Source organism: Peribacillus glennii (genome assembly GCF_003429105.1).
Taxonomy (GTDB): domain Bacteria; phylum Bacillota; class Bacilli; order Bacillales; family DSM-1321; genus Peribacillus; species Peribacillus glennii.
Window position 1 is genome coordinate 230,686 of sequence record NZ_QVTD01000005.1, and the last position, 115,343, is coordinate 346,028.

Genomic DNA, 115,343 nt, shown 5'->3' on the forward strand with positions numbered 1-115,343 from the left:
AATTCCTTTCACCCTTGGATCGATGGTTGTCGCTTCATCAAGGGCGCGGGCCAATGCCTTAAACACCGCTTCAATCATATGGTGGGTATTATGTCCGTAGTGTACGATGACGTGAAGGTTCATTCGTGCTTCAAGGGCAAGCTTCCATAGAAACTCATGCACCAATTCCGTATCGAAAGTCCCTACTTTTTGCGATGGAAAGGAAGCCCGGAATTCCAAATGCGGCCGGTTGCTTAAGTCGACAACCACCTGGGCAAGCGCCTCATCCATCGGTACAAAAGCATTTCCATAGCGTTTGATCCCCTTTTTATCGCCAAGAGCTTTTACAAGGGCCTGGCCTAGGCAGATCCCGATATCTTCGGTTGTATGATGGTCATCAACATCCGTATCTCCCTTTGCATCAACAGCCATATTAAAATGTCCGTGCTTCGTAAACAAATCAAGCATGTGAGTCATGAATGGCACACCCGTCTCAATGGACGACTGTCCCTTCCCATCAATAGCAAATTCCAATTTAATATTTGTCTCATTTGTTTCCCGTTCTACCTTTGCAATGCGCTCCATTTTTCGCGAAACCTCCTAGCGATAGGGGCCAGGCCCCAGGTCAAATCCATTTATAATTCATAACAATTAATGCACAAGTTTAGATATATCAGCAAATCCGAGGAAATATAACATATTATCCGTGTATCTCAATAAATATCTGGATATTCCAACAAATCCCCATACATATCAACAATTATGTAGATGATATCAACAATTCATAGGCAGACAACAAACCCCTGCTAAATCGAAACACCTTTTCTACCCCAGAAAACACTAACCCGATTCCTGTTATTTTCTCGCCTCAATGGCGCGGGCATGTGCCTCTAAGCCTTCCAATCTGGCGAATGAGGCAATCTTTTCTGAATTAGCCCTGAAGGCTTTTTCACTGTACATGATAATACTTGATTTCTTTTGGAAATCATCAACGTTCAGCGGGCTTGCAAATCTGGCTGTCCCATTTGTAGGAAGCACATGGTTCGGTCCTGCAAAATAATCACCAACAGGCTCTGGGCTGAAACGGCCAAGAAAAATGGCGCCAGCGTGCCGGATTTTGGCCATGGCCTCCATCGGATTCTCCGTGAGGATTTCAAGATGTTCCGGTGCAAGCTCGTTTACGGCCAGAAGCGCCTCACTCATATTTGCACAAACGATGATTCGGCCGAAATTCCGGATAGACTGTTCAGCTATTTCCTTTCGCGGCAGCAGTTCCAACTGTTTATGCACTTCTTGGGAAACTCCCTCAGCCAGTTCCATAGACGTTGTCACCAATACGCTGCATGCAAACGCGTCATGCTCCGCCTGGGAAAGCAGATCTGCAGCAACTTCTGCGGCATTGGCTGTTTTATCCGCGAGGACGGCTATTTCGCTCGGGCCCGCAATCATATCGATGGAAACGTCACCGAACACCTCCCGTTTCGCCAAAGCGACATAAATATTCCCAGGACCCACAATTTTATCCACTTTATCAATGGAATCCGTACCGTAAGCAAGTGCGGCTATTGCCTGTGCACCGCCCACCGTGTAAATTTCCGTCACACCGGCAATTTTTGCGGCGGCCAGCACAACAGGGGCCAGCTTGCCGTCCTTTCCGGGCGGCGATACCATTACGATCCGCTTCACACCTGCTACGAGCGCGGGCATGACATTCATCAGCACCGATGAAGGATAGGCTGCTGTTCCACCGGGTACATACACACCCACAGCATCGAGCGGCGTAATTTTTTGCCCGAGCATCGTTCCCATATCATCTGTTGTGATCCAGGAATTTCGCTGCTGTTTCTGGTGAAAGGATTGAATGTTTTCCGCAGCTTCCCGAATGACCGCGATATGTTCTTCACTCAGCGCAGCCAAGCCTGCATTAAGTTCTTCCTGTGTTACTCTCAAATCCGTCAATTTCACTCCATCGAAACGCTCAGTATATGAAAACAGGGCCGCATCCCCATCTTTTCTCACTTCCGATATGATACCCTGAACGGTTTTTCTTTGTTCGTCAGTACCGGAATCAACGGACCGTTTTAAGGAAATTCCTTCATTATACCTTTCGATTTGCATGCTCTCATCCCTATCTAAAGCGAATTATTTATTCTCAGCCAATGATTCGATAACCGGCGTAAGCCGCTCGACGATCTCTGTGATGCGCTTTTCTTTCAGGCGGTAGCTTACTGGGTTCGCAATAAGCCTCGAAGTCACTTCTGCAATCCGTCCGTATTCCACCAGGCCATTTTCCTTCAGTGTCTGTCCTGTAGACACAATATCGACAATCCGCTCAGCAAGGCCGATCAATGGTGCCAATTCAATCGATCCGTTCAATTTAATGATCTCAACCTGTTCGCCTTGTTCGCGGAAATAACTTGAGGCCACGTTCGGATACTTGCTTGCGACCTTCGGGGCCACATCACTCAGCTGTGTATCCGGAAGTCCCGCAACCGCCAGATAGCATGCACTGATTTTCAAATCGAGCAGTTCGTATACATCCCGGTCCTCTTCAAGCATGACATCCTTCCCTGCAATTCCGATATCCGCCACGCCATGCTCGACATATGTCACAACATCCATTGGCTTTGCCAGCATGAAGCGCAGGTTTTCTTGTTCCACTTCCAGCATTAATTTCCGTGAATCATCAAACTCGGGAGGAAGCCGGAAATCAGCTTTCCTTAACAGTTCAAGCGCCTCTTCGAATATCCTTCCCTTCGGCATCGCTATCGTTAAAAAGCTATTCATCTCTCGACGCTCCCCCTTTCCCTATAAAAAAGTGCACACCGGAAAAAGTAGCGGTAAACGCATCTACATCCTGGACTGCATTTATATCCTGAATCACAATTCTTTTTCCATCCGCACGTTTATCCTTTGCAAACACAAGCGCTTCTCTTTTTTGTTCCCGGCTGAACAGGACGCATTCAATCGGCTCTGCTTTGGCCGGTTCCCCTAACGCTTCAGTCAGTCCGTCCATCCTGATTGCAAAACCGGTTGCCGGTGTGTTCCAGCCAAATTTTGCGTACAGGCTGTCATATCTGCCGCCATTTCCAATCGGCGAGCCTACTTGTCCTGCATACACTTCAAACAACGCACCGGTATAATAGCTCATATGGCTGACAAGGGTTAAATCGAAGCTGATATATTGTTCAACGCCAAATTCCTTTAGCTGTACATAAAGCTCTTTTAACTCGATAAGCTTTTCTTTCCCCCTGCCGTTTTCAAGCAGTTCCATCGCCTTTTCAATTGCCTCTTCCCCGCCTCGAAGCGTAGTAAATTGGATCAACCGCTGCTTATCAATTGAAGAAAGCGGAAGGGATTTCACATGTTCCCGGTAGCCGACATAATTTTTTTCATATAAAAACTTCCGCAATACTGCAGCTCTTTCCTCATTGCCGAGGATGCTCAAGAATAATTCCTGAAGAAAGCCTACCTGCCCGATGGAAACCTTGAACTCCCTAAGCCCCGCTGTCTGCAGCACCGATACTAAAAGAGCGATAATTTCCGCATCTGCACTGATGGAATCGTTGCCGATGCATTCAATTCCAATCTGCTCAAATTCAGCCGGTTTTCCACCTTCACGCTGCTGGGCCCGGTACACATTTTCCGAATAAGCCAAGCGGATTGGAATTTGCTGTTTCAACAGCTTGGATGCAGCCACCCTCGCTATCGGGGCCGTCATATCCGGGCGCATGACCAGCGAATGGCCCTGCTGGTCGAGGAGCTTGAACAACTGACGGTCCAAAATGGCGGAAGCCTCACCGATCGTATCGTAAAATTCAAGTGCGGGCGTTTCGATGAATTGATAACCCCACAGCTTGATTTCGTTGCTCATCTTGTTTCGAATTTCTGTTTTTGTTTCATATAAAAGCGGAAGAGTATCCCTCATTCCGAGCGGCTTTTCAAACATAAACGGCTTAGTCACACGGCCACACTTCCTTTAAAATTAATAAGGTGTATTTTTTGCATCAATGCTTCTATTATAATTCTTTTCAAGCGATAAAAATATTAATTTTTCTAAAATCCTTTAGTTCGCTAATGTGCTAATAAAGTAAAGTTAAACACAGTTTACCGCTAACGCCTTTATCCGTCAAGGGAACGACACCCGTAACCAGTTTAAATTTCGGAATAATTAAAACCCAACTATCATTCCCTAAAATTCCCTTTAAATATAGCTATCTCTATCACACATATCAGCTTATACTTTAATACAAATAGCCTTAAAATGCAGGAGGAAAATATGGAGGAAAAACAGCTCTCAAGGAAAAAAACATGGCTGCTTGCGTGTGCGGTATTGCTGTTTTGCGGAGGAATCTATTTTACGTCTACCAATGCGTTTACACTATTAAAAGGGTATGCATTATATAAATTCAATAAGACAGAGGCGGAAGCTGTTACGAAGCCTGAGAGAGATATGAAACAAGAAAAAAAGGGAAATGAAGCGCAACTCTATGACGTGAGGCCAAAAACCGGAGAACTGATCGGGGAACTGTACATCCCGAGGCTTGAGAAAAGCCTGCCGATTTTTCACGGCACCGATGAGGATGAGCTGGAAAAGGGGGTTGGCCATTATGCAAAATCGGTTCTTCCCGGCGAAAGAGATAATTCCATCCTATCGGGCCATCGCGATACCGTATTCCGCAAGCTTGGGGAAGTCGGAAAAGGTGACTTGCTAGTGGCTGAAACAAAAGCCGGCACGTTTACGTACAAAGTGAGGAAGGTGCGCATCGTGGATGCAGATGACCGGACGGTAATTGTCCCAAAGCCTAAGGCGACTCTCACGGTAACGACATGTTATCCGTTTAATTTTATTGGCGACGCACCGGAACGCTATGTTCTTGTGGCGGATTTGTTAAAAAGTGAAGTAAAGTAGGAAAAGGGCTGCTAGCGATTGGCAGCCTTTTTTTATTTTATGAAAAAAGGGCTATGCACCTAATAACCAATGTGAAACGATTAGGTTTTTGTCGATGTTTGAAAAAAAATGAATCGGGGAAATAACCTGAACATGTAGTTCACATTTGGAGGAATGACAAAAATGGATAAGGATAAACAGGAAGTTTTTTTTCAACTTCTTAAGAACACCTATGAAAAAACACAATCTCCTAAGAATGTTTCTTTGGACGAAGTCATGGAATCATTAAAAAGCGAGCTTTCAATTTTAATTACAAGGCAGTAGAGGGTGGCTGCCGGAACGGTACCTTCTGCCTATCAATAACTAAGGACTTGCACAGATCAGCGCAAGTCCTTTTCATATAGGCCAGGTTTTTCCAGCAGCCCACGATTGGCCACTTCTTCTTTCGTATAAATAACCCGCATCGGATTCCCGCCCACAAACGCCCCCTCAGGCACATCTTTGTGGACGAGGGTGCCTGCTGAAACGATAGCCCCATTACCGATCACGACTCCCGGAAGAATCGTTGAATTGGCGCCAATCATCACCTCATCACCGATGCGTACGTCGCCGAGCCGATACTCCTTGATTAAATATTCATGGGCAAGAATCGTAGTATTATAGCCAATCACCGTATTTTTGCCGACTGATATTTTCTCAGGGAACATGACATCAAGCATGACCATGAGCGCAAAGGAAGTTTGTGTGCCAACATTCATGCCCAGAAAGGTCCGGTACATCCAGCTTTTTACTGATAAAAATGGGGTATACCTTGCCAATTGGATGACAATGAAATTTTTCACAACCTTCCAAAAAGGCACGGTTTTATAAACATGCCATAACGAATTCGCACCTTCGACAAAATGCCTTTCGGTGCGCCTCATTTCACTGCAGCTCCAACAATCGTAATTAAATCGCCCATGTGATCCAGGATATAATCAGGCTCAAATTCCTCCAGGTAATCACGGCCCTTCACTGTCCAGGCAACACCTGCCGTCAGGGTTCCCGCATTTTTCCCGGCCAGGATATCATGATGGTTATCGCCGACCATGATCGCTTCCGCAGGAGAAGATCCCAAAAGATCGAGTGCCTTATAAACAGGCTCAGGATCCGGCTTGGCTCTCTCGACATCATCGAGTGATACAATCACTTCAAAAAACTCATCCAGCCCGCTGAGTTTAAGGCCCTTGAGCACCACATCGCGTTTCTTGGTCGTAACAATACCAATCTTATATCCCAGCTCATGCAATGTTTTGATTGTTTCGTACACACCCTCATACTGTGTCACCATCGCATCATGGTTTTGAATATTGTGCTCACGGTAGCGGACAATCATTTCATCCACCCGTTCCGGATCGATCGAATAAAAAGTATCGTGCAATGAAGGCCCGATGAAAGGCAGGATATCTTCCCGGGAATATTTATCGGGATAGTAATGATTTAAAGTAGCCGTAAACGAAGCAATGATTAAATCGTTCGTATTGATCAAAGTTCCGTCCAGGTCGAATAGCAGCGTGGTAATCTTATTGCCCATAGGTAGCTTCCTTTCTTTGGGATATATCAGCACGATTCCATAAGAATCCTACAATTAAGGTTAACAACAAAGCAACGGTAATCCTTATTAACAACAATGGCAGGACCGGGATCCCAAGCGGTATGAAAATGAGTGTATCCTCCACAACGGCATGGCAGGCGACCAAAAAGATGAACGCAAGGGTAATATCCCTCTTGCTTACATTATCTTCCTTCACAGCCTGGATCATTACTCCCGCCCCATACGCGAGGCCGATCGTCAACCCGGCCACGAGCGTCATGGAAGCATTCGGCTTCATGCCAAGAAACCTGGTAAACGGAGCGAGCCGCCGGGAAAATGCCTCAAGCCAATTTAGATCTTTCATGATTTGGATTACTGCCATAAGCGGTATAACGATGATTGCCAGTTGTGCAATCCCGGACACCGCCTTCTGCAAGCCATATAACAGAATGGCACCTATCCCCTCCAGCTCAGGTACAGTGGAACTGATAAATCCATACTGGGCTGTTTCACTTCCCCCGTCCCAGACCAGGTTAATGGTAACGGCAGAAATAACCGCAAGCCCAATCCTTACTGCAAGGATGATCCACAATTTTACCCCTACTTTGAGGGCTACACCCGATTCAATCAGCATATTGTGAGAAAATGATAGCATGGTGGCAATGATAAATACCTCTTTTACTGAAAGCTCGAGAGTAAGAATACCTGCGATTGCCGCATATAAGTTTAAAAAATTTCCCAAAACGAGAGGGATTGCCGCATCACCTGGAAGGCCAAACAGCCCCATGAGCGGGGCAATCATATCAATAACCCAATCAAGCACCGGAGTATATTGAAGTACAGAAATGATCAGCGTGATCGGGAAGATAACCTTCCCGAGTGTCCAAGTCGTGTTCAAGCCGGCAAGCAAGCCCTTTTTTATAGAGTCTTTCATCAATCTCCTTCTCCCCTTGTCAGTAATCTTGCTTAAGACTCTAAGTATCTTTTATCTGCATACCCTCTTACTCTTCTAATCACTAGTAAAACAATTGCCAAGATGATCAAAGCAACGGAAATGACCTGGGCCATACGAAGGGTTTCTGTAAGCATCAGGCTGTCTGTTCGAAGGCCTTCCACAAAAAAGCGTCCGATTGAATACCAAATGACATACCCCAAGAACAGCTCCCCCTGCCGCAGATTCGCTTTCCTTACTAGCAGCAGGATGATGACACCTGTGATGTTCCACACGGACTCATATAAAAAAGTCGGGTGATAATAGGAGCCATTTATGTACATCTGGTTAATAATGAATTCTGGAAGATTCAAATTTTCCAGGAACGACCTGCTGACTTCGCCGCCATGCGCTTCCTGGTTCATGAAATTCCCCCAGCGGCCTATCGCCTGGCCCAGCAGGATGCTTGGCGCGGCAATATCCGCAATCTTCCAAAACGACAGCTTCTTAAGCCTGGCATATACAACGGCCGTGGCAACGGAACCAATCAGGGCTCCATGGATCGCAATCCCGCCATGCCAAATGGCGATGATTTCCCCGGGCCGCTGGCTATAGTAATCCCAGTTGAATATAACATAATAAATCCTTGCAGAAATAATGGCTATCGGGACCGCATATAAGATCAAATCAACGAACGTATCCTTGCTGAGCCCTCTTCTTTCAGATTCCCTTACTGCAAGATAAAGCGCCAGCAGCACGCCGGCCCCAATAATCAGGCCGTACCAGTGCACCTGGAGCGGCCCCAATTCAAAGGCTATCGGGTTTAGCGGCTTTATTCCTTCTTCCATTTACTGACTCCCTCTTTCTGTCTCAGCTTTTTAAAACATCATGAGTTACATATCCTCTACAGGCCCTTCGGAAATCGCATGATTTAAACGTTCTGAAAATTGCTCCGCAGCGTTGACCCCCATCCGTTTCAAGCGGAAGTTCATGGCGGCGACCTCGATAATGACAGCCAAGTTCCGACCCGGTCGCACAGGAACCGTCAGCTTGGTGATTTCGGTATCTATGATTTTCATCGTTTCCTCATCCAGGCCTACACGGTCGTATTGCTTATTTTTTTCCCATAGCTCAAGGTTGATCACGAGTGAAATTTTCTTATTGCTGCGGACAGCACCGGCACCGAATAAGGTCATTACATTAATGATGCCAAGGCCGCGGATTTCCAGCAGATGCTCAATCAGTTCCGGGGCATTGCCGACAAGCGTATCCTGGTCCTCCTGGCGGATCTCCACACAATCATCCGCGACAAGCCGGTGCCCCCGCTTGACCAATTCAAGGGCCGTTTCACTTTTACCAACGCCGCTTTTACCTGTGATTAAAACGCCGACTCCGTAAATATCAATTAATACACCATGTACCGCCGTAGTGGGGGCAAGCTTGCTTTCAAGATAGTTGGTCAAGTGGCTGAATAACCGGGTGGTTTTCATATTTGATCTTAGAACGGGAACTGATTCACGTTCTGAAGCCTGAATAAGTTCTGCAGGAACTTCCTGGCCGCGGGTAAGGATAATTCCTGGAGTGATGTCAGTGCACAAGCCTTCCATCCTGATTTTTTGCTCCGGCTCGCTCAATTTGTCAAAAAAACTCATTTCCGTCATGCCAAGCAGTTGGACACGTTCCGCCGGATAATAATCGAAAAATCCGGCAATCTCCAGGCCCGGACGTGAAAGATCACTGGTGACGATGGGCCTGCTAATTCCCTCTTCCCCGCTGATCAGTTCTAAACCAAAGGTATCCATAACATCTTTAATGCGAACTTTTGCCATTTTATGTAAATCCCCCTCTTGGAGTTCTATTGTTAGTAACCTGCCGATTGGCTACGGCGAAGACAAAGGCGCAGCCGCCCCCTATGTTGCTTGGAAACTTACTTTCCTATCAGCCAAGAAATGTACAACTTTCTCTATTTTAGCATTTTTTTATAAAGAACCAAATAAAGCGAAACAAAATTGATTGTTAATTCCTAGTGGTTTCGGGCCTTATTTTAATTTTTTTTATCGGAGACACTTCTTTATTCCATTTGATTAGTATCATAAAAGAAAAGATGAAGCCGGCACAATCTGTTAGTTCCCGGTATTGAAAGGAGAAATGGATATGAAAGTAATGCTTGATGCAGGACATGGGTATCAAACACCTGGGAAACGGTCCCCCGATGGAATGAAAGAATACGATTTTAACCGCGCTGTCGCAGCCTATGCCAAACTGTTTTTGGACAAGCATAAAGGGGTTGAGGTTTACTTTTCCCATTCCGACAAGGAGGATGTGCCCCTCCATAAAAGGGCCGCGCTGGCGAATTCCATCGGCGTGGATATATTCATTTCCATACATGCGAATGCTTTTGGCGACGGCACATGGAACAATGCGTGCGGGATTGAAACCTTCGTACATACTTCCAAACCAAAGCAAGCCATAAGCCTCGCGAAAAAAATCCAAAGTACGGTGACAGCCATGACAGGGCTTCCCGACCGCGGCGTAAAAACGGCTAACTTCCAGGTCCTGCGTGAAACAAAATGCCCCGCCGTTCTTGTAGAATGCGGATTCATGACAAACCGTCAAGAAGCAAAACTCCTCCAATCCAACCACTATCGAAAACTTTGTGCCAAAGCCATTACAATCAGCATTGCGGGGTCAGTCCCCCGCTGAAGGAACGCTTTAAAGCGAAGGGGGACAGGCCCCCGCCACGGTGAAGTGTTAATATAATGGGGGAATGACTCCGTTAAAAAATCCAGCAAAGGGATTTTCTTCTTTGCTGGATTTTTTAGTGAAGATTTTTTATTAGTTAATGCTGATTGCTCCCGTTTTTGTATCGGCAAAAATATGAAGTACCGATTCCGGAGAATGCCCCGTTTTAAAAGTAAGAACCTTTTGTACCACTTCATTTTTTTCTTCGACGACCTCAATGCCTGGGAGATTGGCGCTGAGGCTTCCTATATTGGACTTTAGCTGCCCGTTGACTGCCGTCCCCGGCTCAAGGTTCACGTAGATTTTACCGGTAACGGTCCTCGCATGAATATATTCTCCCCGGCCGGTTGGCAGGTCGCACAAAATATCACCGGTAAACGATTGGGCATCCACCTTGTTTAGGATGCCCTCAGCCACAATTGAGCCATTTAAAGTTTCGGCCTCTAATTTTTCCAGGCTGGCATGTTCAATGGTGATTCCGCCATTGGCCGTCTCAAGCTCGGCTGTTTTACCTGAAAGTCGCATGAAGTTTATCGGACCATTAGCGGTCTTAGCCTTTATCTTCTCTCCTTGCAGATCAGTCCCGTTGATGGAACCATTGAACATTCTTACGGTGATACGGTCATAATACGCTTTTGGAATATAAATGTCCGCTTCGACCTTCAATGTCTTTTGCCTGGAAGCAAAACGGAATGACTCTCCGTGCACTTGAAACATAACATCCCGCAAAAAGTTCTTCCTCGCTTCCTCCTGATCTTTAACCCGGTATACCTTTGCTTTGCATTCGACACGCAATTCGTGCTGGTCCCATGGAATCAATGATGCTTTCCCGTTTGCTATTTCTATATTGATTTCTTTGAGAAGGACTTCGCTTTGATGGAAAATATGGGACATCTCTATCATCGAGCCAAAATTAAAATCCAAATCGGCTTCCTTCATTTTTTTTATGGCACTGTCGATAAAATCAATTAGTTTTTCTTTTGAGGATTGAATCTTTTTCTGAAAGGAAGCATCCGATTTCTCATAGGACTCTTCCTTCCCGTTAATCGGCACAAGCTCGTTAAGCAGAGTTTCTTCTTTTTTTGCACTGGCCTGTTCAGCTTTTTCCAATTCTTCCAAAAGGCCAAGTGCTTCATCAGCCGATAACTGGCCATCCTGTACCAATTGCAAAATCCGTTTTTTTTCCTCCTGCATTCTTCATCCCCGCCTTTCGCTATGTATCCACTTTATTACAATCTCTATCTATAATGTGTACGCAACATTAGCATGAAAGTTTCATTGATTTTGTTTTATTAGGGAGAGTCCAGGTTCCACTGATGATTCGACAAGGAAATCGACAATATTTTCCGGGAAATGATAATTTACTCTCCGGGAATTTACATTTTCTGCAGCTATTGAACCGTTGATTAATAAAACAAACTCCACTTCGATGTAAATTCAACTAAACCAGACATCCTGAAAAGGCAGAATTAAAGAAATTTCATTTGAAAACAGTGTCCCTTATAACTCATTGACACCATTAAAGTGAATGACAAAAAAGAGCCTGCATCAAAGGAATCTGAGCCTTCCTTGATGCAGGCTTTAAGTTTAGAGGTCCATTCCATTAAACCTTTTGTTTGTGTTTCCTCATTACTTTCGGGAAATACACAAATCTCGCTTTACATAAAGTGATCAGTCATGGCGTAGGCTTGGGAACGGAACCGTGTTCCAGAGAAAGTAGAAAGGGAGCTGTTTATAAAAATGATAGCGGGGATGTGCTCATACACATTTTTATTAATTAAAATTGCATGTGTTAAGCAGGCTTACATGGTGACTGTTTTTAAAGACGTATAAACAAGTCAAGGAAATCAAGGAAATGAAGTGCGCTTAAAAAAAAGCACCTCCAATTGTTGAATAACAATGGAAGGTGCAGTCAGTATCTGCTGCTCTTTATACGTGTTCGTGCTCTTTTTCCTTGATTAATTTCTCCATCCGGATCTGGTCACGTGTAAGAATTGGTTTAAGGTATCTTCCTGTATGCGACTCTTCTACCTTTACCAATTGCTCCGGCGTACCTGCAGCCACAATCGTTCCGCCTTTGTCCCCGCCTTCCGGCCCAAGGTCGACAATATAATCTGCCGCTTTTATGACATCGAGGTTATGTTCAATCACCAGCACGGTATCGCCATTCTCGACCAGTCTTTGCAAAACGGCAAGCAGCCTGGCAATATCATCAACATGCAGCCCGGTAGTAGGTTCGTCCAGAATATAGAACGAGCGGCCGTTGGACCGGCGATGCAGTTCCGATGCAAGTTTGACACGCTGGGCCTCCCCTCCGGAGAGAGTCGTAGCCGGCTGGCCAAGCGTTACATATCCAAGGCCGACATCAGAGATCGTCTGCAGCTTTCTTTTGATCTTCGGGATATTTTCAAAGAATGAAAGCGCGTCTTCAACAGTCATATCGAGGATGTCAGAAATATTTTTCCCTTTGTATTTCACTTCCAATGTTTCGCGGTTGTACCGCTTTCCATGGCAGACTTCACATGGCACGTAAACATCCGGCAGGAAGTGCATCTCGATCTTGATGATGCCGTCCCCACGGCAGGCTTCACAGCGTCCGCCTTTTACGTTAAAGCTAAACCGGCCCTTTTTATATCCTCGTATCTTTGCTTCATTGGTTGCAGCGAATACATCGCGGATATCATCGAAAACACCTGTGTATGTTGCCGGGTTGGAACGAGGCGTTCTTCCTATTGGTGACTGGTCAATGTCGATCACCTTTTCCAGGTGTTCGATTCCTTTGATTTCACGGAATTGTCCCGGTTTCGCCTTGGCTTTATGCAGCTTTTGGGCGAGTGACTTATGGAGTATTTCGTTGATCAGAGTGCTCTTTCCCGAGCCCGAAACACCCGTCACTGCAATAAAGGTTCCAAGAGGGAACTTCACATTTACATTCTTTAAATTATTTTCTTTGGCACCCTTGATTTCCACGAATCTTCCATCGCTCTTGCGTCGCTCCAGGGGAAGCGGGATGAACTTCTTCCCGGATAAATATTGGCCCGTCAACGATTTCGGGTCTTCCATTACATATTCAGGTGTTCCGGCAGAAACAATACTTCCCCCGTGAATACCCGCTCCGGGACCAACATCGATCAGATAGTCAGCAGCAAGCATCGTATCCTCATCATGCTCGACAACTATTAAAGTATTTCCGATATCCCGCATATTCTTTAATGTATCAATCAATCTGTCATTATCACGCTGATGGAGTCCGATAGACGGCTCATCCAGAATATATAGGACACCGGTCAACCTGGAACCGATTTGCGTCGCCAGGCGGATCCTCTGAGCCTCCCCGCCGGAAAGGGTTCCGGCTGCTCGGCTGAGCGTCAAATAATCAAGCCCTACATTTTCCAGAAAACCTAAGCGTTCCTTAATTTCTCGGAAAATCAGATTCGAAATCTTCTTTTCTTTTTCGGTCAATTCCAAAGTGTCGAGTGATTTCAAAGCTTCCTCAACAGAAAGGGAAGTGATCTCGCTAATGTGCCGGCCCTGGATTAAAACGGCAAGGCTTTCTTTCTTCAGCCTGTGGCCTTTACAAGTCGGGCAAGCATGCTCAGACATGTATTTCTGCATCTGTTCCCTGATATAATCTGAGCCTGTTTCCTTGTATCGGCGTTCTACATTCTTTAAAACGCCTTCGAACTGAAAATAGTTTTCACGAATTTGCCCGAAGTCATTTTCATACCTGAAATAGATTTTGTCATTCTTCGAGCCGTACAGGATCTTATCCAGTGCAGCTTCGGATAAATCCTTCACAGGCACATCCATGTCAATGCCATAATGATTGGCTATCGCCTCTGTCAGTTGAGGATAATATTGCGAGCTGGTCGGCTCCCAAGGGGCGATGGCATGCTGCCTCAAAGTAAGGTCCTTGTTTGGCATCACTAGTTCCTTGTCCACTTCAAGCTTTGAACCCAGGCCGTCACATTCCGGACAGGCGCCAAAAGGGCTGTTAAAGGAAAACATACGGGGTTCCAGCTCGCCTATTGAAAATCCGCAATATGGGCAGGCATGATGTTCACTGAACAGCAGCTCTTCCTCCCCCATCACATCGATGATTACTTTCCCTTCACCCAGCTTCAAGGCGCTTTCCAATGAATCCGCAAGCCGCGCAGACACGCCTTCTTTCACGACAATCCGGTCGATAATGACTTCGATGGAATGCTTTTTGTTCTTTTCAAGGCTGATTTCTTCCCCTAAATCATGCATTTCCCCGTCAACTCGGACGCGGACATAGCCTTGTTTCTTAATATCCTCCAGTACCTTTGCATGTGTTCCCTTCCGGCCTGATACCAGCGGGGCCAGCACCTGCAGTTTAGTACGTTCCGGATATTCCATGATTCTATCAACCATTTGTTCAATCGTTTGGGAGGTGATTTCAATATTATGGATCGGACATGTAGGCCTTCCTATCCGGGCATATAATAACCGCAGATAATCATAGATTTCCGTAACCGTCCCTACAGTGGAACGGGGATTCCGGCTTGTCGTTTTCTGGTCGATGGAAATCGCCGGCGACAGCCCTTCGATTGAATCGACATCCGGCTTGTCCATCTGACCCAGAAATTGCCGGGCATAGGCAGACAGCGACTCTACATAGCGCCGCTGCCCTTCGGCGTAAATCGTATCGAAAGCCAGGGACGATTTACCAGAGCCTGAGAGGCCGGTTAAGACAACAAGCTGGTCCCTCGGAATCGTGACGTCTATATTTTTCAGATTATGGGCCCTGGCGCCTTTTACAATCAGTTTTTCCATTGCCATTCTCTCGTCATCCTTCCGCTTTTAACTCCAGCAATAAATCACGCAGCTCCGCAGCCCGCTCGAAGTTTAATGCCTTCGCTGCTTCTTTCATTTCTTTTTCCATGTCCGCGATCATCTTTTCGCGTTCTTTTTTCGTCATGCTGGCTAAACGAGGAGACGGCGTGTATTCTTCCTGTTCCTCGGCCGCATGGGTTGCACGGATCGCATCCCGGATATCTTTTTGTATCGTCTGCGGTACGATGCCATGCTCTTCATTGTATTTTTCCTGTATGGCACGGCGGCGTTTTGTCTCGCCAATCGCCAATTCCATCGAATTCGTCATTTTATCCGCATACATGATTACCTGCCCATTCGCATTCCGCGCGGCACGCCCTATCGTTTGGATTAACGAACGCTCGGAACGCAGGAAGCCTTCTTTATCCGCATCCAGTATGGCCACAAGTGACACTTCCGGTATGTCCAATCCTTCCCTAAGCAGGTTAATGCCAACCAGAACATCGTATTTCCCCAACCGCAAGTCGCGAATGATTTCAATCCTTTCCAATGTCTTTACCTCAGAATGAAGGTATTGAACCTTTATGCCGATCTCTTTCAGGTAATCGGTTAAGTCCTCGGACATCTTTTTCGTCAAGGTAGTCACAAGCACGCGTTCATTCTTATTGATCCGGTCCTGGATCTCACCGATTAAGTCATCAATCTGACCCTCAATCGGACGGATGTCAATATTCGGATCCAAAAGTCCGGTAGGCCTGATGATTTGTTCTACCATCTCAGGTGTATGTTCCAGTTCGTATGGCCCTGGCGTGGCCGAAACAAATACCGCCTGGCCGACTTTCTTTTCAAATTCTTCAAATCTTAAAGGCCGGTTATCCAGCGCCGAGGGAAGGCGGAACCCAAAATCTACAAGCACCTGCTTGCGGGCCTGGTCCCCATTGAACATTCCGCGTACTTGCGGCAGTGTGACGTGCGACTCATCAACCACGAGGAGAAAATCGTCCGGAAAATAGTCAAGAAGCGTATAGGGAGTAGAACCCGGCTCCCTGAGTGTCAGGTGGCGGGAATAGTTTTCAATTCCTGAACAAAATCCCATCTCGCGCATCATCTCAAGGTCGTATCTTGTCCTTTGCTCGAGCCTCTGCGCTTCAAGAAGCTTATCGTCCTCCCGCAGTTCTTTTAAGCGCACTTCCAGCTCATTCTCGATGTTTTCAATCGCTATCTTCATTTTTTCTGCCCTTGTAACGAAGTGGGATGCCGGGAAGATCGCGATATGGTCCCGTTCAGCGATAATCTCCCCTGTCAATGCATCTACTTCACGGATCCGGTCGATTTCATCACCAAAGAACTCAACCCGGACACAATGTTCATCCCGGGAAGCCGGAAAGATTTCCACGACATCGCCCCTGACACGGAATGTCCCGCGCTGGAAGTCTATATCATTTCTCTCATATTGAATGTCCACCAATCTGTGAAGCAGTGTGTTCCTTTCCATTTCAGCACCGGTACGGAGCGAAACGACCATTTCCCGGTACTCTTCCGGTGAACCGAGCCCGTAAATGCAGGAAACACTGGCGATAATGATTACATCCCTGCGTTCAAATAAAGCGGATGTAGCTGAGTGGCGCAGCTTATCTATTTCATCATTTATGCTTGAATCTTTTTCTATGAAGGTATCTGTGGAGGGTACGTATGCTTCCGGCTGGAAATAATCATAATAACTGACGAAATATTCAACCGAGTTGTTCGGGAAAAATTCTTTGAACTCACTATAAAGCTGTCCCGCCAGCGTTTTGTTATGGGCAATGACAAGCGTAGGCTTGTTCACTTCTTTAATGACATTGGAGACAGTGAACGTTTTCCCCGTACCCGTCGCACCAAGCAAAGTCTGATGCTTCTTTCCTTTATTGATCCCTTCGACAATCTGCCGGATTGCTTCCGGCTGATCTCCCCCGGGCGAATATTTTGAGACTAACTCAAATGTATCCTTCAAGAGGCAGGCCCTCCAATCGTATTAAAAATTCATAAAAACACCATATATATTTACAAATAATAAGAAGGCAAAAGATGTCCCCATTGCCTTAACTACTATATTTATAGCCAACCCTGAATTCCATATACACATTGTACCATAAAGCAATCGAAACAAACCAATAAAAAGCGAACGTTTATTCGCTTGTTTTCCGACAAAGACTTCTGTGATTGAAAACAAAAAAAGCACCTGTTTCAGGCGCTGCGGGACGCTTTTTTGCTCATCCTTAAAGAAAGCCAAAAGCCAACTGTCAATGAAAATGCGTCTATGATGATCAGCCACCAGGTGTGTGTGTAGCCTTTGTAGGCAGAGGCAGCTATCAGGGCAACAGTCAATACAAGCCCGACCACTGTATTGTAGGTAACCCTTGAAAAAAGCATGACCAGCAAAGCCGGGAATACGAGAGCAGACAAAACCTTAATCATTTTCTTCCCCTTCCGGATACATAAAACTCGTTAAACTGGCAGCCGATTTCAGGCCTGGACAAAGGAAAAGTTGCATTTACCTGAATTAGCCGCTGCATATATGCACATCCGAACTGAAATATCTTCAAGCAAACAGAATCCATCCCCTTGCGACAGGGTACAGGAATAATATTCTTGCATATTTAGTTTAAATGATTCCTACCCTTTTGCCAAACATAACGATCAGGTAAGTTATAGAAGATTTTTGGCCGCCCGGTTGAAAAATGGCAGAAAGAAACCTTGCCTCTTTTTAGGCCGGCAAGGCTGGTGATTTGTACTAAACGAATATTAATAAGGATCCTGGGAATGTCCTTTTTCTTCCGCTTGCCTTGGTGCATCTTCTGCTCCTTCTGCTCCAATAGGCTCCCTGCTGGACGTATTGCCCGGATCGGAATTCAGCAGCCCTTCCTCGACCCTGCGGCCATACTCGGCATCACATTGCTTGAACATATCGATCATCTTCGTTTTAATTCTCACATCACATGGTGCAAGAGTGTTCACCAGGTTCGTGATCAGTTCTTCCCTTTCCCATTCTTCAAAGTGCCTGTAAGTTTCCCCTGCCTGGCCAAAATTGTTTTCCCGTTCAATGCCTTCACGGACCAGTTTCCCCTCGACATACGGGGTGTGCACTTTTCCTTCTTGCTTTGCTTCCTTCAACCCATTAATGGTAGATGGTTCATAATTAATATGAGGGCTTTGATCTTCACCTTTATCAGGCCTATACCGCATTCTGCCTCCCTGTTGGTTCGTTGCCACGCGCTTCTTTGGCGAGTTGATCGGGATCTGCAGATAATTAGGGCCTACTCTGTACCGCTGGGTGTCGGAATAAGAGAATGTTCTTCCCTGAAGCATTTTATCATCGGAGAAATCCATCCCATCCACAAGTACTCCAGTACCAAAGGCCGCTTGTTCTACTTCATTGAAATAATCATCAGGATTCCGGTCAAGCACCATTTTCCCTACTGGCAGCCATGGGAACTTATCCTCCGGCCACAGCTTTGTATCATCAAGCGGATCAAAATCCAATTCCGGATGTTCCTCATCGCTCATGATTTGTACAAGAAGCTCCCACTCCGGATAGTCTCCTCTTTCAATCGATTCATACAAATCCTGGGTGGCATGGTTGAAGTTCTTGGCCTGAATTTCCTCCGCTTCCTTCTGTGTCAGGTTTTTAATGCCCTGCTTTGGTTCCCAGTGATATTTAACAAGTACCGCTTTCCCTTCTTGATCGATCCACCTGTAGGTATTCACCCCGGATCCCTGCATCTGGCGGTAATTTGCCGGTATGCCCCACGGCGAGAACAAGAAAGTAATCATGTGCATCGCTTCAGGGGTATTAGAGATAAAATCAAAAATCCTTTCGCCATCCTGGATATTCGTCACCGGATCTGGCTTAAAGGCATGGATTAAGTCAGGGAACTTCATCGCATCGCGGATAAAAAAGATTTTCAGGTTATTCCCGACTAAATCCCAATTTCCGTCTTCCGTGTAAAACTTGACGGCAAAACCGCGCGGATCCCGTAATGTCTCCGGGGAATGCGTACCATGGATGACTGTTGAAAACCGGACAAATAACGGCGTCCGTTTTCCTTTTTCCTGAAAAAGCTTTGCCCTTGTATATTTAGAAGGATGCTCCTCGCCGACTTTCCCGTATGCCTCAAAATAACCGTGTGCCCCTGCTCCCCTGCCATGAACTACGCGTTCGGGGATCCTCTCACGATCGAAGTGGCTTATTTTTTCAATAAAATCATAATTTTCTAAGGTAGCAGGTCCACGATTGCCTACTGTTCTGATGTTTTGGTTGTTTGTTACAGGATGTCCCTGACCGTTCGTGAGAGTGTCGTCCGTCTCCATTTCCGATCTCTTATGTTTTTTCTGCGACTCGTCCTTGTCCATTTAGATTCCTCCTTCAAAAAAGCTAGTAGACACGCTTAATACTGTCCCCATCCACATGAAAAAAATCCCTTAATTTACAAAGAAATTAACATAAAGGAAAAAAGTTGCTTTAGATACACAAAATACACCTACAAAAATAGTAAAATGTTCCTAAATTACTGCATAATCCTAAAGAACATGACAATTTAACCGATATTTTTTATATACTTTCCCAGATAAAGCTGTAAAAAAATAAGGCAAAAGATGCAATTTGCCAACACCTTTTCTCATCATTTACGGTTTGCCTGATTTTTTAATGGCTTTGTCTAGCAGCATGTTGGAACTTGTAGAAATTTGGGAAAAACTCTTTTGAAAGGCGGCACAGCATGATAAAGAAAATCACAACTATATTAGCAGCCACGGCACTCACAGCATCGTTATTCATTTTCTCTGTTCCCGGCACACAGGCATCGGCTTCCACGCAGGCCAAAGTAAATGCTTCAATACTCAATATCCGGGAGAAACCCGGTACAACCTCGAAAGTCTTAGGAACGTTCAAGAAAGGACAGGTCATTACGGCAATCCAGCAGCAAAACGGATGGACTCGGGTATCCTTCAGCGGAAAAAACGGATGGGTTTCTTCCAAATATCTATTGCCCGTCAAAGCAGCTGCGAAAACGCCTGCTAAACCTGCCACTGTTACAAAGCCAGCTACATATTATGTAACAGCCATTGCATTAAATATCCGCAAAGCACCGGGAACTTCTTCCACCGTACTGACGACGGTTAAAAAGGGGGAGGCGGTTACTTTTTACGAGAAAAAGGTGATATCCGGAAAATCATGGGGCAGGGTAAAAACAGCCTCCGGAAAAATGGGATGGGCTTCACTTTCGTATCTGACATCCAAAGCCCCGGCAAAACCGGCTTCAAAACCGGCTCCAAAGCCGAAGCCAGAACCGGAGCCGTCTACACCGACTGCTGAACCGGATGTCAAATATTATGTCACCGGCGCGAGTGCCCTGAACATCCGGAAGGAGCCAAGCACTTCATCCTCAGTTGTAACAGCTGTCAAGAAGGGCGAAGCGGTAACCTTCTTCGAGAAAAAAGTCGTATCCGGCAAATCTTGGGCCAGGGTAAAAACAGCTTCCGGCAAGACGGGGTGGGCTTCCATGTCATACCTGTCGACGAAGCGGCCGCCAGCATACTCTGTGTCAGGAAAAACAATCGTTATTGACCCGGGCCACGGCGGAAGTGATCCTGGCGCTATCGGAAAAGGCAAGACACAGGAAAAAACCATCAATCTGCAAACTGCAAATGAACTGAAGCTTTTATTGCAAAATGCAGGGGCAAAAGTAATCATGACACGTACTTCAAATACAAGCCGAAAACTTGAACTAAGCGAACGAGTCGCGATCAGCCATAAATATAAGGCAGATGTCTTTATCAGCATCCATTACAATTCCGCCTCAGATGATGGAGCAACCGGCATTGATACTTTCTATGATAAAACGTATGGAAATGAAGCAGAGCTGGCGAAATCCATCCAAACTGAGCTTATCAAACAGACGGGGATGAGGGACCGCGGTGTAAAGACTGCTGGATTTTATGTGGTGAAATATAATAAAGTGCCTTCGGTTCTCGTGGAGCTTGGCTTTATCTCCAACCCGAACGAAGAAAAGTTGATCGCTACAAAAGCTTACCAGCAAAAAGCGGCCAGGGGAATATTCAACGGCTTGAATAAGTATTTCGATTAATTGATGAAAGAATCCCGCCTTCGGTAATTGCCGAGGCGGGATTTTTTGGCGATTGCAGAATACAGACTAAGTATGCAACGTACCGTGGTAATGCATAGGTAACCCACATTCTTCTGGCCCGGGTCTGCTCCGTCATCGCCTTTACAAAAGCTCGGGAATCCGGAGTGCCTAATCCTGTATCGCGGTTTCCACGGCTGTATTTTTTTCGTTCATTTTCTCAAGGCTCTTCCTGAAATAAACAAAGGTCCTCTGAAAGACAGGGCTTTGAATAAATGTATAAAGAAAAGTGACGATAAAAACAGGTCCGCCAAGCAGGAAGCCAATCAGCAACACGAGGGATTCCACGATAATCCTCGCCCTGCTGACAGAAAGCCCGGTCCTATCAGAAACCGTGAGCATGAACCCGTCGCGAGGACCCGCTCCGATACCGGAAGCGACATACACTCCTCCTCCAAATCCCGCCAATAGGATTCCAACAAAAATGATTAAATAATCCATCCATGTATGCGTTGCATTTGGGAGAAGATCCGTCCACAAAAAGAAATCCATGATCGGGCCAAGCAACAAGGCATTCAAAAAAGTTCCTATATTAATATATTTCCGGTCGATAAGAAGCGAAACCGCCACAAGGAAAAACCCGGATAGAACAGACCAGGTACCGATTGTGAAGCCGAAATTTTGAAACAGGGCCACGTTTAATACCTCCCACGGATGAAGGCCAAGAAACTTTACCTTAACCGCAATCGCATTCCCCAAGCCAAGCAGCGTCAAACCTGTGAAAAACATGAACCATTTGATAAACAAGAACATCTTTTTTGCCTCCGCACCAAAGTATTCAAACAATTCAATTCCCTCTGATAATATTTCTATATAATAGCACAACAGACATTCATGGGTAAGAATTATTATGTAAAATTTTCTTGCTCCGAAACTCATCCATAAGACGTTGCAGTAATTCATGTTTACCAAGGGTTAGCAGGTTTTATAATCAGCAAAATCCCTGACGTATTCTGTCAGGGATTTTTATTTCGAAGGCTGTTCCATTGGTCCTGCCATTTTATTGATGTATCCTTTAAAATTGATGTACATTGTCATTTTATTGATATACACTGCTCTTTCATATAAAAGACAAATAGCTATATTCATCCTCAAGGTGGAACGATATTTCCTTTGCCGCTTGTTCGGCGATTTTTTTTGCTTCTTCTATGGAAGTGTCCGAAGATGCCAGCACATACCCATACCGGTCCCCCATTGACAAAGGCGGACGCAGGAATTTCCCTTTTCTCGGTTTTATGAACACTTCTTCGACTCCAGGATAGTTCGAGGCTCGCTCTCTTCCGGTTACTTTAGACAATGTTCCCTCGCATGAAGCAGTCAGGTAATGGGCGTATACGTATTTGCTATGTTTTCTCGCAAGGCGGGGCTCATTGCCCAAATAAAGCTGAATCGTTTCCTCTACCAAATTTATGCCGTATCCAATTTCAATGATCCGATTCATCGCACCGCCTGAAATCCGTGGATTGACCTCAATTAATTTCCATTGCCCCTCGGCCAATCGCATTTCAAGATGGCAAGCGCCATTTTTCAGTTTCAATGCTTGTACAATCGAAGCAACAGTATCATGTATACTGTCGTAAAATTGTTTTTCCATGTGCGGAATCAAAGAATATCCCGTGACGATGAATCGTTGCTGGAATGTGATTTCTTGTGCTATCACTGCTATTATATGGACTGTTGCATTATGGACGACAGCTTCGATTAGATATTGCGGCCCGGATATAAATTCTTCCAACAAGACAGGTGTATCTCTATACTTCTTTGCTAGTTTTTTAATGGCCGATTTTAATTGCTTTTTGCTGGTCGCAGGCAATACATCCTTTGAACCTGCAGATTTAGGGGACTTTACGATAAGAGGCAAATGCTTCTCTTGCCTGGGAAGGAAAGATTGCAGCGAATCCTCCGGCTGGAAAATAGCGAAGTACGGCGATACCGAATGGTTCTTTAGAAGCCTGCGGGTTAATGTTTTATCTTCCATATTGAGAATTTGTTTGGAAGACACAATGCTCGTGCATATCTGTTCGGCCAAAGCAGCTGCTACGTGAACATAAGGATCGATAAAGCTTAAAATGCCCTGAATTGTTTTTCCTTCTTTTTTCAGCTTGAGGATGGCCGTTTTTAGAGTGCTGCGATTTGAAAGATCTGTCAATATCATCTCGTCCACATCAGGAAACTCGGAAATCTGTTCCATGAATTGAAGCCTATCCGTGAACACAATCGTATAAAAACCAAGCCGTTTTGCCGCCCTGACTGCTTCCCTGCTTGAACCCGATTTGTTGGTTCCGATAAACACTATAGAATCCATAAGTTCATTTTCTCCCACCCGCATGAGCTAATTTAATATCTACCTTTGATATTTATAGAATATTGAAATAGGACAAAAATGGTTCATGGTTTGGCTTAAAAATAGGGAGATTCACTAGATTCGGAACCGGGCGGCTCCAATCCCCACAAAAAAATCATGGCAGCAGTCACGGCTCCATGATTTTTTCATATAAAATTCGAAACGATGCGTCGCGGTCGTTTCTGTCAAGGAAGTCTTGTTCCACAAGAGCGGCAAGCAATTTTCTTTTTTTGCCGGGATCTTTTACTTCTTTGATAATCCGTTCCCGCCAGGCAAACAAGAAATCCAGATAGTCTTCATACCGCTCATCATACAGTTCGGCGATGTCGCGGGTGATTTTCCTTGAAAGCATGGGACTGGCCCCGGATGTGGAAACCGTAATCACGAGGCCTCCCCTTCTAATGATGGATGGAGTATGAAAGTCTGAATCCTCAGGGTTATCGGCAAGATTTACGAGCTGGTTAGGCTTTATGATGGAAGCAATCCATTCATTAACCTGAGCGTCATTTGTCGCGGCTACCACGATAGCCGCATCCTGCAGATCTTCTACGGATACTTCTTTTTTGCGCCAGGCGATGGCATCCTGCACTTCCCATTGCCTCAATCCTTCTGTTATTTCCGGGCTGATTATGGTAACATCCGCCCCAGCTTCCAGCAATCCCTTCACCTTTCGCTCAGCCACCTTCCCGCCGCCAACGACAGCTGCTGCCTTGCCCTCAATATCAAGATTGACAGGATAGTACTTTTTCATTTTCTTTCATTCCTCCCACTTCTTTATCGTGAGGGTGCCAAATTGGGTGTTATTTTTTTGTATGTTCGGGCGTGATCGACAGGAATTGTACAAGAGCTTCTTTTGTCGGGGAATCCGGCATGCCCTTCGGATTAAAACCGTATTCTTCGGCAGTATTATAAGTATGTTCACCCATACAAACAACGTTCAACCCGTTCATCACATCCTTCAACAACAGCCCGGAGGATTTCAGCCCTGAGCTGAATTGCTGAACAGATGCACTGCTCGGAAATACAGCAGTATCCAGTCGCGCTTCTTGCATCATCCGTGTGAAAATCGGCAGATACTGCCCATCCAGTTCAATTCGGGAGGTCAAGAATATATCTAAACTACCATATTTGCTGATATAGAATGCTCTATCGGTCTCCAGACGATCATCCCCGATAATCAGAAGCTTACCCGAGTTGTTGCTGATGTCCCCGGCAATTTCAGCCAGTAGGCCTCGTTTCATCAAGGCTTGCTTTGATTTATTAGAGCCGGCGTACAAATCACCCCTGATTAGACGGATGTCGATACCGCGTTCAACCAGCAGCCCAAAGAACTCATGGACACTTTCTGGTGAAGTGAAGAGAATCTTATCGTAGCTGCCAATCCGGTCCAAAATGTCCTTATCCACTGGCACTGCGGCACGTTTCCATTTCGGGAATTCGATAACATCCGCTCCTTGTTCCCTGAGTTCAGAGGCAATCATGCTTTCCTCTGTACCCGTTCTCGCAAGCAAAATTTGACGCCCATACAACGGCTTTTTATCAAACCAGCTAAGCTTCCCATGGAGCGAGACAATATCGCCTACGAGCGTAATCGCCGGATTGCTGAAATTCACGCTTTCCGCTTTTTCCGCAATCGTGTCAAGCGTTCCTTCCAGTGTCTTCTGCCTGCCCATTGTTCCCCATTGTATCAGGATGACGGGAGTTTCCGGTACTTTTCCGTACTTCATCAGGTTTTCACATATATAAGGAAGGTTGGCAACGCCCATATAGAACGAGATGGTGTCGATGCCTTGTGCGAGGGCAGCCCAGTTTATATTTGGTTTTCCATTTTTTGATTTATCATGGGCGGTCACTACGGCGAACGAGCCTCCATACTCCCGGTGAGTCACCGGTATCCCCGCATACAGGGGAGCAGCGATTCCGGATGTAATGCCGGGGACCATTTCAAAGGGTATCCCATTTTCGGCAAGGCCTGCAGCTTCTTCCCCGACCCGGCCGAATACGCCTGGATCGCCGCCTTTTAGTCGGACAACAGTTTTCCCTTCCAGCGCTTTTTCAATAAGAAGTTCATTGATTGCATCCTGGCGCAGGAAATGGCGGTCCGGAAGCTTTCCGCCATAAATCAGCTCACAATCGCTCCTTGCAAAATCCAGCAGCTTCGGATTGGCCAGCCTGTCATACAGGATTACATCCGCGCGGCGGACCGCTTCCATTCCCTTCATTGTAATCAGGCCGATATCGCCCGGTCCGGCCCCGACCAAATACACCTTTCCTCGCTTCATGTGTAATGACTTCCTTCCCCTTTAAAGCTTTTGTTTGCTGGCAGGGAAAGAGTAACCATTTCCCATGCTGCATAAATGTTGGAAAATCCCGACTTATCGCCGGTATGGCGAAAGTTGATGTCTTGTTCATATATTTTCAAAAGATGCCAACTTTGTTAAATATAAAAATCAATGCTTAATCGCCACTTACAAAAAATCCGTAAAGCGGCATTTTAAATTCCTTTTATCTTATTGTACTATAATAAGATAAACCTTATCTGCTTGCACCACAATTTTATAGATTTTTTACCTGTCCTTCATCCGGGGCTCGAACTTTCCCGTCCAATAAGGGCCGGCTCCAAGCCGTGTTAGTGCAGTAATCATTCTATTGTCCCTTCTCTATTTCAATGCATTGGGATGTTCGCTCAATCTTTGGACTTTCGCTCATATATTTGGTTTTCCGCTTATATACTGGAATCTTCTCTAAGGTGTGGATTGGGCGAGGGAATCCGCTGCTTTAAATTTAATTGTGAAATTCGTCACATTATGTTTAGATATTTTAACCGGACACACCCTCATCATAATGTAAAGACATTACCGGCTTAAGAAAACACAGTATACTTTCCCTCACTATGTAAAATAAAAGTGCGTACTTCCAAAAAAATGTTATAGATGTATACTATATCTGTTCACTTGCAAAACAGTTCAAAAGCCTCAGTACTTCTATGCAAGGAATGGAGTTTCATGGGGTATATTATTTTTGTACATAATGTGCCTTTTTGTGCTCATTTTAATCTTAACAACAAGTAGGAGGGGTAGAATGGAATCATTAAAAGGAAAAACGGCTTTGATTACCGGGGCAGGCAGAGGGATAGGAAGAGCTGCTGCAATTGCGCTGGCAAAGGAAGGCGTACATATAGGAATGATTGGGTTGAACATGGACAACCTTGAAAAAGTAAGCGAGGAATTGGCGGAGTATGGGGTGACCGTATCAGCGGCTGTTGCAGATGTGTCAAATCTTGATTCTGTAGAGCATGCGGTGGAGCATATCAAATCAGACCTGGATTCGATCGATATCCTGATAAACAATGCCGGGACTGCCAAATTTGGCGGTTTTCTTGAATTGTCTCCGGAAGAGTGGGAGAAAATCATCCGCGTTAACTTAATGGGTGTTTATAATGTCACAAGGGCTGTGTTACCTGGCATGATCGAAAAGAAATCGGGCGATATCATCAATATTTCGTCAACGGCCGGACAAAAAGGAGCACCCGTTACGAGTGCTTACAGCGCGTCCAAGTTTGGTGTCCTTGGCTTGACCGAGTCGCTAATGCTGGAGGTTAGAAAGCATAATATCCGTGTATCCGCATTGACGCCAAGTACCGTTTCAACCGATTTAGCGTTCGAGAACAACCTGACCGACGGGAATCCGGAGAAAGTAATGCAGCCGGAAGACCTAGCTGAACTGATTGTGGCCCAATTAAAACTGAACCCAAGGGTATTGATCAAATCAGCGGGAATGTGGTCTACAAATCCATAAACATGTAAAGATTTAGGATGTGAGATGCTTAAGCAAATGGCTCCCATTTCTTTGATAAGCAAAGGTCCAACGGAAACTATCTCTTCCTTGGACCTTTTTTTCGTAAAAAAACTAAAAGAAAGAACAGAGAAACAATACCCGCAATAACTTTCCCCTGCCATTCCCAATGAAGCACCTGCTGAACCGAATAGGCTTCCAGCAATAACGCCGGCACCTTCCCAATCGTGCTGGCAATAGAAAAATTAACAAGAGTCATTTTGCTTGCGGCACCAGCTAAGGTTACAAACCCCGATGGAACAAGGGGGAATAATCGCAGAGCAAGTATCAATAAAAACGCTTCAAGCCCCTTGCTTTTTTGCAGCTTTTTGATATACCTGTTTTGATGCCCATCTTCCCGCAAAAACCTGCGTATGCCCTTTCGGTACAAATAAAAGCTTATAATAGCGCCGAGTGCTTCTCCTAGAATGGAAATGGTCACTCCGTTTAAAAAGCCAAAAAACATGATATTGGCCGCCGTTAAGAAAACGCTCGGGACAATGCCCAGTAAAGAGATTATAATATTTAAAAAAATACTGAGCCAAATGGCGTATCCGGAATACTCTGCAAACCAGTTTGCTACCTGATCCTCCATATCCCCCACCTTCCCCTTTCTGTAATAAAAATATAAACCAACCAGAAAAAACAGTCCCGCCAAAGTTACCAGAAACAAAAAATGCCCCACTCATGTTTTCCATAAGTAAGGCATTTATTATCATTCGAGAATATCCGGTGGTGCATGGAATTTCCGGTCTTCCTGGCATGTTTCACATAGATGGAGGTGGGAGGCGCCAACCAGGTCCTCGGCGCTCTCCATTGCTTCTTCATTTCCGCAAATTTCACATTTTCTCATAGGCCGCCTCCTTAAAATAATTATGAAAGTGGTTACTGTTCAAAAGAACCGGACGCAACTTCATAGCCGTTATCTAAAAGTCTCCGTTCAAAGTCCTGTAATTGGGCCATCCTGTTGTCAAAGGTTAATTTCGCCCGATTTCGTGAAAGATCCACCTCAACTCTTCCAATCCCCCATACATCTTCCAGGGCGCTCATAATTCTGTCAGCATCGGCCTGGTCTTGCATATTCTTGATCACAATAACCGCTTCTTCCACTGCCGTTCACCCTTTCTTTTGCTCCTTGTTCTGTAGAAACACCTCGCCCATTCCTTCCAATAAACCAAGCATGGATGTCATAGCTGCCCTGCTTTCCGGGCTTCGCAGCCTTCTGCTAAGCGCCCAAATCGATTGCTTTTCGCCATTTTCGCCTGTGTTTGATAGCCGCTTTAGGCCGCTGCCAACCGCATCGAGTAACGTATTTAACTGACCGGGCTGCAGGGCTCCCAAGAACCCCACAGCACCCATTGCATTCTTAATAATATTGTGCATGCCCGGCTGGTTTATTTGCTGAATGGCTATTGCGCCTACTTCAGTGCGCTGTTCCAGGAGAGCGTGTACAGCTTCGAGCGCTTTCATTTCATGAAGTCCCTTTAATATCCCAAGAGTTTTCATGATTGCTTCCTGGTTTTCGGCAACCTCCCTCATGATGCTGGCTATTGCCTGATCCTGTTCTTCCTGTACATTCGGGACAGTTTTACTAATTTGCCTGATTGCTCTGGCCATAATCATCCCCCTTTATCTCAAACAGTTGATCAATCGGTTTGTAATCTTCCCTCTGCCATTTTTCTTCCACCCTGACGCTGATTTGCGGCATCCGGTTTCCGTACCGGTGATTTTCCCTCGGCAGCGGCCGTTCGCCTTCCTGTTTGATTACCTCCATTTTGACACCCATTTCCTTATAGGCAGGCGTATGGGTGATTAAATCATGGTAGCTGCTCGTCAGTTTGTTTACAGCCTCGATATCCTCTCTCGAGTGCATTGGCAAGTACAGCTCATCGCCTTTCACCCGGTCAGTCACAATCGCACGCACCTCAACGTAACCATAAGGAGACGTCAAGCCAACCAAGGTGCCGTCCTGAATATTGCGCTCTTTCGCCAATTGATGCGAAACCTCCAGCCACAAATCCGGCACCTTATGGGTAATGCCTTCTGTACGATATGTCAAATTTCCTTCGTGGAAATGTTCCAGGATACGCCCGTTATTCAAATGCAGGTCAAACTCTTCCCCTGCAAAAACAGGAGGTGTCCAGTCAACCGGTACGAATCTTGCTTTGCCGTCAGCGAAAGCGAATTTCTCTGTGTATAGCAATGGAGTATCTGTTCCATCCGGTGCTACAGGCCAAACAAGGCTATTCCATCCCTCAAGACGATCGTAGCTTACACCTGCAAAGAGCGGGGCCAGGCTTGCCGCTTCATCCATAATTTCTGACGGATGGTTGTAATTCCAATTCGCACCCATGCGATTGGCAATCAGCTGGAAGATCTGCCAATCAGGCTTGGCCTCACCTAGCGGCTCGAAAACTTTATGGAACCTTTGAATCCTGCGTTCTGTATTAACGAAAGTGCCATCCTTTTCAAGGCTCGGGGCTGCAGGCAAAACAACATCAGCAAATTGAGCCGTTCTGCTAAAGAAAATGTCCTGGACTACAAAAAAGTCAAGCTTTTCAAAAGCAGAGTGCACGTGATTGATGTTCGAATCCACCAACGCCATTTCTTCCCCGAAAAGGTACATCGCTTTTATCGTGCCTTTATGGATGCCTTCTACCATTTGATGGTTGTTATAGCCGGGATCTTCAGGCAAGGATACTCCCCATGCTTTTTCATAACGCTCACGCACTTTTGGGTCTTGAACAGCTTCATATCCCGGGAACCAGGCCGGCATTGTGCCGAAATCACAGGCGCCCTGGACGTTATTGTGCCCCCTCAAAGGATAGGCACCGGTACCCGTACGCCCATAATTTCCGGTAACCAGCAATAGGTTGGATATTGCAGTACTCGCATCAGTAGCACCGGAATGTTGCGTGATTCCCATCGCCCATAAAATACATGTTCCTTTTGACTCGTGAATCATGTTTGCGATGGTTAGCAGCTCATCCATGGAAATTCCTGTTTTTTCAACGGCATATTCCAGAGTGAATTTTTCAAGGCTTTTTCTCAGTTCCTCAAAGCCGTTCACTCTGTTTTCAATAAACTCCCGATCCTCCCATCCTTGATCAAGGATATATTTTGTGACGGCGTTTAACCAAATAAGATCGGTACTTGGTTTTGGATGAATAAATACATCCGCGCGTTGTGCGAGCTCGTTTTCCCTTAAATCGACCACAATTAATTTTTGCCCGTGCAGCTTATGGGCTCGTTTCACCCGTGTGGATAAAACAGGATGGGATTCCGCCGGGTTTGCACCTATAACAATCACCAGATCGGCTGCGACGATATCCTTCATCGTCCCTGAATCACCGCCATGGCCCACAGTTCTAAGAAGCCCGGCTGTGGCCGGTGACTGGCAATAACGTGAGCAATTGTCAATATTATTCGTCCCCATGATGCTTCTGGCAAACTTCTGGAATAAGAAATTCTCTTCATTGGAGCACTTGGACGAAGCTATGTATCCAATTGAATCTGGTCCGTGCTCTTTTTTAATTCCACCCAGCTTTTCTGCTATTAAATCAATAGCTTCTTCCCAGGTAGCCTCGACAAACTCATCACCACGCCGAATTAAAGGTTTAGTCAAGCGATCTTCGCTGTTCACAAATCCCCAGCCGTACTTGCCTTTTACACACGTGGATATACCGTTCACCGGTGCTTCCTCAGAAGGCTGTATTTTTAAGATTTCCCTGTCCTGTGTCCAAACTTCAAAGCTGCAGCCTACGCCGCAATACGTACATACTGTTTTTGTCCGCTTAATTTTAGCCTTCCTCATGGAGGCCTCTACTTCGGAAATCGCAAAGATTTCTCTATATCCCGGCTCTACTTCTTTGGTTAAGTCGATCATTGGCCCGAGAATTTTCGGAGGGATTCCGGTTAAGAACCCTGCTTCACCAAGCATTGATTTATCCATTAACGCATTACATGGACACACATTGACGCAGTGGCCACAAGATACGCAGGAGGATTCGTCGATCGGCACATCGTTATCCCAAATTACACGGGGTACCTCCCGGCTCCAATCAATACTCAATGTTTCATTTACCTGCAGGTCCTGGCAGGCCTCCACGCATCGGCCGCAAAGAATACATTGATCCGGTTCATAGCGGTAGAACGGATGGGACATATCAGGCGGATAAGGCTTAGCCTCAAAAGGGTAAGCCTGATGGGAAAGTTCCATATATTCTACCGTATTATGAACCGTACAATTGCCGTTATTGTTATCGCAGACGGTACAGTATAATTCATGATTCTTCAGGATTCGCGACATCGCCTCGTACTGGGCTTCCTTCACAGTTTCTGAATGGGTATCCACAGTCATCCCTGGCTCTACCTTCGTCGCACATGCACGGACCATCTTCCCACCCGCATTCACAAAACAAGTATCACAGCTTTGGATCGTCCCAAGGTTAGGATGATAACAAACACTCGGAATAAACAACTCCTGGGACTTGGCCACATCCAAAATCGTCTGGCCCGCCTCGGCAGTAAACTCCTGCCCATCAATCTCAACCGAAAACTTCCCTTCGTTCATTACTCAAACCTCCTTATTTTGGGGATACACCCCCACTCCTTTAACGCATTACCTTACCGGGGGTCAGTCCCCCATCCCTTTAACGCGTTACCTTGCCGGGGGTCAGTCCCCCATCCCTTTATCGCGTTACCTTGCCGGGGGTCAGTCCCCCATCCCTTTAACGCATTACCTTGCCGGGGGTCAGTCCCCCATCCCTTTAACGCATTACCTTGCCGGGGGTCAGTCCCCCATCCCTGTAACGCATTACCTTACCGGGGGTCAGTCCCCATTCTTCAACCGCATTCTTTAACCCCGTCTAGCTATTTCTTATTTGGTTGATGCTCGCGGTTCGTTCTTGAGATAGGCTAACCAATAAAATAAAGAGACAAACATGGTTCCTCCTATTACATTGCCAATAAATACAGGAACAAAATTTTTCAGATAATCCATCCAAGTCAAATGGCCTGAAAAAATCGCCGCAGGAATGACAAACATATTGGCGACAACGTGTTGGAAGCCTACAGCGACGAACCCCATGATCGGGAACCATATCGCCAGAATCTTCCCGCTCATTTCTTCAGATCCATACGAAAGCCAAATCGCTAGCCCCACCAACCAATTGCAGCCGATCGCTGAAACAAGTGCGGCCCAAAATTCCTGGTCCACTTTGGACTGTGCCACGGTGACCGTCTTTGCCAGATAAGGCTCAGTATTCGTCAGTCCAGCGATATGCCCAAAAAAGTATGCTACAAAAAGGGCGCCAATCAAATTTGCAATCGTAATGATTATCCAGTTTTTCAGGAGACTCCCCAGTGAAACCTTTTTAGTAAAAAAGGCCATTGAAACAGCCATCATATTCCCGGTCACCAACTCAGCCCCCGCCAGTATAGTTAAGATGAGGCCGAGCGGAAAAACCGCAGCACCAATAAAGCTTCCAAACGTTCCCCATTCATGAGGCAAATTGGCGATAACCCGTATGTCCAGAAGATAACCCAAAGAAATAAACGCCCCTCCAAGAAAGCCAAGGACCAGCATGCTCAGAAGCGAAAGGTTCGCTTTATGTGTCCCAGATTCTATTGCGGCTTCGGCAATGCGATGCGGCGGTCGATATCCCATTTCATTCACTCCCTTTCGTCGGCGTACCGAAAAGCACTAAGCTTCTCAATCCGCACTAAATCTAACTACGCTCAGGTTTCGCCTGAAAAAGGCTTGCCAATCAGCGAGCGGTCTAATACGTATAATCTTTACTTCTTCGGGGAGAATTATGAATAATTGTCAATTAAAAAAACAAACTTTATCAGGAAACAGTTCAGATGCAGCCAGAAAGGGGGGATTTATGATGGATATGGAAAAATTGTATCAACGCGTTCATACAATGATTATGTCATCTTCCAAGGCACCAAAGTATATGTCTATATCATCTGTGAAGGTTGCGGATATATTCGGCGTGACGCCAGGGGAAATCGAGAAGGGGTTGCAGGAGTTGGTGGAGTCGGGGAGATTGACGAAATCAAAACTGCAGGACCCGCCGCACAATGTGATTTACCAGATTCCCGGGGTAACCACAAATAGAGTTGGAGGCAGCGAAAATAGCATTCAACAAGCTTAATAACAAAAATTAACATGCGTATACAGTAGGGATCCTCATTTCTAAAAACCTATTTCAAGCATGGATCTCTGTCCCATGCAATAGCGGCATCTCGATTCAGGTCATATTTCGTGCAAATATTCGAGAATTAAACTGAAATTGATGTCACGATGTTCTCATGATTTCAAAGCTGTACTTCACAAAAAGAAAAAACCCCTTCCGATTAAACGCGAAGTTCCGCTAATCTAACCGGAAGGGCTTTGCCCTGAAATATTTTGTATTATAAAAACTTTCGCAGTGCCTCTTCAATCCTGTCCGCCGAAAAAGGCTTGACTAAAAAATCCTTGGCACCGGCCTGTATTGCTTCAACGACCATTTGCTGCTGGCCCATTGCCGAACACATGATGATCTTTGCTTCCGGATCATTTTTCTTAATTTCCTTCACCGCATTAACCCCATCCATTTCAGGCATGGTGATGTCCATTGTCACAAGATCAGGCCGAAGTTCAATGTATTTTTCAACTGCTATCCTGCCGTTTTCAGCCTCACCTACGACTTCATGGCCGGCCTTTGTAATCATATCCCTTAACTGGAGTCTCATAAAAGCGGCGTCATCCGTAATTAATATTCTTCCCATTTGAACAAATCCACTCCCTGCTATCGGACTATGCGTTATCCCTTTTGTATGTTATGAAGCTCTTCTAAGCTAATTAACCGATCAAGATGGACCATCATGAATAAGCGGTCCCCGATTTTCACGACACCTTTCAGGTACTCCCTGTCCGTTCCGGAGATGGTTTCAGGCGCCGGCTCAATCTGATCCTGGTGAATATCGATAACATCATTTGCTGTGTCTACTATCAGCCCGATGATAACACCGTTTACTGAGACGATTAAAAACCTTGTTTCCTTCTGGTATTGGGATGGGCCCATCCCGAATCGTTCTTTCAGATCAATAATCGGAGTCACCTCGCCTCGCATATTCATGACCCCTTTAACAAAAGGAGGCAACCCGGGCACCCTAGTAATCTTTTGTACTCGCTCGATCGATTGCACTTGCCTGACATCAATAGCATATTCTTCATCATTTATTTGAAAAACAATGACCTTTAAGGGAACCATTTCGTTCCTCCCTACTTGATTAAATCATTTGTATCTAGAATAAGAGCAATATTTCCGTCTCCCAAAATAGTAGCCCCTGAAATCGCAAAAACATTTTTTATATAATCGCCGAGCGATTTTAATACAATCTCTCTTTTTCCAATAAACGAATCCACAGCAAGTGCGGTCATCTGGCTGCCTTTTTTAACGACTAAAATGGAATAGGTATTTTTTTCGGGCTGCTTTTCAGTGGTTTGCGGCACATTTAATACGTTCCGAAGCGTTACCAAAGGGATCACTTTATCCCTGTAGTCGATTACTTCCTGGCCATGAGTCTTCATGACTTGGGATCTGTCGATGGTCGCCGTTTCCAGTATTGAAGATAATGGCACCGCATATGTTTCATCTTCGACTTTCACAAGCATGGCAGACAAGATGGAGAGCGTCAGCGGCAATTTAATAGAGAAAAGTGTGCCATTACCGGGTTTAGATTCCGTTGTTATGGTGCCGCCCAATAGCTCGATCTTATTTTTTACAACATCAAGTCCGACACCGCGCCCGGAGATGTCTGAAATTTGTTCAGCCGTACTGAAACCTGAAGAAAAAAGAAGCTGGTAAACCTCGCTATCAGTGAGACTTGGCGCATCCTCTGGAGCAATGATCCCTTTCTCTACTGCCTTATTAATGACAGCCTCCCGGTTAATGCCGGCCCCGTCATCTTCAATTTCAATGAATACATGATTTCCGCTTTGATAGGCCCTTAACGTAACATTTCCTTCAGGATTCTTTCCGTTCTTTTTTCGCACTTCGGGTGCTTCGATGCCATGGTCGATTGAATTCCGGATTAAATGGACTAGCGGGTCGCCAATTTCATCAATCACCGTACGGTCCAATTCCGTTTCGGCACCGATGATGGTCAATTGGATTTCTTTATCCAGGTCCTTTGCCAGCCCGCGAACCATCCGGGGGAAACGGTTAAAGACCTGTTCTACCGGGACCATTCGCATTTTCAGGATTAAGCTTTGTAAATCGCTGGAGACACGCACCATTTTTTCTACTGTTTCATTTAACTCAGGATCTTTCTTTCTAGCCGATATGTCTTCCAATCTGCCGCGGTCAATGATCAATTCTTCAAAGAGATTCATAAGCTGGTCAATCCGTTCTATGTTGACCCTTATCGTTTTTGATGCTGCCTGGTTTGCGGCTGATGAAGGCTTTGTTTTTGGTTCATCCCCGCTTTTTTCGGCCCTGGCGCTTTCATCCGGCTGATTCAGATTTGCTTGCTCCGGTTGAAACGTATCAACCTCTGCCTTCACGACCTCTGATATGTTCAAAAGTTTCAGCTTTATTTCTTCTTCAATAGCCTTCGATATCAAAAGGACCCGGAATTCGTTATCAAACTGTTCGTTTTCCAATGCTTCAACATCCGGCACGGTTTTAATGACTTCACCGTGGTTCTCCAACTCCTCAAAGACCATATATGCCCGCACACCTTTGAGGACGCAGTTTTCATCAATGGTTACACTTATCGCATATGCTTCAAATCCTTGGCTTTTCGCTTGGGTGATCACAGTGTGTTCACATTCAGAAACAGGGCCCAGGCCATCCATAAGTACGGGCTTTACAGGAGCCGCTTCAACGTCTCCTTTTTCAATCCGGTTGAGCAAGTCCACCAATGCGCTGACATCCTTGTTGCCTTGTCCACCTTCCCTTATGGATGCTACCATTTCCTCTAATGACTCCAAGGACTGGAAAATCACATCTACGACATTGGTGGTTACATGTATTTTTTCATTGCGCAAAAGGTCGAGGACATTTTCCATTTCATGGGTAAGTTCTGCGATATCGGAATATCCCATAGTCGCTGCCATGCCTTTCAAAGTATGCGCAGACCGAAAAATTTCCCCGACTACCGCGGTATCTTCCGGATGGTTTTCCAGTTTCAACAAATGGTCATTGATCGCCTGTAAATGTTCCGTACTTTCTTCCAGAAAAAGATCTAAATATTGATTCGTCTCCACTTCATCAACTCCTGATATATAAAGGCCAAGGATTTAATCCAGTAAAAAGTACATGAATAACTCGCCTTTTTCTTGAAAAGTAACGGGCAATTCCATTGCTTTTTTAAATCCGGAGATTCTCGATTCCCCTTCCATAATCGTCGGGGAAGTAATATCAATTGTCAGGCCCTGTTCAAATACATTTGTGCATAGTCCGCCGGAGATCATATTGCCAAGTTCCCCTGCAAACGAAACCAGCATATCACCCTCAAGCGGCATGCCAAACATGGCTTCTCCCAGAAAACTGAAAACCTCCCTGTCGGCTTTGAAAAGGATCTTTCCTTTCAGGCCGCCTGTAAACCCAATAAGCACACCAAATTGCAGCTTCAAATGTTCTTCATGAAGCCGGGGATCGTGGCTGACATGTGGTACGGGAATGACTTTGCTTATAGAAGCTAGTACGCCATCAAACAGCATAGTAAACGGTGCAGATTCAGTTGCAATCATTAATCTTTTCCTCCCTAACGGTCTATTGGGTAGTTGGGGTTCGATCCCCCTAATACATTAACGCATTACCGCGCCGTGGGTCTGACCCCCAGGCTTTTAACGGGGTACCGCAGTGAATGGATCATTGAATTTTAAATATTGCTACCGAGTCATTCAGTTCTTCTGCGAGATGCGCCAGGGATTCCGCTGTCGTCGCGGTTTGTTCGCTGCTGGCAGCCGCTTCTTCAGTCGCAGCGGAAATGCTTTCGATGGAATTCATGACCTCCGCTGTTTGGGCTGCCTGTTCTTCACTCGCTGCCGCAATTTCGGTCACTTTGTTTGCTGATTGGTTCACCATCTCAATGATGTTTTCGAACGCTTCCCCGGTCTTTTGTGAGGACACGACACCTTCCCCAACCGCTTTGACACTTTGTTTAGTATTTTCCTGCATGCCTTTAATGATGGCGGTAATTTCCTTGGTCGCTTCACTGCTCCGTTCTGCCAGTTTCCGGACTTCATCGGCAACGACCGCAAATCCGCGTCCCTGATCGCCCGCGCGTGCTGCTTCAATGGCCGCATTCAACGCAAGGAGATTGGTCTGGCTGGCTATGTCGTCGATGACTTCAATGATTTCCCCAATCTGGTTTGAATCCTCTTCAAGACGGGACATCTGCTGATTCACCTGGATCATCCCTTCAATGGAGGAACGGATTACGGTTCCTCCATCTTTGGCAATTTCGGCGGTAGTATTCGACATTTCAGATGCCTGTTCTGCACTGCGGGCTACTGAATTGATCGCAACCGATAATTCCCCAAACAATTCATTCATTGATTGGGCCTCATGTGCCTGGCTCGTACTGCCGCTCGCTATTTCCTCTGTAGTTGCGGAAATTTGCTGTGCCGCAGCTGAGACGCTCTCCGCTGAAGACAGGATCCCGCCGACGGTTTCCCTTAAACTGAGAACCATTTCATCAATGGATTTAGCCAGCTGCCCGATTTCATCTTTCGTATCCATATCCATGGTTTCAGTTAAATCACCTTTGGCTACATTTCCCACTACACCCACCACACGGTTCAATGGGCGCGAAATGATTTGGGAAATGAAGTAACCGAAGCCGATGCTGATGATTACCGCTGCAATGATAATGGAAATTGTTACTGTACGCGAGCTGTTGTACAAATCATTTCCATCGGAACTTGATTTTTGTGCGAGTTCGTCATTAATATCAATTAGCTCTTGTAAAATGCCTTCCGCCTTGTCACCCGCTGCTTTAAACTCCGGTGCGATTCTTTTATATTCCGCAACGTCACCCTTATAGGCAGATTCTATTGCATGATCCATAATTCGATTATATTCTTCCCACGCCGGTTCAAATTTGTTAAGCAGTTCCCGTTCCTCATCAATGATAAGCGTGCTATTATACTTTTCAATATTTGCTTCAATTTGTTCCCTGAAGTCATTGATCATTTGTTCCCGTTCTGTTTTTTCCTGCTTCGTCTCCGCAATGAAGTTCATATCCCTGATCTGGACCCTCATGCGCTGATACAAAACTTGTGAATCCGAAATATACTGAACCGGAACCAGCCTCTCTTTATACATAAACTCCAGCTCTGTATTTATCTTTTTAAGATTATTTAAGCCATAAAAGCCGACAAGACCCAATATGATGGCCATAATTGCAAATGCAGAAATCAATTTCACGGAAGTTTTCAGATTATAAAACCATTTCACAGACTTACACCTATCCTTTTTTAGTTTTGTTTTAGTAGTTACCTGTTTGTTTTCTTCCATTTCGAGGTCATTTAAATATCTCTTTCATTGCTTCCCCCCTCTTGATTTTTGGAAAAAATGCTTCACCAGGCTCTATCTAAATAATCAGGAAAATCTGACTATATAAATCTCTTGCAAGGAGAAAACATAGGAATTTATTCCTGCACATACTTTTTCTTATAAAACCATAGAGAAAAAAATATGTCCAATTTGTTTTAGACACACATTGACACCATTCGACATCCGATTTCGTCCTATCATGAGAAACATTTATCCAATCAGACAAATGAACCATAAATTTTACAAATTATTTCAAAAAATCAAGTCTTACTGTTTGAATTTCATTGTGTTATAGTCTAAAAGTTATTTCTTTTGGAATCTACTTGGGAATTCCCGAAATCATTCAGGATCACATTACATAAAGCGAGGCCTAAACATGTACCCTACCATCCAGTGCAAATCAACGAAAAAAATCCACATAGTCAAGGACAAACATTATAGCGAATGCGGTGAAAGGTTTAACTGGTTTTATAATCAAACACGGCGGGATTTGAGGGACATAAAGTTCCGTGAGTCAAAGGATATAACTTGTGAAGCATGCAAACTACATTTCATCTCGTCCAATGGTGTAACTCTCCATGCTCAACTGGTCCAGAACACAGAATATGTACGGGAACAAAAACAACCCTTATGAAATTCATAAGGGTTTCTTCTTCTTTCCCTATCAAAATTCGAAACGAAAATCGCCGGGTTTCTAGTGCGATGAAACTATTATTTATTATGAATGAAAAATCCCATAATCCACTGGAGGAAAGCTGAGTACTATAATTTTCAGTACGTTGGCGTCCCCGAAACTTTTAATTCCCTTAAAATTAAAAAGACACTTATCAAGAATATGCCCGCTATAACAAACGGCAAGGTTTCAAAAACGAGGGATTGAAAGAAGCCCCCCATGACCAGCGATGCAAGGGCCATGGCAAATGTCTGAAATAGATAGGCTTTGCTGTCATAAATCCAGTAATATACCAGAAAATGAGACCCGCCCAACAGTCCGATGGTAAAAGGAAGCCATACCGGGTTTTGTTGCAGCACCATAATATAAACGGGAATATAGAAGGCCTGGACACCTGCCATCAATCCACCCAAAGTCCCTAAAGGATTGTTTTTAGTAAAGTAATCGACCCCGACTGTTTTGCCAATCATAACCCCGAGGGGAAATATACAGCCCATCCCTATCACCCAAATAAGCTGTATTGTTTCCAAATCCAGCATCAATGTTAATACACCCAATACTACATGATAAATTGCACCCGCCAATAAGATGCTGTAGCCTTTCTTCGCATCCTTGATCAATTCATTCTTATAATCTTTCAATGTACGTTGCAAAATACATCCCCCCTTGTCTAATATTTCTCTAATAGATGGACTATCTCCTTTAAAAGATTGCTGATGATTACAGCATAGAATCTCTTCAAAAAAATATGAGAAACAACTTATGTCGCTTCTCATACATTTTAATCATTATATTTTTCAATTTTAGACAATTTCCATGAAATTATGGAACTGCTACCATTAAACCGCCCGGCCTCTTTCTTTCTTCATGCCCTCTACAAACAGGATCCCAAGCTCGTGATGCTCCCCTTCAAAAAGGGCTCGCTGGACGAAGCGGATTTGATCATTATTTCCCACAACTTCAAGCTTGCAATGGGCCCGGTTTTTCAGCAGGGCTTCATAAAATTCCCGTTCATCCCTAACCGTCACACCGTTCACTTTCGATATGACCTCTCCCATTTGAAGTCCCATCTTATCCGCAGGGGAATGCGGAAGGATGCCTAAGATTCGGACACCAAGCTTGCTTCTCGAAAAATAAAAAGGCCTTTTTTCATCAGCGGCGTTTGTAAAATAGGTTATGAGCTCCCTTCCCAGCACCGCCAAAACAACTGCTGCCATGGATATAACAGGATACCAGTGCCCTGCGGCGGCTATGGCAGTAATCACGATTCCAAATATCAGTACCTGTTTTCCATAAGCCCTGATTGCCTGTCCGGGAAGCATCCCCTTAATCTGATGGGAAAAGCCGATTAAAAATGGAACGAACATTGGTGATACATGCACATTGCCGACTGAAAAAACCGGCCACCATTCAAATAGTGCAGGCAGGTTTCCACCGGGAACAAGAACAAACATTGGGACCAGCCACATTCTTTTTGACACATAGGAACCAACGGTAAAACCCCGCTTTGAAATGAGCAGCTTTGGCGAAAGCTTTTTGTGTCCGCTTCTGCGAATCAAAGCTCCTTCTGCGATCAAAAGCAGGCCGAGCAAAATCGGAAGGGCGGAGTAAACAGGCCGGTCCAGATTATGAAACGTTTCTTCAAACAGCGGAAGCTGAACATCCCTTCCATACATGAAGAATATGAGGAAAAAAGCAAGGCCAATGCTGTAAGCAGGCGAAAGGAACCTAAAACGTAAAGTAACCGACAGCATAAGCGATAAAATACCGATCAGCAACAGGGAAGCGAATGGAATCACAAGGCCTGCCGCAAGCGTTATGAGGGACAGAATGAGCCCATATGTAATGCCCCGCGGAAGCAAAAAGCGCATCTCCTGGAACATATCATGGATGCGGATATGAAAATCGCTTCTTTCCCGTTTGACACGAAGATATCCGATTAAGACGGAAAGGAAAACAGAAACATAGAAAACTGGATGAAGAAAAAAAGTTCCCAATCCTTTTAAACATGCAAAAAGCCATTCTTCAGTCAAGCTATGTTCAGCCCCCTCTTCTATTTCCCGCAAAAAAAGTGCAGATGTTTTAAAAGCTATCTTCTATTTTAACAAAATCGCTGTCCTATGTATCTAGCAAATGAAAGAAAAGTCCGGCACCAATTAGGGCCGGACCTAAAACATTTTCTCTGCGAGTAGATGCTATTCCGAGAATATATTGAAGTATGGAAACTATTAGTGATATTCCTTATATATATGCATTTTTGACTATGAGTGATATTCCTTATACATGTGCATTCTGTGATTATGAGCGATTTTCTATATACATGTCCATTCTGTAATTATGAGCGATTTTCTATATATATGTGCACTCGATGATTATGGGCGATTTTGCGGATATGTTTGGGCAAACTAATAGATTTATGGGCGATATTGGGACAGATATGTGCGAAATGTTAAATGTATGGGCGATATTTTTGATATTTTAGCGATTGCCTCCATTTGTATCGGCCAGTCAAAAACGGCATCATTTAGCTTCAGATGCAATTAGCTTCGCGACATAAAGCAGGGCTGTTTTCAATTGCACATCATTGGCTTCATCCTGAACTTTTTGAATGATGGCTTTTTCCAATTTTTCAGCGGTTTCTTTATCCAATTCCCCGGTCACCTTCAGCTTTTGATGCTGTTGAAAAGCTTTTATGGCAATCTCCGTTTTTTCATCATAGTAACCGTCATCACGTCCTGGCTCAAATCCAATTCCTTTTAGCATTTCCTGCGCGTATTTGATCTGCGGATTGTTCATATCGCGCTTGAATACCCTTTCCACTTGAAGGGGATGGGAGGTGAAGTAATCAGGCTGCTGCACGTCGATTGTCGGCTGGATTCCTTTTTTATGGATCCAATTGCCATCCGGGGTGAGCCATTTAAATACTGTGAGTTTAATGTTGCTGCCATCCTCCATCGGAACAGCATGCTGGACTGTGCCCTTTCCGAAAGTTTTCTCACCGACAATCGGATAATCCGCTGCCTCATTCATAGCCCCTGCGAGTATTTCAGATGCTGAGGCGCTTCCCTTATCGGTCAATACCGCAACCGGATATTTTTTTTCTTGTTTAAGCTTCGTGAAGAAGGCCTCGGTATCTCCGTTTCTTTGCGCAATTTGAAGGTACGGTTTATCTTTTGTAATGAATAGCGCGAGGACCTCCTGGACACTCGTTAACAGGCCTCCCGGATTCCCGCGGACATCGATTACCAGCCCCTGAATCCCTTTGTTCTCCAACCCGTTTAATTGCTTCGTGAAATCGGCCGCCGTCTCTTTAGCGAAGGTGGTCACTTCAATATACCCGATATTCTTGCCGTCTTTTTCCTTTACGGAGGAAAAGACGGTTTCCAGAGGTATTTCCTTCCGAAGAATGTGAAAAGTGATTGGTTCAGACACACCGGTGCGCTGTATTTCAAGCGTTACCTCCGTTCCCTTTTTGCCGCGAATCCTTAACCCTATTTGATGCAGGTCCAGTCCCTCTACGCTCTCTCCATTCACCTTAAGCAGCTCGTCCTTAGGCTTTAAACCGGCTCTTTCGGCAGGGGAATCCTTGTAAGGAGCCACAATGATAATCTTCCCGTCTTCCATTCCGATTTCCGTTCCGATTCCGACAAATGATGAATCAAGAGTCTCATTGAATTGCGCTGTCGTTTCTTTATCCATATAAACGGAATAAGGATCTTTCAAAGATGAAAGCATACCCTTAATCGCCCCTTCAACGAGCTGCTTGTCCTCCACTTTCTCAACATACTGCTCGCGGATCAAATCGTAGGCCTGTCCTACCTTTTCTAAATCATCATTCACTTGCCTATCTTCTTTTTCACTTTTTTCCCCGCTTCCCGCTCTGTCTAAAATAGGAGTAATATCCCCTCCCGCCGATTGGGAAGTTATGTAGAATCCACCTGCCGCACCGGTTGATAAAGAAAGGATTACAGCCAAAGGGAGCACCCATTTTTTGCCCATATCAAATTCTCCTCTTCCTTAAGGAATTGCAAATGAAGCGAACTTCAATGCAACGCCCTGTTTAGTCCATCATATGAACAGCTTGTACGAAATATACTCCGCAATATCCGTTTGGCCTGCAGGAAACTAAAATAGGAGACATGAAGCAGGTAGTAAAAAAATGGCTGGCTCAAAATCGTCTATATTCCATGTAAAAAGCAGCCGGGATTCTTCCGGCTGCTTGCAAAAAGTTCAACTATTAATATAGATTTTCAGGAATACCAGTTTATGAAATGTGGTATATATTCATTAATAAGAGACGTAGTCCAATGGATTTACAGCATTTGTTTTTGATACATTCCAAGGTCCCTTGTGAATCTCGAAATGCAAGTGCTGTCCGAATGAACGGCCTGTGTTCCCCATGATGCCGATTTGCTGGCCTTTTGATACAGTCTGGCCCTGGCTCACATTCTTGGAACGTAAATGTGCGTAAACCGTTGTATACAGCTGGCCATTGATAGAATGGCTGATCATTACGCAATTTCCGTATGTGCTGGATGTGTAAGAACGCATAACTACACCACCGGCTGCTGCCACTACAGGAACTGTTCCGCCCTGGGCAATATCAATACCTGCATGCATCTTGTTCCAGCGAGCTCCCATCTTCGATGTTACCCTGCCTGCTGATGGCCTTGTAAAGCTGCCGGATGAAACGGCCGGCGCTTTGCTGACATTGCTGGAATTTCCACCGCCGGAGTTGGTTGTGTTGTTTGTTGTGTTATGGGTTGTGTTGTTTGTTGTATTGTTTGTTCTAGGTTGGGCAGCGGCACGCTTTCTTTCAGCTTCCTGCCTTTTTTGTTCCAGCTGAATCGCTTTTTCGACCGCCGCTTCCTGGGCTTCAAGTGTATCCACTTCTTCTTCGAACGACATTTTCATATTATGAGTGTGCTCTTCTTTGTCTTCAAGCCGATGCATCAATTTATCCTGTTGCTTTTTTTGCTTTGTAAGCTTAGCCTTCATTTCTACCATCTCGGCAAGCATGTTCTTTAATTCGGACAGTTTCTTTTCAATGGATGCCTGCTTTTCTTCCAGCTCTTTTTTGTCCAGTTCATGCTGCTTCAATAATTCCTGGTCTGCCTCCACAATGGTCGACACCGCGCTCATGCGTCCGACAAAATCGCTGAAGCTGCTCGAACCAAGCAAAACTTCCAGATAGCTTACATCTCCACCGCTTTCCTGGAAAGAGACAGCACGTTCCTTTAAAAGCGCGTTTCTCTTTTTGATTCTCTCTTTTAATATAGCAATCTCTTTTTCTAATTCTTTAATCGCTTCTTGTGTTTCTTTGATTTCTTTTTTCTTTGCAACAATTTTTTCGGCTGAATCGTTAATGGCATTAGCAATGCTGGAGATCTTCGCCTCCAAGCTTTCCTGTTTGTTCTGTAATCTTTTTAGTTTCTGTTCTGCCTTATGTATTCCGGCTTCAGCATCGGCTTTCTTCTCCTGGATCGCCTGCTTCTTCTCCAGGTTGGTTTGGGCATTTACACCCGGAATGGCAAACACACTGCTTAGGCCAAGCACTAACGTTGTATTAATAACCAACAGCTTTTTCTTTAACATTCATTTTCCCCTTTCTTTCTCTTCCCGCCAGATTTCGACAAACATGGTATATGGTACATAAAAAGAGAAGGTGAAAGCCGGTTTCCCGGCCCTGCCTTATATTTTCAAAAACTTCCGGACTGACATCATGCTCCCCCAAATGCCGATTAAAGCGCCTAACAGCACAAGGATGGCAGCGATTTGGTAGATAAATGGGTTTACCTGCAGCAATTCCACAAACTTTATATCTATTCTTGGACTGATTGTTTCATATAAATAGTAATAACCGGTACCGATCAGAACCATTGGAAGAATGGCTCCAAGAATCCCAAGCCATAAGCCTTCAAGGAAGAACGGCCAGCGGATGAAATTATTTGTTGCCCCTACCAGTCTCATAATCTCAATTTCGTTCCGGCGTGCAAAAATCGTGATCTTGATCGTATTCGAAATAAGGAACATCGCAGTGAACAAAAGTCCGAGGATTAACACAATCCCGACATTCCTTGCCACATTTACGACATCAAATAATTTTTCAACATAGCCTTGGCCATATTTGACTCTTTGCACATAATTAATGTCTTCGATTTCCTTGGCAACCTTCACGACATCCTGCGGCGACTTTGTTTTTACGACATATACATCGCGCAGCGGGTTATCCTGCTCGAACAGCTTGAACGCATCCCCATCTTCCCCTAAGTCCTTGATCAGATTGTCCAATTCTTCTTTTTTTGGGGAAAAAGTAACGGTATCCACTTCAGGCATTTGTTCCAGCTTTTTGCCGATTAACTCCTTATCCTGCCCATTTGCGGCAGAGTCGAGATGGACCCGGATTTCCACGTCTTTTTCTACATTGCCGGCAATATGGTTCAAGTTCATCATAATGACAAAGAACACGCCGACCAATAGCAATGTCACAGTTACCGCACTGACAGAAGCGAAAGTCATCCAGCCATTCCGGCTGAGATTCTTGAAGCTCTCACGGAAATGGCGGCGCAGTGTATTAATATTCATATCCGTATTCACCCCGCTGCTCATCCCGGACAATCTTTCCATTCTCAATGGCAATAACACGATGCTTCATGTTGTTTACAATGTCCTTATTATGTGTCGCCATAATCACCGTAGTTCCCCGCTTGTTAATTTCCTCTAATGTGTTCATGATTTCCCAAGATGTTTCGGGATCAAGATTACCGGTAGGCTCGTCTGCAATCACCACTTTTGGGGAATTCACGATCGAACGGGCAATCGATACCCGCTGTTGTTCCCCCCCTGAAAGCTCATCAGGAAGCATGCGGATCTTATGCTTGAGTCCTACTAAATCAAGAACCTGCATGACACGCTTCTTAATCTCGGCCGGATGTTTTTCAATGACCTCCATCGCAAACGCCACATTTTCAAAAACGGTCAGCGTTGGAAGCAATTTAAAGTCCTGGAACACGACACCGAGGTTTCTGCGGAATAAAGGCACCCTTGAGTTCCGCAGTTTCGAAAGGTTTACTCCATGTACCGTAATGCTCCCCTTCGAAGGCTTTTCTTCACGGTACATCATTTTGATAAAGGTAGATTTCCCGGCACCGCTGGGACCTACCACATAAACAAATTCACCTTGCTTGATCTTGGTCGTAATGCCGTTGAGGGCAACTACGCCATTTGGGTACGTTTTATAAACGTCAGCCATTTCTATCAATTAAAAAACCACCTAATAAACGTTTTAATATATAAGTTGAACGTAAGAATGTTGATTTTGATTCATGTAAGCTCCATTTGAAGAGGCCGGGGGAAAGGCGGGCTTTTACTGGACTATGAAGCTGGATCACACTTTCTGCTTATGCTTCAAGGGATGGAAACCCTGATTTCCCAAACCGAGCGTTAACTTCTATAACTCAACTTATTTAGTATGCTACAATTCTAGATTCTGTTTTAAATTTCGACTCCGCTAGCCAAAAAGGCCGAAAAAATAACAGGTTTCTATCCTGTTTTCCAGTACAGAACCAATTATAACATCTATTTTTTTCAAAAGAAGGCGAAATTTATTACATTTACATTTCAAATCGTTAGAAAGCGTTTAAAATTTCATGAGGAAAAAGTCGTATTTTTTGGTGGGAAATAGAAGTATTCTGAAAATTATTGAGGTATATGTTAAAATAAGGAAAAAAGGTAACAAATGAAAATTAATGTTTTTCTTAACAATCTTGCTTGCATGATGATTTTAATATTTGGAGGCACTTTACTTTTAAGGTACTTCAGAACAGGAGAACTACTAGTAGACCAGGTGATCGGGATTTTGATTGGAGTTATCCTTCTGATGGCGTCATTTATATGGAGAAAAAAACTAAGGAGGGAGAAAGATGGAACGGCAAAACCGGCCCATTTTGAAAATCGAAAAAACCCGGCTTGAATCTGTTCTTAATATGGTTTCATTGCTGGTTTTCTGTGGGATGCTTATGTATTTGTTCCTTAAATGGGCTTCGCTTCCGAACCTTATACCGATTCATTTTGACTCAGCCGGCAACCCGGATGGATGGGGAAACAAAGGGGTAATATGGCTCCTCCCGCTTTTAGGGGCCGTTTTATGGATTTCCTTGACGATTCTCGAAACGTTTCCTCATTTATATAATTACATGCGTTTAACGAAAGAAAATGTAAAGGTCCAATATAAGAACAGTAGATTGTTGGTAAATGTGTTGAAAAATGAAATCCTGCTTATTGTTGCTTATTTGATTTGGGACAGCGTACAACTTGCAAGCGGGAATGAAGCAGGATTGGGTGTTTGGGATGTGACTGTCTTTAGTATCATTGTTTTTGGGTCAATAGGATTCTTTTTGATAAGGTCTTATCGTTTATCGTAAAAACAGTACGAATGAGTTATGATTCGTACTGTTTTCCACATTTTTTGGAAGTTATTTTTTCTCAGCCAGCCAGGCTGCCACCTGTGATGCTTCTTCACCTTGCAGCAATCCGGCAGGCATTTGGCCTTGACCGTTTGCAATGATTTTCTCAATATCTTCTTTAGAATGTTTTGAACCTACCTTGGTCAAGTCAGGGCCGACACCGCCTTCAAGGTTTTGACCGTGGCAGCTTGAACATTTATTTTCATAAGTCTTTGCCTCATCCCCGGCATCTGCTGTCGTTGTTTCATTGTTTGCAGAATCATTATCTGCATTTTCTTCTTCCCCGCCACCACAAGCAGCCAGTAGAAGCGATGTTCCCATCAATAAAGCCAGCAGCTTCTTTTTCACACAAAAACCTCCCCAAAACCATGATTATGAACACAAGAATATTATACCAGTCTCAGACGTTTTTAAAACCTTCCCCCAAAACCTCCGACGCATCCATAACGATGACAAATGCCCTTGGATCAACGGTTTTTACCAATTGTTTCAATTTGGTGAATTCCGTTTGGTCAATGACGCACATCAGGATCGGCCGGGTATCATCCGTGTAACCACCCTGCCCTGACAGCCTTGTTACTCCACGGTCAATTTCATGGAGAATGGCATGCCTGACTTCCTCCTCATTGTTCGTAATGATCATCGCCATTTTCGAGCGCCCAAGTCCGATTTGCACCAGGTCAATTGTTTTGCTGGTAACATATAAGGCAATCAGCGCATACAAACCTCTTTCGATATCAAAAATCAACGCCGCACTTAACACAATTAAGCCATCGATGATTGCCACGCATGTCCCGAGCGACAGGTTTGTATACTTATGGATAATTTGGGCCGCTAGATCTGTGCCGCCCGTCGACGCTTTTCCCCTGAATACAATGCCAAGCCCAAGACCAACGCCAATCCCGCCGCAAATCGCGCCAAGCAGCGGGTCGCTGGTCCAAGGCTCCCAGTCATTTGTCATAAAAACGATAAACGGGAGGAACACAGTGCCTATAAGCGTTTTAGCCCCGAACTGCATACCAAGATAAATCAGACCTGCAATAAATAAAGGAATATTGAATGCCCATTGCACATAAGCAGGTTCAAACCCGGCAACAGCCTGAAGAATCGTACTGATCCCGCTCACTCCGCCCGAGGCAATCCTATTAGGCAGCAAAAACACATTAAACGCAATGGCAATAATCGCCGAGCCAGCCAAAACCAACCCATACTCACTCATTCGTGTGAACACTGGATGCTTTGGCTCCCTATATCTTCGTTTCATAAAAAGCCCCCTCTGAGTGTGAAGTATATGTCTATGAAAACAGGTTTTAATTGCGAAATCTTTTGATAAATTAAGAAAACAGTATTGAATTCAGCGAAAAGCATGCTGAATTAAGCGGAATTACAACTAATCAAGCGAATACAATCGTCAATTAAGTGAAACACCGAAAGTAGTATAGCACCGTAAATTATGTAATGTAAATGGCATCGTGGTAATGCGTTAAAGCAGCGGGGGTCTGACCCCAGGAACAGTAACGCGTTAAAGAATACCAGTACTTCACCTTATTACTCATCGTTTATCAATAACAACCGAAAACCGCAAAAAAGGAGCCCAGTCCCCCGATTCAGAGAGAGCCGAACTCCTTATTAGATAAACTATTTAGTTCAAGCGTGAACGCAAGTAAGAATCAATGAACTGGTCGATATCCCCGTCCATAACAGCCTGTACATTCCCGGTTTCTGTAGATGTACGATGGTCCTTAACCATTGAATAAGGATGGAACACGTATGAACGGATTTGGCTTCCCCAGCCGATTTCCTTCTGCTCGCCGCGGATTTCATCCAATTCTGCCTGCTGCTGTTCAATCTCTCGTTGATACAGCTTCGCCTTCAGCATGTTCATCGCCTGGGCGCGGTTTTTAATCTGTGACCGTTCAGATTGGCAAGTTACCACCACGTTTGTCGGAATATGGGTAATCCGTACGGCGGAGTCAGTTGTGTTAATATGCTGGCCGCCGGCACCGCTCGCACGGTAGGTATCAATTTTGAGGTCTTCCGTACGGATGTCGATTTCGATATCGTCGTTAAATTCCGGCATAACTTCACAGGAAACGAACGAGGTATGGCGTCGGCCCGAAGAATCAAACGGAGAAATACGCACCAAACGGTGTACGCCTTTTTCCGCTTTTAAATATCCGTAAGCATTGTGTCCCTTGAATAAAAGAGTAACGCTCTTGATTCCAGCTTCATCACCAGGAAGGTAATCCAGTGTCTCCACTTTAAACCCTTTCTTCTCGCCCCAGCGGGTATACATACGGAGAAGCATGGAACCCCAGTCCTGGGACTCGGTACCGCCAGCACCCGGATGCAATTCAAGGATTGCATTGTTTTTATCGTACTCTTCGCTCAATAGCAGCTGAAGTTCGAAGTCATTCATTTTTTGCGAAAGCTGGGTGATTTCTTCTTCCAGCTCAGCCTGCAGCTCTGCATCGCTTTCTTCTTTCACAAGTTCATATGTCAAATCAAGGTTTTCAAAGGTTTCATTCAGCTCGTTTAACTGATTCACCTGATCCTTTAACGCATTGGCCTCATTAATGACCGTCTGGGCCTTTTGCTGGTCATTCCAAAAATCCGGATCGGTCATGATGTTCTCAAGTTCTGCAATACGGGCTTCCTTCTCTTCTAAGTCAAAGAGACCCCCTAAAGTCCGCTAAACGTTTAGCTGTTTTTTCAAGCTCATTCCTGATATCTGCCAATTCCATTTTTCTTCACCTCATAGTAATTAAAAAAATCATTATAGTAGTAAGTTATTTTCCATGTTACAAAAAATGCCTAAATCAAGCCGTATTTGCAACAAAATTCTCACAACAAAACCAAACCTTCGAACCTTCGAAACCTTCGGGGGTCAGTCCCCCAGTGTATTAACGCTTTACCATGCCCGGGGACTGACCCCCAAAAGAGGAGGGCAAAACAAGCTGTTTTGCCCTGCGTCTTGGTTCATGGTCTGTATTAGGCTAGCTGGCCATGGCAGTTTTTGTACTTTTTGCCGCTGCCGCATGGGCAAAGGGCATTGCGGCCGACATCGGCTTTTTTGCGGGCCGGCTTTTTCTTGGCGCTTTCTCCGTCTTCTTTCGGATTCACAGCCTGTCCTTGGGCGACTTCCTGCCGTTCCAGGTTGTTCTGGATTTCGGCTTTCATGATATACATCGCGACTTCATCTTCAATCGATGCAATCATATTTTCAAACATTGCAAAGCCTTCCTGCTGGTATTCCTGAAGCGGGTTGATCTGGCCATAGGCGCGGAGATGGATGCCCTGGCGAAGCTGGTCCATCTGGTCGATATGGTCCATCCACTTACTGTCAACCGCACGCAAGACGATTACTTTTTCAAACTCGCGCATTTGCTCCTCGGAAAGCTGCTCTTCTTTCTCATCGTACCGCTCTTTCACTTTGGTGAGGATGGTCTCGGCAATTTCGTCGGAAAATGTCTTATCCTTCAAATCCTCTTCCGTTAGGTCACCTTCAGCTAGAAGATTGCCATTCACGTAGTCGATGAGTCCGTTCAGGTTCCAGCCCTCTTCCTCGTCATGGCCAGGTGCAAAGGCAAGCACATTGCGGCGGACAGAGGAGTCGATCATTCTTTCTACAATATCGCGGAGGTTTTCACTGTCCAATACCTCAAAACGCTGTTTGTAGATGATCTCACGCTGTTGGCGTAACACATCATCATATTGGAGCAGCTGTTTACGTGCATCAAAGTTATTTCCTTCAACACGTTTTTGCGCTGATTCCACAGCCCTTGTCACCATACGGCTCTGGATTGGCTGAGTGTCATCCATGCCAAGGCGTGTCATCATCGCTTTCATATTATCTGAACCGAAGCGGCGCATCAGTTCGTCTTCCATCGAAAGATAAAACTGGGTGACACCCGGGTCTCCCTGACGCCCGGAGCGCCCCCGCAGCTGGTTATCAATACGGCGGCTTTCATGGCGTTCCGTACCGATCACAGCAAGTCCGCCAAGCTCCCTGACGCCTTCGCCGAGCTTGATATCCGTACCGCGTCCGGCCATGTTCGTCGCGATGGTTACCGAGCCCTGCTCGCCGGCATTCGCGATAATCTCCGCTTCACGCTCATGGTTTTTCGCATTCAATACATCATGGCGGATGCCTTTTTTCTGCAGGTATCTGGAAATAACTTCTGATGTTTCTATCGCCACTGTACCTACCAGCACAGGCTGTCCGTTTGCGTGGCGTTCGGCGATATCCTCGACGACGGCACGGAACTTCCCGTCCATGGAGGCATAGATTAAATCGGCCCGGTCATCACGGACCACATCGCGATTCGTGGGAATGACTATAACGTTCATATTATAAATGTTGCGGAATTCCTCTTCTTCCGTTTTGGCTGTACCGGTCATGCCGGCAAGCTTTTCATACATACGGAAATAGTTCTGGAACGTGATCGTCGCAAGCGTCATGCTTTCATTCTGGATTTCCAGGCCTTCCTTTGCTTCGATTGCCTGGTGCAATCCTTCGCTGTAACGTCGGCCCTTCATCAAACGGCCGGTGAATTGGTCGACGATGACGATTTCGCCGTCCTGCACAACATAGTCCACATCGTTGGCCATTGTCACATGTGCCTTCAAGGCCTGGTTGATATGATGGTTGAGAGCAACATGGCCAATCTCGAATAAGTTATCGATATGGAAGGCCCGCTCCGCTTTATTGATGCCTTCTTCTGTAAGCTGGACGCCTTTCGTTTTTTCATCATAAGTGAAATCGGTATCCTTTTGCAGTGTCCGGACAAAAGCGTTCGCCTGGAGATATAGCTGCGTCGACTTTTGCGCCGATCCTGAAATGATAAGCGGTGTACGCGCCTCATCGATCAGGATGGAGTCAACCTCATCAATTACCGCATAATGAAGCGGTCGCTGAACCATTTGCTCCTTATACAGCACCATATTGTCACGAAGGTAATCGAAGCCAAGCTCGTTGTTCGTGCCGTACGTGATATCCGCGGCATACGCTTCTTGTTTTTCCTCTTTGGATAAATGATTCAAGTTAAGGCCAACCGTCAAGCCCAGGAACACATAGAGCTTGCCCATTTCTGTAGCATCACGGGTTGCCAGATATTCATTTACCGTAACAACGTGCACGCCCTTACCGGTCAGGGCATTTAAATAAACAGGAAGGGTCGAGGTCAATGTTTTACCTTCCCCTGTTTTCATCTCGGAAATATTGCCGTCATGAAGCGAAATGCCCCCCATGAGCTGAACATAGAACGGGTACATGCCTAGTACGCGCTTAGCAGCTTCGCGGGCAACAGCAAATGCTTCAACAAGCAAGTCATCAAGACTTTCCCCATTCTGGTAACGCTGTTTGAACTCGTCCGTTTTTGCGCGCAACGCTTCATCTGACAATGCTTCCGTCTCGGCAGCAAGCGCCTCGATTTCATCGGCAAGCTTTTGAAGGCGTTTCAACTCACGCTTATTCGGGTCAAACACCTTATTTAGTATATTAAGCATTCACAAACGCTCCTCTTAAAAATTATCGAAAAAAAGTACTCATCTATCTGAAAATATTCCATAAAAAAAGAATAAACCTTTATAAAATAACAGGCACCCTTAATTTTAACATTTCTGGAGTATGGGCACAACTTAAGGTACCTAGTGAAAAGTAATAGATAAACATATATAAATGCTGTTAAAATGAACTTGAACTGCTTATATGTACTGCCCTTACATAAATTTTACTTTTTAAAAACACGACTTATTTCCATAAAGGTGAAAGTCTGCGTCTTTTTTTTATACTTTACTCCTACATAGAAGTTAAACTTTCTAAAGTATAATAAAACAGAAACTACATACAGGATGTGATTGACATGATAGGCGACCGTGTAAAAAGGTTGAGGGAAGAAAAGAGAATGTCGATGACTGAGCTTGCGGATAAAGCCGGCGTCGCAAAGTCATACTTGAGCTCGCTTGAAAGAAACCTGCAAACCAACCCATCGATCCAGTTCCTTGAAAAAATTTCGGCCGTACTGGACGTTCCGGTGGATTCCCTTCTTCATGATAAGGTTGACACCCAGAGCCTTGATTCCGAATGGCTCAAAATCGTCCAGGAAGCAATGGAATCCGGTGTTTCCAAAGAACAGTTCCGTGATTACATTGAATACAATAAATGGAGACTAAATAAAGAATAGAGGGGCAGAATAGGGGGTCAGTCCCCCTGTGCGTTAACGCGTTACCGAGCCGGGGGACTGACCCCAAAAAAATAAATCCCTTAAACAAAACGCCGACAAAAAGCATCTTGTTTAAGGGAGTACTTCCTGTTCTTCATTTTAAAGCAGCTCCAATTTCTATATGATTTCTTTTTTGTTAGTGTTTGCCTGTAAAAATTCCCTGATCTCTTCGACATTCAATCCAATTTCCTTTGCCTGCACAATAAGTTCCACCCACTCCTCGTCCAATTGGAGCAGCTCCGGCATTTTTAACCCCACTCTTATTACCCTCCTAAAATACCCCCGTATTTCAGGCAGACCGGCCGCCGTAGTAGAAACCCTACCTTAGACCCGTGACTTTGCGTCCCTCTTTTTCAACAGGTTTGCCTTTTTCTGTCTATAGCTGACACTTCTCTCTTTGCACTTGTAATTATATAGCATGATCCTATAAATAATTTGGAGATTCATGTCGTCGGTTCACAAAATATTCAGACTTTTTATTATAAGATTCTACAGGATAACAGCGTTATCCCTGTAAAAGCTTTTTAAATCATCCATTCTATTAAAAACACGCTCGAAAACAGAAGAAAATCCGGACTTATTACCTCATTGATTTCGTTAAACTAACATACAGGACCATTTGCCTACGGTGTTTTTGCTTGTTCTCGTCCTTCATAGCTTTCTCGTCCGTCAAGTCATACCCGCAGGTTGGGCAAAGCCATTCCCCGCTCTCACAGCTGCTGAAGGAAGGCTTATGGCACTGGCCACAGTTTTTTCGAAACATTCACTCCACTCCCAACACAAAATTGTATTCAAACTTCTATATTCTCAACATGAACGGCCAACTATAATTTATTCCCCATAAGCCCTAAATAAAACATGAAAAATAAAAATATTCCCGCATATCTTATGTTCTTTTTAAAGAACTATTAGATATAGTATAGTACAAAGAATTTATCTTCCAAAATATCACAAATGGTTATTTTTGCAATAAAAATAACGATTTCCGTTCGTTATCTCGAATTGCCTCTGCCTGCCTTGTTTTTTCATATTTTTTAATGAACAAATTGTTCTGTATAATGAATAGAGATAGCACTATATTAATGAGGGGAACCTGACATGGTTGGAGACAAAATAAAAAATTTCCGTTTGAAGAAAGGGTATTCTTTAAATCAATTAGCTGCAGAAACCGGCATCTCCAAATCTTATCTAAGCTATATCGAGCGCGGTATACAGAAGAATCCCTCCATAAAGATATTGGCAAAAATCGCAAAAAGCCTCGATACCCTGAGGAATTGTTGGGAGAGCAGCAGGAGAACGGCTATCTCGATCCTGAATGGCTGGACCTGCTGTCTGAGGCCATCCAGTCGGGAGCAAGCACACAGGGGTTTTCGTTTTGGCTGGAATTTATCAAGTTTAAGAGGAACAGCGAGGAGGAGCAGTAAAAAATGCCTTGAACACGAAAAAAGTCTCCGTTTATGGCATAAACGGAGACTTTTATTCTACTAATCTAACCAAGGAAAATCCCTCCGTAAATCAGTGCCCCTGCAATCACATATGCCGGATGCACCTTGACCCTTTCCATTAACACGTAGCTGATGGCTCCTATAACCAAAGTCTGGATCCATCCGAGACCTTCATAGGATGAAAAAAAGAAATCATACGTCATCACACCGAGGAGTACAGCGATAACAGGCCTGACCACAACGGTCATACGCTTCACCCTTGGCGATTCTTTATACCGCATCAACAGGCCAAGCAGGCCAAGCATCAGGATCAAAGAAGGCGCAACGGTCGCAAACACACCCATGAACGCACCGAGGATGCCGCCCTGTTCATACCCAATATACCCTGCCATTTTGGTCGCAATGGGTCCCGGCAGTGTATTTCCCAGCGCCAGCACCTCGCTGAATTCGTTCACGGTAAGCCATCCATAACGGTCCACGACTTCATTTTCAATAAGCGGGATCGAGGCAGGGCCGCCCCCATACCCAAGAATCCCCGGCACAAAAAAAGCCCAGAAAATTTGTAAATAAATCATGGCGATGGAGTCCCCTTTTCTTTGGCAGGAGAATTCTTTTTCAAAAGAGCTCCCAATAATAAAGCAAAAATAATGATAGCCGGATGAATATGTACCGCTTGGATCAACACTAAACTGACCACGACGAAAACAAACGTCCCAACCCAGCCTAAACTGGATTGTGTGGACTTTTTAAAGAACTCCCAGGTCATCGTCAAAAGCATCACGGCGACCACAGGGATTACGGCCTTAGACATTCCCTCAACCCATGGCTGGTCTTTATAGGAATTCAAAGCCGTCATCAATAAAATCATTAAAAAAATCGTCGGCACCATGGTCCCAATAAGACCGTTCAAAAGCCCCCTAAACCCGCCTACCCTATAGCCGATATACCCGGCCAGCTTTGTCGCTATCGGGCCCGGCAGCGCATTGGCCAATGCGAGGACATCCCCGAACTCATCCGCTTCCATCCATTTATATCTATCGACTACTTCCTTCTTCACGAGCGGTATCGAAGACGGCCCTCCGCCGTACCCGAGCATGCCGGCCCGAAAGAATGCCATAAAAATGTCTCTTTGCTTCAATTGTATTCAACCTCTCTATCAGCCCTCTAATAAGCAAGGTGAAAGGGTTACAGCCATATCTCCGGTTGTACCCTTTTTTATTTCTATATTACCACGCAGTCTTTGCTCCCGTCAGTACACAGTGCCGGCAGATTATTCAGTCATCCGTTTTTAACACCTGAATCAACTAACCCCGTTTCAAGTCCAAATTGCCCTTATTTCAACAAAAATGCTATGTACTCAATCATTTTGTTCCTTGCAAAAAAGGTTGTCGATTTGTCGGAATTTTGACATAATCCTGCTTTTTTCTCATGAAATCGAAAAACAGGATTGCTATAGTAGAGTAGGAATATTTACCAAAAACTCATCAGTTCTGACTAAACAGGGAAAGGAATGCCAATGTTCTATCCAACCTATCAAAGCAAAAAAGACCAAACCGTACATATCGTCAAAGACCAGAACCAATGCCTATGCGGACTGAAACACAATTCCTTTTATGAACTGAACAGACAAGACCTGCGCAATATTGTATTTAAACAACTCGACGAGGTCACATGCGAAACTTGCCTGAAAAAGGTGGAGAAAATGCAAGAATAATATTCCCTATTATTAAGAAGAGGTTTCACCACAACCTGGCAATATAAAACGCAGTCCTGTGAATACAGAACTGCGTTGGCCGTATCATTTCAGTGAATCCTTATTTAGTCTCAATCAATCCGTAACGACCGTCTCTCCGGCGGTACACGACGTTGGTCGCATTCGTTTCAGTATCCGTATAAACGAAGAAACTATGGCCGAGCATATTCATCTGAAGGATCGCTTCCTCGCTGTCCATCGGCTTTAAGTCAAAGCGCTTATTACGGACAACTTCAAGCTCATTGTCTTCCTCATCCTCCACAGCCACAGTTCCGCTCTCCTCAATTGTGGAAAACAGCTCAGCAGTGCCTGCAGTTGCCCGGAACTTCCGGTTTACTTTCGTTTTATGTTTACGGATTTGGCGCTCCAGCTTGTCGACAATCAAATCAATTGCCGCATACATATCAGCATTAGCTTCTTCAGCCCGAAGAACCAAATTCGGCATTGGAATGGTAACTTCCACTTTAGACGTACTATTATTAACCTTCAAATTCACATGCGCATCAGCATTGGACGTATCGCTGAAATACCGCTCCAATTTCCCGATCTTTCTCTCTACATATTCTCTAATTGCTGGAGTTACCTCGATGTTTTCACCACGAACGTTGTAATTCATAAACTGAGTCCTCCTTTAAATATGGCTATGTTAAATATATTCTACGATACCCTTAACATTACCTTCACAAACCGGGAAAAAAAATTGTCGAAATTGTGGAGGGATTGTTGAGGAAAGGAAATTGAAAGGTACTGTATTTACACCTATCATCACATTGTAAGATGGTTGAAAGAAATGAACTCCATATAAAAACCGCCTGGAGATCAGACGGTTAAGACTCGATGTAAGGTTTTAATACATTTTGAATATTTCTAGACCATGCTGTAAAAGCAGGACTTAATTTATCATTGATAATCTGTTGTTTCAATACTGGGTCTGTCAAATTAATTTCTGCCGGGTTGAGTATCTTAATGACACTTTCAAATTCGTATACTTTTTCTTGTATTGAACGGTTCTCAAAATACAAGTTTGCGACCTGGACATTAGTGGACGCAAGCTGGCCAAAAGCTGAGAAAATGTCCCCTAAAATACGATCTCCTTCGGTCAGCTCGTAGTTCTCGAAACTCTTGGATACATAGTCAAAGGCTTCTTCAATCGTTTCCAGCAAACCTGTGTATTGCTGAAGTAGCTGATGTTGAATTTCTGTTAAAGTAGTAGTCAAAGATGTTCACCTATTTTCGTTTATCGTAAAACATACCATCAGTTGAAAAAGATTGATAAGGATTAATATATTTACTGGTTGATTCTTTTTTTACACTTAACTGTTTGATGTCTTTTTGGATGGCAGCTTTTTCTCCAGTTAGAAGGATATTGAGCTTATTGTTAAGTGCAATTAACTGCAATCCCAGTTCTTTTTCTTCCTCGGTATAAGGAGGATGTATCGACTTGATCAACTGGTCGCGTAAGGAAAGCAATTCCTCTATCAACACAATCTTTTCGTCCCGTTCCCGTTGTTCATTGCCTTCGAGCAGGTCAATCAGTTCAAGCGTAGTTTCATAAAACCTTCGCAAGGGGCTCACTATATTTGGCCACCTTGTGCAAACTGCTTCTGGCGGTTGATTTGTACAACTTCCTTCCAGGTATCCCGGAACTCTGTCACAAACCCCTCAACCTCTTCAATAATGGATATATCATTTTTCAGATTAGCTTCCACCAATCTACGATTTAAGTAATCATAGAGAGACATTAAATCTTTTGAAACAGCAATATCCATATTCAAAGTAACCATCAATTCCTGGATGATGTTCTGGACCTTTTGGATATTTTTATTTCTTTCCTCAATAGAACCTGTCTCGATTGCTTTTTTAGCCTGCAGCAAAAACTTCAGGCAGCCATTATAAAGCATAAGTGTCAGTTCACCCGGAGATGCGGTGTTAACAGAATTTTGTTGATATGCTTGATATGGATTTCCAATTGCCATTTAAAACACTTCCTTTTTATTAAGCTCCTCCGCCAAACTGCTGCATCAGATAACTCATCTGTTCATTTGATTTCTGGATTGTTTTTTCCATTGCTGTGAATTGGCGCCAATAGCGATCCTCCGTCCTTGTTAATTTTTCCTCAAAACGGTCTATGGATTTGTTCATATTGTCAAGAAGCTTACCGATTGTGAATTGCTGATTTGTTGAAAATGAGTTACCAGCTTTAACTTTCAATTTATCCATAGTAGCTAAAACCGTATCATATAAACGGTGGACCAAACCTTTTTGGCTTTCAGTCGTTCCAGTTCCTGTAAAAAGCTTTTCGACGGATTCCGGGTCAGATTCGATGGCTTGTCTTAGCTGAGCTTCATTCAACTCCAACTTCCCTCCCTCTAAATAATTAGAGGTGGTTTTGATTCCAATCTTAGCTAACTGGTTAAAAGGCGTTTGAACACTATCATTGATAACGGGTTGATAGAAATCGAGTCGCATCGCATTTATAGCAGTAGATATTATAGGGTCTCTTTTAAGCAAACCACTTTTTGCTTTTTCTTCCCATGATTCCTGTTGTTTGTCACTCAATTGTTCCCGCTGTTGGTCTGTAAGCGGTAAATAACTGCCATAACGTTCCTCTGATATTTTTTTGCGCATCGTTTCAATCATTTCATTATATTTATTAACAAAGTTTTTAATGTTTTCAACGACTTTTTCGGCATTATTACTGATTGAAGTACTGACAGAATCAGTGAATTCTTTTTTTAAAGTAAAAGTGACCCCATTCATTTGAAAAGTATTGGAAGTTCTCTCTGTTGTTAGCCCATTAATTTCCAATATTGCGTTTTTACCATCTACTTTGATCGTATGATTTCTAAAGCGTAGAACATCGTTGATTAAACTTCCATATGTATTCAACTCCGCCCCAGCATCATTATAGTCGCCAGTTTCCGATCTAGTTAATGTCATCTGACCTGTAAAAGTGTCATAAAACATAGTTGCCCCAACACTCGCAGAGTTAACTTTTGACATCACATTATTTAATGACTCACTACCAGATACTAGAAATTGGTCATACCGAGTTCCATTTGATGTATGGCTGCTCATTGTAAAATTGGTAAACTTATGTGAATATGTTGCTTCTAACTTGTAAGATATGTTGGGAGTGTTATCATCTGGCTTAGGTAATTTATTCTCTAGAAAAGTTATTTTACCAGTAGTCATGTCAATAGAACCTACCGTGACACCTGATTGTTTGATGTCCGTTCCTTCGACAGTATACGCAGTTTCCTCTTTTTGTTCTGTTGTTGTATTTCCACTTGTAACCTTTGTCGTTGTAACTAGCTTAAAGGATGAAATACTATTAATTGCTCCCTGCGATAGTTGCCAGGAGCTAGTATTTTTAGACAAAGATAAGGATTCAGTCATATCATTTGCAATGTAGTCGACCTTAATCGTACTGCCTTGTGCAATTTCTTTTCCAAATTGGAGTTTACCAGCATCTGTAATAAGGACCTCATCCTGCTTCAATGCCCTTTGAACGCCGTTCGCATCAGTTATTTCAGATGCAACAACTGCCTTAAATCCTATTCCGTTTACTTTCACACTCCAGTTGGTTCTTTCATCAGCTATCATATTAGCCTGACTAACACCTACATCTATAGTTTTGTCAGTTCCAGTAGTTTCCGTTAGGTTATAGGATATGGATTTTAATGCACCACTTCGCCAAATGTTGGTCGCTGGGTTAGTAAAGTTCGTATTCTGCGCATATAAACTCTGGCTCGGATCAAAACTAGTGTTATAGATTTTTCCTTCATTCACCCGAGTTTCCGCACTAGCCAACTGGGTGACATTTGAAATCGTGAAAGATGATAGGTTTGCTGCACTGGTGGCAGAAACGGAGACCTTTGTATCATTTGTTGAAGCCGCCTGGCGCACCCGGTAATTGGAACTCAGTTTCATCTGCGTCAACTGACTTCTGAAATCTAAAAGCAAGGTATTAATAGAGCGAAAATCATCTCGCTGCCACTCAAGAATCTGTTTATTCTGCTTCAATTTATCAAGAGGTATTCGTTCCGCCTTCATTAAATCCCCAACGAGCTGATCAATATCCATCCCGCTAGCCAATCCGCCAATTCGTACCATTGTTTAAATCACCTGCTTAAATCTTTTTATCTACCAGCAACCCCACAAAATCAGTCATGGCCGCATAAATGTCCAGCATCTTTTTAGATGGAATTTCCTTGATAACTTCATGGGTTGTGTCATCCACAATCGTCACATAATACTCATTTAACTTATCGTGAAGCTCAAATTTCAAAGAAGTATTTGAAGGTTGGAGAAACTCATTCATTCCCTCAACTATTTTATCAAGTTTCTTCTTTTTATTTTCCGAGCTATTTGTAAAAGCCTTTTCTTCATGATTCGAATTATTTTTGCTATTGTTCGTTTGCGTCTCCACATTATCTAAAGCTGTAGTTCGTGTTGAATAGGAACCGCCTTGTGCTGAAACCCTTTCAATCATTTAGGTTCCTCCTATTCTTTGTGATATCAGTAGTTATATCGACAGCTTTATTAAAATTTCCAGTGTGTAAAGAAAATATCATGAAGCTTAAATCTGATTGCAAATAGATTATAAAATAGTTATATGAGGGAGAAATGTTATGGTGACAGATAAGAGAACTCATATTGGAGACAAATTGCTTGAAAATAAGTAGAGGTGATGAAAACTTCACATAATAACGATAAGTTTATATTTGGCCAGTATTAGAAATTATTCCAGGATATATTCTGTTTTTTGAGGGGCGCTTGCCGAGCGAATTCAAGCCTTTGCCCGAGGGACTTGCCGAAAAAAGGCGGTACGGTGATTATGTATAAGTCCCTCTCCAATAAATAAATAGTTGAAGTACTCCTTGGGGTTGCTGATTTGCTTGAGCCAATATTGCTTGTACTGCCTGGGAAAGAATTGAATTCTTCGTATGTGCCATCATTTCTTTAGCCAGACCTGCGTCACGAAGTATTAATGGTTTGTAATAGTATCGACGTGAAATACATTTAGTAGCGCTAATAGACATAAAAATGATAAAAAGGACTTCCCTCCGAAGAGAGAAGCCTAAGTATAATGAAAACTCTTGACCAATAGTTTATTAGTTTTTAATTAAAACTGCCATGTAAGCCATGGTTGTTAAGTCATTCTCTCTTAATAGTGTGAAGATATTATTTAAGTATGCAGTATTGTGTTCCACAGTTTTAGCAAAAGATTGGATTAGTTTAATTATATAGTCCGTAGTCATCCCCTTATGGTAGCCGGACATACCAATTAAGTGAAGTTTGATCATCGCATAATGGACAATAAGCATAACATAATCATCGTAAACAGTAGCTTGCCCTAATGGAAATAGGTTTTTAAATACATGGTTAACTAAATAATTTTCTAGGATATAATTATGTTCATCCATAAATGGTTTGTAATAGCTAATGTAGGCGTGTTCGTATTTTCCAGCCACGTCTTTCATTGACGCATCATTCGTAAATCCAAGTCCTACAAGCATTTCGGTTAGACATTCCTTATAACGCTGATTGTTTATTCCTTGACTGTACCTGTGATCGACTAGCTCTTTGCACAATTTCATTTGAATATCTGCCAGCGCAGGAATCTCTTTTAAAGATGGTATTAAGCTGCCATCCTCTATCAGACGGGTAAAGGAGTCAATCACAGCTGGTATTTCTTCAGTCTTGTGTTGTTCTATATATTGCTGGACTTTATTATAAAACATGCCTAAAATCATGAGGCGTTCATCCACGGAATATACTCGGTTTTGCAACAATTGAATGGTAAAGATTCTTAAATCCCAAAAATAAGAATGATAAGCTGTAGTTAGCGGTGAATGACGGGTATCCAACCTTTTTCCTATAAATGTCCGTGAGCCCATTGGCTCCGTTGTTTCAATAAATTCAATACCGTCTTGATTAAGCAGCACTTGTCTAGCCGCTTCTGGGCACGACAATGTTATTGATTTTTCAACCACTCCATTAATTTCGTTTATGTGCCGCGGATAAATAGCACATGTATTTGAAAGAAACTCCTCACCTAAATTCAACTGGATCTTACATAACCTGTCTTCGCTTAAAAATGAACAACACCCCGACTGGTCCATTTTGATTTTGGCATAGGCCTCGGTGGATGAATTTGCTCGAGTTCTTGCCAACTTATTATGAAAAAGTGGCTTTAACTCTAGATCATGCGATTTTTTATATTTCTTATATGTTTTTTGATCAATATTGACCTGCCAGCCTGCACAACATGAATCTTCACAAGCAGATCCGATACAACTGAATTGATTCATATATTGAGGGATTAATAAAGAGCGAGTTTTTTGAGACATAAGTACTCCTTTTGCAATAAGATTCGGAATAAAAGAATAAAAACAGTTTATAATCCTTAAATTACTATTTTTGTCGAAGTATATATCGGATTCTCAAAGAAAATGTTAACTTAATCGGGGATTCATTTTTTGGTGAGGTTTAATAGGATAGGGGTCTAACGAATAAAGGATCTTATTCATAAGATAAAAAGTAAAAATTAGTAAATAACACAGAAAGACATGTCCGTAAACATGTCTTTTTCTATTATTACCGTAAAAGCTGAAGTACTCCTTGTGGCTGTTGATTTGCCTGTGCCAGCATTGCTTGTGCTGCCTGAGAAAGAATAGAGTTTTTCGTTTGAGTCATCATTTCTTTCGCCATATCCACATCACGAACTCGGGATTCTGCAGCTGTCAGGTTTTCTGCTGAAGTACCCAAATTATTGATCGTATGCTCTAAACGGTTTTGATAGGCACCCAATTCCGAACGGAAAGATGATACTTTTTTAATGGCATCATCGAAAATTTCAATTGCAGCAGTCGCGTTCTCGTGGGTAGTTACATCAAGAGCATATTCCACAACAGTATTTTCAGTTCCATTCGTTACACCCATTGAAGAATCCGCTGGATCAATAGCTGTGTACTTCGCTTTTGTGGTCGCATTTTCTGCCGTCGTTTCAACACCCGCTGCACCACTAATATTCAAAGCATCGGCCCTCATGTCTTTCAATTGAATGGTAAAGCTTTGGGCCGTATTTGCACCAATCTGCAGACTAACTGAAGATGACACGCTAGATGGATCCGGAAATGTCGCATTAAAGTATTTAGATACTTGTCCAGCAGTAACACCTGTTGTGTTATCAAAGACATTTTCAGCATTAAGAGCTGAACCACCATAGTCTGAACCACCCACTGCACCTGTGTCAGCTTCAGCCCCGTTTGTAAAACTGATATAACTGGAAATGCTGGATGCTGCATTAGTGGAGAAATCCGAAACAAAATCAGAGAACGTTCCGCCTGTCGTGTTGGCAATTGCAGTTTTCAGAGCATCATTACCTGAATTAGATCCCACTAAACTTTTGATATTTGTCATTAAATCTTTAATGTCTGTGCTTCCGTTATTAGCTGTTATTTGATTATCTAAATACTTTACAATCATATATCCAGCCGCATAATCCTTGCTATCGCCATTCCATTCGGCACCATTTAGAAGCGCAGTAGCCCGAGTTACCATGTCATTTACTTTTGCGGAGTCAAAACCGCCGTTACCGTCAGAGATATAATATTCCAACCGTTCGTCTCCACCATGAATAAACTCAGCGGATCCTTCCTTGAACCACTTAGCCATGTCGATTGTATCTTCCACGCCAAACTCCGAGTTCATAACAGCGTGAACCATTTCATGTGCAAGGACACGATCACTGTAATTCGCACCCCCGGAGCCATTGTCTCCACTAGCACCCGAGCTTGGAGTGAAATCACTAACATCAATTGTCAATGTTTGATCGGTTGTTCCTGTCGAACCGGTCACATAGGCCGCTGTTCCACCCGGTGCATCTGTTTTTAAAATAATGGATAGATTCTCACCACTGCCTTTTAAACCATATTCAGCAAAGATTCGATCTTCCGCTTGGGTTAACCATCCTTTGTTCTTGATTCCGTCCAGGATGTCATTCACAGTAGTGGAATCACTCACACCAGCATTTAATAGTTTCTTCGTATTAAATTCTGTAGTGTTACCAATTCTATTAACCTCAGAAGTTAATTGATTAATCTCTCGTTGAATTTCTTTACGGTCATCTGCTGTATTTGTATCATTGGCGGCTTGAGTCGCAAGCTCACGCATACGTTGTAAAATAGAGTGAGTTTCGTTTAACGCACCTTCAGCCGTTTGAACTAATGAAATCCCATCCTGTGAGTTACGCTGAGCCTGGTCCAAACCACGGATTTGTCCTCTCATTTTTTCTGAGATGGCCAGACCTGCGGCATCATCGCCAGCACGGTTGATCCGAAGTCCAGAAGACAGTTTTTCCATGGATTTGGATTGGCCAGCAGATGCACTTGTCAGTTGGCGATAGGTATTCAACGCCGCAATATTATGATTGATTCTCAATGTTATTTTCCCCTCTCACAAACCATTTTTATAAATAAAAAAAGATACCGGGGGAAATCCCCGGTATCCCCGTCCTCATTGATTAACGAAGTAACTGAAGTACTCCTTGAGGCTGTTGGTTTGCTTGAGCAAGCATCGCTTGAGCAGCTTGAGAAAGAATTGAGTTCTTTGTTTGAGTCATCATTTCTTTTGCCATGTCAACGTCACGTACACGAGACTCAGCAGCTGTTAAGTTTTCAGCAGATGTTCCTAAGTTGTTAATTGTATGGTCTAAACGGTTTTGGTAAGCACCCAGTTTAGAACGCTCTGCAGAAACTGCATTAATTGCATCATCAAGAATTGTGATTGCCGCTGTTGCATTTGCATGTGTTGAAACATCAAGAGCTTTTTCAGCACCTACATTAGACGTACCATCCGTAACATCAGTAGCGGTTGTATAAGTAGCTGTTACAGCTGAATTAGATTTAGATTGCACTGTTGATTCACTAGATGCACCACTTACCCCTAGAGCTTGTGAACGCATATCTGCGATTCCAACCTCAAAGCTTTGGCCAGTGTTAGCACCGATTTGGAAGCTAGCTTTGAAACCATTTCCTGCAGCCTGTGTAGTTGATATTGTAGGTGTAGTTGCGCTTTCTTGTCCAGCTTGCTGAGTTAAAACAACATTCGCACCTGTACCAGATGCTGCATACTTAGCATTCAAAGTAGCATTTTTAGTGATGGCATCTTTTAATTGAGTCGCTTGATCAGACGCAGAAGTTCCAGCTAACACTTTTGTTCCGTCAGCAAGTCCTGCATCGTTCGCATCATCTGTGACAGTGATTGTAGTATTATCGATTTTGAAAGAGTCGCCTGCTTTTAATGCGCTAACGTCAAAGCTGGATACTCCTGATGTTGCTGCTGCAGTAACATTCACCGTTGGTACCGAAGGTGCTGGAGCTGCTGTTCTTTGAGTAAGAGTAATCTTGCCAGCTGCATCAGCTGTTGCACTGAATGTATTAGTAGCATCACCATTAATTGCAGCCGCTAAAGCTGTTGCAGTTGCTTTCTCGTCAGCACCGATTTGAAATTCTCCAGCACCTGGTGTTCCCGTAGCTCCTGTATATGTTTTACCGCCTACCGTTACGGACTCACCATTAGCAAGGTTCTTTGTAACATCAAATTCAAATTGAGCTTTTGTATCGGCTCCTCTAACTTCTGCAGTCAAACTCTGAGTCCAGCTATCACCTGTTACAGCATCTGATATACCAGATACATCAACCGTCATACCTTTATGAGTAAATGTTCCAGCAGATAAAACAACATCTGATGAGCCACCATCAATAGACCAACCAGTAGATGTCTTTTGAAGTGTTAATATTTCATCACTAGTACCAGTAAATGTACCACTAATTTGCGCTTCTGCAGTTGCAGTATTTAATGCATTTTTAGTCATACTAGTAGGTGAAGAAATGTTTGTTGCAGGTGTAGTCACCGCTCCTGGAGCATAAGTAGTTTTCTCTGTTACTACGCCCACTGTTCCTACCGCTGTTCCTCCGGCAGCTACACCAGTAGTAGTAGCTGTTACACTAACAGCCGATGTTGTTTGTTTACCACCGTTAAGCAACTTTTGTGTATTAAACTCAGTAGTATTACCAATACGGTTAATTTCAGAAGTTAACTGGTTGATCTCATTTTGAATTTCTTTACGATCGTCACCAGTGTTAGTATCGTTCGATGATTGAGTTGCTAGCTCACGCATACGTTGAAGGATTGCATGAGTTTCGTTTAATGCACCTTCAGCTGTTTGGATTAGAGAGATACCATCTTGAGAGTTGCGTTGCGCTTGATCCAGACCACGGATCTGTCCACGCATTTTTTCAGAGATTGCAAGACCTGCAGCGTCATCACCAGCACGGTTGATACGAAGACCTGAAGATAATTTCTCCATTGATTTAGATTGAGCACCTGAAGCACTTGTTAACTGACGATATGTGTTAAGCGCTGCGATATTGTGATTAATACGCATTGATTTTCCTCCTTGAATATCGGGTTCACATCCTTGTGAACCAACCATTTATTTGAGAGTTGGCAAGGTCGGCCGCCCCTGCTTTCTCTTACAATATTATTATCGTCAGTTGAGATTTTCTTTTAATAGATTTTCGTAATTATTTTTTCTTGTTCTTATTTATAAATTCCTGCAAGGCGGATATTTCTATTGCGGCTTGTTGATTCTCTCTTAATACTTCTTCAAAAAGTTCTTTTCTAACGATTTCTATTTCCTTCGGGGCTTTAATGCCGATTTTCACCTGGTCATTTTTCGAAGAGATGATTGTTATTTCGATATCGTTGCCGATTTTGATTGTTTCTCCGTTTTTTCTTGTAAGGACGAGCATCTATTTCACCCCTTTGAAGCTTTTTTAGTTTGATGGAATATTTTATGCTTCGTTGTATATGGAGTCTGATTTAGGATGACTTGTTTCCCAATATTACTCGATTTATTTATAATAATGGGAGCTTGGAGATTAGCGGTTGTTTTATCAAAAGGCTCTTGTACTGTCAGTATTGAATAAACCTGCACCTGATCTGGCGAATCGAGCTTCAATTGTTCGATTGTCGCTTCATCAATTGTGAAATCATAATCTGTAAAAAAAGAAAATGGGTTGGCGATGACGAATGCAAGCTGTGCGTTCTGGATGGATTGAAGGGTCATTAAAGTGTCATCGTCTGCTAATGGGATTATCGCAAACTTTTTTTGATCTAAGAAGCCCGGCAGTCCTCGGTCAAAGGAAATGATTTGAGTTTCCTCGATTTCAATCTCACCGTGATATATACTTTGTATTTTCATTGTCTCACCCTTTATATAGTTTGCTCATAATTGGTTCCAACAAACTTTAAATTATCAAAATCAACATTTAATGAATTGTACTGTTTTAAGCGTATTTCCACTTCACCAGGTTCGTAAGAAACAATAGGCTTGTTCGCTCTGTTATTCATAACAGGTTTATTGATTTTCACATTGACTTCTACATTTCCTGGCTGATAGTCGATTGATACCGAACCATGATGGGGCACCCATCCAACATTATACTCATAAATTGGTTTGCTGCCATTTCGTTTCGCCTGATTCGCAATGGCATTGCCTCCGTTTTCAATCTTCATTAGTTCCTCGCCGTCTCGCACTCTTCTTTCAATGCCTTCCAGCCATTTTTGTTTACCTAACTGTGCCGCCTCCTCGATGCGGCTCCCGATACTCTTTAAATCAACATCCTCTCTTGCCTTTGTCTGATCTATTGTCAATTTGGATGGGGTTCGGTTAATGGTAAGTTCGGCTTTAGGCTGCTGGATATCAAGTTCAGCTTGCGGCTGCTCGATACTCTGCCTGCCTCGTTTTGTACTTATTTCAATTAACGCTGGGCTTGTTTGTAACCTTACTTGAGGAAAATTCATTTTTCATCCCCTCTATCTCGGAAAATTAAAAAAAAAGCCATTTCATTATGAAATAGCTCTTATCTTAAAAAGTCTAAAAGGGTCGGCTGTATAATTCTCGAACCTACACTGAGGGCGGCCCGGTGGACACTCTCTTGCAGTGTTAAATCGGTAATCACTTTTTCAATTTCTGCATCTTCATTATCGGAAATTATACGTTTGGCCATCACTTCTTGTTGATCGATGCGTGCCTCAAGCATATCCAGGCGATTATACCTCGCACCAAGTTCCGAACGTTCTGCTGAAAGGATGTCCATTCTATCATCAAGATTAGCCAGTTCCTGATCTAGCATTTCGATTGGTTTTTCTCCACTAAGTGCATCCTGAATATTTTGCAAGGTAGTAAATAATTCATTGCTAAAAACGTTTGTTGGCATGACATTTGCCTTCAATAGAATGCCACGGGACACTTCTACCTTATAGTCTTTCGTATTAAAATCAGCTGCAAGACTTGGTGGTTCTCCCTCAACTACCGGTGCTTTATCAACATTTGTACCGTTGAAAATAAATCTTCCGGAAACATTCGAATTAGCAACGGTAACGATATCCTTCTTTAGCTGGTCTATTTCCATGGCGACCGCTCTCTGGTCATCTGGGGCGAGTGTACCATTTTTCCCTTGAACAGTAAGCTCCCTGATTCGGTGGAGAGCATTATTCACCTGTTCAATTCCAGTCTCTGAGTTATCCATCCATAAATAAGCCTCGGAAAGGTTTCGCTTGTATTGTTCGATTTCGGTCAAATTGGAACGATAATGTATCCCTTTCATAGCTACGACAGGATCATCGGAAGGCTTGGTGATTTTTTTACCGGTGGAAAGCTGGTCTTGGTAAATTCCCAATCTGTTATAGCTGTTGCTTAAATTTTTCAAAGAATTCGCTGTAAGCATGCCTTGCGTAATTCGCATATTTATTTACCTACCTTCCTACCGTGCCCATTCCATTGATGATTTTATCAAGAAGTTCATCCTGTAATGTAATCATACGGGCAGATGCATTGTATGCGTGCTGGAACTGAATCATATTGGACATCTCTTCATCCAGTGAAACAGAGCTCATTGACATTCTACGGTCTTCAACAGCTTGGCGAAGCACTCCACTGTTGCTGGACAAACGAACAGCTTCCTGGGAATCAACGGCCATTCCACCCACAATTACTTCATAATAATTTCTTAAGTTAGAATTCATTTGATTGCCATAAACATACGGTGTATTAATTACTTCTGCCAATGCCAATACATTGGCGGCATCTCCCATTGTCGGATTCGACACACTTGCGCTGGCAATGTTATCAAGACTTTCCATAATGCTGTTATCTACTTTTATTCTAGATGCAAAACCGGTTTTATTTCCGAGTGTTATCTGAGAATTCCCGGAGTCAGCAAAAAATGGAGGAGTAGGGTCCGTTGTCCTTTGATTCATTTGATTCGGTGTGACACCAGCCTTATGCTGATCATTAAACTTAATTGCAAAGGTATAGGCCATGTTATCAAGTTCACTCAGCATATCTGAATAAATGCCAGTTACCTTATCAATAGTTACCCCGTCTACCTCCTGAGTGTCACTCACATATCCATACGACTCTATAAGGGCTTGAAGCTTCCCTTGTGAACCGAGGCCCTTAAAGCCAAAGTTAGTTGTTCCAACGTCAAAGGTCTTTACTGACCCATCTGTACCATCGAAATTGACTTTGATAGGCACAGATGCGTTTATTCCAACCAATTGACCGATTGTCGTTCCATTGTCGTTGACCATACTTATGATGGCTTTTCCTTCAGCTATCTCCGACGAATTGCCGCTATTTTTGACATAGTCTACTTTAATATTAACCAAGGAAGACAACTGATCTATTAACCGGTCCCTTTCATCGTATAAATCGTTGGGTAAGTACCCATGTGGCTCCACATCACTTATTTGTGCATTTACTTTATTAATTTGCTCGGTTAACGAGTTAATCTCTTTTTCGGCTACCATTATTTCATTCTTGATATCCTGTCGGACACCCTTTAATGCATCTGCCAAATAATTAAACGTTTCTGAAACGCCAACGCCCCTTTGACGTACAACGGATCTTGCTCCTGGATTTTTAGCATTGACGGCAAGGTCCTGCAGGGATTGCCAAAACATATCCATTGTTTTGGCTAACCCTGAATCAGAAGGTTCATTCATGATTTCTTCAATTTTTTCATAGGATTCTGCCCGCGTCTCCCAATATCCCAGCTTATTGTTTTCGCTTCGATATTGTACATCAAGAAAACTTTCCCTAACACGCTGTACTGAACCCGCTTTAACCCCGGTGCCCATCTGACCTGGCAGCATGGGTGAGTTCATGCCAATGCCCGGATAGGGCTCTGTTTGAACAAAATTTACTCTTTGACGGGTGTATCCGGGTGTATTGGCATTGGCAACATTATGCCCGGTAGTATATAAAGCACCTTGCTGCGTAAACATCCCGCGCCGTGCCGTTTCCAGTCCCATAAAGGTTGAACGCATGTTGGTTCCTCCGTTCCAAATATAAATGTCTATGCTCTAGAATCAAACATGCTGTTCGAACCTTGCTGCTTTTGATGTGAAGGTTTGTCGTAGTTGAACTGCTGGTTTTGCGGCCGCAGCATGTCAAGTGTTATGTTTACGAATTGCAGTGATTGGTAGATTAATTGTTGGTTTAGGTGATTTTGTTCTTTTAGTTTCACTGCTTCTTCGATTAGTTCGTCTTTTAATCTATTTAAAGCTTCAGCTTCTGTTAGTGAAGATAGTTCTATTACTCTGGTTATCGTCGACGGTTCTGCCGGCTGCCCTTTGCTTTGCAAGAAGGCCGTTACCGCTGATTGTCTTTCTTTTTCCGTCATATCGATTGCTTTTATGTGTTTTTGTTCGTCCACCAGCAGCTGGTTGAGGGCTTCGGTGTCCCCTAGCTTGACGATTTCTGTTTTTTTGTTCGCCAGTATGTTAAGGCTTTGATGTAGTTTGACCAGCTTTTCCAATGATGCAACAATTTTTTCGGCGGACATTCCGTTACCCCCTCAGCTGTTTTTGGCGGTTTGGTAAACATGTGTACGGACGGTCACTCAGTGCAAGGAAAACCGTCCGCTTTTTCTCTATTTGTTAAAGTAAAAATCGATGATGCTTTTGGCTGTCGCGCGCGGATCCACCTTGTATGTGCCGTTCTCAATTTGGACCTTTAACTCTTCTACCCTTGCTTGCCTTTGCTCCGGGATTTGCGATGAATGCTGGAGATCTTTTGCCTGTGTTGAAATCTCCAATTTGTCAGCCTTCATGCCGGATCCTTTTGTTTTATCTATTTTGTTGTATTGGCGATTGTAAGGGTTAACCCCTGAAGAACCAATGTTATTAATTTTCATTTTGCAGCCCTCTCTTTCGACCGAATACTATTCTCCCTGATTATTATATCGGTTGTGCGTTCATTTTTTTTAAATGTTAATAAGAGTTTTTGTTGACAAGTTTTTCAAATACGCTGTCGAAGCAGGACTTTTGAAGTGGAAGAGGATTTAATATCCGGTTTATTATCCGTTAAAAGTCATGAAAAACCGGAGTGTCTCACTAAAGTATTTCCCCATGGGTGGAATTAAAATAAGAATAATGAACTAAAAAATGCTCATCTTTTTTTGCAGATGGGCATTTTCCATACATTATGATTTTATTTTTTTCTTTTTGTCTTTTGTTTTACCTTCTGGTTGTCGTACATCAATAACGAGCCGGTGTTCTTTTACCACCTTCTGAAGATGGTCGGTACTGCTTTTTAATTCAGTCAAAACGCTTAGACTATAGCACCCGTTGTACACACTTGAGATGAAGTAAACCCGGCTAATAATCCCCTAAATGCAATTATAACGTTTTTCAATCCCGATGCGTAAAATAAGCACCCTTTTTATCCCGTTCTTCTATTTCCCGACGGCGTGCTTCATCTTGTTCGTGGTGTTTGAGCTCGGACTGGAGGCTGTTCTTGCATTCAGCACACATCCTGCCTTCACGGATGGTTTTGCCACATTTTTCGCATGGTATTCCTAAATTGGGAAACTGGGTTGTCCTTAGTTTTCCGGTTTTTATGAACTTCAGGATTAAATCCTCTTCAACTCCTGTAGCTTCTACCACCTGAGATAGCACGGCAGTCCGGTTTTCCCGCTTCCGGATATACTGATAAACCAATTCAAATTTCTTTTCTTCTTCTTTATAGCAAGCATCGCACACATCGCGGAATTTATTTTTGACAAATAGTGCATCACAGCTTGGACAGTTCGATAATTCCATTACTTCTTCCCCCTATAGCGGAAACTTCTTTTCCTTATGCATTTTATATCGAACGTTTGTGAGGGAAAATTTAGGCCTTATGAATATATTTTCAAAGTTAACGGGCTAAAGTAAGAGAATATATTTCTTCAGCTCCCGATTGTTTAAGGATTTTTGCGGCGTGCCTCAGGGTGGAACCGGTTGTGTAGATGTCATCGATGAGAAGAATTTTTTTGCCTTTAATCGTGTCAGGGCCTGTCACCTTAAATACTTGCGCCAGCCTAATTCGCTCTTCTCTCGATTTTTTGGACTGCTTTTCCGTGTGGGTTCGCAATAACGCGTCGTATGTTTTCAGACCAGCCGTTTCAGCTAACGCTTTTGCCTGGTTGAAGCCTCGTTCCGCCATGCGCTCATTGCTCAATGGGATAGGAACTATAATATCATGGCTCATGTGCTCTATTTTTTCTGCCACAAATGATGCAAAGGCTTCGGCCAAAGCGTAATCCCCGCGATATTTAAACTTCGCAATTGTTTCTTTTAAAAAATCGTTGTAATGGAAGAGCGAAATGTTTGCAGATAAAAATCCTCTCCATTCACTGTCATTTTCCCATCGCACACAATCGAGGCATAGCCCATCCTGTTGATACTTTTCCTCAAGCTCCCGTGAACACATTTTGCATCTTTCCCCGGAAAGAAACGCCAGCTTCCCTCTACAGTCGCTGCAAATTTTTTCATTATCAGACGACACCCAAATATCTTTCCAGGAAAAGACAGATTCGACTTCTTCATTACATATGAGGCATTTCTTAATTTTAAACATCCAGAAGGCCTCGGTTTCGGGCTTCTTCATTCATGCCCTGGATATGCCTGATGGCCTGTACCATGTCATTGCTTTTTCCATAATGAAAAAAAGTGACCGTTCCAGTTGGATGTTTTGCGCTCCTGCCGACCCGGCCGGCGATTTGGACAAGCGCACTTTCGCTGAAAACCCCATGTTCCGAGCCGATCACTGCTACATCCAGCTTTGGAATGGTCACACCGCGTTCCAAAATGGTAGTGGTCAATAATCCTGGTATCCGCCCCTCTCTGAGCGATGTTACTTTTTCCTTCCGTTTAGCATCCTGGGAGTGGACTGCAAGCAGGCCTCTGTTGAGCTGCTGAAATAATGGAAGGGCTTGTTCCATCACTTTAATGCTCGGAAAAAATAATAGAATCGGGGTTTTAGATTTAAGTCGTGTTTCTACCCATTCAGCTATGATGGGAGGAATGTTTTTGTTCTCTAATTGCTTTTTCCAGTTTCCGCACCAGTGCATAGTTGGAATCGGGATAGGATGCCGGTGGAAGCGAGCCGGGATCGTAACGGCCTGGAGTTTGCGATTCGCATAGGCTATTTTCATTTTCTTTGAAGGAGTCGCTGTTAACAGGATGGTTGCGGAAGTTTCTTTTTTGGCTTTGTTGACGGCAAACTGCAGTGATGTGTCCATGGAATAGGGAAAGGCGTCTACCTCGTCAATGATGATGGCATCGAAGGCCTCCTTGAACCGGAAAAGCTGGTGGGTGGTGGAGACTGTGAGAGGGGCAGGGCGGTGTCTGTCTTCACTGCCGCCATAGAGGGCAGATACCTCGATAAGTGGAAAGGCTTTTTTTAGCCTCGGGGCAAGCTCCAGGACAACATCGGTGCGCGGCGTTGCAATGCAGAGTCTTTTTCCTGACAAAAGCGCGGCTTCAATTCCTTTGAACAGGACTTCCGTTTTCCCGGCGCCACATACTGCCCAGAATAGAAGCTCCTCATTAGTGTGGATGGCGGATGTGACCCGTTCCGAAGCAGCTTTCTGTCCTTCTGACAGAGTTCCTTCCCATACCAGCACGTTTGCCGGAATGTCGAAGCAGAATTTCGGGCCGCACCATGAATACAATATGGTGCATTCACTGACCCTGCCCATCATGATGCATGCCCGGCAATAGGCACACGATTTGCCGCAGCGGCTGCATGGGAATTTATAAAACATGGATGGTTCTTTATTTCCGCAACGCGTGCAATAATAGCGGCCTTCATCCTTTGTTAGCCCGGGAGTTGAAGAGACGTAGCCATTTTCAACATGGTCATCGAGAACTTTAAAAGGTATCTCTTCAGGAAGCAGAAGACGGCCATAGAGATGCTGCTGGAGTTCAGGTGAATATTCGAAGGCTGGATTAAGCGGGATGGATTTCTTGGGTGAGGCTATTCTAGCAGGGGAAGCTGACGGAGAAGAGAACATGGAAATGAATTTTTGCAACAAAAATGAAGACCTCCTTTGTATTTGTCATTACCAGTATTCGATGTGTTTTTGCTATTTACCTCTATTTCTAATAAAAATGTCCCGCCGGGAGGGCAGGACATCAATAAGCAAAATTTATGATAGCTAAATGATAGTGATAGTCTAGATAAATCGCCGGGAACTCTTGTTTGCAGCCACATTAAAATTGTAGCCAAAGCCTTAATAAACACCGACTTCTACGTACTTATTTCACCTTATACCAACCCAACCCCATCCCGCCTTCTCCAAGATGGGTTCCGATAACAGGACCGAAATATCCGATGTCAAATTTGACATTAGGCAGCCCAGGTTCAATCTCTGCTTTCCATTGCCGGGCCTCTTCTTCCCGCTTGGCATGGATGATGACCGCTTGATACTCGCTTCCATCAGCCGTGGCTTCCGTTAGCAATTCAACGATCCGTTTCATCGCTTTTTTGCGGGTACGAATTTTTTCATAAGGCACGATAACCTTATTTTCGAAGTGGAGCAGCGGTTTTACCTGAAGGATGCTCCCGATCAGGGCCTGGGCACTGCTCAGGCGGCCGCCCCTCTGCAGGTTTGTAAGATCATCAACCATGAAATAGGCACGCACAGACTTTTTCATTTCATCCAGTCTCGTAAGGATTTCGGAAGGCGGATTGCCGTCCAGTGCCATCTGCGCAGCCTCAATCGCATAAAACCCCTGTACCATGCAGCTGATTTCTGTATCGTAGGCATGAACTTCGATTCCATCCACCATTTCCCCAGCTGAAACGGCTCCTTGGTATGTGCCGCTAATCCCGCTGGATAGATGAATAGAGATGACGGCATCATAATCTTTTGAGAGCTCCTCAAATAACTCCACGAACTGCCCGATCGCGGGCTGCGACGTAGTGGGGAGCTTGTCCGCCTTTTTAATTTCTTCATAAAAGTCATCAGCGGATAGGTCGATTTCCTCCCTGTACGCTTCCTGGCCAATGATCACATTCAGGGGAATCATATGTATATGATACTTTTCGCGGACATCTTTCGGTATATATGCAGTACTATCCGTAACGACTGCCGTTTTCATAGAATAAAACCATCCTTATTAATAGATTTCTTCTAAGCAACATATTCAACATTCTATCGGAAAATGCCTTTAAATGCATAAAAAAGAGGTCCGCCGTCGCTTTAACGTATTAATGTGCCGGGGGTCTGACCCCCAATCCGTCACAGTGTTAACGCACCACCGCATCGGGGGACTGGCCCCACAAGACTCAAAAAAAGAGAGCCAACCAAAGGGAGGGTCTCCTCCATTTGCAGGTTCTCTGTTCTTTAGGTATATTTATTTCACTTCCACCCATCCGTTTTTGATGGCAAGAACAACGGCCTGGGTACGGTCGTTGACGTTCATTTTTTGGAGAATGTTGCTGACGTGGTTTTTGACGGTTTTTTCGCTGATGTAGAGGGTTTCGCCGATACCGCGGTTGCTTTTTCCGTCTGCGAGGAGCTGGAGCACTTCGCATTCGCGGCGCGTTAACAGGTGGAGCGGCCTCCTGATTTCGACAGGTAGTGAAGAATCGCCGTCAGCTCTTTCGTCTGATGCGAGCCTGCGATATTCGCGGACCAGGTTGTGTGTTACCTTTGGATGAAGGTAAGAGCCCCCGTCTGCGACGACCTTTACAGCTTCGATCAGTGCGTCAGCGTCCATTTCTTTTAGCAGGTAGCCTGAAGCTCCTGTTTTTAGAGCATGCTGGACATAGTTTTCGTCGTCATGGATCGACAGAATAATGACTTTAGTATCCGGATAGCGGTCTACGAGCATTTTCGTTGCTTCGACACCGTTGATGTTCGGCATGTTGATGTCCATAATGACGACATCCGGGTTATGTTCTTCAACAATGTCCATTGCCTCGCTTCCGTCATCGCCCTCTGCCACGACTTCGAAAGATGGTTCAAAATCCAAAATCCGCTTAACCCCTTCGCGGAACAATTGATGGTCATCAATGATAGTGATACTTGTTTTCAATGAGTTCGCCCCCCTAAGTTCACTTGTAATCTATTTTTTTCTATTTCGAAAAAACTTCCCGTCCGCCTCTGGATTACCCTTTAAAAAGGGCAGTCCAAATCGGTGGGTTATCTACTATTTGCAAAAGGAATCTCTTATTTCTTTAACGGCACTTGGATAAACACAAGCGTTCCCGTTCCGGGATGGGAATCGATGGACATTTCCCCCTCAAGCAATTCCACTCTTTCCTTCATTCCCATTAAGCCGAATGACCCTTGTTTTTGCTGGGTGGAATCGAAGCCTTTGCCATCATCCTTTATCGAGACAGAGATCATTTCTTTTGTCATCGATAGTTTGACCATGATATGCCTTGGGCTGGCGTGCTTCAATGCGTTTTGTGCCGCTTCCTGGATAAGGCGGAACAGCGCCACCTCCATTTCGGAAGGAAGCCGTTTTTCCTCTCCAAGGTTCTTGAATTCCAAAGTGACGCCATCATTATATTCTTCGACTGTTTGCAAATATTTCTTGAGGGTAGGAATCAAGCCTAAATCGTCCAGCGCCATAGGCCGCAGGTCGTAAATGATCCGGCGCACCTCGTATAGTGCATTCCGTACCATCGATTTCAGGCTGCGAATTTCCGTAAGCGCCTCATTCGCCCCCCGCTCGCGGTACACGCGTTCGATCAGGTCGGAACGCATCATCACGTTTGCCAGCATCTGGGCGGGGCCATCGTGAATTTCCCTGGAGAGCTTCTTCCTTTCTTCTTCCTGGGCCTCGATGATCTTCAAGCCGAAATCCTGTTTCCGCCGCGCATCCTCCAGCGCTTCCCCAACCTGTCTTAAATCACTCGTCAAGTAGTTCAAAACAACGGATATTTGCGACACGAGATGTTCCGCGCGGGCAATGGTTTGCTGCAGCCCTTTCAGCCTTCGTTCCAGGTCATCCCGCCTTAACCGCAGCTGCTTTTCCTGCTGGCGGTTCATTTGAAGGTCGACCTGCATGTTATGGGCCCGCTCATAAGCATCGCGCACCTGTGCTTCATTATACTTGGCGAAATGCATGCTTACTTCCGATAACCTTTTTCTTGCAAAGCGTGCGTTTACTTCAAGAGCATCGCCTTCCGCAATCGTGATGGCCACCTTGCGCTTCACTTCATCAAGCTCTTTTGTTATGTCTTCATAATCCCGACGGCACTGCTCTTCGATTTCAAATATCTCTGATTTGCTTTCGCCGACCGTCGTTACCATTGTCTCTAAAATGCTGTCAAGTACCTTGGCATCTACTTTTTTTATGGCCATGTTGATTTCCTCCGTTTTATTCCAACAGGAGTGTCATGTTTTAATAGATTGTTGTTTTGCATTATTGGAAGTGCCGCTTTTAAAACGCGGCTCCTTATGTATGTCGCTAACGATCCTGGAGCTGTCGCAGGGGAAGCCGAACCAGGTAAAAAACTTTTTAGTCAGCTATTTATTTAGTATACTTTTATCCTAATGCATATGGCCTCTAACAATCAAATGGTAGATTATATCATCTTCCTGCAAAAAAGGAGCGGATTCTTGAAGAGTTCTTCACAAAACCCTTATAAACACTGTATTCATAGAGTTAACCCGGCTGACATAAAAGAAGAATCTCGCATTTCTTGCAAAAATTATTCTTTTAAGCATATGTTACTATTTTAAGATAGTACTTAATACTCCAAGAATAGTTAACATTATAGCATGTAGATAGTCTTTTAATATTAAATTTACTTTACGGTACCTTACTGTTTTATTACGAAAACCACTTCATTTTCGCGATATTCGGCGCCATTCTTGCTATTTGTTTCAATCAGCCCTAATCCCTATAATATGATATAAAAACCGCAATCCACCGGTTGCGCAAAGGAGGTCCACCATGCTTCCAAGCTATTTGACCGTCAAAGGTGAAGGCGGGCATGAAATCATTATCCAAAAGTCCCGGTTCATTGCCCACATCACCCGCGCTGAAACGGAAGAAGCAGCACAAAGCTTTATCGCATCCATTAAAAAGAAGCACCATGACGCTACCCACAATTGCTCAGCCTATCTGATTGGGGAAAACAACCATATCCAGAAGGCCAATGACGATGGGGAACCTAGCGGAACAGCAGGCGTGCCTATCTTGGAGGTTATTAAGAAAAAAGGTCTTAAAGATACAGCCGTTGTGGTCACTCGCTATTTCGGGGGCATCAAACTTGGCGCAGGCGGCCTCATACGGGCGTACGGAAAATCGGCTTCTGAAGGGATCGAACGGGCGGGCATCGTCGAGCGGAAGCTTATGCGCGTCATGCACTCAAAGGTAGATTACACCTGGCTTGGAAAACTCGAAAACGAACTCCGCTCCTCTATCTATGAGATAAAAGAAATTCAATATCTTGATAATGTCATCATTCAAACTTTCGTGGAAGAAGGGCAAAAGCAGGAGTTCACAGATTGGATGACGGAACTGACGAATGGACAAGCGGACATTACTGAAGGGGACATCCTCTATCTGGAGAAAGAAATCTAGAAATCACCCTCCTTTGCAGCCAAATGTAGTTTTCCAATAACTTTCATGTGTAAAAAAGGAAAATTCATTTTACGTAATAGCCATTTCATTGTAAAATTAAGTTTGGTCTATTTTTCGCCAGTCTTTTTAAGAAAATTGAAAAATAGTGGCGGTTTATGCCATGTAAAGGGGAAATAAATGATGTCTAGTACTAGACGAACAATATATAAAATAAAAAAGAAGAAGAAAAAGCGCAGAAGGATTTTGTTGGTTTTAATACCGTTTCTGATTTTGGCTTTAGGCGCGACCACATATGGTGCGTATCTTTATACAAAAGCTCAGTCTGTTTTCAATAACTCGTATGATCCACTAGCCGGTTCGGACAAGCGTGACGTAGATCCGATGGCGGATAATATATCATTATTGTTTATCGGTGTCGATGACAGTGAAAAACGGCAGTTTCAAGGAAATTCCCGTTCCGATGCCCTGATGCTAGCCACTTTCAATAAGAAAGAAAATAGCATCAAGCTGTTGAGCATCCCTCGTGATTCCTATGTTTATATTCCGGAACGCGGCTCAAAAACAAAAATCAATGCCGCCCATGCTCTTGGCGGTCCTCAGGCTACAATGGACACTGTCGAGGAACTCCTTGATATTCCTGTAGATTATTATGTCCGGATGAACTTCAACGCATTCATTGATGTTGTCAATGCTTTAAACGGCATTGAAGTGAATGTACCTTATGAATTAAGGGAACAGGATTCAAAGGACCGTGCAGGAGCCATCCACCTCCAGCCGGGAGTCCAGACGGTAAATGGCGAGCAGGCACTCGCACTGGCCAGGACACGTAAACAGGATACGGATATCATGCGGGGTGAACGCCAGCAGGAAATACTGAAGGCGATCATGAAAAAGGCAACATCCGTGGGTGCTGTCACAAAATATACCGATGTGATGCAAGCTGTCGGAGATAACATGACGACGAACCTTAAGTTCGGGCAAATGAAGTCCTTTATCAGTTATGTTACGAATGATTCTGGTTTAAATATCGAATCAGTGAAGTTAGAAGGCAGCGACCTTCGTCTGAGCGGTGTATACTATTACCAAATCAATGAAATGTCGTTGATAGAAGCGCAATCAGCGTTGAAACAGCATTTAAATATAACGTCACAGAACAGCCCGTCGAGCACGACCCAGGACACCCAGTCGGCCACGACCCAGCCCGCACAGGAAACGGCAGAGGCACAAAATTAAGGTCACAGGATATGTAAGTGTTGCCGGAAGATGCTGGCACCCTTAGCCCGTGTTCCGAAAGTAAGCAAAAAGGCACTTCCTTCATAATAGGAAGTGCCTTTTTCGTTTCGTGATACTTCCATCAAACAAAACAAAACACCTTTGCCGCTGGGCAAAGGTGTTTTTAACCTTTATTCTTAACATTTGCGTTTTTAGCCGTATTGTACATTTTAAGCAATGGCTGATAATTCGCACCGACCAACCCGATTTTTTCAACAATGATTTCAATGGTAAGAATCAGGATGCCAAGGATCAGGAGCGCGCCCCATAACGTAGCCAGTGAGAAAATAATGGCTGCCAGTCCAAAGCTTGCGGCTAACGCATAAATAAGGATGACTGTCTCCCTATGAGAATACCCCACCCTGACAAGGCAATGGTGCAGGTGTGATTTATCCGGAGCGGCCAATGGCTGTTTATTGATTACCCTGCGAATAATTGCGAAAAACGTATCTGAAAGCGGTACGCCTAAAATGATGATTGGCACAATCAAAGAGATCATCGTAACGTTCTTAAACCCGAGCAAGGAAATCACGGCAATGATATATCCCAGGAATAACGATCCCGTATCGCCCATGAATACTTTTGCCGGATAAAAGTTATACTTTAAAAAGCCGAGTGTCCCTCCTGTCACAATCAAAGCAAGCGTAGCAACAAAAAGGTCTCCCATCAACAAAGCCATCACCGATATGGTAATAAGTGCGATGGAGGACACTCCTGCAGCAAGGCCGTCAAGCCCATCGATCAGGTTGATTGCATTCGTGACTCCCACGATCCAGAGAATCGTGATTGGTATGCTCAGCATCCCAAATTCCAGCATCCCGCCGAATGGCAGGTTGATAAATTCCACTTCAAGGCCGCCCATAAGGATAATGATAAGGGCAGCAGCAATCTGGCCAAGTAATTTTGTACGTGCTCTCAATTCATATATATCGTCAATCATTCCTATTATGATAATCACCAATGCACCTAATAGGATAGGCACTTGATTTGGAAAGTTCCCGCCAAAAATGACATAAGCGATGAAAAAGCTTAGAAAAATGGCGAGGCCGCCCATGCGCGGCATTACTTTTTCATGGACTTTCCGTTCATTCGGTTTATCAGTAGCCCCCATTTTATATGCCAATCGGATAACAAATGGAGTTAGTATGATTGACAAAATGAAAGCTGTCAAAAAGGCCCACAATAACATTAGACCCACCTCTTAACTGCAACGTAGAGATTACATACCCTGTATGTAAAGGAATGTAAACCAGTTCCATAATTTATTGATCTTTTGTAAAGCAATCTCAAATATTGATTATAAATGGTTTTTTAAAAAATCTCTACAAAAAGTTATTGAACCCATGAAAATTTTTGTCAATTTTTTCCGAGTATTGTCTAAAAGCCGATGAATAATCATAGTGGTATTAGAAACTGCCCCATAAAACAATATAAATCCTGTCCAATACATTAGACGTCGAAAAGTATAAAAAGTTTCATAATCATTACTTTGTTAATTTTCCCGGAATCGATTTTAATTAGTCCGCACGGAACTCCCCTTTATTTGCCTGTTACCCTCTTTTTCATCACTTTCAGCATAAAAAGCGGGAGGGCTGACATCCTTCGCCAGCGTCTCGGTTCCTGGATCAACCGGTAAAGCCATTCCAGATTGGCTTTTTGCCAGACCGCCGGAGCCCGGTTTACTTTTCCGGCCAGCACATCAAAGCTGCCGCCAACCCCCATAAAAATCCCTTTGTCAAAAAGATGGAGATGCTTGTTGATCCACTGGTCCTGTTTCGGAAATCCAAGTGCGATGAAGACGATGTCCGGCTTGAATTTACTTATCTGCTTCGGAAGGGCTTCATCTTCAATATCGATGAAGCCGTGATGGTATCCGGCTAGATCGATGTGTTTGTATTGCTTTTCCACATTCTCTGCGGCCAATTGGACAACTGATTCCTCAGCTCCAAGCAAAAACACCTTGTAACGCTTAGCATTGGCCATCCCCAGCAGCTCGGTCATAAGATCAAAGCCGGCAATCCGCTCCTCAAGCGGCGTATTTAACACCTTGGAGGCATATATGACCCCGATGCCATCCGGAATCACAAAATCGGAGCTGCAGATTATATTCCTGTAATCGGTATCTTTTGAGGCATGTTCAACAATTTCCGGATTAGCCGTTACAATGTATGTTTTTTTGCCATCCTGCAATCGTTCACGCATGATTTCCTCAACAAGCGCCTTCCTTGTTACATTTGCAAAAGGAATGCCCATTATATCAATTTTATCGATTTTCATTCTTTTAGCCTTCCTTGCCTTCATGATCATTAGCTGCTATCAGTTATTTGACGAATTTAATAGGAAATTTGTTGCTGGAATTGACAAAAAACCTGCCAGGACCACAAAGGGAATCGGCAGGTTTTTATGCCACTCACTATTTTACCGTTTCAAGGGGCCTGCTTTGCTTCTCCATGGCCCGTTCCCTGAACTCTTTTCGTTCTTCACGGGACATGGCCCTGTACTCTTTGAGGAATTTCTTATATTCCGGCACGACAATCTCTGTTTTGTCAAACGCCCTAATTTCCCCATATTCGAGCCACATCACCTTCGTGCAGAACTGTTTGACCTGGCTGATCGCGTGGCTGACAAAGAAAATCGTCTTGCCTGAATCGCGAAAGCTGAACATCTTTTCCTTCGATTTGTCTGCAAAAGCCTGGTCACCCACTGACAGCGCTTCGTCAATGATCAGGATGTCAGGGTCGACAGTGACAGAAATAGAAAAACCAAGCCGCGATTTCATCCCGCTGGAATATTTCTTAACGGGCTGGTCGATGAACTTCCCTATATCGGCAAAATCAATGATTTCGGGCTCAAGCTCTTTAATTTCCTTTTTATTGAAACCAAGCATTAAAAGCTTTAGCTCAATATTTTCCCTTCCGGTAAGCTGATTGTTCAGGCCGGACTTAATGGCGATTAAAGAGATCTGCCCTTTTGTAGTTACTTCCCCATGAGTGGGCGGTATGATGCCCGAGATAATATTGGACAAAGTAGATTTACCGGAGCCATTTACGCCCACGAGCCCGATGACATCGCCTTTTTTTGCAGTGAAGGTTATATTCTGAAGGGCATAGAAATCCTCTCCATATCCATTAGGCAGAATGATATCTAGCAGCTTTTCAGATGCCTTCCTATGCAATTTAAATTTTTTGGTCACGTTTTTAACAATAACCGTATCGCTCATCTATATCACATCCAATTACAAGTAATCCACAAAATGTCTGCGGAATTTCACATGCAGCGCGGATCCGATAGCCAGGATCACGATAACCACTGCCCAAAAATACAAGGTATAACGCCAGTGGTCGACAAAATACCATTCTGTCCCTAATATCGCAGCACGGTATCCTTCCACAATATAATAAAACGGATTGATTTGCATCACTGTTTGAATCCATTCGTATTTCCCATCAAATCGATAAGGGGGCCATAATAAAGGCGTTAAATATAACATAACCCTCATTATGGACTGTATCACCATTTGCACATCCCGCACAATGGTCGAAAGTGTAGACGTGACCAGAGCCAATGCCAGCAAAAGCACAAGCAATGAAAACATAAAATACGGCAGCTGAATTATATAAGGTGAAATTTTATAGTCGGTAAATTGAAAAATGATCAGTATGATTCCAGTAAGCATCAAATGCTGATAAAATTTCGCAAAAATTACATAACTGGGAATGACACTCATCGGAAAACTCATTTTCGAGATAAAATTGATCCTCGTATAAATCGATTTGGAGGATTCCAGTACAGCCGGATTGATAAAAAACCAAACCATGATCCCCGAGAGCATCCAGAAGATAAACGGGATATCAAAGGGTTGAACGTTCTCACCCCGGCGGATCCCAAAACCGAACACGAACCAATAGATCATGATCTGAATCCCCGGGTTTATGATTTCCCATAGGATTCCCAGATAGTTATTATTATTTGCGCTCCTCATTTCAAACATTGAAAGGCGCCGAATAAGATAAAAGCTTTGAATCTGTTCTTTAATCACCGTAAACATCGATTTCATGTCATGGTCCTTCCTAACGTTAATAAAAAGAAATGCGCGGACCTCCGCCATTCGGGAGCCTAGCAAGCCATCCTTTCCTTTGGATGGGCTTGTCTCCCTTATATTCTGCCCATGAGCCATCATATCATAGGGAGTGATTTTTCGTGTGTGTACAATTGGAAAACCCGTAGAGTAGCGCACCTTTGTAAAGACGCGGATCAGGCGAAACCGTGGCCATGCAGAGTGTGGGTCACACAAGCGTCGATATGTGGCGCAATTAGTCTGTGTTCTGCCTTAGTGCAGCACAAGAAAATGTAATGCTTTCATTTCTGCAAAAACAAAAGCTTCGAAGCTCTCTTACCTCGAAGCGGCGGAATCCGTTTCATGAGAAATTCTTTTGTGATCTGCTCCTTTGCCATCATGGGATGTGCTAAACATATACTGAAGCAAATTCTCAGATGAATGGCCAAAAGAATACTTATTATGCTCCCTGGCGAACTTTACTATCGCATCGATATCAAAATCCCCGGCCTTGATTAATTCGATAATTTCCCCGGTAGTCGTAACCACAGGACCGGGAACCATATTTTCATACTCGCCCCATAAACCACGTTCCTTAGCATAAGACTCCAAGTCATATGCAAAGAAAATCATCGGCCTTTGCAGCAATGAGTACTCATAGGGAATCGAGGAGTAATCGGTAATTAAGCAGTCGGCGGCCAGGAGCAGTTCGTTGATATGGAAGCCCGACGATGAAAGATCAAAAACAAATCCGGGAAACTGTCTCTCATAGTCAGTCCTTTTTTTTATCGCCGGATGAAGCTTTAATAATATGACATAATCTTGCCCAATTTCCTTTTGCAGCCTTTCGAGGTCAAGTTTCAATTCAAACGAATTCAACTCATTATCCCTGTATGTCGGGGCGTACAGAATTTTCTTTTTCCCAGTCCATGATTCCGTATAGGATTCAACTTTTTTCAGGCTTTTTGTTTTAAGCTGCTCATCATAAAAAAAGTCTGTTCGGGGAACGCCCGTCCTCAATATATTCTTGTCTCCGAGCCCAAACGCTTTCTTGAAAATCTCGGCCATCTCTTCAGATCCCACTGCGACTTTATCAAATTTGCTGTAAACCTTCCGGAACCGCTGCTGTGCCGCCGGACTACGGTTTGCGGCTGACGCATCCTCCAGCCCGAATTTCTTGATGGCTCCGCCAGCATGCCATAACTGAATGCACTCGACACCTTTTTTAAATTGAGCGGAAGCCAGAAAACCGAAATAATTATCCACCACGATATAACGTGAGGTAGCCAGATGATAAATGGCCTTAAGATTATCAGAAATGACGGCAGTCTCAAATGACAGGATGGTTGTATCCGGATAATCCTCAAACTGTTTCGCCGTTTTTCCGTTGCTCAAAAAAACAACCTCTGCCTTTATATGCTGGCGGACCATTTCCTCATACACGGATCGGATATTATCGCCAAAGGAAACGACAAAGGTAATCTTATTCTTGGTTGGGAACAGCTTGAAAACCCCGAAAATCATTTTAAAAGCTATCAAATAAAGCGAGATAATAAAATCTTTACCCATTGATATTATATAAGTCCGTTTTTATTTTGGTTGTTGAAATACCGATTGTTCGGGGAAGGTAAAGGACTTCGCAGTACGGTTTAAGAAAGTCGAATTTGCCCTTCCAATCATCTCCCATGACAAACAAGTCAATCTCTTGGCCAATGACATCCTGGATTTTTTGATCCCAGTTATCTTCCGGAATGACTTCATCGACATACCGAATGGATTCGAGTATACGCTTTCGGTTCTCGAAGCTATGGTAAGCCTCTTTCTTTTTCTCTTCATTAAAACGGTCCGTTGAAAGCCCGACGACCAAATAATCCCCCAGTTCCTTCGCGCGGGAGAGAATATTTATATGTCCAATGTGCAGCAAATCAAAGGTGCCGTAAGTGATCACTTTTTTCAATATTTTCAACTCCTTACCGCTTATAAAAGGGTACGGCCAGTATAAAACAATCCATTTTAGAAATTGTAGAATCATAGATTCAGGTAACGCATCTCCAATATTATATAGCCTGATGAGTGTAAATACAAACCCAAAGTCGAAATATGTCATGCCCAATTATGGCAATCGTTAAGAGAGGGCTTTATGCACCGTTTAGTAAAATTATCCCTCAGCCGCTTGTTTCTTATCCATAATAAAATATATTGTCACGAAGTTAGTAATGTACCTGGCAGTCCCGTTTCATACAGCTTCCGGCCTATAAAAAAAGCATGTGGAAAGCAGTCAGACTGGTTCCACACGCTTGGTTATTTATCGTTACTTTTCAACGGCATCTTCATCTGTATTTAAAAAGATCCGGTCCACTACCCGTGCACTCGCCTTGCCGTCCACATCTTCAAAGAAGTAATGCACAAATGGATGGATTTTCTCCATCTCAAAGTCTTTTTCGACAATGGCATCCACAATTTCTTCGGAAGACCGTACAAGCGGGCCAGGGATGAACGAGTGGAAATCATAGTAGAAATCCCTTTTTTGGACATATTCTTCTACATCATAGGCAAAGAAGAGCATCGGCCTGTTCAATAAGGCGAATTCAAAGCATACTGAAGAGTAATCAGTAATCAGTATATCCGTTATAAATAGCAAATCATTAATTTCCCGATAAGAAGAGAAATCATAAAAGAAATCGCTATATTGATAAGGAATGCTGAAATCATTTTTTACAAACGGGTGAATCTTGAACAAGAAGACGTATTCATCACTTAATTCTTTATACAAGTCCTCCAAATCCAGCACTTCCATTGGATAATGGGCGGATTGCTGGCCGTTTCCACGGAACGTAGGCGCAAACATGATAACCTTCTTGCCCTTCAGGAATGGAAACTCTTCGTATAACCTTTCTTTGACGCTATTTTGGTACTCTTGATCAAAGAATACGTCTGTACGCGGTATCCCTGTCGGAATCACATTTTCCTTATCGATGCCAAAGCCTTCCGCATAATGCTTCCTTACATTCTCAGAGCTTACGATGGCCTTTGTGTAATTGCGGTGATTCCTGGATCTTGGCGATGGGCCTCCAGGACGCCCAAGCCGGCTGAATCCAAATGTTTTAAAGGCACCCACAGCATGCCACAGTTGGACTAATTCAGCATTCTCCCTGATCGTCAAAGGATAGATCATCGGGTAAAAATCATCGAGGACGATGAATTTTGAAGTAGCAATATGATAGGCTAAAGCAATAATCTCTTTGTACGTCTTTTTCTCTGCCACTCCCCGTTTCAGCATGAAGTGGTAATCGAAATCAAGATTCCGCCTTAGCATTTCATCATATACAAATGCGAAATTGCCGCTCATATCATTCCGGCTGTCGGAAGCAAAGAGAATTTTATTTTGTTTTATCGGCAGCATACAGAACAACTTGTATAAGAATCGGAAAACGGTGGTAGAGAAAAAGCGGTAAAACACTCCGCGTTTATACTCCTCGCTATCAAGGCCCATTTCAGTAGGATCCATATCCTTAAGCTTGGTTGACGTGATTTTCAGCGTTTTTCTGGATAAATCATAAGTAACCAATAGATTGAATTTCAGTTCCCTTTTCGCGGTGAAATGTTCCATTTTTGAAGAATGAAAGCCCTTATTCAAGAACCTTTGGATATTTCCAAGAGGGAAGCTTTTTTTGTATATTTTATCGCCAAGGACATGGACCTCTGTCTCGAGGTAAACCCTGTATTCCGATTCAGGAAGCGGCTTATTGTCAAGGATGGTGGCGAAATTGATTTTCCCTTTATAGCCCGCCCATTCATACATGTCAGGAATATCTTCATCCAATTCTAAATCATGGAAAGATATTTCCTGCAGCGGAATCGAGATTTTAACGCCGGTTTTCCCTAATAGGATGAGTCTTTTTTTAACCAAATCCTCATCAGTCATCGGGATATCTTCAATATAGAAATATCCTTGGATAGCCATGATCGGCCCGTTCCAGGATAGGGAAGTGACCTTCCTTCTCGGGATCAGGTTTTCTTCAATTCCTGCCAGCTCATTCAGTACCGGCAGAGATTCAACGATATTTTCCTTTTTTATGATAATTTCATTTTCGGTCACGACAGGTTCAGATAAATAACCCTCTTCATACGTTACTTTATTTAACGTTACTGGCGGGTTCCCGCCCCTGATCAGCCGTTTAATTTTGCGCTTGATTCTCGTTAACATTACGTTCTCCTAACTATGCCATATGATTTTCAGAAATCATTTAATATATCCATAGACCAGTTTGAATTTAGAAAACTCGCCGATTGGCGAGCCTTTTTATGATTAAGACAGAGGCGTATTCCGCCCCCGGCACATGGGTCACACAGGCGAAGACTACTTAGCCTATGATCTGCTATATGCACCAAAGAGGTTTAACCAATCCTCCGCTTTTCTCCCGTTAATAAATGGTCAACAATCCTGGCTGATGCTTTTCCGTCCGTATAGTCAAAAAACCTGTGTTTAAACTCAGCGACTGCCTTTATATCAAAAGCTCCTTTTTGGATCCATCGGGTGAGCTCAGTCGTTTCTGTGAAAATAGGCCCGGGAATTTCAGAGCGGTAATCTATATAAAAGTCCCGTTCTTTTATATATTCTTCCAAATCATAGGCAAAAAATGCAATTGGCCGTTCAAGTAAACTGTAATCAAATATCACAGAAGAATAATCAGTAATCAAAATATCCGACACAACCAGCAGTTCTTCGATACTAAAGCCCTCATGGATATGATATACAAAGCCCGCGGTATGTTCGGGGAAATCCGCACCTGCATTCATGTAGGGATGCAAATGGACCAACACGGCATATGAGTCCCCAAGCTCCTCTTTCATCTCCCCGAAATCGATCGGGCTTTCAAAGCTCTTTTGGTAATGGCTTTTGCCCCTGAAGGTTGGCGCATATAAGATCAGCCTTCTCCCTTTTAGTTCAGGGTACTTTTGGAAAAACAATGCTTTTGCCTTTTGTACTTCCGTTTCGTCAAAAAAATAATCCGTCCTGGGTACGCCAAGAGGGAAAATATCTTGTGGAGGCATGTCAAAAGCCTCCGCGTAAAAGGGAACAATATCGGAAGAGCTGACATAGACCCGGGAGTAATTAGAATGCACTTTAATATGCTTTAAATAATCGTCGCTTGGCCCGAAAGCCTTACCCCTTGTACTCAATCCGAACTTTTTAAATGCGCCTGCGGCATGCCAAAGCTGGATGATCTCAGTTTCTTCCCTCGGCTTTATGGCATAGACCGGAAAATAATAGTCATCTATGATAAAGTAACGGGAAGTGGCCAAATCATAGCAGCTGCGAATCAAGTGGATTGCATATGCCAGTTTTCCGGTGAATGAACTATTGAATTTTTTCAACTTAACCGTATATTCATAGTCTTGATGCCGCAGGCTGAATTCCTTCCAAATATAGTACAGATTCCCGGTCAATTCCTCTGATCTATACGAAGCAAAGGTGACTTTACGGGGTTTCACTGAAAAAAGCAGGCTGAATAATCTATAAGCTAAAATGATAAAACCTTTTATCGCCAATGTCGGTATCCATTTCAATTGCCGCAAATCAAAAAGCCTGCCTTTCAGTAAATGTGATCCTTATATCTTCCATTCCATAACTGTCTTGCCCCAAGAAGAGGTTAGATCCTTTTCAAAAGCCTCGATAATATTTTGGATATTTTTTACTTCCTGTACTTCACCAACTAAAGTTCCGAAATATTCTACTACCTCGGGGAATTCCTTTAAAAAGTCGACGGTGTTGACAAAGTCGGCACGCCCGCTCCGGCTGCTGCCAATCATTGTGATTCCCTTTTCCAATACCATTCTAGTATTGATCTCGACCGGATATTCAGAGACTCCCATTAAACAGATGGAACCTTCAGGATGAAGATACTCAATCATCTGGTCAATGGCGCTTTGGCTCCCCCGGCCCCCAACTGCTTCAAAAGCATGGTCAATCCGCAGATCCTCGGGGATTTCGTCAATTTGGTATGCTTCATCAACAAAGGAGAAGTTGTCCATTTTGTATCCGGTTTTCCCGAATAAGATGACCTTGCTGTCTTTATAACGCTTTTTCAATAATAAGCAAGTAATGAAGCCAAGATTTCCGTCCCCCCACACGCCAAATACATTCCGGCGGGTGTGTGCCCTTGCTTCGAATCTGGATAGAGTATGCATGCTGATCGTGATCAGTTCTATAAACGCTGCCACATGGGGGTTTATATCTTCCGGCAATTCAACGACCCGGTCCCTGTCCAAAAAGACATAATCCTGCATAAAACCATCGTACCCGCTGGACCGGAACCTGCTTGTCCGCAGGTAATTTTCACCGATGATGTCATCCTTCTCCACAGGGGAATTAGGAACCATGACAACAAGTGTTCCGTTCTTGAACTCACCTGCCGGATCATATACCACTTTGCCGATTCCTTCATGGATCAAAGCCATCGGAAGCTTTTTCGCCATCGCTTCTTTTCCGCGGGTGCCTGTAAAGTAACGCTGATCCGCTGCACATATGGATAAATGCGTTGGACGGACGACGACAAAGTCTTTTGAATACGTAAGCGACCTGTCTGTATACGTTACTTCAAACTGTCTCGGCGAAACTAAACGGTAAACTTGGTTAATCATTTGGACATCCGCTCCTGTATAATGGCGTTGGCAACCTTCAGGTCATACGGAGTAGTCACTTTAATGTTAAACACTTCACCTTTTACAATTTTGACCTTTTCACCGCTTAAGGCACAGATTTTACATGCATCTGTCAGAATGCCCTTTTGTTCTTCAGACAAGGCATTGTAATGGGTGACGAGCATGTTAATGTTAAAGCTTTGCGGGGTTTGGCCCTGATACATGACATCACGGACAGGTATTTCGGAGATGGTATCTCCATCCTCGGACTTAATGATCGTGTCAATTGCTTCGATAACCGTATCAACAGCACCGTATTCCAGGACGGCGTCAATATTTTCTTCGATGATCCTGTGGGTAAGAAATGGCCTGACAGAATCATGGGTGACAATGACATCATCATCTTGCAGCCCGAATTCCTTCTCGATGTATTTAATCCCGCTCATGATGGACTCGTTCCGGTCTTTTCCGCCTTGCACAACTACAATCCGGTCTTCATGGCCGATATGCTTCTTAATAATATCTTTTGTATGATTGATCCACTCTTTAGGGGTAACAACAATAATTTTTTCAAAACGGTCATTCAATACGAATTTCTCAATTGTATGAACGATGATTGGCTTATTATTTAATGACAGATATTGTTTTGGCATATTGACATTCCCCATGCGGGTACCTTTGCCGCCAGCTAATATTTCTGCATAAATCACGTATATTCGACCCCTTTTCTTAAAAAAAAATCTAATCGTTCATCTTTGGAGTTTTGTAAATTAAAAGAATATGTCTCATAAAACGACAATAAACCCAAGCTAAACTATACACGTTTTGATATGGTTTTTCAAGAAACCATATATTGCTTAAAAATTTCATTTATAGGAAAGTCAAGCGGTTTGTTTAGAGTTACTGTAGGGAAATTAAAAAGAACGTCACGGAAACGTCCTTTATGATAAGAAAAAAATATTATCGCTTTTCCGAACGCGGCTTTAAAGAACCCACATATTCATCAGACATCTCAAGATACTTGATCATTTCTTCCAGGTCCTTCAAGGAAGCTGCGTTTGCGGTTGACTCTTTTCTATTATGAAGGTTCGTGATTTTACCCGAGTTTTTCATTTTGCCCGGGGAAAAACTGAATTGTTCATTGATGTAGGTTCCCGTTGGCGCATAGAAACGGATGCCAATCAGGTTGTGGCTGGTATTAAGCAAATCCGTTCCGAATACGACTTCGTCACGGATATCGAGTCCCAATATGTTCGCGATCGTGGGATAAATATCAACCAGACCGCCCGTCATTTGAATAACTTTCCCCTCCGTTATGGATGGGATTTTCATAAACAATAGAACATTCAGGTGGTCAAGAACCGGATGATATTGTCTTCCCAAAACTTCGCGGACCAGCTGCTTGTCTGTGTCGGTCTTTGTTTGTAACCCTTGATGGTCCCCGTAAACCACAATTACGGAGTCTTCATAAAGCCCTTCCCGTTTTAAACCATCAATAAACCTGCCAAAGGCGAAGTCTGCATAACTGACAGCCTCCAAATAGTCCCCGACAGAAGATCCATCGAATCGATCAGGCAGGTCCACGGCTAGTTTCTTTTTTTCCTCGGGAAGTTTATAGGGAAAGTGGCTGGAAAGGGCTATGGCATGGGCATAAAACTTTTTGCCCTGCTGTTTATATCGGGAAAGCTGATCAATCAGCTTTTCATAAAAAACCTCATCCGATGCCCCATACGAAATCACATCTTCATTCCCGAAATATTTTTTATCATAATACTCGTTAAATCCGAGTGAGCGGTACATCTCTTTCCTGTTCCAAAAGGAAACACCATTCGCATGGAAGGTAGCGGTATGATATCCTTCGCCGATCAGTTCCCTTGGCAGCCCAGGGATATCCTTTCCTTGTGCAGCTGCGGACATTGCGGTATCTCCCAACGCGTAAATCGACGTGTTTGTAATAAACTCTGCATCAGAAGTGTTACCCTTGCCTACCTGGGTATAGGTGTTCGGGAAGTAAAAAGCTTCCTTTAGAAGTGCATTCAAGTTCGGCGTCACAGGCTGTCCATCGATCTTTTTGTTGATAACAAAGTTTTGGACTGATTCCAATTGTACGATGATGATATTTTTGCCTGCCGCGATTCCCTCGTATTTCCTGTTTCCGGTATCAATCTGCTTGTATTGCTGAATGGTTTCGGCACTAATGCTTTGTCCGCCGTTCCAGGAACGGGCCAAATCAGCCCCACCCTCAACCAGCTGGTACCCAACAAGCCCCAACGTTTCATATTTATTAATTTCACTAATCATGCCGGAAACATTTCGAACACCCAGGGCAATTAGAAAACTGGCAATCAATGCAATCAATAACGGTGATTTATTTGGAAGAGGGATATGCCTTACAGAAATTCGCTTGCCTATACTGAACATGAACCCCGCCAAAACGAAATCGACAAAAAGGAACAGATATTCAATCTCTAAGAGGGCGAATACACTATCTTTTATTGTTACAATCTGGTCTAACTCAGCCAGCGCTTTATAGGTGAAAATCGTATGATAATAATCAAAATACATAATGGCCGCCAAAGAAAGAAAAGAGATTGTCATATTAAAAAGGAAAAATAAAGGAACGGAAATACTGTGTTTCAAGAAGCTTACCAGCATGATAAAGATGGCCAAGAATGAAATCTCCGTAAGATAACCTGCTATGCCAATCTCCTCCATGATGGAATCTCTGACATACAAGAGTTTTAGGGCAACTGAAAAAAACGTGTAAATTCCGATGTTAGATAAAAGTTTTGCCATTGTACACCGCCAAGTTCTGCTATTTAGATACCGCAGCCGCAGGTAAAGTGATAACAGTATTCCATATGTCAGAAGGTCATATACCTAAGCCGAATAGAATGTGCCCCTGTTATTTTTGTGCAAAGAGTATCATTCCCCCGCATTCAGGAAATAATGGAGACAAAAAGGCTCTGAAAATTTGCCAACCAGAGCAATGAGGTGGTTTTTATGTTCAGTCTCATCATTTTTATAGCCATGGCGATCGCCTTTGCTTATGGAGTGTTTACACAAGGCTGGGGAAACGCCTTTGAGTTGGGTTTATACATTTTTTTATTAGGCATTCAGGGAGTGGCCCTCTTTTTCGTGGGGTACCAAACCGTGATGAGTTATTCAGGCCTGCGAAAGTTCAAGAAGACGGTAATTAAAGAACCAAAAAACAAGTTTGCCGTCCTGGTGGCGGCCCATAACGAAGAAGAAGTAATCGGCCAGATCTGCGAGAATCTGAAGCATCTGGATTACCCAAAGGCCCTTTATGATGTTTATGTGATATGTGACAACTGTACCGATGCTACTGCTGATGAAGTCAGGAAAACCGGTACCAACGCCATGGAGAGAAGCGACCCTGACAAAAGAGGAAAAGGGTATGGGCTTGAATGGATGTTCGATCGGCTCTGGGAGCTTGAAGAAAAAGGCGTTATCTATGATGCCGTGGTCATGTTTGACGCGGATAATCTGGTAAGCAAGGATTTCTTAAAAATCGTAAATTCCAAATTAGTGGACGGTTGTGAGGTAATCCAGGGTTACCTGGATTCTAAAAATCCTGAGGACACGTGGGTCACAAAATCTTATTCCTTCGCCTATTGGTCAACGAACAGGATTTATCAACTGGTGAGGGAGCATCTTGGCTTGACTGCACAGCTAGGCGGCACCGGGGTGACTGTATCAACGAAAGTTTTAAAGGAAATTGGCTGGGGTGCAACTTCTTTGACGGAGGACCTGGAGTTTACACAGCGGTACATCTTGAAGACCGGAAAAAGGGTGGCCTGGGCCCATGATGCCAAGCTATATGATGAAAAACCGCTTGGATTCGCCCAGTCTTTCAAACAAAGGATCCGCTGGATGCAAGGACATTTTGATTGTATGACAAGATACACTCTTCCGCTTATAAAAGAAGGGATCAAGCAAAGGAAATTCATGCTCATCGACTCGGCGATTTATCTCATGATGCCTTCCCGTTCTCTTTTGGCAGGAGTTTTATTGATTTTCACCATTCTGTCATACACTGGCGTCTACAAGGTTAATGGATTTCTTGGAGATATCATCAATCGTTCCGTTTTACTAAATGCATGGATGTACGCATGTTTCATTTTATGTTATATCTCACTGCCGATCATAGCGATGCTGCTTGAAAAGAAAGGGAAGAAACTTCACTGGTTTGTAATTTCCTATATTTTCGGCCTTTCCTGGATACCGGTCACCATAATGGGATTTATTAAGAAAAATCAGCGGGAATGGAACCATACGAAGCATACGCGCGCCGTTTCCATCGAAGACCTGGAAATGGAAAGCGAACAGCCGGAATTGGTACTTGACCGGGAGCCTGTGAAATAAAACATTCTTTATTAAAAAGTGAATTCCGAGGCTTAAATTATCCGCAAATAGGGACAGCAATGAGTGCCCTACTTGCGGTTTTTTGTTATTTCACTCCTGTTGCCGCATCAACCGGTTGAGGGGTAAATCAATAAACTAAACAGGATATCAATAAATCTGTGAAGCATTTCAACAATTGAAACGTTATATCAATAAATTTGCAAGGTGTTGCAACAGTTGACACGTTTTATCAATAAATTCGTGGAGCGCTTCTACAAGTCACACATTTTATCAATTTACCATTTATATTTATAAGTTAGCGGCTCATGCAATCATTTGGAAAGGTTTATACTTTCCTTTCTGCCAAAAAAGATGCTGGGCCTTCTTTTATTTTTCCGTAATGGTGCAGGATTGCCTGGACAATACGATAAGAAGCCTGCCCATCTCCATACGGATTGGAAGCTTTCGACATTCCTTCATATTTTTCATGGTCGGTTAGCAATTCGTTTGCCAGATTGAAAATCGTATCTTCATGCTTTCCTGCCAGTTTTAATGTCCCGGCAGCTACCCCTTCCGGCCGTTCTGTCGTGTCCCTCAGTACAAGTACAGGTACGCCCAATGATGGCGCCTCCTCCTGGACACCGCCTGAATCAGTTAATATAAGATAAGCCCTGGATGCAATGTTATGGAAGTCTATGACCCCTAACGGTTCGATGAGATGAATGCGGGGGTCATTGCCGAGTAATTCATCCGCTATCTCCCTGACTGCCGGGTTAAGGTGTACTGGGTAAACCACCTGCAAATCACTGTGTTCCTGCAACAGCCGTTTGATCGCTTTAAACATATTTCTCATTGGGTTCCCTATGTTTTCGCGGCGATGTGCGGTGAGCAGCAGCATCTTATCATTACCTATTTTTTCTAACACCTCATGCTTATATGTACTTGTGATAGTCGTATTCAACGCATCGATTGCTGTATTGCCAGTAACGAAAATCGTTTCCTGCTTTTTATTTTCCTGCAATAAATTTTGCCGGGAACTGTCAGTAGGCGCAAAATGGAGATCTGCAATTACGCCGGTCAACTGCCTGTTCATTTCTTCCGGGAATGGGGAATATTTATTCCAGGTTCTTAGCCCTGCTTCTACGTGCCCAACGGAAATTTGGTTGTAGAAGGCGGCGAGGCTTGCAACAAAAGTAGTGGAAGTATCGCCATGTACCAGGACAAGGTCTGGCTTTACTTCTTTCATCACTTGGTCCAGTCCCTCCAATGCTCTAGTAGTGACATCCACCAACGTCTGGCGGTTCTTCATAATATCGAGATCAAAGTCAGGTGTAATCCGGAACACATCCATCACTTGATCTAACATTTCCCTATGCTGGGCTGTAACAGTGACATAGGGATCAATCATGTCAGGATATTTTTTCAATTCCAAAACTAGCGGGGCCATCTTGATTGCCTCCGGCCTCGTACCGAATATGGTCATTACTTTAATTTTCTGGTCCATTTTTTTCTCCTTTTCTTGCAGCTGCACGATTGTAGCTTCTCTAATCTGTTAATCAATCGTTTGATTAAATTCTTTAATGGTCGCGATTGGCTATGTACAATTGTATTTTTAACCTTAATCAATCGTTTGATTAATACTGCCTGGCAATTGGGGTTAGTCCCCCATTGCTTTAACGTATTACCTTATCGAGGGACTGACCCCCGGTGCTTTAACGCGTTATCTTATCGGTGGACTGACCCTCGCCGACATATTTATATTTCGATATCTCTGATTTTTACTAAGTATTCAAGAAATTGGGTTCGGATGTCTGGCCTTCTGAGGGCGAATTCTACCGTAGCTTGTAAGAACCCTTGTTTGTCCCCTACATCATATCGTTTGCCATCAAAGTGGTATGCATACATGGCTTCTCGTTTAGCAAGTTCTTTCAGTGCGTCGGTCAATTGTATTTCGCCGCCTTTTCCCGGCTTGGTATTTTCCAGGATTTCAAAGATTGAGGGGCTGATAATGTACCTTCCAAGGACCGCAATCCGGGAAGGTGCATCATTGATTGCCGGTTTTTCAACCAATCCTTTCACTTTGTAAATGCGGTCTTCCACATGTTTAGCTTCAATTATACCGTATTTGTTCACGTCTTCCTTTGCTACCTCTTGTACGCCAATAATCGTTGTCTTATATTCTTCGTACTTTTCGATCATCTGCCCCATACACGGCTTTTCCGCATATACTATATCATCGCCCAATAATACAGCGAATGGCTCCATTCCTATAAAACTCTTCGCGCAATATATGGCATGGCCAAGCCCCTTTGGCTCTTTCTGGCGGATATAATGGATATTGACCATTTCAGAGATTTGCCTGACCTGCTCTAAAAGGTCAAGCTTCCCCTTCGCCTGCAGTTCAATTTCCAATTCGATCGATTTGTCAAAATGGTCCTCGATCGATTTCTTATTCCTTCCTGTAATGATCAGTATTTCTTCTATACCCGATTCAACCGCTTCTTCAATAATATATTGTAATGTTGGTTTATCTACTATAGGAAGCATTTCTTTTGGCTGTGCTTTAGTCGCTGGCAAGAAACGCGTTCCCAACCCGGCAGCCGGGATAATCGCTTTCCGTACTTTCATCGCTTGCTCCCCCCAACCTCTGCTCTGCCCTGCAACATTTGCCGTCCTTTTCGGTATTTATTGTTTTTTGCCCGTATGAAAACTGCCCGCCCCGTATTCGAGCGTTCACAATGCGCCTGATTGTAATCGAAGGGAAAAATCAATTCATCGTGTTGTTTTATCTTATGTGGCATAGCTAATACAAAGTATCATTTTCATGATAAAGGCAACTAATCACATAAAGAGGGATAGAGGCACGGTTTATACGAAAGCAGGATTTTCCTTTCTATAATAAACAAGGAACCAGCGGGCCGCATATAGTGCAGCAATCCGCTGGTTCCTTGTTTACCCCTGGCTGCCTATGCCAGAAGCATTAATCCGGGTATTGTTCGTTCACAGAGGTGTCTCCTATTTAAGTTCCCTTACGATGTAATGGGCACTTACCCACCCGGTTGTTTTATCATCAAGCCTTAGTTCATACCATTTTTTCGTGTTATCCATCTTCGGTGTACCATCCTTTTTAAGGACCAGTTCTACAAAGCTATTTAATTTTATCCCGCTGCCGATTATAGCTGAAGATGTATTTGGTTCCTTTCTCACATTCAACGGATTGCCTGTGGACCTGCCCAAATTGGATACAGAAATAAACTGGTTATACACATCGAATTTAATCGTATTTGTCCAATAAATTTCTTCATCGACTCTTATCTTCACCCAGAAATCATTCGTCTTTTCAAGGAGGAGGAATTTCGTTCCTTTATCGATTGGTTTATTTACCGGTTCTTTTCCTTTTTCTTTATAAATCGCCAGATCCTTTTTGGCTATAGCCTCGATATTTTCCGGGAATTTATCTGTTCCCTGAGGGCGGGTTGGCATCGAAACACCATTGGCATTAATTTTTGCCTTGGAGTAATGGCTGCTGCTATACCGCACAATTTTCGCCATGTGGTCCGCTATCTTCCTGCCCCACATCGGGTCGCTCGCATAAAAATAATTCATTCCTGTGCTATTTTCATTCACCCGTGCATTCTTCATGGTCTTTGTACTATATCCCAGATAGGCTCCCTTGTACTTCCAGTTTTGCGGATTCAAATAGGTGGCCTTCATTTCACGCGCAATATATTCAATATTCTGTTCAACGCTGGAAAAGCGGACAGCGGCTATGTATGGACTTGCATCGTAAGCCCCAAAACCGAATAGGTTCTTCTTTCCGAGCGAGATTTGCGAGGTCCCAAAAGCACTTTCATGAATGGCATGCGCTGCCAGGTAAACCGAATTAACTCCATACTTCTTGCCGGCATCAATGAAGGCCTGGCCCTTATTGGTCAATACACTTGGCTTTTTGGTCGCTGCCACATATGACGCTATATAATCATTGATTTGTTTGGCAGACACGCTTGCCGGTTTCCGAAGGTCGACAAATTGATAGCCTGTCCTTGATGACAGCGGGTCTCCCGTTGTAACCTGCTGCAGATGGGATGCCGGAACATAGCCTGTTTTTTTGCTATAAGAAACTTTATACCATCCATTGGAGGTTTTATGGCTTGGCACGATGATTTTCCCCTTTGGCACCACCACAGTGCCGCCGGAAGACCAATTTGCCAGTTTTCGAACGTTTAAATCCGCATTAATGAGATATGTCTTTCCTGAATTTGCATACTCAACCGGTTTCGTATATTTAGTGAAATCTCCCAGATAAAAATAACCTGTCTTCCCGCGGTAGGTCACTTTATACCAGTTTCCTACACTCCTTTCAGAAGTCACAGAAACCCCCTGCGGTATTTTCATCAGCTTAGTGTAAGCATTTCCATGGCTGCGGTATACATAGGCATCCTTTTTCGCGATGAAGGTTGTTCTTGTAAAATTCTTTATCGGACTCTGGCTCACATAACTCCCCTTAACATATAAGGTTTTCCCATGATAAGAAACCCGGTACCATGTATGGCCGATGCTATTGATCACTTTTTGTGTGGAGTGGAAGCCATTATCCGCGGCAACTGTATAAACTGCTTTTTTCTTCATGTCTGGAGAAGAATAGAGGCTGCTTTGTTTTTTTGTAATGTAATAGATTCCCTGTGTTGTGATATACCTGTAGTATTCTTTCAGGCCGCCTTTTACCCAACCCGTTTTTGTAGCACTTTTGCCTTTGTATGTATATACGTATGACACTTTATACCAATCGCCGCTTCGTTCAGTGGATGTTACCGTCTTTCCTTTAGGTACCTTTATTACGGTCTTAAATTTCGTTCCCGCCCCCGACCTTACAGCCAAATCGCTAGTTGCAAGATAAGTAGTTTTAGAGAACTTTACCAGTTCGCTTGCTTCTGTCATCCCTAAATCTAACGAATTAACTGGTGCAATGGCCGGGCCAAGCAATAGAGCAGTGGATAAAAACAATGCCTTGCATGCCTTTTTCATATACTCACATCCTTACTTGATAGATTCCTAGGTAAAATTGATAATTTGGCACTTTGCCTGCCTGCTAATTTTTTTACAGTTCACATAACATATCGGTCTTACTGGGATAAATTTAAGGTATAATAAAAAATCCCTTTATTAAACATGATTAGTTAATTTTACCAACAACAATTTCAGCCTAATACATACACTTACCATGGTAAAATAGTTTTACAGTTTATAAGATCATTCTGACATTTTTTTGATATAGTACCTGTGGATGTTTAATAGAAAGGAAAATGTAAAATGAAACCATCAATTTCCATTGTTGCTCTGTTGGCCTTCCTGTTGATTGGTTATCCGGAAGCACATGCAGATTCAGCTCCATCAATGCAAGAAAAACACAATACGAATATAACAATGTCGTTTAAGGAACCAGAGAAATACGATGAGCGGAATTTAGTGGTTAAATTCGCACCCGATGCGGAGCCAGCCTTAAAAAGGAAAATCCTGCAGGGCATTTCCGCCCAGGAACTTGACTCCACGATAAACGGTTTTACCCTCGTGTCTGTTCCTTCAGGTTCTGATTTAACAGCCCTCTCCCGGAAATTGCTTAAAAACCGTGCTGTAGAACTGGTTGAACCAAATTATGAAATTAAAAGTACGTTTAAACCGACAGACCCAGCCTTTGGGAAACAGTGGTACCTAAATAAAATCAGCATGCCCGCTTCCTGGGACATTACGAAAGGAACAGCGGGGGTAACAGTTGCAGTCGTTGATGGCGGATTCTCCATGGTCCATCCGGATTTGAAGGGAAGATTTGTCCACCCCTATAATGCCGTGACAGGGGAAACCAAGCTTCCGTCAGGCGATCACGCAACACATGTCTCCGGAATCATCGGTGCTTCCATGAACCGAATCGGCACCGCAGGTATCGCCCCGTCTGTAAAAATCATGCCAGTCAATGTATTTCTTGGCGATGCGGCGGATAGCTACTGGGTTGCTGATGGAATCAGGTATGCAGTGGATTCGGGAGCCGATATCATCAATTTAAGCTTAACAACCGATGTCTACTCATCAGTGCTTGATCATGCGGTTAAATATGCCGCTTCAAAAGGTGTAGTGGTTGTAGCCGCTGCAGGCAATTCGCATTCTAGTAAAAAGTTTTACCCGGCTGCCCTCGATTCAGTTATAGGTGTAAGCGCCGTTGATTCAAAAGATCAGCTTGCCCCTTTTTCGAACTATGGCAGTTACATCGATTTTTCTGCACCGGGCGTTAAAATCTATTCGACGATTTCCCAAGGCAGGTATGCCATGATGGATGGCACCTCCATGGCTTCTCCGGTCGTATCCGGCGTTTCCGCGCTTATCCTTTCAAAAAATCCATTCTTAAAGCCGGCGGAAACGATGCAAATCTTGAAAAAATCAGCTGTCGACCTTGGAACAAAAGAGCGTGACAACAAATTTGGCTATGGCAGGGTTGATGCCTATAACGCTCTGCAAAATACACCGAGCCCGATGTCAACGGTTTCCCTTTCAGCCAAAACGTTCATTGAGGATGGAAAGAACCAGCTGGACATTTCATTCAGTGCCCATAAAAATACATACGTATCGCTATATGTCAAGGATGGCAAAGGCAGGATTGTAAAGAAACTGATTTGGAACAAAGCCTGGAGCGGAGGAAAGGTTTCTTATCATTGGAATGGCAAATTGGATACAGGGGCTTATGCACCGAGCGGGACATACAAAATTTATGCAAAGGCAAGCAACAAGAAACATAAGTTATACAAAACGGCCTCTGTGATGATCCAGGATGATATACTTCCGGCAGTATCTTTTTCAAAATCATCTCTTGTATTCTCGCCTGCAGTGAAGACAAAACTCGATATACCATTCACCCTTAATAAAAATGCCAATGTAACCGCAGCGGTTTATGACAGCCAAGGGAAATTAATCAGGACGCTGCATGAAAAAACAGCATTTACAGGGGGTACCCAGTTAATTGCCTGGGACGGAAAGGATGGAGGCAACAAACGGGTGAAGGACGGCATCTATAAGCTTACTGTGAGTGCGGACGACCAGGAAGGACGCCCGGGAGAAAAGAATTCGATGGCCATTGCGGTCGATACAGCCGCCCCGGCTGCAACAATCGCTGCTTCAAGTAAATTGTTCAAAATGGACGGCAAAACGAAACTGAACGCTAAAGGAACAATTAAGGAAACAGCGAGAGTTACTGTAAAAGTTATAGACACTACAGGGACTGCCGTCAAAACTCTCGTTTCCGTTCAATCATGGAAAACGGGAACCTCAACAATCGCCTGGGACGGCAAAACAGCAAAAAACACCTTTGCGAAGGAAGGAAATTATCAATTTGTTTTGGAAGCAACGGATGCCGCAGGCAATAAAAGGACCGCCAAAAGCGCTTCGTTTAAAGTAGACGATATAAGATAATTCTGCCAAGGACAATCCACGGGATGTTAATTCCCCCTGGATTGTCCTTTTTTTTCGGTTGAAACTTATTATTATTCCTGGTGTTTCATAATAAAAAACCGAATATAGTATTTTGTAACACAAATGTAATATAAATGTAATCATTCTATTTGGTAGAATTATCACAAAAGATGTATAGAGGTGAAAGATTTTGAAAAAACATATTGTCACTCTATCAACCGCAGCCGTTCTATCCTCAACTCTCGCTACCTCCGCCATGGCCAGTACATATACAGTAAAGAGCGGGGACAATCTGTCGAAAATCGCAAAAATCCATGATACTACAGTCACAAGACTTAAACAGCTTAATAACTTGAAATCAGATGTCATTCATATCAATCAAAAATTACAAGTCTCAGAGAATCCAAGCCCTTCCTCTTCGAAAAGTAAAATTACCGTACATAAGACAACTACAGCTTACTATACTGTCAAAGCAGGCGATACACTGTTGAAAATCGCCAACAAGCAGGGAATTACGTTAGGCGAACTTAAAAATTGGAACAAGATCAACGGCCATTTAATTTATCCCGGACAGAAACTCATCGTTTCCAAAAAAGCAGCCTCAACGACCATTGAGCTTCCGGCAAATAAGCCCTCAAGGGGGAAAAAAGAGGAAAAACAGTCCACAGCTCCTGCAGCAGGCACTGTCTATACCGTCAAACAGGGCGATTCCTTGTCGAAAATTGCTTCCAAGTTTGGGCTCTCGGTAACAGAACTGAAATCAATAAACAAGTTGACTTCTGATGTTATTTATACCGGCCAGCGCCTTGTGGTTTCAAAAACCTCCGGCAAGCCTGTTCAAGACACCGCCGTATCCGATCAGCCCGCAAGCAACGGTGAAAAAGTTGGCATATTGCTTGCTGAAGCAAAAAAACAGATTGGTGTCCCTTATTCGTGGGGCGGGTCTTCACCTTCCGGTTTTGATTGCAGCGGTTTCGTATATTATGTGTATAAAAAAGCGGGCTACCAGATTTCCAGGTACTCTTCTTCTACCTATTTTGACATGGGAAAAAGGGTCACTGCGCCCCAGCCGGGCGACCTTGTATTCTTCTCCCCCTCCGCAGACAAAAAATACTTGATCACTCATATGGGAATCTACATGGGCGGGCAACAGTTCATCCATGCAAGTTCGAGCAAGGGAGTACGGATCAGTTCACTCGATGAATCCTATTACAAAACAAGATTCGCCGGTTATAAGAGATTATAAAATGATAGATATATAGCACCTTTAAGATTGATAGCCTCGATTTTCATCGAGCTCCCAAACATAACCATTGTAACCTTTAAGCGGTAGTCTACGTCTAAAAAATAGTGATTCAGAACAGGAACCATTCAGAATGAAAACGAAGAAGCCAGTTTCAAGGGGTCTTCGTTTTTTTGGGCAGAAAAGATTCTTTTCTGGAAGCAGAACACATACTACATGGCCACATCCTTATGTCTTTGTCCATGAATCTACATCCCATGGGACCCGCGCCTTCACAGGCTTGCCAATCGGCGAGTTCCCTAATGACGCCGGAATTATTTTCTAAGCAGACTAAGGATTAGTTATTTCCAGAAACATGGCAAGCGGCAATCACCAAAAGATATGCATCGTTGTGTATTATTCAGGGGGAAAGACATATATGAGGGCAGAAAGAAGAAAAAAGAAAAAGAATAAAAAACTAAAAATATTTGGTTTTGTTTTCCTTTTGTTATTGTTCTCCGGTTTCGCATACGGGGCGACGGTTTATACCTCACTGCAAAAAGCAGTGAACACAATGCAGGGTTCTGACCATAAATCGGAAAAACGCCAGGAAGAGGTCGCTTTTACGGAAAAAGATCCCCTTTCCATTCTTATTCTGGGAGTCGATGAGAGACAGAATGACCGGGGACGTTCGGATACTATGATCGTCATGACAGTGAATCCAAAGAAAGAGTCAATCGAATTGCTCAGCATTCCACGGGATACACGCACCGAGATTGTCGGGCACGGAACAGTTGAGAAAATCAATCATGCGTACTCTTATGGCGGCGTAAAGATGTCTCTTAGCACAATAGAAAACTTTCTTGATATTCCCATCGATTATTATGTGAAAATGAATATGGAAGGTTTTACGGATATTGTCGATGCGGTAAACGGAATCAATGTGGAGAATGACATGTATCTTTCCCATAAGGGTTATGAATTTCCCAAAGGGAGCCTCACTTTAAACGGCGAAGAAGCATTGGTTTACTCCAGAATCCGTAAAGAAGATAAGCAGCGCGGGGATTTTGGGCGTCAAATGAGACAGCGCCAGGTGATTCAGGCAATTATCAAAAAAGGTGCCAGCGTAAACAGCCTGACGAATTTCGACGATATATTCCAGGCACTGGGCAAAAATGTCGAAACGAATATGAATTTCGATGAAATAAAGGACATCCAGAAAAATTACCGGCCTGCAATCAACCATATCGAACAGTATACTATAGCAGGCGAAGGATCCCGCCTGGAGGATGGTTTATGGTATTACATTGTTCCTGAGGAGGAAAAACACAAAGTTCAAGCCCGGTTGAAAAAACATTTGGACCTCTCTATATCTACAGCGCAACAGCCCGGCTGACCAGCCAGGCTGTTTTTTTCATAAAATCCAGTTATTTCAGGACTATGTACACCCAATTGATGTCGAACTTCCATTTTTAATAAAATATGATGATTACAACCAAAATCAGCCGAAATTCCAATTAAATTGCACTTATTTTACAAGTATGTTACTCTTTAAGAATCTTTGTAATGTATTCGGCCGTTTTATGCTACTCTAGAATGGACATATATGCATAGCTTAGTTTTGGTGGAGGGAGTAAGTAAATGAAAAACCAAGATCAAACAAGGGATATTTTAGAAGACTTAAAGGAGAACCCTCCGAAAATAATCGGGGGTTATAAAAAACAGGGATGGGCTGTAAAAATACTGGACAAGATCAGCAATCCTTCCATAGAGACTGAAAATAATGGCATGGTCACGGCCAAGGCTGTTCTCGAAGCGAACGACCAAACGTATTATCCTGCCTTTTTAACCTTAAATATGAACAATGCCGGCCAAGTTGAAGGCGCGTATTTCATTTCTGAAAAGGAAAACGAATTTGAACTCATTCCTTTCGAATTTGCAAAGGACTTTACCGGAAAGAACGAAAACGACTTAACCCCCTTTAAATACCGTACCCTCGAAAAGATTGAGGGCGACAAAACTCAGGTCAATTGGCCGGAATTTTCTTAAAACTGAAAAAAGATAGAAAACCCGTACCTAAGACTAATGCGCAGTCTGGCCCTTAGATATGGGGACAATAAGGGAGCGGCGCAGTTTGTCTGTATTCTGCTTTATTCAGGTAAGAAACTTTTATACTTTCTAATGCCAAAAAACCTCCTTTTCGGTAAAAGGAGGTTTTTTTATCCTGTTTAACCTATTAGGAAGGTGGATACACCTTCCAAGTCCGCAAATTAGGGTTTTGTTTTGCCATTAACTGCGCAGGAAAAATAAATGTACGCGGTTTGCTCGTCTGTGCTTTGACAAAGAAATCATCGAGGGTAAACCCCCCCTGGCAAATAACATCTCCATCTGCATCTTCCACAGCCAGGGGAAGCTTTTCAATTTTGATTTGCTTCTCGCTGCCGTTACGTATTAATACCGTTACCGCAAAGCTCCGGTCTTCCATGAATCCTGCTTCGATACCCATGAAATTTACCTCTCCCGGATTAAGTTTAGGCAAGTCGGAAACTAATTGCTCCAGGCGCTCACGCTGAACCTCGGAAAGGGAATTTTCCCAGCTTATATCCAGGTCGAGCTTATGCTCCTGTGGTTTAGCCTTCAATTCAAATGCAATCTTCCATCCCTCTTGTGGAATATCCTCAGAAAGAATATCCGTCTCCTCGAACAGAAAACGCCAAGGCATCGCAGACATCGGCGGGATCTCGCCGATGTCCGAAAGATCGAATTGTTTTTTTGCAAGAGGACGTCCCTGTTCATCCAGAAGAAGCAGGTCGACGTGCTCAAAACGGACTGCTTTTTCAAGGGAGTTCCTGATAAAGGCGACCACGACGACATCGTTATCATACTCGACCAGCCGAATGCCGGATATGGATATCTGGTTTGGGTTTAAAGGCGGAAGCTGCTGATGGCGGAACCGATAAACGTATTTCTCCTGCGCTTCCAAATCCCATTCTTCATGAAAGGTGAGGGTTGTATAAACAGCATGATCCTTTGTTCCGGTTTCTTCTATTGGATTCTGTACTTCCTGCTGTTCCGGTTCCTGTACAGCTGCTTTAGCTTTTCTTCGAAATAACCCCATTACTCTCTTCCTTCCTCAACATCTTCCTCAAAAACAAATTCACTTTTCACGAATTCCATAAAACGCAGTGTAATCCCGCTCTCGATCCCGTCCAATAGATGGTCAAATTCATGCACGCCTTCTTTTTCAAAAAGGATGTACGGGTCTTGTTGGCCATATCCGCTTAAATTGATGCCTTCTTTCAGATGATTCATATTTTCAAGATGGCCGATCCAATTTGTATCGATCTGCTGAAGCATAAATAATCGCAATTGGCTTCCAAGGGTCTCTTCATCCTTAAGGCTTTGCACAAACTCCTTCACCCGGATAAATTCACTGACTACTTTTTCTTTAACCTGCTCCGGCTCCATTTCTTTCAATTCTTCAAGATCCCAATGGCCGGGAAGAAATACAAAGGACAGCTCTTCAATCAGAGCGCGGGGATTCCAAAATTCAGCATCCTCGGGATAGTGCTTTTCAAAAAGGCCAAGAACATATTTCTCCATGTATCCCAAAAGCTCCGAAAACATTTCCTCCGGAGACAGCTCAAGGATCCGGTCTCTCATCGAATAAATAACCTTGCTCTGCTGGTCCAGGGAATATTCCAGCTTCAGAAGATGGTTCCTGCTTGTGTAATGGAGATTTTCTATAGTTTCCTGTACCTTTTTTACATACTTTTCCGGATCCGGAGCGATAACAAGCCCGGTGTCATCGGTTTTCACTTTCTTCATATAGCGTTCTTTCTCTTCTTCATCGTAATAAGTAAACAAATCATCCTCCAGAGAGATAATGAATTGTGTTGAACCAGGATCACCCTGGCGCCCGGATCTTCCGCGCAGCTGCATATCGATCCGGTTGCTTTCATGTCGTTCAGTCCCGATTATATGAAGGCCGCCAAGCTCCTTGACACCTTCCCCAAGCAGGATATCCGTTCCGCGCCCGGCCATATTCGTCGCCAGCATGACCTGCCCCTTCTGGCCTGCCATTGAAATGATCCGCGCTTCATCTTCTTCTGTCTTGGCATTTAATATTTGGTGCCGTATGTTTGCTTCATTTAAATAGGAAGAAAGTATTTCGGACTGTTCAATTGAAGTAGTCCCAATCAGGACAGGCCGGCCTTCTTTGTGCAGGCGTTCCACTTCAGAGACAATTTTTTTCACTTTTCCTGAAAAATCCTTGTATATTAAATCGGGATGATCGATGCGATTTACGTCCTTGTTGGTCGGAATCGGTATGACCCGCAGGTTGTATGTGTCCATAAATTCGGTTTTGGAAGGTGTCGCACTTCCTGTCATACCTGAAAGTGTGCCGTACATTTTAAAGTAGTTCTGTATGGTTATGGTAGCCTGGGTTTCATTTTCTTCAGAAATCTCAAGGCCTTCCTTCGCTTCGATTGCCTGGTGCAGGCCTTCACTGAAGGTCCGCCCCTCCATGATCCGGCCGGTGAATTTATCAATGATCATGACTTGGCCATCCTTCACGATATAATCCACATCTTTTTTCATTAAAACATAGGCCTTCAGCGATTGCATGACGTTATGGAGAAGCTCCTGGTGTTCCGCATCATACAGGTTTTCGATGCCAAAAGCTTTTTCAATTTTACCTGCGCCCTGGTCTGTAAGGTATGTATGCTTTGTTTCCTGGAAGACTTCATAATCCTGGTCTTCTTTGAATGCCCTTATAATTTGGGCGGTAATATAGAATAGCTCCGCTCCTGCACTGGACTTATTCGCAATGATCAAAGGGGTCCTCGCCTCGTCGATCAATATGCTGTCTATTTCATCGACGACCGCATAATGATGGCCTCTTTGCACCTTGTTTTCCATTGAATAAACCGTGTTATCGCGAAGGAAATCGAAACCGAATTCTGTTCCTGTTCCGTATGTGATATCCGCTTGGTAGGCTTCCTTTTTTTCAGCAGGGGAAACCTGGGAAATATTCAGGCCAACTTTTAAACCAAGAAACTCATGAACCTGGCCCATCAGCTCTTTATCCCGCCGTGCCAAATATTCATTTGCCGTGACGATATGGACTCCTTTGCCCTCCAGGGCATGGAGGTAACTAGGCAAGGTTGCGACCAATGTTTTTCCTTCACCAGTGTTCATCTGTGCGACAGAACCCTCGTTAAGCACAAATCCGCCAATCAGCTGAACATCGTAATGGCGCAGGCCCAGGACACGCTTTGACGCCTCCCTCACCACCGCAAACGCGTCCACCTGAACATCCTCAAGCCTTGTACCTTTTTTCAATAGTCCTTTAAACTCATTTGTCATCTCTCGTAATTCCGTGTCTGAAAGACTCTCATACTTTGGTTCTATCTCATTCACTTTTTCTACAAGTTTAATAATCTTTTTTATATCTTTAGAACTCTCATTAAAAAGCCCTTTAACTTTGCTTAGCATCGCTTTCTCTCCCGTTACAGATAAATGATCATCTAGTCGGATTATATCATATTAAGTAATATCTTGTTCATATAACAAAAATTACCATATAAAGATAGAAATTGTTCCCCATTGCTTTAACGCTTTACAAGATTGGGGGTCAGTCCCCCAGCCGTTTAACGCTTTAACGTGCTGGGGGACTGACCCCTTGTTGACCCTTTTGGAATTTTTTGTAGGTATATGTATTTATTTGTAATATAAATGTAATGAAATTTGGCGTTTTTTGTAACATTCATTTATTAATCTAGGTATAAAGAATGAAGTACGCTTAGGGGGATATTTTCACATTGAGAAAATGGATTGCTACTACAATTATCGCTGCAGCTCTTTTGATTTCGCCGTTTCAAGCATCAGCCAATAGTGGGGACCAAGCTTTAAAGCCATCAATGAAGCAGGACGTTCGACAAGCCTATAAAATAAATGTTTCCCGTTTGGTCAGCACCGCAAAAAAATACAAAGGCGTGCGCTATAAATGGGGCGGCATGTCTCCAAGCGGGTTTGATTGTTCCGGATATATCAATTACGTTTTCCGCAAGTCGCAAGGAATCACCCTTCCCCGGACAGCAGCAGACCTGTATGCAAGAGCGGGCAAAAAAGTGTCCAAGCCTTCAAAAGGAGACCTTGTGTTCTTTACTACCTATAAAAAAGGCGCTTCCCACGTCGGGATTTATATCGGCAATGGTGAGTTCATCCATGCTTCTTCTGTAAGAGGCGTTACCATTACAAAGCTTAACAAGCCTTACTATAAGTCTCGCTATTTAGGTGCCAAGAGTTTATAAACCATTCCTTATAAATCGATTTGATACATGGGTAATAAACAGGGTACAAAAAACACCTCTGCTGTCGCCAACATAGACTCGCGGCAGGAGGGGTGTTTTCATTTTGGAATTGACCCGTGGGCAGATCGTTTACTTGACGGGAATCGCTTCAATCTCCAACAAGTCTTTCATAAGGGATACAATCTCCTTTTTTAGTGAAGCATCCTGCATGGCAAATTCAATCGTTGTTTTAATAAATCCCACCTTTTCACCAACATCATAGCGCTTGCCTTCAAAATCGTAGGCAAATACCCGTTGAAATTTATTTAACTGCTGGATGGCGTCCGTTAACTGTATTTCCCCGCCCGCACCTGTTTCATGGCGGTCGAGAAACATAAAGATTTCCGGCGTCAAAATATACCTTCCCATGATCGCCATGTTTGAAGGCGCCGTCCCTGCTGCGGGCTTTTCCACAAAATTTGCAACTTCAAACCGACGGCCATTCTGTGACGCCGGTTCTATAATTCCATATCTTTGTGTTTCTTCATCTGACACACGCTGGACGCCAATGACGGAAGAAAGGGTTTCCTCATGCATATTGATCAGCTGCTTCAAGCATGGTACGTCGCTTTTCACAATATCATCTCCCAAAAGTACGGCAAACGGCTCATCCCCGATAAAGTTTCTTGCGCACCAAACTGCATGGCCAAGGCCTTGTGGCTCCTTTTGGCGGATATAATGAATATCGACATTCGATGTTTGCTGCACCTTCTCCAAAAGCTCGAATTTCTCCTTCTGCATCAGGTTCTGTTCAAGTTCTGATGCGCGGTCGAAGTGGTCTTCGATTGCCCGCTTTCCCTTACCCGTCACGATGATAATATCTTCAATCCCGGATTCGATCGCTTCTTCAACGATATACTGAATGGTCGGCTTATCGACAATAGGCAGCATTTCCTTGGGCATTGCCTTAGTGGCAGGCAAAAACCGTGTGCCTAAGCCTGCAGCCGGAATAATAGCTTTTCGGATTTTTTTCATGTGATCACACCCTTTTATATTAATACTTGGACAAATTCTTCACCTGCCCCTTACAGGGGCTTATTTGATTTTCTTCGTATTTTTGCGTGTAAACATGTAAAAAAAATAATGCCAAAGCAGGTTGATATATAAGCAAGGAACAAGCCATTCAGAAGATTAAGCATCTTTTTACCTCCTACCAGAAATTTCATTTTTAGAGAATACTGGTATTACTAGGCTATGAGATGACGCAGAAACATTGCTTTGCTTTATCTTACCGTGGTCATGTTAATATATATTTAATTACATGTTAATCTTTCATAAAACTTGCTTTTGGGTTCGATTTTCTTTACCTGTTTGGACCAATTCCATCATCCGTTTAAACAAATCCTCCCAATTTCTCGTTTTTGCCAACTCTTTTCTCTTTTGTTCAAGGCCCTTATCACTTTTATTCAATTCCAGCTTTTCGCAAGCGGCTATGAAATCTTCGTAATGATCGCTTTCCAAATGGGCATATACCGATTCTTCCGCATACTTGCTGGTGGATGGCAAATGCATGCCGACAACAGCTTTTCCAGCGGCTAAAAACTCAAACAGCTTAAGAGGGAAAACAGCCTGATTATATGGAGAGGGTTTGTATGGCATGATGCCAATATCGATTACATTCATATATTCAGGAACCTCGAATGGGTTTACGCTTCCAGTCCACAACACATTTTTTTCATTCAGAAGCTTCTTAAAATCCTCATGCCCGTTCGTGCCATCCGGCCCGACAAACAGAAAAAGCCAATTCCGCTTGTGCTGTGCCGCTTTTCTGATGAGGGCGAGATCCAGCTTTGGTTTAATGCCGCCTATAAACCCTAAAACTGTTCCATTGAAGCCATCAGGAATGACATTTTCCTTTTGCGCTTTCTTCCTGGCAAACAAATCGAATTCCACGCCATTTTCAATTGTGTGTACATGATCTGACCGCCCGCCAGCCAGTTTATTTATTACCTGGTCACGAAGGTGATCCGATGTGCAAAAAATGAAATCAGCCCTCTGTATGATTCGCTTTTCCGCCGCAGAAATAATGTTTTGCCGGACAGCGGACAAGGGTGATTTTGCCCCGCTGATCGGGGAAGCCCATAAATCGCTGCAATCATAGATGACTTTATCCCAGGGAAACAAATCAGCGAGCAGCGGGAACCCCGGAAAGGTGTACCACAGGTTCCAGTTATACGGTGTGTGTGAATCTTTTAAACCTTTTAGGAAGGCTTGTATCTTTTTTTTATAAAAACGATCCATATAGCGGCCAAACCGAAACACGTTGTGTGGAAAAAGATCGCGGACCGTCCATTGTTTAATCCCGTTGGGCAAAGCAGTCAAGGATTCTTCGCTTTGATTTGGAGCGGGACATAACCAAATCACTTCTTTTGTCTCAGGCAGGGCTCTTAGAAATTCCGCCAGCCGATGGCGCCTGTAACGGAGCCGGTCCTGTCCCCATTCGCCTGTCGCTACAATCACATGTATGTTCTTCAACCCTTTTCTTCCTCTCTACTTCATATTCTTTTTAATACAGCATGGACTGCATAATGAGAGAAACACCAAAAGGCCTTTACCATATTTAACTTCTCGACTTTACGGTACACAAACCAGTTCATTTTGGCCGCCTTCCACTTATTTTTAGAAATGGAGGCATTCCCGACGCGGTATTCCGCCAAATTTTCATTTAACCCGTAACCAATGACACCTTTTTTTAGAATTCCTAACCACGTAGCCAAATCTTGCCTTGTCCGTATATTGGGCATTTCGATTTGCCCGGTTTGTTCCCTGTCTATCATCACGGTCAAACAGCCAACAATCGTATTTTTCAGCAAGTCATCATACGTTATCAGATCGGGAGCGGGAATGGTTTTGTTTAACCGGACACCGTCACTGGAAATACACTCGTAAGCAGTGAACGTAAAGGCATAATGGTTCTGCTGCATGAAATCCAGTTGTTTATCCAGCTTCCCGGGTTTCCAGGAATCATCGCTATCCAGAAACGCAACATACCGTCCGTTTGCATGCTGTAAAGCGGTATTTCTGGCGACAGCTGCACCGCCGTTTTCATGAAGGTAAATCGCCCGGATTCTTGAATCCGATTCGCTATGCCTTTTTAATTTTGCCCTTGTACCATCAGTCGAACAATCATCCACGATGATCATTTCCCAGTCTTTGAACGTTTGCTTCTTTACAGATTCGATGGTCTTGTCTATAAATTCACAGGCATTATAACAAGGTGTAATGATAGATACCAATGGCCGGTTGTCACCCATAAGTTGACCTCCCATTCATTATGGTCGTTCACGTACAAATTCCGGAATGGCAATCCCAAAAAAGGCTATGGTTATTCCGATCAGCACACCCAGAATTGCTCTTGATTTTGAGTTTAAAGCCCCGCTTTCATCCATTTGAAAATCGGCGCCTTGCAACAATGATGCTGGTTTAAGATTCAATTCTGCTGTGTTCAGCTCATACAAAAACCGTTGCTGATCAACTTTTGCCTCCGGTGCCACTTTTTCAGGTTCAATCGCTTGAATGGATTTTTGGATAACGTCCTTTTTTTGCTGGAAGCGTTCCTGGTCGAGTTCGAGGAAGGCTTCTGTTATTTCATTAACCGTCCGCACGGATTCTTCTGTGCCATTATTT

General features: G+C 43.6%; 103 protein-coding genes, 3 pseudogenes and 1 riboswitch (2 of these 107 only partly in view). Of the genes and pseudogenes, 20 read left to right on the forward strand and 86 right to left on the reverse strand.

The features are described from left to right. From hisB to D0466_RS10600, 4 genes are all read right to left on the reverse strand, one after another. Positions 1-564: the 5' portion of an imidazoleglycerol-phosphate dehydratase HisB gene (gene hisB, locus D0466_RS10585; protein WP_117322529.1), read on the reverse strand. 24 nt of this gene lie to the left of the window's left edge; only the first 564 of its 588 coding nucleotides appear in the window; its start codon is at positions 562-564; the stop codon falls past the left edge of the window. Positions 565-834: 270 nt separating this feature from the next. Next, the gene (hisD, locus tag D0466_RS10590; RefSeq protein WP_117322530.1) at positions 835-2,097 is read right to left on the reverse strand and encodes a histidinol dehydrogenase; all 1,263 of its coding nucleotides are present in this window, start codon (positions 2,095-2,097) and stop codon (positions 835-837) included. 24 nt (positions 2,098-2,121) lie between these two features. Beyond that, positions 2,122-2,766 carry an ATP phosphoribosyltransferase gene (gene hisG / locus D0466_RS10595; RefSeq protein WP_117322531.1) on the reverse strand — a complete coding sequence of 215 codons (645 nt, stop codon included), beginning with the start codon at positions 2,764-2,766 and terminating at the stop codon, positions 2,122-2,124. After that, positions 2,759-3,943 (reverse strand): ATP phosphoribosyltransferase regulatory subunit, encoded by a 1,185-nt coding sequence (locus tag D0466_RS10600; RefSeq protein ID WP_117322532.1) that lies wholly within the window; start codon positions 3,941-3,943, stop codon positions 2,759-2,761. The genes hisG and D0466_RS10600 overlap by 8 nt, the downstream gene beginning before the upstream one ends. Positions 3,944-4,258: 315 nt before the next feature. Here D0466_RS10600 and D0466_RS10605 point away from each other — a divergent pair, with 315 nt between their 5' ends. Beyond that, positions 4,259-4,891, forward strand: coding sequence for a class D sortase (locus D0466_RS10605; protein WP_199484539.1), 633 nt, complete (start codon positions 4,259-4,261; stop codon positions 4,889-4,891). Positions 4,892-5,053: 162 nt separating this feature from the next. Next, positions 5,054-5,194, forward strand: a complete 141-nt coding sequence (locus D0466_RS22200) for a hypothetical protein (protein WP_158555887.1) — start codon at positions 5,054-5,056, stop codon at positions 5,192-5,194. A gap of 56 nt (positions 5,195-5,250) precedes the next feature. On the opposite strand, the gene D0466_RS10610 is transcribed toward D0466_RS22200, so the two are convergent. The 5 genes from D0466_RS10610 to hprK are packed head-to-tail and all read right to left on the reverse strand — an operon-like array spanning position 5,251 to position 9,203. Next, positions 5,251-5,793, reverse strand: a complete 543-nt coding sequence (locus D0466_RS10610) for an acyltransferase (protein ID WP_117322533.1) — start codon at positions 5,791-5,793, stop codon at positions 5,251-5,253. Beyond that, positions 5,790-6,443, reverse strand: a complete 654-nt coding sequence (gene ppaX / locus D0466_RS10615) for a pyrophosphatase PpaX (RefSeq protein ID WP_117322534.1) — start codon at positions 6,441-6,443, stop codon at positions 5,790-5,792. Before ppaX ends, D0466_RS10610 begins: the two co-directional genes overlap by 4 nt. Continuing rightward, positions 6,433-7,377, reverse strand: a complete 945-nt coding sequence (locus D0466_RS10620; RefSeq protein WP_199484540.1) for a nucleoside recognition domain-containing protein — start codon at positions 7,375-7,377, stop codon at positions 6,433-6,435. The genes ppaX and D0466_RS10620 overlap by 11 nt, the downstream gene beginning before the upstream one ends. Positions 7,378-7,409: 32 nt before the next feature. Then, positions 7,410-8,222, reverse strand: a complete 813-nt coding sequence (lgt, locus tag D0466_RS10625) for a prolipoprotein diacylglyceryl transferase (RefSeq protein WP_117322536.1) — start codon at positions 8,220-8,222, stop codon at positions 7,410-7,412. 45 nt (positions 8,223-8,267) lie between these two features. After that, positions 8,268-9,203, reverse strand: a complete 936-nt coding sequence (gene hprK / locus D0466_RS10630) for an HPr(Ser) kinase/phosphatase (protein ID WP_117322537.1) — start codon at positions 9,201-9,203, stop codon at positions 8,268-8,270. A 325-nt stretch (positions 9,204-9,528) separates the two neighbouring features. Between hprK and D0466_RS10635 the strand changes: the two genes are divergently transcribed. After that, complete coding sequence (locus tag D0466_RS10635) at positions 9,529-10,077, forward strand: N-acetylmuramoyl-L-alanine amidase (protein WP_117322538.1); 549 nt, start codon at positions 9,529-9,531, stop codon at positions 10,075-10,077. Between the two features lie 132 nt (positions 10,078-10,209). On the opposite strand, the gene D0466_RS10640 is transcribed toward D0466_RS10635, so the two are convergent. The 5 genes from D0466_RS10640 to D0466_RS10660 form a co-directional block, all read right to left on the reverse strand. Next, positions 10,210-11,310 carry a DUF4097 family beta strand repeat-containing protein gene (locus D0466_RS10640; protein ID WP_117322539.1) on the reverse strand — a complete coding sequence of 367 codons (1,101 nt, stop codon included), beginning with the start codon at positions 11,308-11,310 and terminating at the stop codon, positions 10,210-10,212. A gap of 735 nt (positions 11,311-12,045) precedes the next feature. Beyond that, positions 12,046-14,919: an excinuclease ABC subunit UvrA gene (uvrA, locus tag D0466_RS10645; RefSeq protein WP_117322540.1), complete on the reverse strand. Its 2,874-nt coding sequence runs from the start codon at positions 14,917-14,919 to the stop codon at positions 12,046-12,048. A gap of 7 nt (positions 14,920-14,926) precedes the next feature. Then, positions 14,927-16,906: an excinuclease ABC subunit UvrB gene (uvrB, locus tag D0466_RS10650; protein WP_117322541.1), complete on the reverse strand. Its 1,980-nt coding sequence runs from the start codon at positions 16,904-16,906 to the stop codon at positions 14,927-14,929. Between the two features lie 233 nt (positions 16,907-17,139). Next, complete coding sequence (locus D0466_RS10655; RefSeq protein ID WP_117322542.1) at positions 17,140-17,370, reverse strand: CsbA family protein; 231 nt, start codon at positions 17,368-17,370, stop codon at positions 17,140-17,142. Between the two features lie 327 nt (positions 17,371-17,697). Next, positions 17,698-19,305 (reverse strand): catalase, encoded by a 1,608-nt coding sequence (locus D0466_RS10660; protein WP_117322543.1) that lies wholly within the window; start codon positions 19,303-19,305, stop codon positions 17,698-17,700. Between the two features lie 365 nt (positions 19,306-19,670). Here D0466_RS10660 and D0466_RS10665 point away from each other — a divergent pair, with 365 nt between their 5' ends. Further along, the gene (locus D0466_RS10665; protein ID WP_117322544.1) at positions 19,671-21,038 is read left to right on the forward strand and encodes an N-acetylmuramoyl-L-alanine amidase; all 1,368 of its coding nucleotides are present in this window, start codon (positions 19,671-19,673) and stop codon (positions 21,036-21,038) included. A gap of 168 nt (positions 21,039-21,206) precedes the next feature. On the opposite strand, the gene D0466_RS10670 is transcribed toward D0466_RS10665, so the two are convergent. From D0466_RS10670 to cobA, 4 genes are all read right to left on the reverse strand, one after another. Next, positions 21,207-21,848, reverse strand: coding sequence for a YczE/YyaS/YitT family protein (locus tag D0466_RS10670; RefSeq protein WP_117322651.1), 642 nt, complete (start codon positions 21,846-21,848; stop codon positions 21,207-21,209). A 307-nt stretch (positions 21,849-22,155) separates the two neighbouring features. Continuing rightward, positions 22,156-23,400, reverse strand: coding sequence for an ATP-grasp domain-containing protein (locus tag D0466_RS10675; protein WP_117322545.1), 1,245 nt, complete (start codon positions 23,398-23,400; stop codon positions 22,156-22,158). 166 nt (positions 23,401-23,566) lie between these two features. Beyond that, positions 23,567-24,190: a precorrin-2 dehydrogenase/sirohydrochlorin ferrochelatase family protein gene (locus D0466_RS10680; RefSeq protein ID WP_117322546.1), complete on the reverse strand. Its 624-nt coding sequence runs from the start codon at positions 24,188-24,190 to the stop codon at positions 23,567-23,569. A gap of 49 nt (positions 24,191-24,239) precedes the next feature. Beyond that, positions 24,240-25,721, reverse strand: coding sequence for a uroporphyrinogen-III C-methyltransferase (gene cobA, locus D0466_RS10685; RefSeq protein WP_117322547.1), 1,482 nt, complete (start codon positions 25,719-25,721; stop codon positions 24,240-24,242). 799 nt (positions 25,722-26,520) lie between these two features. On the opposite strand from cobA, the gene D0466_RS10690 reads away from it, so the two are divergent. Continuing rightward, positions 26,521-27,237: a 3-ketoacyl-ACP reductase gene (locus tag D0466_RS10690; RefSeq protein ID WP_117322548.1), complete on the forward strand. Its 717-nt coding sequence runs from the start codon at positions 26,521-26,523 to the stop codon at positions 27,235-27,237. A gap of 76 nt (positions 27,238-27,313) precedes the next feature. Here the strand turns inward: D0466_RS10690 and D0466_RS10695 are convergent, their stop codons facing one another. From D0466_RS10695 to D0466_RS10715, 6 genes are all read right to left on the reverse strand, one after another. Continuing rightward, the gene (locus tag D0466_RS10695) at positions 27,314-27,868 is read right to left on the reverse strand and encodes a TVP38/TMEM64 family protein (protein ID WP_117322652.1); all 555 of its coding nucleotides are present in this window, start codon (positions 27,866-27,868) and stop codon (positions 27,314-27,316) included. A 120-nt stretch (positions 27,869-27,988) separates the two neighbouring features. Then, positions 27,989-28,126: a hypothetical protein gene (locus tag D0466_RS22205; protein ID WP_158555888.1), complete on the reverse strand. Its 138-nt coding sequence runs from the start codon at positions 28,124-28,126 to the stop codon at positions 27,989-27,991. Positions 28,127-28,158: 32 nt separating this feature from the next. Next, positions 28,159-28,383, reverse strand: a complete 225-nt coding sequence (locus D0466_RS10700; RefSeq protein WP_117322549.1) for a heavy-metal-associated domain-containing protein — start codon at positions 28,381-28,383, stop codon at positions 28,159-28,161. A 6-nt stretch (positions 28,384-28,389) separates the two neighbouring features. Then, on the reverse strand, positions 28,390-28,890 hold the full coding sequence (locus D0466_RS10705) for a DUF1641 domain-containing protein (RefSeq protein ID WP_158555889.1): 501 nt from the start codon (positions 28,888-28,890) through the stop codon (positions 28,390-28,392). Next, on the reverse strand, positions 28,865-31,846 hold the full coding sequence (gene fdhF, locus D0466_RS10710) for a formate dehydrogenase subunit alpha (protein ID WP_117322551.1): 2,982 nt from the start codon (positions 31,844-31,846) through the stop codon (positions 28,865-28,867). Before fdhF ends, D0466_RS10705 begins: the two co-directional genes overlap by 26 nt. Positions 31,847-32,152: 306 nt before the next feature. Continuing rightward, entirely contained in the window at positions 32,153-32,941 is a 789-nt protein-coding gene (locus D0466_RS10715) for a formate/nitrite transporter family protein (protein ID WP_117322552.1), read from the reverse strand. Between the two features lie 220 nt (positions 32,942-33,161). Here D0466_RS10715 and D0466_RS10720 point away from each other — a divergent pair, with 220 nt between their 5' ends. Beyond that, positions 33,162-33,434: a hypothetical protein gene (locus D0466_RS10720; RefSeq protein WP_233522612.1), complete on the forward strand. Its 273-nt coding sequence runs from the start codon at positions 33,162-33,164 to the stop codon at positions 33,432-33,434. A gap of 259 nt (positions 33,435-33,693) precedes the next feature. On the opposite strand, the gene D0466_RS10725 is transcribed toward D0466_RS10720, so the two are convergent. The 11 genes from D0466_RS10725 to ftsE form a co-directional block, all read right to left on the reverse strand. Then, the gene (locus D0466_RS10725) at positions 33,694-34,050 is read right to left on the reverse strand and encodes a response regulator (protein WP_117322554.1); all 357 of its coding nucleotides are present in this window, start codon (positions 34,048-34,050) and stop codon (positions 33,694-33,696) included. Positions 34,051-34,085: 35 nt separating this feature from the next. Beyond that, positions 34,086-34,535, reverse strand: a complete 450-nt coding sequence (locus D0466_RS10730; protein WP_117322555.1) for a chemotaxis protein CheW — start codon at positions 34,533-34,535, stop codon at positions 34,086-34,088. Between the two features lie 11 nt (positions 34,536-34,546). Further along, a complete protein-coding gene (locus tag D0466_RS10735) occupies positions 34,547-36,535 on the reverse strand; it encodes a chemotaxis protein CheA (protein WP_117322556.1) in 1,989 nt (662 codons plus the stop codon). Positions 36,536-36,568: 33 nt separating this feature from the next. Further along, entirely contained in the window at positions 36,569-37,021 is a 453-nt protein-coding gene (locus tag D0466_RS10740; RefSeq protein ID WP_117322557.1) for a chemotaxis protein CheX, read from the reverse strand. A 121-nt stretch (positions 37,022-37,142) separates the two neighbouring features. Then, entirely contained in the window at positions 37,143-38,732 is a 1,590-nt protein-coding gene (locus D0466_RS10745) for a methyl-accepting chemotaxis protein (RefSeq protein ID WP_117322653.1), read from the reverse strand. 870 nt (positions 38,733-39,602) lie between these two features. Next, the gene (locus D0466_RS10750; protein WP_117322558.1) at positions 39,603-40,157 is read right to left on the reverse strand and encodes a DUF7010 family protein; all 555 of its coding nucleotides are present in this window, start codon (positions 40,155-40,157) and stop codon (positions 39,603-39,605) included. 186 nt (positions 40,158-40,343) lie between these two features. Beyond that, complete coding sequence (locus D0466_RS10755) at positions 40,344-41,537, reverse strand: PDZ domain-containing protein (protein ID WP_117322559.1); 1,194 nt, start codon at positions 41,535-41,537, stop codon at positions 40,344-40,346. A gap of 487 nt (positions 41,538-42,024) precedes the next feature. Further along, a complete protein-coding gene (locus tag D0466_RS10760; protein WP_117322560.1) occupies positions 42,025-43,503 on the reverse strand; it encodes a S41 family peptidase in 1,479 nt (492 codons plus the stop codon). 288 nt (positions 43,504-43,791) lie between these two features. Further along, positions 43,792-45,099 carry a murein hydrolase activator EnvC family protein gene (locus tag D0466_RS10765; RefSeq protein ID WP_117322561.1) on the reverse strand — a complete coding sequence of 436 codons (1,308 nt, stop codon included), beginning with the start codon at positions 45,097-45,099 and terminating at the stop codon, positions 43,792-43,794. A 96-nt stretch (positions 45,100-45,195) separates the two neighbouring features. Further along, positions 45,196-46,089 carry a permease-like cell division protein FtsX gene (gene ftsX, locus D0466_RS10770; protein WP_117322562.1) on the reverse strand — a complete coding sequence of 298 codons (894 nt, stop codon included), beginning with the start codon at positions 46,087-46,089 and terminating at the stop codon, positions 45,196-45,198. Further along, positions 46,079-46,765, reverse strand: coding sequence for a cell division ATP-binding protein FtsE (gene ftsE / locus D0466_RS10775; protein ID WP_117322563.1), 687 nt, complete (start codon positions 46,763-46,765; stop codon positions 46,079-46,081). The genes ftsX and ftsE overlap by 11 nt, the downstream gene beginning before the upstream one ends. A gap of 661 nt (positions 46,766-47,426) precedes the next feature. On the opposite strand from ftsE, the gene D0466_RS10785 reads away from it, so the two are divergent. Further along, on the forward strand, positions 47,427-47,927 hold the full coding sequence (locus tag D0466_RS10785) for a DUF1648 domain-containing protein (RefSeq protein WP_117322564.1): 501 nt from the start codon (positions 47,427-47,429) through the stop codon (positions 47,925-47,927). Between the two features lie 51 nt (positions 47,928-47,978). Here D0466_RS10785 and cccB read toward each other — a convergent pair whose 3' ends face one another. The 4 genes from cccB to secA form a co-directional block, all read right to left on the reverse strand. Beyond that, positions 47,979-48,317, reverse strand: coding sequence for a cytochrome c551 (gene cccB / locus D0466_RS10790; RefSeq protein ID WP_117322565.1), 339 nt, complete (start codon positions 48,315-48,317; stop codon positions 47,979-47,981). Positions 48,318-48,369: 52 nt separating this feature from the next. Then, entirely contained in the window at positions 48,370-49,233 is an 864-nt protein-coding gene (locus D0466_RS10795; RefSeq protein WP_117322566.1) for a YitT family protein, read from the reverse strand. 378 nt (positions 49,234-49,611) lie between these two features. Then, positions 49,612-50,713 (reverse strand): peptide chain release factor 2 gene (prfB, locus tag D0466_RS10800; RefSeq protein ID WP_117322567.1). Its coding sequence is split into 2 segments (ribosomal slippage): positions 49,612-50,640 and positions 50,642-50,713, totalling 1,101 coding nucleotides; the frame shifts between segments, so codons are not numbered across the junction. Between the two features lie 247 nt (positions 50,714-50,960). Continuing rightward, positions 50,961-53,477 carry a preprotein translocase subunit SecA gene (secA, locus tag D0466_RS10805; protein WP_117322568.1) on the reverse strand — a complete coding sequence of 839 codons (2,517 nt, stop codon included), beginning with the start codon at positions 53,475-53,477 and terminating at the stop codon, positions 50,961-50,963. Between the two features lie 356 nt (positions 53,478-53,833). Between secA and D0466_RS10810 the strand changes: the two genes are divergently transcribed. Further along, entirely contained in the window at positions 53,834-54,154 is a 321-nt protein-coding gene (locus D0466_RS10810; protein ID WP_117322569.1) for a helix-turn-helix domain-containing protein, read from the forward strand. A 156-nt stretch (positions 54,155-54,310) separates the two neighbouring features. Here the strand turns inward: D0466_RS10810 and D0466_RS10815 are convergent, their stop codons facing one another. Together D0466_RS10815 and D0466_RS21905 are read right to left on the reverse strand one after the other, a co-directional pair. Then, on the reverse strand, positions 54,311-54,451 hold the full coding sequence (locus tag D0466_RS10815) for an anti-repressor SinI family protein (RefSeq protein WP_233522613.1): 141 nt from the start codon (positions 54,449-54,451) through the stop codon (positions 54,311-54,313). A gap of 31 nt (positions 54,452-54,482) precedes the next feature. Beyond that, positions 54,483-54,570: riboswitch (cyclic di-GMP riboswitch) on the reverse strand. Between the two features lie 203 nt (positions 54,571-54,773). Next, the gene (locus D0466_RS21905) at positions 54,774-54,956 is read right to left on the reverse strand and encodes a hypothetical protein (RefSeq protein ID WP_142919925.1); all 183 of its coding nucleotides are present in this window, start codon (positions 54,954-54,956) and stop codon (positions 54,774-54,776) included. 335 nt (positions 54,957-55,291) lie between these two features. Here D0466_RS21905 and D0466_RS22900 point away from each other — a divergent pair. Beyond that, positions 55,292-55,396: pseudogene (locus D0466_RS22900) on the forward strand (helix-turn-helix domain-containing protein); the annotation flags it as partial. A gap of 74 nt (positions 55,397-55,470) precedes the next feature. Beyond that, positions 55,471-55,617 (forward strand): anti-repressor SinI family protein, encoded by a 147-nt coding sequence (locus D0466_RS22905; protein ID WP_233522621.1) that lies wholly within the window; start codon positions 55,471-55,473, stop codon positions 55,615-55,617. A 65-nt stretch (positions 55,618-55,682) separates the two neighbouring features. On the opposite strand, the gene D0466_RS10825 is transcribed toward D0466_RS22905, so the two are convergent. Continuing rightward, positions 55,683-56,213 carry a chromate transporter gene (locus D0466_RS10825; RefSeq protein WP_117322570.1) on the reverse strand — a complete coding sequence of 177 codons (531 nt, stop codon included), beginning with the start codon at positions 56,211-56,213 and terminating at the stop codon, positions 55,683-55,685. Next, positions 56,210-56,776, reverse strand: a complete 567-nt coding sequence (locus tag D0466_RS10830; RefSeq protein WP_117322571.1) for a chromate transporter — start codon at positions 56,774-56,776, stop codon at positions 56,210-56,212. The genes D0466_RS10825 and D0466_RS10830 overlap by 4 nt, the downstream gene beginning before the upstream one ends. A 378-nt stretch (positions 56,777-57,154) precedes the next feature. On the opposite strand from D0466_RS10830, the gene D0466_RS10835 reads away from it, so the two are divergent. Beyond that, the gene (locus D0466_RS10835; protein ID WP_117322572.1) at positions 57,155-57,352 is read left to right on the forward strand and encodes a hypothetical protein; all 198 of its coding nucleotides are present in this window, start codon (positions 57,155-57,157) and stop codon (positions 57,350-57,352) included. A 100-nt stretch (positions 57,353-57,452) separates the two neighbouring features. Here D0466_RS10835 and hpf read toward each other — a convergent pair whose 3' ends face one another. From hpf to D0466_RS10950, 23 genes and pseudogenes are all read right to left on the reverse strand, one after another. Further along, complete coding sequence (hpf, locus tag D0466_RS10840; protein WP_117322573.1) at positions 57,453-58,007, reverse strand: ribosome hibernation-promoting factor, HPF/YfiA family; 555 nt, start codon at positions 58,005-58,007, stop codon at positions 57,453-57,455. Between the two features lie 211 nt (positions 58,008-58,218). Beyond that, on the reverse strand, positions 58,219-58,608 hold the full coding sequence (locus tag D0466_RS10845) for a hypothetical protein (protein ID WP_117322574.1): 390 nt from the start codon (positions 58,606-58,608) through the stop codon (positions 58,219-58,221). A gap of 10 nt (positions 58,609-58,618) precedes the next feature. After that, entirely contained in the window at positions 58,619-58,966 is a 348-nt protein-coding gene (locus tag D0466_RS10850; RefSeq protein ID WP_117322575.1) for a flagellar protein FliT, read from the reverse strand. Further along, positions 58,966-59,367 carry a flagellar export chaperone FliS gene (gene fliS, locus D0466_RS10855; RefSeq protein WP_117322576.1) on the reverse strand — a complete coding sequence of 134 codons (402 nt, stop codon included), beginning with the start codon at positions 59,365-59,367 and terminating at the stop codon, positions 58,966-58,968. Before fliS ends, D0466_RS10850 begins: the two co-directional genes overlap by 1 nt. 19 nt (positions 59,368-59,386) lie before the next feature. Continuing rightward, positions 59,387-61,507, reverse strand: coding sequence for a flagellar filament capping protein FliD (gene fliD / locus D0466_RS10860; RefSeq protein ID WP_117322577.1), 2,121 nt, complete (start codon positions 61,505-61,507; stop codon positions 59,387-59,389). A 16-nt stretch (positions 61,508-61,523) separates the two neighbouring features. After that, complete coding sequence (gene flaG, locus D0466_RS10865) at positions 61,524-61,886, reverse strand: flagellar protein FlaG (protein WP_117322578.1); 363 nt, start codon at positions 61,884-61,886, stop codon at positions 61,524-61,526. Positions 61,887-62,229: 343 nt separating this feature from the next. Beyond that, positions 62,230-62,379 (reverse strand): annotated as a pseudogene (locus D0466_RS23315) (flagellin); the annotation flags it as partial. Positions 62,380-62,508: 129 nt separating this feature from the next. Beyond that, positions 62,509-63,747, reverse strand: a complete 1,239-nt coding sequence (gene fliB, locus D0466_RS10875) for a flagellin lysine-N-methylase (RefSeq protein ID WP_117322579.1) — start codon at positions 63,745-63,747, stop codon at positions 62,509-62,511. 247 nt (positions 63,748-63,994) lie between these two features. Next, a complete protein-coding gene (locus D0466_RS10880) occupies positions 63,995-65,839 on the reverse strand; it encodes a flagellinolysin (protein ID WP_117322580.1) in 1,845 nt (614 codons plus the stop codon). 82 nt (positions 65,840-65,921) lie between these two features. Then, the gene (locus D0466_RS23460) at positions 65,922-67,847 is read right to left on the reverse strand and encodes a flagellin N-terminal helical domain-containing protein (protein ID WP_117322581.1); all 1,926 of its coding nucleotides are present in this window, start codon (positions 67,845-67,847) and stop codon (positions 65,922-65,924) included. A 139-nt stretch (positions 67,848-67,986) separates the two neighbouring features. Further along, positions 67,987-68,214, reverse strand: a complete 228-nt coding sequence (csrA, locus tag D0466_RS10890; RefSeq protein ID WP_117322582.1) for a carbon storage regulator CsrA — start codon at positions 68,212-68,214, stop codon at positions 67,987-67,989. 5 nt (positions 68,215-68,219) lie between these two features. Beyond that, positions 68,220-68,666: a flagellar assembly protein FliW gene (gene fliW / locus D0466_RS10895; RefSeq protein ID WP_117322583.1), complete on the reverse strand. Its 447-nt coding sequence runs from the start codon at positions 68,664-68,666 to the stop codon at positions 68,220-68,222. An 11-nt stretch (positions 68,667-68,677) separates the two neighbouring features. Further along, positions 68,678-69,268, reverse strand: a complete 591-nt coding sequence (locus D0466_RS10900; protein WP_117322584.1) for a DUF6470 family protein — start codon at positions 69,266-69,268, stop codon at positions 68,678-68,680. 59 nt (positions 69,269-69,327) lie between these two features. Next, positions 69,328-70,212 carry a flagellar hook-associated protein FlgL gene (flgL, locus tag D0466_RS10905; protein WP_117322585.1) on the reverse strand — a complete coding sequence of 295 codons (885 nt, stop codon included), beginning with the start codon at positions 70,210-70,212 and terminating at the stop codon, positions 69,328-69,330. Between the two features lie 10 nt (positions 70,213-70,222). Further along, positions 70,223-71,797 carry a flagellar hook-associated protein FlgK gene (flgK, locus tag D0466_RS10910; protein ID WP_117322586.1) on the reverse strand — a complete coding sequence of 525 codons (1,575 nt, stop codon included), beginning with the start codon at positions 71,795-71,797 and terminating at the stop codon, positions 70,223-70,225. Between the two features lie 29 nt (positions 71,798-71,826). Continuing rightward, positions 71,827-72,315, reverse strand: coding sequence for a flagellar protein FlgN (locus D0466_RS10915; RefSeq protein WP_117322587.1), 489 nt, complete (start codon positions 72,313-72,315; stop codon positions 71,827-71,829). An 87-nt stretch (positions 72,316-72,402) separates the two neighbouring features. Next, positions 72,403-72,666, reverse strand: coding sequence for a flagellar biosynthesis anti-sigma factor FlgM (flgM, locus tag D0466_RS10920; protein ID WP_117322588.1), 264 nt, complete (start codon positions 72,664-72,666; stop codon positions 72,403-72,405). Between the two features lie 496 nt (positions 72,667-73,162). Further along, positions 73,163-73,573 (reverse strand): TIGR03826 family flagellar region protein, encoded by a 411-nt coding sequence (locus D0466_RS10925; RefSeq protein WP_117322589.1) that lies wholly within the window; start codon positions 73,571-73,573, stop codon positions 73,163-73,165. Positions 73,574-73,670: 97 nt separating this feature from the next. Continuing rightward, entirely contained in the window at positions 73,671-74,402 is a 732-nt protein-coding gene (locus tag D0466_RS10930) for a ComF family protein (RefSeq protein WP_233522614.1), read from the reverse strand. Beyond that, complete coding sequence (locus D0466_RS10935) at positions 74,365-75,810, reverse strand: DEAD/DEAH box helicase (protein ID WP_117322656.1); 1,446 nt, start codon at positions 75,808-75,810, stop codon at positions 74,365-74,367. The genes D0466_RS10930 and D0466_RS10935 overlap by 38 nt, the downstream gene beginning before the upstream one ends. 244 nt (positions 75,811-76,054) lie before the next feature. Beyond that, the gene (locus D0466_RS10940; protein WP_117322591.1) at positions 76,055-76,900 is read right to left on the reverse strand and encodes a DegV family protein; all 846 of its coding nucleotides are present in this window, start codon (positions 76,898-76,900) and stop codon (positions 76,055-76,057) included. Between the two features lie 255 nt (positions 76,901-77,155). Continuing rightward, positions 77,156-77,839, reverse strand: a complete 684-nt coding sequence (locus D0466_RS10945) for a response regulator (protein WP_117322592.1) — start codon at positions 77,837-77,839, stop codon at positions 77,156-77,158. 134 nt (positions 77,840-77,973) lie between these two features. Continuing rightward, a complete protein-coding gene (locus D0466_RS10950; protein ID WP_117322593.1) occupies positions 77,974-79,116 on the reverse strand; it encodes a sensor histidine kinase in 1,143 nt (380 codons plus the stop codon). A gap of 595 nt (positions 79,117-79,711) precedes the next feature. Between D0466_RS10950 and D0466_RS10955 the strand changes: the two genes are divergently transcribed. Together D0466_RS10955 and D0466_RS10960 are read left to right on the forward strand one after the other, a co-directional pair. Further along, positions 79,712-80,344 carry a YigZ family protein gene (locus D0466_RS10955; RefSeq protein WP_117322594.1) on the forward strand — a complete coding sequence of 211 codons (633 nt, stop codon included), beginning with the start codon at positions 79,712-79,714 and terminating at the stop codon, positions 80,342-80,344. A gap of 180 nt (positions 80,345-80,524) precedes the next feature. After that, positions 80,525-81,577 (forward strand): LCP family protein, encoded by a 1,053-nt coding sequence (locus tag D0466_RS10960; protein ID WP_199484544.1) that lies wholly within the window; start codon positions 80,525-80,527, stop codon positions 81,575-81,577. 163 nt (positions 81,578-81,740) lie between these two features. Here D0466_RS10960 and D0466_RS10965 read toward each other — a convergent pair whose 3' ends face one another. The 11 genes and pseudogenes from D0466_RS10965 to D0466_RS11015 form a co-directional block, all read right to left on the reverse strand. After that, positions 81,741-82,805, reverse strand: a complete 1,065-nt coding sequence (locus D0466_RS10965; protein WP_117322596.1) for a glycosyltransferase family 4 protein — start codon at positions 82,803-82,805, stop codon at positions 81,741-81,743. Between the two features lie 350 nt (positions 82,806-83,155). After that, complete coding sequence (locus D0466_RS10970) at positions 83,156-83,893, reverse strand: WecB/TagA/CpsF family glycosyltransferase (RefSeq protein ID WP_117322597.1); 738 nt, start codon at positions 83,891-83,893, stop codon at positions 83,156-83,158. Between the two features lie 160 nt (positions 83,894-84,053). After that, positions 84,054-84,836 (reverse strand): annotated as a pseudogene (gene tagH / locus D0466_RS10975) (teichoic acids export ABC transporter ATP-binding subunit TagH); the annotation flags it as partial. Between the two features lie 15 nt (positions 84,837-84,851). Further along, entirely contained in the window at positions 84,852-85,673 is an 822-nt protein-coding gene (locus tag D0466_RS10980) for an ABC transporter permease (RefSeq protein ID WP_117322599.1), read from the reverse strand. Positions 85,674-86,009: 336 nt separating this feature from the next. Then, positions 86,010-87,242, reverse strand: coding sequence for a CDP-glycerol glycerophosphotransferase family protein (locus D0466_RS10985; RefSeq protein ID WP_117322600.1), 1,233 nt, complete (start codon positions 87,240-87,242; stop codon positions 86,010-86,012). Continuing rightward, complete coding sequence (gene tagD / locus D0466_RS10990) at positions 87,235-87,630, reverse strand: glycerol-3-phosphate cytidylyltransferase (RefSeq protein WP_117322601.1); 396 nt, start codon at positions 87,628-87,630, stop codon at positions 87,235-87,237. Before tagD ends, D0466_RS10985 begins: the two co-directional genes overlap by 8 nt. A gap of 354 nt (positions 87,631-87,984) precedes the next feature. After that, the gene (locus tag D0466_RS10995) at positions 87,985-89,880 is read right to left on the reverse strand and encodes a CDP-glycerol glycerophosphotransferase family protein (protein WP_117322602.1); all 1,896 of its coding nucleotides are present in this window, start codon (positions 89,878-89,880) and stop codon (positions 87,985-87,987) included. 191 nt (positions 89,881-90,071) lie between these two features. Then, positions 90,072-91,244: a CDP-glycerol glycerophosphotransferase family protein gene (locus D0466_RS11000; protein WP_158555890.1), complete on the reverse strand. Its 1,173-nt coding sequence runs from the start codon at positions 91,242-91,244 to the stop codon at positions 90,072-90,074. 42 nt (positions 91,245-91,286) lie between these two features. Then, the gene (locus D0466_RS11005) at positions 91,287-92,318 is read right to left on the reverse strand and encodes a ribitol-5-phosphate dehydrogenase (protein WP_117322604.1); all 1,032 of its coding nucleotides are present in this window, start codon (positions 92,316-92,318) and stop codon (positions 91,287-91,289) included. Then, the gene (locus D0466_RS11010) at positions 92,315-93,028 is read right to left on the reverse strand and encodes an IspD/TarI family cytidylyltransferase (protein ID WP_117322605.1); all 714 of its coding nucleotides are present in this window, start codon (positions 93,026-93,028) and stop codon (positions 92,315-92,317) included. The genes D0466_RS11005 and D0466_RS11010 overlap by 4 nt, the downstream gene beginning before the upstream one ends. Before the next feature lie 250 nt (positions 93,029-93,278). Continuing rightward, positions 93,279-95,114: an LTA synthase family protein gene (locus tag D0466_RS11015; RefSeq protein WP_117322606.1), complete on the reverse strand. Its 1,836-nt coding sequence runs from the start codon at positions 95,112-95,114 to the stop codon at positions 93,279-93,281. A gap of 207 nt (positions 95,115-95,321) precedes the next feature. Here D0466_RS11015 and D0466_RS11020 point away from each other — a divergent pair, with 207 nt between their 5' ends. Further along, positions 95,322-96,704 carry a glycosyltransferase family 2 protein gene (locus D0466_RS11020; RefSeq protein ID WP_117322607.1) on the forward strand — a complete coding sequence of 461 codons (1,383 nt, stop codon included), beginning with the start codon at positions 95,322-95,324 and terminating at the stop codon, positions 96,702-96,704. A 325-nt stretch (positions 96,705-97,029) separates the two neighbouring features. On the opposite strand, the gene wecB is transcribed toward D0466_RS11020, so the two are convergent. The 3 genes from wecB to D0466_RS11035 all read right to left on the reverse strand — a co-directional run bounded on the left by wecB (position 97,030) and on the right by D0466_RS11035 (position 101,708). After that, positions 97,030-98,187 carry a non-hydrolyzing UDP-N-acetylglucosamine 2-epimerase gene (wecB, locus tag D0466_RS11025; RefSeq protein WP_117322657.1) on the reverse strand — a complete coding sequence of 386 codons (1,158 nt, stop codon included), beginning with the start codon at positions 98,185-98,187 and terminating at the stop codon, positions 97,030-97,032. A 251-nt stretch (positions 98,188-98,438) separates the two neighbouring features. Further along, positions 98,439-99,311, reverse strand: a complete 873-nt coding sequence (gene galU, locus D0466_RS11030; RefSeq protein ID WP_117322608.1) for a UTP--glucose-1-phosphate uridylyltransferase GalU — start codon at positions 99,309-99,311, stop codon at positions 98,439-98,441. A gap of 387 nt (positions 99,312-99,698) precedes the next feature. Further along, positions 99,699-101,708, reverse strand: a complete 2,010-nt coding sequence (locus D0466_RS11035; protein ID WP_117322609.1) for an SH3 domain-containing protein — start codon at positions 101,706-101,708, stop codon at positions 99,699-99,701. A 285-nt stretch (positions 101,709-101,993) separates the two neighbouring features. Between D0466_RS11035 and D0466_RS11040 the strand changes: the two genes are divergently transcribed. The 5 genes from D0466_RS11040 to D0466_RS11060 all read left to right on the forward strand — a co-directional run bounded on the left by D0466_RS11040 (position 101,994) and on the right by D0466_RS11060 (position 107,409). After that, a complete protein-coding gene (locus D0466_RS11040) occupies positions 101,994-104,138 on the forward strand; it encodes a S8 family serine peptidase (RefSeq protein ID WP_117322610.1) in 2,145 nt (714 codons plus the stop codon). Positions 104,139-104,328: 190 nt separating this feature from the next. Further along, a complete protein-coding gene (locus D0466_RS11045) occupies positions 104,329-105,384 on the forward strand; it encodes a C40 family peptidase (protein WP_117322611.1) in 1,056 nt (351 codons plus the stop codon). Positions 105,385-105,514: 130 nt separating this feature from the next. Further along, on the forward strand, positions 105,515-105,706 hold the full coding sequence (locus tag D0466_RS22210; RefSeq protein ID WP_117322612.1) for a hypothetical protein: 192 nt from the start codon (positions 105,515-105,517) through the stop codon (positions 105,704-105,706). A gap of 93 nt (positions 105,707-105,799) precedes the next feature. After that, a complete protein-coding gene (locus D0466_RS11055) occupies positions 105,800-106,756 on the forward strand; it encodes an LCP family glycopolymer transferase (protein WP_117322613.1) in 957 nt (318 codons plus the stop codon). A 245-nt stretch (positions 106,757-107,001) separates the two neighbouring features. Continuing rightward, positions 107,002-107,409, forward strand: a complete 408-nt coding sequence (locus D0466_RS11060; RefSeq protein ID WP_117322614.1) for a hypothetical protein — start codon at positions 107,002-107,004, stop codon at positions 107,407-107,409. Positions 107,410-107,596: 187 nt separating this feature from the next. Here the strand turns inward: D0466_RS11060 and D0466_RS11065 are convergent, their stop codons facing one another. Together D0466_RS11065 and secA2 are read right to left on the reverse strand one after the other, a co-directional pair. Next, on the reverse strand, positions 107,597-108,478 hold the full coding sequence (locus D0466_RS11065) for an accessory Sec system S-layer assembly protein (RefSeq protein ID WP_117322615.1): 882 nt from the start codon (positions 108,476-108,478) through the stop codon (positions 107,597-107,599). Beyond that, positions 108,478-110,859 carry an accessory Sec system translocase SecA2 gene (gene secA2, locus D0466_RS11070; RefSeq protein WP_117322616.1) on the reverse strand — a complete coding sequence of 794 codons (2,382 nt, stop codon included), beginning with the start codon at positions 110,857-110,859 and terminating at the stop codon, positions 108,478-108,480. Before secA2 ends, D0466_RS11065 begins: the two co-directional genes overlap by 1 nt. A 326-nt stretch (positions 110,860-111,185) precedes the next feature. Between secA2 and D0466_RS11075 the strand changes: the two genes are divergently transcribed. Then, positions 111,186-111,677 carry a C40 family peptidase gene (locus D0466_RS11075; protein WP_117322617.1) on the forward strand — a complete coding sequence of 164 codons (492 nt, stop codon included), beginning with the start codon at positions 111,186-111,188 and terminating at the stop codon, positions 111,675-111,677. Positions 111,678-111,806: 129 nt separating this feature from the next. Here D0466_RS11075 and galU (D0466_RS11080) read toward each other — a convergent pair whose 3' ends face one another. The 4 genes from galU (D0466_RS11080) to D0466_RS11095 all read right to left on the reverse strand — a co-directional run. Further along, entirely contained in the window at positions 111,807-112,691 is an 885-nt protein-coding gene (gene galU / locus D0466_RS11080; protein WP_117322618.1) for a UTP--glucose-1-phosphate uridylyltransferase GalU, read from the reverse strand. A 297-nt stretch (positions 112,692-112,988) separates the two neighbouring features. After that, positions 112,989-114,191, reverse strand: a complete 1,203-nt coding sequence (gene tuaH / locus D0466_RS11085; RefSeq protein WP_117322619.1) for a teichuronic acid biosynthesis protein TuaH — start codon at positions 114,189-114,191, stop codon at positions 112,989-112,991. A gap of 20 nt (positions 114,192-114,211) precedes the next feature. Further along, positions 114,212-114,970: a teichuronic acid biosynthesis protein TuaG gene (tuaG, locus tag D0466_RS11090; RefSeq protein ID WP_117322620.1), complete on the reverse strand. Its 759-nt coding sequence runs from the start codon at positions 114,968-114,970 to the stop codon at positions 114,212-114,214. A gap of 18 nt (positions 114,971-114,988) precedes the next feature. Beyond that, a protein-coding gene (locus D0466_RS11095; protein WP_233522616.1) for a replication protein crosses the window boundary here: on the reverse strand, positions 114,989-115,343 show its 3' portion. The gene runs 353 nt beyond the window's last position; 355 of the gene's 708 nt are visible here — the last part of the coding sequence; its start codon lies off the right edge, out of view — the gene reads right to left on this strand; the stop codon is at positions 114,989-114,991.

What these genes read in the sequence shown, in the direction of transcription:
- tuaG (WP_117322620.1), bottom strand. Translation starts at nt 114,970, where the DNA reads ATGGGTGACAACCGGCCATTGGTATCTATCATTACACCTTGTTATAAT.
- D0466_RS10605 (WP_199484539.1), top strand. Translation starts at nt 4,259, where the DNA reads ATGGAGGAAAAACAGCTCTCAAGGAAAAAAACATGGCTGCTTGCGTGT.
- D0466_RS10925 (WP_117322589.1), bottom strand. Translation starts at nt 73,573, where the DNA reads ATGGAATTATCGAACTGTCCAAGCTGTGATGCACTATTTGTCAAAAAT.
- D0466_RS10825 (WP_117322570.1), bottom strand. Translation starts at nt 56,213, where the DNA reads ATGATTTATTTACAAATTTTCTGGGCTTTTTTTGTGCCGGGGATTCTT.
- D0466_RS23460 (WP_117322581.1), bottom strand. Translation starts at nt 67,847, where the DNA reads ATGCGTATTAATCACAATATCGCAGCGCTTAACACATATCGTCAGTTA.
- fliS (WP_117322576.1), bottom strand. Translation starts at nt 59,367, where the DNA reads ATGGCAATTGGAAATCCATATCAAGCATATCAACAAAATTCTGTTAAC.
- D0466_RS10610 (WP_117322533.1), bottom strand. Translation starts at nt 5,793, where the DNA reads ATGAGGCGCACCGAAAGGCATTTTGTCGAAGGTGCGAATTCGTTATGG.
- lgt (WP_117322536.1), bottom strand. Translation starts at nt 8,222, where the DNA reads ATGGAAGAAGGAATAAAGCCGCTAAACCCGATAGCCTTTGAATTGGGG.
- D0466_RS10935 (WP_117322656.1), bottom strand. Translation starts at nt 75,810, where the DNA reads ATGTTCTCTTCTCCGTCAGCTTCCCCTGCTAGAATAGCCTCACCCAAG.
- galU (WP_117322618.1), bottom strand. Translation starts at nt 112,691, where the DNA reads ATGAAAAAAATCCGAAAAGCTATTATTCCGGCTGCAGGCTTAGGCACA.
- D0466_RS10715 (WP_117322552.1), bottom strand. Translation starts at nt 32,941, where the DNA reads ATGGGATATCGACCGCCGCATCGCATTGCCGAAGCCGCAATAGAATCT.
- D0466_RS10835 (WP_117322572.1), top strand. Translation starts at nt 57,155, where the DNA reads ATGTTCTATCCAACCTATCAAAGCAAAAAAGACCAAACCGTACATATC.
- D0466_RS10695 (WP_117322652.1), bottom strand. Translation starts at nt 27,868, where the DNA reads ATGGAGGATCAGGTAGCAAACTGGTTTGCAGAGTATTCCGGATACGCC.
- D0466_RS10740 (WP_117322557.1), bottom strand. Translation starts at nt 37,021, where the DNA reads ATGATTGCAACTGAATCTGCACCGTTTACTATGCTGTTTGATGGCGTA.
- D0466_RS11015 (WP_117322606.1), bottom strand. Translation starts at nt 95,114, where the DNA reads ATGGCAAAACTTTTATCTAACATCGGAATTTACACGTTTTTTTCAGTT.
- galU (WP_117322608.1), bottom strand. Translation starts at nt 99,311, where the DNA reads ATGAAAGTACGGAAAGCGATTATCCCGGCTGCCGGGTTGGGAACGCGT.
- hisG (WP_117322531.1), bottom strand. Translation starts at nt 2,766, where the DNA reads ATGAATAGCTTTTTAACGATAGCGATGCCGAAGGGAAGGATATTCGAA.
- D0466_RS10810 (WP_117322569.1), top strand. Translation starts at nt 53,834, where the DNA reads ATGATAGGCGACCGTGTAAAAAGGTTGAGGGAAGAAAAGAGAATGTCG.
- D0466_RS10795 (WP_117322566.1), bottom strand. Translation starts at nt 49,233, where the DNA reads ATGAAACGAAGATATAGGGAGCCAAAGCATCCAGTGTTCACACGAATG.
- D0466_RS11020 (WP_117322607.1), top strand. Translation starts at nt 95,322, where the DNA reads ATGTTCAGTCTCATCATTTTTATAGCCATGGCGATCGCCTTTGCTTAT.
- D0466_RS10690 (WP_117322548.1), top strand. Translation starts at nt 26,521, where the DNA reads ATGGAATCATTAAAAGGAAAAACGGCTTTGATTACCGGGGCAGGCAGA.
- flgK (WP_117322586.1), bottom strand. Translation starts at nt 71,797, where the DNA reads ATGCGTTCAACCTTTATGGGACTGGAAACGGCACGGCGCGGGATGTTT.
- fliD (WP_117322577.1), bottom strand. Translation starts at nt 61,507, where the DNA reads ATGGTACGAATTGGCGGATTGGCTAGCGGGATGGATATTGATCAGCTC.
- wecB (WP_117322657.1), bottom strand. Translation starts at nt 98,187, where the DNA reads ATGGACCAGAAAATTAAAGTAATGACCATATTCGGTACGAGGCCGGAG.
- D0466_RS10765 (WP_117322561.1), bottom strand. Translation starts at nt 45,099, where the DNA reads ATGTTAAAGAAAAAGCTGTTGGTTATTAATACAACGTTAGTGCTTGGC.
- D0466_RS10965 (WP_117322596.1), bottom strand. Translation starts at nt 82,805, where the DNA reads ATGTTATTGTGGGCCTTTTTGACAGCTTTCATTTTGTCAATCATACTA.
- D0466_RS22210 (WP_117322612.1), top strand. Translation starts at nt 105,515, where the DNA reads ATGAAAACGAAGAAGCCAGTTTCAAGGGGTCTTCGTTTTTTTGGGCAG.
- D0466_RS10655 (WP_117322542.1), bottom strand. Translation starts at nt 17,370, where the DNA reads ATGATTAAGGTTTTGTCTGCTCTCGTATTCCCGGCTTTGCTGGTCATG.
- D0466_RS10900 (WP_117322584.1), bottom strand. Translation starts at nt 69,268, where the DNA reads ATGAATTTTCCTCAAGTAAGGTTACAAACAAGCCCAGCGTTAATTGAA.
- D0466_RS10995 (WP_117322602.1), bottom strand. Translation starts at nt 89,880, where the DNA reads ATGTTAACGAGAATCAAGCGCAAAATTAAACGGCTGATCAGGGGCGGG.
- secA2 (WP_117322616.1), bottom strand. Translation starts at nt 110,859, where the DNA reads ATGCTAAGCAAAGTTAAAGGGCTTTTTAATGAGAGTTCTAAAGATATA.
- D0466_RS10970 (WP_117322597.1), bottom strand. Translation starts at nt 83,893, where the DNA reads ATGAAAATCGATAAAATTGATATAATGGGCATTCCTTTTGCAAATGTA.
- secA (WP_117322568.1), bottom strand. Translation starts at nt 53,477, where the DNA reads ATGCTTAATATACTAAATAAGGTGTTTGACCCGAATAAGCGTGAGTTG.
- D0466_RS11035 (WP_117322609.1), bottom strand. Translation starts at nt 101,708, where the DNA reads ATGAAAAAGGCATGCAAGGCATTGTTTTTATCCACTGCTCTATTGCTT.
- hisD (WP_117322530.1), bottom strand. Translation starts at nt 2,097, where the DNA reads ATGCAAATCGAAAGGTATAATGAAGGAATTTCCTTAAAACGGTCCGTT.
- hprK (WP_117322537.1), bottom strand. Translation starts at nt 9,203, where the DNA reads ATGGCAAAAGTTCGCATTAAAGATGTTATGGATACCTTTGGTTTAGAA.
- D0466_RS10980 (WP_117322599.1), bottom strand. Translation starts at nt 85,673, where the DNA reads ATGAAATCGATGTTTACGGTGATTAAAGAACAGATTCAAAGCTTTTAT.
- flgM (WP_117322588.1), bottom strand. Translation starts at nt 72,666, where the DNA reads ATGAAAATTAATAACATTGGTTCTTCAGGGGTTAACCCTTACAATCGC.
- D0466_RS10930 (WP_233522614.1), bottom strand. Translation starts at nt 74,402, where the DNA reads ATGAAGAAGCCCGAAACCGAGGCCTTCTGGATGTTTAAAATTAAGAAA.
- D0466_RS10960 (WP_199484544.1), top strand. Translation starts at nt 80,525, where the DNA reads ATGTCTAGTACTAGACGAACAATATATAAAATAAAAAAGAAGAAGAAA.
- D0466_RS11065 (WP_117322615.1), bottom strand. Translation starts at nt 108,478, where the DNA reads ATGGGGTTATTTCGAAGAAAAGCTAAAGCAGCTGTACAGGAACCGGAA.
- D0466_RS11005 (WP_117322604.1), bottom strand. Translation starts at nt 92,318, where the DNA reads ATGATTAACCAAGTTTACCGTTTAGTTTCGCCGAGACAGTTTGAAGTA.
- D0466_RS10725 (WP_117322554.1), bottom strand. Translation starts at nt 34,050, where the DNA reads ATGGGAAGAATATTAATTACGGATGACGCCGCTTTTATGAGACTCCAG.
- D0466_RS21905 (WP_142919925.1), bottom strand. Translation starts at nt 54,956, where the DNA reads ATGTTTCGAAAAAACTGTGGCCAGTGCCATAAGCCTTCCTTCAGCAGC.
- D0466_RS22205 (WP_158555888.1), bottom strand. Translation starts at nt 28,126, where the DNA reads ATGAGAAAATGTGAAATTTGCGGAAATGAAGAAGCAATGGAGAGCGCC.
- ftsX (WP_117322562.1), bottom strand. Translation starts at nt 46,089, where the DNA reads ATGAATATTAATACACTGCGCCGCCATTTCCGTGAGAGCTTCAAGAAT.
- D0466_RS11040 (WP_117322610.1), top strand. Translation starts at nt 101,994, where the DNA reads ATGAAACCATCAATTTCCATTGTTGCTCTGTTGGCCTTCCTGTTGATT.
- D0466_RS10640 (WP_117322539.1), bottom strand. Translation starts at nt 11,310, where the DNA reads ATGCAGGAGGAAAAAAAACGGATTTTGCAATTGGTACAGGATGGCCAG.
- D0466_RS10705 (WP_158555889.1), bottom strand. Translation starts at nt 28,890, where the DNA reads ATGGCCAGAGCAATCAGGCAAATTAGTAAAACTGTCCCGAATGTACAG.
- fliB (WP_117322579.1), bottom strand. Translation starts at nt 63,747, where the DNA reads ATGTCTCAAAAAACTCGCTCTTTATTAATCCCTCAATATATGAATCAA.
- flaG (WP_117322578.1), bottom strand. Translation starts at nt 61,886, where the DNA reads ATGATTGAAAGGGTTTCAGCACAAGGCGGTTCCTATTCAACACGAACT.
- csrA (WP_117322582.1), bottom strand. Translation starts at nt 68,214, where the DNA reads ATGCTCGTCCTTACAAGAAAAAACGGAGAAACAATCAAAATCGGCAAC.
- D0466_RS10675 (WP_117322545.1), bottom strand. Translation starts at nt 23,400, where the DNA reads ATGGATTCTATAGTGTTTATCGGAACCAACAAATCGGGTTCAAGCAGG.
- D0466_RS10785 (WP_117322564.1), top strand. Translation starts at nt 47,427, where the DNA reads ATGGAACGGCAAAACCGGCCCATTTTGAAAATCGAAAAAACCCGGCTT.
- flgL (WP_117322585.1), bottom strand. Translation starts at nt 70,212, where the DNA reads ATGCGAATTACGCAAGGCATGCTTACAGCGAATTCTTTGAAAAATTTA.
- D0466_RS10720 (WP_233522612.1), top strand. Translation starts at nt 33,162, where the DNA reads ATGATGGATATGGAAAAATTGTATCAACGCGTTCATACAATGATTATG.
- D0466_RS10760 (WP_117322560.1), bottom strand. Translation starts at nt 43,503, where the DNA reads ATGGGCAAAAAATGGGTGCTCCCTTTGGCTGTAATCCTTTCTTTATCA.
- cobA (WP_117322547.1), bottom strand. Translation starts at nt 25,721, where the DNA reads ATGAAGCGAGGAAAGGTGTATTTGGTCGGGGCCGGACCGGGCGATATC.
- D0466_RS10915 (WP_117322587.1), bottom strand. Translation starts at nt 72,315, where the DNA reads ATGTCCGCCGAAAAAATTGTTGCATCATTGGAAAAGCTGGTCAAACTA.
- ppaX (WP_117322534.1), bottom strand. Translation starts at nt 6,443, where the DNA reads ATGGGCAATAAGATTACCACGCTGCTATTCGACCTGGACGGAACTTTG.
- D0466_RS10670 (WP_117322651.1), bottom strand. Translation starts at nt 21,848, where the DNA reads ATGTTCTTGTTTATCAAATGGTTCATGTTTTTCACAGGTTTGACGCTG.
- D0466_RS22200 (WP_158555887.1), top strand. Translation starts at nt 5,054, where the DNA reads ATGGATAAGGATAAACAGGAAGTTTTTTTTCAACTTCTTAAGAACACC.
- uvrA (WP_117322540.1), bottom strand. Translation starts at nt 14,919, where the DNA reads ATGGCAATGGAAAAACTGATTGTAAAAGGCGCCAGGGCCCATAATCTG.
- D0466_RS11055 (WP_117322613.1), top strand. Translation starts at nt 105,800, where the DNA reads ATGAGGGCAGAAAGAAGAAAAAAGAAAAAGAATAAAAAACTAAAAATA.
- D0466_RS10950 (WP_117322593.1), bottom strand. Translation starts at nt 79,116, where the DNA reads ATGGCCATAAAAAAAGTAGATGCCAAGGTACTTGACAGCATTTTAGAG.
- D0466_RS10660 (WP_117322543.1), bottom strand. Translation starts at nt 19,305, where the DNA reads ATGGACAAGGACGAGTCGCAGAAAAAACATAAGAGATCGGAAATGGAG.
- D0466_RS10730 (WP_117322555.1), bottom strand. Translation starts at nt 34,535, where the DNA reads ATGGTTCCCTTAAAGGTCATTGTTTTTCAAATAAATGATGAAGAATAT.
- D0466_RS11060 (WP_117322614.1), top strand. Translation starts at nt 107,002, where the DNA reads ATGAAAAACCAAGATCAAACAAGGGATATTTTAGAAGACTTAAAGGAG.
- hpf (WP_117322573.1), bottom strand. Translation starts at nt 58,007, where the DNA reads ATGAATTACAACGTTCGTGGTGAAAACATCGAGGTAACTCCAGCAATT.
- fdhF (WP_117322551.1), bottom strand. Translation starts at nt 31,846, where the DNA reads ATGAACGAAGGGAAGTTTTCGGTTGAGATTGATGGGCAGGAGTTTACT.
- D0466_RS10620 (WP_199484540.1), bottom strand. Translation starts at nt 7,377, where the DNA reads ATGAAAGACTCTATAAAAAAGGGCTTGCTTGCCGGCTTGAACACGACT.
- D0466_RS10940 (WP_117322591.1), bottom strand. Translation starts at nt 76,900, where the DNA reads ATGAAAACGGCAGTCGTTACGGATAGTACTGCATATATACCGAAAGAT.
- fliW (WP_117322583.1), bottom strand. Translation starts at nt 68,666, where the DNA reads ATGAAAATACAAAGTATATATCACGGTGAGATTGAAATCGAGGAAACT.
- D0466_RS10955 (WP_117322594.1), top strand. Translation starts at nt 79,712, where the DNA reads ATGCTTCCAAGCTATTTGACCGTCAAAGGTGAAGGCGGGCATGAAATC.
- D0466_RS10985 (WP_117322600.1), bottom strand. Translation starts at nt 87,242, where the DNA reads ATGGGTAAAGATTTTATTATCTCGCTTTATTTGATAGCTTTTAAAATG.
- D0466_RS10635 (WP_117322538.1), top strand. Translation starts at nt 9,529, where the DNA reads ATGAAAGTAATGCTTGATGCAGGACATGGGTATCAAACACCTGGGAAA.
- D0466_RS10680 (WP_117322546.1), bottom strand. Translation starts at nt 24,190, where the DNA reads ATGAAAAAGTACTATCCTGTCAATCTTGATATTGAGGGCAAGGCAGCA.
- D0466_RS10665 (WP_117322544.1), top strand. Translation starts at nt 19,671, where the DNA reads ATGATAAAGAAAATCACAACTATATTAGCAGCCACGGCACTCACAGCA.